Raw genomic sequence first — 110408 nt, 5'->3', positions numbered from 1 at the left:
CATGTCGGTGACTTCTTCCGGACGCTCGTCGATGAGCAGCACGATCAGGAAGACTTCGGGATGGTTGTCGGTGATAGCCTTGGCGATGTTCTGCAGCAGCACCGTCTTACCGACGCGCGGCGGCGCCACGATCAGCGCGCGCTGGCCCTTGCCCTGCGGTGCGACGATGTCGATCACGCGGGCCGACTTGTCCTTGACCGTCGGGTCGAGCGTGTCGAGGCGCAGCTTCTGCTCGGGATAGAGCGGGGTCAGGTTGTCGAAGTTGACGCGGTGGCGCACCGCATCCGGATCGTCGAAATTGACCTTCACCAGCTTCGTGAGCGCGAAATAGCGTTCGCCGTCCTTGGGGCCGCGGATTTCGCCCTCGACCGTGTCGCCGGTGCGCAGGCCGAACTTTCGGACCTGGTTGGGGCTGACATAGATGTCGTCGGGGCCGGCGAGATAGTTGGCCTCGGGCGAGCGGAGGAAGCCGAAGCCGTCGGGCAGCACTTCGATCGTGCCTTCGCCCATGATCTGGTCACCCTGTTCGGCCTGGGCCTTGAGGATGGCGAAGAGCAGGTCCTGCTTGCGCAGCGTCGACGCGCTCTCGACGCCCAGTGCCTCGGCCATGGTGACCAGCTCGGCGGGGGCGGTTTTCTTGAGGTCCTTGAGATGCATGGAAGGTCCGGAAATTCTAAGGGGGAGAGCGTCGATCGGCGATGTGTACGCGCAGGAGTCGATGCTTGGAGGAAGGATGCACCGGGGTTCGGTACACCTCCCAAAATTAGGTAGCGGCTCCCTCCAAGTCAACTGCGATTCGGCGCAGATTTACCTCACCGAATCGCAGTGATTCTCAGAAGGGCTTCACCTCGGCGAGAATGACGATGAAGACGAGCGCCAGCGCGGGCACTTCGTTGAGGAAGCGCAGCGTGCGGGTGGCGATCGGCGCCTGCCCCCGCGCCAGCTTCTTGCCATAAGCGACCGCCCAGCCATGATAGCCGCTGAGCAGTACGACGAGCAGCAGCTTGGCGTGCAGCCAGCCGATGCCGGCCTGCCCGTCGAACAGCCCGATATTGGCCGAGAGCGCCAGACCGAGCACCCAGACGATGACCATCGAAGGCGTGAGGATCATCCGCTTGAGCAGCGCCTCGCGCTTCGCCCAGGCCGCCGCCTCAGGGGTGCCGAGTGCCTCTTGGTGGTGAATCAGGTAGCGCGGAAACAGGAACAGCCCCGCCATCCAGAATACCACGAAGATGACGTGGAACGCCTTCACCCAGAGATAGGCACTGCCCAGCCAGCCGATCATGCCGCGGTCCCCCGCACGCGGGCCAGCAGCTGCTCGACATGCGCGATCGGCGTGTCGGGCAGGATGCCGTGGCCCAGGTTGAACACGTGCGGCCGGGTAGGGAAGGCCGCGAGGATCCGGTCGATGGCGCTGTCCAACACCGCACCGCCGGTGATCAGCGCCAGCGGATCGAGATTGCCCTGTACCGGCAGCCCCTCGGGCAGCACCGCATTCGCCCAATCGGGATCGACCGTCTCGTCGAGCCCGATCGCATCGACTCCGGTTTCACGAGCATAGGCGGCGAGCTTGCCCCCTGCCCCCTTCGGGAATCCAATCACGGGCACCAGATCCCGAACGGCTGCCGCGATCCGCGCATTGGGGGCGATCACCCAGCGTTCGAACTGGGCAGGGCTGAGGCTGCCCGACCAGCTGTCGAACAGCTGCACCGCCTCGACCCCCGCCTCGGCCTGGGCGCGCAGATAGGCAATGGTCTGATCGGCGATGCGATCGACCAGCGCCTGCATCAGGCCTTCGTCGCGATAGGCGAGGCGGCGCGCCTCGGCCTGCTCACGGCTGCCCTGCCCCGCGATCATATAGGTCGCCACGGTCCAGGGAGAGCCTGCAAAGCCCAGGAAGGTGGTCGAGGGGTCCAGGGCCGCCTTCACCCGCCGAATCGTGCCGTAGATGGGCTCCAGGACGCTGGAATCGGCATCGAAGCCGTCGAGCACGTCCCGCCCGGTCACCGTCGGCGCAAGTCTCGGGCCTTCGCCGGTCTCGAACCACAGCTGCTGGCCGAGCGCCATCGGGACCACGAGGATGTCGGAAAAAAGGATCGCGCCGTCCATGCCGAAGCGGCGGATCGGTTGCAGCGTGACCTCGGCCGCCGCTTCGGAATCCATCGCGAGCGCGAGGAATCCACCCTTCTCGGCACGGAGCGCACGATATTCGGGCAGGTATCGACCGGCCTGGCGCATGAGCCAGACGGGGGGAACGGGCTGGCGAACACCGCGGAGGGTCGCGAGCAGCGGCTTGGATGCGCGAAGAGTCAGAGCCGGGATCCCACTACTAGAAGATTCGATTCTCAGGATGTTGGAGTCTGTTGGCCGGTGAAAGCCGGGGCTTATGGCGATGTGAGTCACTTGCCAACAATTTGACTCCTGCGGCCATACGGAATCAGCCGGATTCGGAAAATCTGTCCACAAGACTCACAGGCTGTGAATGGAAAGCACAAGCTGGGGATGCCGTTGTGGACGAATCACGCGGCGAATCCCGAATCTCAGCGGGTTGGCCGGGTGCCGCGGTTACGCTACCGCTTGTTCGTCATGTTATGCACAGATCGGTCCCCAGCCTGATGCGGCTGCACCTGCACCTGCTCTCGGACTCCACCGGCGAGACGCTGGAAAACATCGCCAAGGCGGCGCTGGCGCAGTTCGACGACGTCGAACCGTTGCGCCATTTCTGGCCGATGGTGCGCAGCGAGGCACACCTCGAGCGCATCCTGCAGGAGATCGCGCAGAACCCCGGCCTGGTGATCTACACGCTGGTCAATCGCGACATTCGCCGCATGCTCGAGACGCGCTGCCGCGCGCTGGGGCTGCCGGCGATCGCGCCGCTCGACCAGGTGAGCCATGCGCTGTCCAACCTGCTCGGGCAGGAGGCCAAGGCGCGGCCGGGGCGGCAGCACATGCTCGACGCGGCCTATTTCGCGCGTGTCGACGCGATCCAGTTCACCATCGCCCATGACGACGGCATCGGCTGGGAGGATTGGGAGGAGAGCGACATCCTGCTCGCCGGCGTGTCGCGGTCGTCGAAGACGCCGACCTCGATCTATCTCGCCAATCGCGGCTACAAGGTGTCGAACATCCCGATCGTGGTGGAGTCCCCTCCACCGGCCAAGCTGTTCGAGCTCAAGCGTCCGCTGATCGTCGGGCTCACCACCAGCGCCGATCGGCTGGTGCAGATCCGCCGCAACCGGTTGCTCTCGCTCAACCAGGCGCCCGAGACCGACTATGTCGATCAGGAAGCGGTGCAGCGCGAGATTGCCTTCGCCCGCCGGATGTTCGCCGACAATGGCTGGCCGGTGATCGACGTCACCCGCCGCTCGATCGAGGAGACCGCGGCGGCGATCATCCAGCTTTGCAACGACCGCGCGATGGAGCGCCGATGATGCCGACTCTCGTCCTTGCCTCCCAGAGCGCCTCGCGCCGGGCGATGCTCGATGCCGCCGGCGTGCCGCACGAGGCGCTGCCGGCGCTGGTGGATGAGGCCAGCGCCAAGGAGTCGCTGCTCGCGGAAGGCACATCCCCGCGCGACCTCGCCGATGCGCTGGCCGAGCTGAAGGCGCTCAAGGTCTCGCGCATGGCGCCGCAGGCGCTGGTGCTGGGCGGGGACTCGCTCGTCGCGCTCGACGACGGCAGCCTTCTCGACAAGCCGGAGAGCCGCGAGCAGGCGCGCGACCATCTCCAGCGCATGTCGGGCAAGACCCACGACATCTACAGCGCCGCGGTGATCGCCGAGGGTGGCCGCGCCGTGTGGCGGCACGTCGATCGCGCGCGGCTGCACGTGCGCCCGCTCAGCGCAGCGTTCATCGAATCCTATCTCGACCTGGAGTGGCCCGCGATTGCCGGCTGCGTCGGCTGCTTCCGCATCGAGGGACCCGGCGTGCAGCTGTTCAGCCGCACCGAGGGCAGCCACTTCACCATCCTCGGCATGCCGCTGCTGCCGATTCTCGACTATCTGCGTACCCGGGGAGTGATGCCCAAGTGACTCGCTATGCCGAAGTGATCGGCGATCCGATCGCCCATTCCAAATCCCCGATCATCCACAAATTCTGGCTCGATGCGCTGGGCATCGAGGGCGATTATCGCCGCACCCATGTGCTCGGCGAAGATCTCGCCACCTATTTCGCCCGCGCGAAGGACGATTCCGACTGGCGCGGCTGCAACGTCACGATCCCGCACAAGCTGGCGGTGATGGACCTCGTCGGCGACCCCGGTGGCGTCCGGAACACGATCGGGGCGATGAACACCGTGATCCGCGGCGAGGACGGCGGCTTGATCGGCACCAATACCGATGCCGGCGGCTTCTTCTCGCCGATCGCCGGGCTGGAGCTGGAAGGCCGCCATGCGGTGGTCGTCGGCGCGGGCGGCGGCGCGCGTGCGGTGCTGTTCGCCCTGTCACGCGTCGGCATCGGCAAGGTGACGATCCTCAACCGCAACGTGCTCAAGGCCGCCGCCCTGCTCTCCAGCTTCGGAGTGAAGGGCGATGCGTTGCCGATCGGCGCCCCGCTTCCACCTGCCGACCTGCTGGTGAACGCCAGCCCGCTCGGGATGGACGGCCAGCCCGCGCTCGACCTGAATCTCGATCCGCTGCCCGAACATGCGGTGGTGTACGATATCGTCTACGCCCCGCTCGAGACGCCGCTGCTTGCCCAGGCGCGCGACCGCGAGTTGGATACGGTGGACGGACTCGAGATGCTGGTCGGCCAGGCCGCGCTTGCCTTCGAGCTCTTCTTCGGCGCCGAGCCCCCGCGCGACCGCGACGAGGAACTGCGCGCGCTGCTCACCGCATGAGCAGGCGGCCGATCGTGCTGGGCCTCACCGGCTCGATCGGCATGGGCAAGTCCACCGTGGCAGCGATGTTCGCCGCCGACGGCGTGCCGGTGTTCGATGCTGACGCAACCGTCCACCAGCTCCAGGGCCCGAACGGCGCGGCGGTGGCGGCGATTGAAGCCGAGTTTCCCGACACCACGACCGAACTCGGGGTGAATCGCACGCTGCTGCGCGAGGCGGTGATGGCCGACCCCAACGCCTTCGCCCGCCTCGAGGCGATTCTCCACCCAGCCGTCGCCGAGGCGCGCGAGTCGTTCCTCGCTGCCCATGCCGACTCGCCGCTGCTCGTTCTTGACGTACCATTGCTGTTCGAGGCGGGCGGCTGGCGGCATGTCGACAAGATCGCCGTGGTCTCGGCGCCACCCGAGGTCCAGCGTGACCGCGTCCTCGCCCGCCCCGGCATGACCGCCGAACGCTTCGAGGCCATTCTCGCGCGCCAGCTTCCCGACGTCGAGAAGCGCGCCCGCGCCGATTTCGTGATCCCCACCGGCGAAGGCCTGCAGGTTACGGAAGATTGCGTACGCAAGGTCATCGCTTGCCTCGCGCCGCCTGCGGGTGGATAAGCGCTTCATGCGGGAAATCGTGTTTGACACCGAAACGACGGGACTCAGCTTCTCAGGCGGCGACCGCCTCGTCGAAATCGGCTGTGTCGAGCTGGTGAACCGGGTTGCCACCGGCAACCACTTCCACGCCTATATCAATCCGCAGCGTGCCATGCCGGTGGAGGCGTTCAACGTCCACGGCCTGTCCGAGCGATTCCTCTCCGACAAGCCGGTGTTCGAGGATGTCGTCGAGGACCTGCTGGCGTTCATCGGCGACTCGCCGATGGTCGCGCACAATGCCGGGTTCGACTTCAGCTTCCTCAACGGTGAGCTCGGCCGCTGCAGCCGTCCCATCGTCGACCTGAGCCGCATGGTCGACACGCTGGTGCTCGCGCGGACCAGGCATCCGGGCGCCAAGCACACGCTCGACGCGCTGTGCAGCCGCTACGGCATCGACTTGAGCGCCCGCACCCTGCACGGCGCGCTGCTCGACGCGCAGCTGCTGGCGCAGGTCTATGTCGAGCTGACCGGTGGCCGCCAGATCACGCTGGGCCTGGCGGAAGAAGTGCCGATCATGCCGGAGACCGTCGCCGAGGCGCCGACTCGGGTACACGTCCGGCCGGCGCGGCGTTTCACCGCGAGTGCGGTGGAACTTGAACGGCACGCAGCGTTTCTGAAGTCCCTGGACGAGCCGCTATGGGGTGTTCCCACAATCGACGCGGTTCCGGCGCACCCCTAGGTCGCTCGTCCCTAATTGCGAAGTGGAGGTACATTATGGATATCCGGATCTCGGGGCATCAGGTCGATACGGGCGCAGCGCTCAAGACGCAGGTGACGGATCGGGTCCAGGGTATCGCGGACAAGTATTTCTCCCGCGCCATCTCCTCGCAGATCACCTTCGGCAAGGGCCCGCACGACAACGGCTTCACCTGCGACATTGTGATGCATGTGACCCAGGGCTTGGTGCTCAAGGCGACCAACAGCGGCATGGAAGCGCATGGCGCGTTCGACGGTGCGGCGGATCGGATCGACAAGCAGCTGCGCCGCTATGTCCGCCGACTTAAGGATCGCCGCCCGACCGAAGTGATCGCGCTGGCCGAGGGCGGCGCCTATGACAATGGTTTCGACAATGCCGGCTACACCCTGTTCCAGGAAGCGCGCGAAGAGGAGGAAGTTGCCGACGCACCGCTGGTGATCGCCGAGACGCGCGTCGACGTGCCCGATGCCACGGTTTCGGACGCGGTGATGATGCTCGACTTGCGCAATACCAACGCATTGCTGTTCCGCAACAGCGGCACCGGCGCCTATAATATGGTCTATCGCCGCGGCGACGGAACGATTGGCTGGGTTGAGCCCAACCGCGCACCGGCGTAAGGCCGGGCTGCCCCAGGGGCAGCACCGCTTCTTTGGAACGATTTCATGACTGATCTGAGCGATTTGCTCGTGCCGGAGGCGGTGCTCGCCGGCGTTACGGCGGGTAACAAGAAGGCGCTGTTCCAGCAGCTTGGTGCCAGTGCGGCGGCGACCTACGGGGTCGACGCCAAGCTGGTGGCCGAGCGGCTGGCCGAACGTGAGCGGCTGGGCTCGACCGGCTTCGGCGGCGGCATCGCGATTCCGCATGCGCGCCTAGACGACCTGCCGCGCGTGTGCGGCGTGTTTGCCCGGCTGGAGCAGCCGCTCGATTTCGGCGCGGTCGACGATCTGCCGGTGGACCTGGTGTTCATGCTGCTCTCCCCTACCAATGCCGGGGCCGAGCATCTCAAGGCGCTCGCCTCGGTCTCGCGCCGTCTGCGCGAGCGGCCCTTTGCCGACAAGCTGCGCGGCGCGGGGTCGAAGGATGCGCTCTACGTGCTGCTCACCGGAGTCGAGGCGCGTGACGCCGCCTGAACCGGCGCCGACGGGTGCCGAGGCGCATTACCGGGCGCTCGAATCGCTCTATGCAGCGGCCCCGATCAACCAGCTCTTCCCTTCGGTGCTCGAGATTCCGGAAGCGGGAGTCGCGCGAATCCGCTTTGACGTGGACTCGCGCTATTTCCACGCCGCCGGGGCGACCCACGGCACCAGCTATTTCAAGATGCTCGACGACGCTGCCTTCTATGCGGCGAACAGCCTCGTCACGGATCGATTCCTGCTGACCACCGCCTTCAACCTGCTGCTGACCAGGCCGCTCCCCGAGGGCCCGGTGATCGCCGAGGGCCGCTGGGTGAGCGGCCAGCGCCGGGTGTTCGTCGCCGAAGCGCGGCTGATCGACGCGCATGGCGAGGAAGCGGCGCGCGGCACCGGCACCTTCATGCGCTCGCGGATCGCGCTTGCCACCCTCCCCGGCTATCGCACGGCATGACACCTCGGCTGACCAGCGCGATGCTGGTGAGCGCGCTGGTACGGCGGGCCGACGCCGCCGGCGGATCGGCGATGGTGTTGGCAAAGGGGGACGGAACCTCGGGTACGATCCTGCTCCTGCTGCTGGAGCGCGGCGTCAATCCGCGCTTCGTCGAAGGCGGCATCGGACCGAATGGCGAGCGCGCCTTGCTCCCCTCCGGCCCCAAGCAACTGGCCGACGAGGCAGAGGCGAGCGCCTATTGGCGGCGGCGGCGGGAGCGCGACGCCGATCTGTGGGTCGTTGAACTGGATATCGCAGGCGCCGAACGGTTCGCCGCTGAAACGATGAACCTTTGTTGACAGTCCGGGCCTCGCCCGCGAAAGGGATCACCACGTTCATTCGCGTTGTGCCGTTCGGGGTGTGAAGTCGATCGGTTACGCAGTCGGGGGGTAAGTCCGACGGCTCAGTCTCCTCCGGAGCAGCGGCCGATCGCACGCCAACCGCACAATACAGATTTGAAATGAAGTTTCTGCCACGGGCTGCGACTTTCGCAGCTGTGACTTTTTGCGCTGGCGCACTTGCGAATGCTGCCACGCTGAATCTGAGCCCGCTCCCGCAACAGGAAGCGAAGACTCAGGCGACGGTGCAGACTGCACCGGCACAGGTTTCCAACGTCCTTGCTTCCCAGCAGGTTCCCGCGCCCCAGGCCGCGGTCGAGCAGCAGGGTTCCGACGCCGAGGACGATACCACCCCGGAATATGCCACCCTTTCCGACGCGGTCGCCGCGCAGGAAGATGTTGCCGCGCTCGAAGAGGATCGCGAACTCCGCTGCCTCGCCACCGGCGTCTATTTCGAAGCCCGCAGCGAGCCGCTGTCGGGCCAGCTCGCGGTTGCCGACGTGATCCTCAACCGTAGCACTTCGGGGCGCTTCCCCGGCTCGGTCTGCTCGGTGGTGACCCAGAAGGGCCAGTTCTCGTTCGTCCGCGGCGGCAAGCTGCCGACGCCGCCGGCGAATGCACACTGGCGCCGCGCGCTTGCCGTCGCCCAGGTTGCTCGCAAGAATCTGTGGGAGAGCCCCGCCGGCGACGCGCTCTATTTCCATGCGCGCTACGTCAGCGGCGCCCAGGGTCGTGCCACGGTCGCGACCGTGGGGAACCACATCTTCTATCGCTGATCGGGGGCTTCCCGGTCGCGCTCGAAAAGCCGCCGAAGCGATTCGGCGGCTTTTCTGTGTTCGCTGAATGTTCTATATTCTCGTGATGAACGCGCACACTCCCCTGCCCCCCGCCCTGACCCCTGAAGCCGAGGCGCTGGTTGCGGCTGATGTGGTGCGGGGCGTGTGCCGGATGCTACTGCGCCACGATTGCGTGGCGATCGGCGAGGTGCCGCTCGAGGGCGGTCGGCGGGTTGACCTGATGGCGCTGGATGCACGTGGCAACATCGTGATCGTCGAGATCAAGGTGTCGCGTGCCGACCTGCTCGGCGACGCGAAGTGGCCCGAATATCTCGGCCATTGCGACCGCTTCTTCTGGGCGGTGCCGCAGGGATTCGACCTGCGTCCGCTAGACCAGCCGCATTTCCTGCCCGAGCGCACGGGGTTGATCGTCGCCGATCGCTACGATGCGGCGGTGGCGCGCGAGGCGGCGACGGTGCCGCTGGCAGCGCCCGCCCGCCGCAAGGCTACGCTCGCCTTCGCCCGCCGGGCGGGACGAAGGCTGCTGGGAATGCTCGACCCCGACGTCGCCGACGGGTTCTGAGCGGGGATTAGAGCTTGGGGCCTGCGGCCGCCGCGGCGCGGCCGATCTTGGGCGCGTCGGCGAGGAGCTTGGCGACGGAGGGATAGCGCGTCTCGCGCTTCGCATATTCGCGCGCCGAGAGGCCCCCGCCGAAATCGCTGCGATCGGGGTCGGCGCCGGCGTCGAGCAGTTTCTTCACCACCTCGGCGTCGTGGGCGAGCACCGCGCGGATCAGCGGGGTGACGCCGCCATTGTTCGCCAGGTTGACGTTGGCCTTCTTGGCGAGCAGCGCGTCCACCCCCGGTGCCCAGCCGAGGCCGGCGGCGAAGATCAGCGGCGTGTTGCCGTCGCGATCCTGGATGTTCACGTTGATGCCGGGCTGGTTGATCAGCACCGTCAGGTAGGTCGGGTCCTGGCGCTTGACGACGATGTGCAGCGCAGCCTCGCCGGTGCCATAGGGATCCTTCACGTTGATCATCGAGGCTGCCTTGTCGCGCAGGAACTCGTTGACCTTGTTCCCGTCGGCCTTACGGATCGCGTCGAGGAACTGGATGCTCTCGCGCGGCTGGCCCATGCCCTGGGCGAGCGCCGGAAGCGGCAGGAGGAGAAGCGCCGCGGCGGCGGCAGAGGCGAGACGGAACGTCATTGCTGGATCGGTACCTTCGATACGGGCGACGGATGCAGCGGCGTTCCTAGCAAAGACTGGCGGTGGATACCATGAACTGGATGTTTCGCGCGTTGATAGCTTCCGCAATGTTGGCGTTGGCGGCGTGCGGCACGGGGAGCACCGAAGCGCCGCCGCTGGCCGGCGCGCGGATCGGCGGGCCGTTCACCCTTACCGATCAGAACGGCAAGACCGTCACCGATGCCGATTTCGCGGGCAAATACCGCATCGTCTATTTCGGCTATACCTATTGCCCGGACGTCTGCCCGACCGACCTGACCAAGATCGGCGCGGCGCTGCGCACGCTCGACAAGCAGGCGCCCCGCACCGCACAGAAGATCGTGCCGCTGTTCATCACGGTCGATCCCGAGCGCGATACGCCCGCGCAGCTCAAGCAATATGTCGGCAACTTCCACCCGCGGCTGGTCGGGCTCACCGGCAAGCCCGAGTCCATCGCGCAGGTGGCGAAGGCATATGCGATCGCCTATATGAAGCAGCCTACGCCGTCGGGCTATCTGATGGGCCATACGCAAGTGGCCTATCTGATGGGGCCGGACGGCAAGCCGATCACCAGCCTGCCGCTGGAAAAGGATCCCCCGGCGATCGTCGCCGAGCTTGAGCATTGGGTGCGTTGACCATCAAATTCTGGGAAGATCTGCCGCTGGAGGCCCTGGACCGCGCGCAGTGGGAAGCCCTGTGCGACGGCTGCGGCAAATGCTGCCTGCACAAGCTTGAGGACGAGGAAACCGGCGAACTGTTCGCCACCAACGTCGCCTGCAAGATGCTCGACCGGCGTGCGGGTCGCTGCACCGATTACAAGCATCGCCGCGCCTACGTGCCGGAATGCGTGCGGCTGACGATGCGCAACGTCCGCCAGACCGAATGGCTTCCCTCCACTTGTGCCTATCGGTTGCGGGCGAATGGCGAGCAACTGCCGGACTGGCATTATCTCGTCTCCGGTGACCCGGAGGCCGTACACCGCGCGGGGGAATCGACTCGGGGCTGGACCGTGTCCGAGAACGACGCCGACGACTTGGAGGATCACATCACGGATCGCCGCCTTTGATCGAGGGCCTCGAAGTGATCCGCCATCCCCGCGCGCGGCGGATGCGGCTCGCGATCAATCCCCGCGACGGCAAGGTGCGACTGACCATCCCGCCGCGCGCGTCGCTCGCCAAGGCGATGCAATGGGTGGGCGAGCAACAAGGCTGGATCGACGCGCAGCGGGAGCGGCTGCCGGGCGGTCGCCCGTTCGTGCAGGGTGCCCGCGTGCCGTTCGGCGATGGCGAACTGACGATCGTCTGGCCGGTGGCGGGCGTGCGCGCGGTCCGGCGCGACGGCGACCAGCTGCTATGCGGCGGGGCGGAGGAAGGCCTGGGTCGCCGCGTTGAACGCTGGCTCCGTGCCGAGGCGCTGCGGGTGCTGAGCGAGGAAACCGCGCACTATGCGGCGCTGGCGGGGGTGCGGGTCACCAAGGTGGCGATCGGCGACGCGAGGAGCCGCTGGGGCAGCTGCGCGTCGACGGGGGTGATCCGCTATAGCTGGCGGCTGATCCTCGCGCCGAGCGAAGTCCGCCGCGCGACGGTGGCGCATGAAGTCGCGCACCGGGTGCACATGAATCACGGCCCCGATTTCCACGCGCTGGTCGAGCAGCTCTACGGCGCCGACCCGGCCCCGCAGCGACACTGGCTGCGCAAGCACGGGTCCAGCCTGCACTGGATCGGGCGGGAGTAACTTCCACGCCCTTCAATATTCGTCGTTGGGCCGCTGGCGATCCTGCGGTGCCGGCTGGCGCTGGGGCTGACGCGGCTGGGGCTGTTGCTGCCCCGGCGCGCGGCCGGTCATCCGGTTGATCCAGTCGCGGTCCAGCCGCTCTCCCTGCTGCTGCACGGGCGCCGGGCGGCCGCCCTGCTGCACCGGGGCGGTGCCGTCCATCTCCTCGCCGTCCTGCGGCTCGGCCGGCACCTGCGGCGGTGGGGCGATAGGGTTGCCATCCGGATCGACCATCATGCCATTGTCGGGGGCGCCGTAGGCGTCCTCGTCGGGCTCCAGCATGTTGTCGGGCGGCGTCAGCTGCGTTTCGAACTGCTCGACCGGGCGGTTGGCGACGGCCTGGATCATGAAGTCGTGGAACGCCCGCGCCGGAGCGCGGCCGCCTTGCAGGCCCGGCACCACCTTGGCGTCGTCGCGGCCCATCCACACGCCGGTGGTGAGGCCGCTGGAGAAGCCGATGAACCAGCCGTCCTTGTTCGAGCTGGTCGTGCCGGTCTTGCCCGCGACCGGACGCCCGATCTGCGCGGCGCGGCCGGTGCCGGTGGCGACGGCCGTCTGCATCAGGTCGATCATCTGCGCCGCGACATAGTTGGCGACCAGCACGTGACTCGTATCCACCTCATGCTGGTAGATCACGCGATTGTTCGCGGTGACGCGGGTGATGCCATAGGGCGTCACCGCCACGCCGTTATTGCCCACCGAGGCGAAGGCACGCGTCATGTCGATCAGGCGGACGTTCGAGGTGCCGAGCACCATCGCCGGCTGGGTGTTGATCGGCGTGGTGATGCCGAAGCGCTTCGCCATGTCCGCCACCGTGGTGAAGCCCGCCTCCTGGCCGAGCTTCGCCGCGATCGTGTTGACCGAATAGGCGAAGGCGGTGCGGATCGTGATCGGACCGCTGTTGCGGCGCGAATCGTTGCGCGGGGTCCAGCCGTCGATCGTCACCGGCTCGTCGACCACTACGTCGTCGGGCTTGTGCCCGGCTTCGAGCGCCGAAAGATAGACGAACAGCTTGAACGACGAACCCGGCTGGCGCTGCGCCTGGGTCGCGCGGTTGTAGATCGAGGACACATAGTCCTTGCCGCCGACCATCGCCCGCACCGCGCCGTCGCGGTCGATCGAGACGAGCGCGCCCTGCGCGCCGTCCGGCGCATTGGCGCGGATCGCCTGGTCGGCGCTGCGCTGCATGTTGAGGTCCAGCGTCGTCCACACGTCGAGCGGCGCTTCGGTCTCGTCGATCAGCGTTTCCAGCTGGGGCAGTGCCCAGTCGGTGAAGTAGCGGACGCTGTTCTGCTTGGGCTCGGGCGCCAGCTGCACGGCGTGCGGATCGGTGCTGTTGGCCCGGGCCTCGCTGATCTTGCCGGCATCGGCCATCAGCTTGAGCACCACCGTCGCGCGGTCGACCGCCGCCTCCGAGTCGGCCGTCGGCGAATAATGCGAGGGCGCCTTGACCAAGCCGGCGATGATCGCGGATTCGCCCAGCGAGAGGTTGGTCGCAGGATGGCCGAAGAACTTGCGGCTCGCCGCGTCGATCCCATACGCGCCGCCGCCGAAATAGACCTTGTTCAGGTAGAGTTCGAGAATCTCCTGCTTGCTGAACTTGCGCTCCAGCGCCAGCGCCAGGATCGCCTCGCGAATCTTGCGGGTGACGCTGTACTTGTTCGACAAGAAGATGGTGCGCGCCACCTGCTGGGTGATGGTCGAGCCGCCCTGCAGGCGCCGGCCTTCATCATGCAGGCGCTTGGCCACCCAGAAGATGCGGGCGACGCCCACCGGGTCGACACCCCAGTGCGATTCGAAGCGGCGATCCTCGGTTGCAATGATCGCGTCCTTCATCGCCTGCGGGATCTGGTCGTACTTGATCCATTCGCCATAGCTCGGCCCGAGCGAGACCAGCACGGTGCCGTCCACGGCGTGGACGCGGATCATCTGGCCGTTGGGCGAGGACTTCATCTGGTCGAAGCTCGGCAGCGTCGACCGCGCCGAATAGACTGCGATCACCAGCGCGATGCAGGCGATCAGCGCCAGCGCCACGCCGCTGATCAGCGACCAGAGGAAGAACTTCTTCCAGAAGGAGCCCCGGCGCCACCAGGGCGCAGCTGCGGTTTTCGATTTCACGGCCATGTACGGCGTGGTCGATTACAGCGTGCGGGGCATTCCCACAAGGATCAGGCGGCCGATGCGCCCGCAGCGCGCGGCCGGAACTCCAGGCTGACCGAATTCATGCAGTAACGAAGCCCCGTCGGCGGCGGGCCGTCGGGGAAGACATGGCCGAGATGGCCGTCGCAACGGGCGCAGCGCGCCTCGATCCGGCGCATGCCATGGCTGGTATCGGCATGCTCGCTGACATGATCTGGCGCCACCGGCTGGGTGAAGCTGGGCCAGCCCGAACCGGAATCATATTTGTCGATGCTGTCGAACAGCTCGAGCTGGCATCCGGCGCAGCGATAGATGCCGTCGGCCTTGTTGTCGTTGTAGCGGCCCGAAAAGGCACGCTCGGTGCCAGCTTCGCGCAGCACGTGGAACTGCTCGGGGGTGAGGCGCTTGCGCCATTCGGATTCGGAGAGATTCAGCTGTTCCATAGGCCCGAGATGTGGGTCCGGCAGGCCGTGCCGTCAATCCGCCGAAGCGCTCAATCCGGGATGGTGATCCGTTGCACCACCGCGCCGCTTTCGCGGAGCTGTGCCTTCAACACCTCGGGCTTGGGTGCGTAGAGGAAGCCGAAGCTCACCGTGCCCTTGCGGGTGCGCACGGCGTGGTGGAGCCGGTGCGCCTGGACGATCCGCTTCATGTAGCTGGAACGTGGAATGTAGCGGTGGCGAATCCGCTTGTGCACGATCAGGTCGTGAAAGCCGAAATAGATCGCGCCGTACGCGGCGATCCCCGCGCCTATCCAGGTGAAGCCCGGCCACCAGCCGAGCTGCACGCCGCCCAAGAGCAGCACGAACGACGGCACCGCGAAGATCGCGGCATAGAGGTCGTTGAGCTCCCAATTGCCGGTGCGCGGGCGGTGGTGGCTCTCGTGGAGGAACCAGCCCGGGCCGTGCATGATCCAGCGATGCGCGGCATAAGCGAACAGCTCCATGCCGAGCACGGTAGCGAGGAAGATCAGGACGGCGTTGAGCGGCGACATGGCCCCCATGTAGGCGATCCTCCCGCGCCATTCCATTGACTTTGCCCAAAGAGGCAGGGTCAGGCCGGCGCGATGTCCAGCAGGTCCGCGCCCATCGCCGAGATCAGCCAGTCGTGGAAGATCTGCACCGGGCGCAAGGTGAGCGCGCGGGGGCGGCAGACGAACCAATAGCTGTAATGGCTCTCCACGGTCAGATCGAACAGCTGCACCAGCCGCTCGTCGCGGGCGGACTGGTAGTGCGATTCGAGCATGAAGGCGACGCCGAGCCCCTGGGCGGCGGCCTCCAGCATCAGGTTGCCCGAATCGAACAGGTCGATCGCCGCCGGTTCGAGATCGGGATAGCCCGCCGCCATCCGCCAGGCGGTGAAGGTCTCGGGCATTTCGCGGTGGACGAGCGCAGTGAGCCGCGCGAGGTCCATGGGGTCGCGGACCGGATTCGGGCCCTCCACGAGGCTGCGCGCGCCGATCACGTGCACCCGGTTGCGGTCCAGCCGGCGCGAATAATAGCCGGGATCGATATCGCGGGCGATGACGATCGCTGCGTCCAGTCCGTCGCCGAGCCGCGCCATGCCGTGGCTGCCGGTATCGACGTCGAGATGCAGCTCGGGATGGCGCTGCTTCAATTCCGGCAGACGCGGCAGGAGCTGCTGCGTCGCATAGAGCGGCAGCACGCCGAGCCGGAGCCGCAGCAATTCGCTGCCGCTGGTCATCGTCTCGATCGCGTCGGTCATCGTGTCGAGCGCCGGCGCGATCAGGCTGAGCAGCCGGTCGCCGTCGTCGTTGAGCCGCAGTGACTGGTGGCGTCGCTCGAACAGGGGCTTGCCGATGAAGCGCTCGAGCGCCTGCACGCGCCGGCTGAGCGCGGGCGAGGACAGGGCTAGTTCCTCGGCGGCGGCCTTGATCGAACCCAGGCGGGCAACCTGGACAAAGGCTTCGATCGCGGTGAGCGGCGGAAGGCGTCGCATCGATCCGTCTCTCTTCTGTGGTGCGGTGCAGCAAAGGGCTCGCAAAGGCTGAGCGCCCCCACGCAATCCGTTCCCGCTGGGGGGAATATCGCCCCGGACAATCGCGATTGCAAGTCATGCATCTACGCGGTGTAAATTTCGCACTTGCACAAAAACGTGCCGCACCGCACATAGGGGGTGCCTTTCAGGCATCCTCTCCTAAAACTTTCCAAGGCCGCCCTTTTTGAGGCGGCCCTTTTTTTTGCCTCCGCCGTTCTTAGCTTTCGGGCCTACCGCCACGAAGGAACCCAGAATGGCCGATGACGAATCCCGCACCCGCCGCCTGCAGGTCGCCAATGCGCGCCCCGAGGACAGCGGCCGCGGACTGGCCCATATCCCGCGTAGTTTGATGGCCGCGCTCGGCATCACCGAGGGCGATGTGATCGAAATCGTCGGCAAGCGTAGCACCCCTGCGCGTGCCGTCCTCCCCTATTCCGAAGACGAAGGGCTGGAGCTGCTCCGCATCGACGGGCTGCAGCGCGCCAATGCCGGGGTCGGCTCGGGCGACTTCGTCGAGGTGCGCCGCGCCGATTCGAAGCCGGCAACGCGCGTCGTGTTCGGCCCGGCCCAGGCGAATTTGCGGCTGCGCGGCACCGGCGAGGCGCTGAAGCGCACCTTCTTCACGCGGCCCCTCACCGCCGGCGACACGATCGCCACCGTCGGTCACCAGCGCGCCGATGTGCCGCCCAACGTCCAGCAATTCGTGCGGGCGCCCGCCTATGCGCTGCAGGAGATCCGCCTGACGGTGCTCTCCACCGTGCCGCGCGGCGTGGTGCATATCGACGAGAATACCGAAGTCGAGCTCCGCACGGAGTATGAGGAGGCCAAGGAAAGTCGCCGCGCCGACGTCACCTATGACGATATCGGCGGCATGGCCGGCACGATCGACCAGCTGCGCGAGATGGTCGAGCTGCCGCTGCGCTACCCCGAACTGTTCCAGCGCCTCGGCGTCGATCCGCCCAAGGGCGTGATCCTGCACGGGCCTCCCGGCACGGGCAAGACGCGGCTCGCCCGCGCGGTGGCCAATGAAAGTGATGCCAGCTTCCACCTGATCAACGGGCCGGAGATCATGGGCTCGGCGTACGGCGAATCCGAGCAGCGGCTGCGCCAGGTGTTCGAGGAAGCGTCGAAGAATGCGCCGTCGATCGTGTTCATCGACGAGATCGATTCGATCGCGCCGAAGCGCGGCCAAGTGACCGGCGAGGCCGAGAAGCGCCTCGTCGCGCAGCTGCTGACGCTGATGGACGGGCTGGAGGCGCGCGCCAACATCGTCGTGATCGCCGCGACCAATCGTCCCGAGGCGATCGACGAGGCGCTTCGTCGTCCAGGCCGGTTCGATCGCGAGATCGTCGTCGGCGTGCCGGACGATCGCGGCCGCCGCGAGATCCTGGGTATCCACACGCGCGGCATGCCGCTGGGCGATACCGTCGACCTCGCCGAGCTGGCGCGCACCACCTATGGTTTCGTCGGTGCCGATCTCGCCGCGTTGACCCGCGAGGCGGCGATCGAGGCCGTGCGCCGGATCATGCCGCGCCTCAACCTCGAGGAAGGCACGATCCCGCCCGAGGTGCTCGACACGCTGTCGGTCACCCGCGACGATTTCCTGGAGGCATTGAAGCGCGTCCAGCCATCCGCGATGCGCGAAGTGATGGTGCAGGCGCCGACGGTCCGTTGGGAGGATGTCGGTGGGCTCGACGATGCGCAGATGCGGCTGAAGGAAGGCGTCGAGCTGCCGCTCAAGGATCCGGATGCGTTCCGGCGCCTGGGCATCCGGCCGGCCAAGGGCTTCCTGCTCTACGGGCCGCCGGGTACCGGCAAGACGCTGCTCGCCAAGGCCGTGGCGCGCGAGGCGGAGGCGAATTTCATCGCCACCAAGTCGAGCGACCTGCTCTCCAAATGGTATGGCGAGAGCGAGCAGCAGATCGCCCGGCTGTTCGCCCGCGCGCGGCAAGTGGCGCCCTGCGTGATCTTCATCGACGAGCTCGACTCGCTGGTGCCGGCGCGCGGCGGTGCGATGGGCGAGCCGCAGGTGACCGAACGCGTGGTCAACACCATCCTCGCCGAGATGGACGGGCTGGAGGAGCTCCAGTCGGTGGTGGTGATCGGCGCGACCAACCGGCCCAACCTGATCGACCCCGCCCTGCTCCGCCCGGGCCGCTTCGACGAGCTCGTCTATGTCGGCGTGCCGGACAAGGCCGGGCGCGAGCGCATCCTGCGTATCCAGACCGACAAGATGCCACTGGCATCGGACGTCGACCTGGGCGCGATCGCCGAGCAGACGCAGCGCTACACCGGCGCCGACCTGGAAGACGTGGTCCGCCGCGCCGGCCTCGTTGCGCTCCGCCAGTCGCTGGCGACCCGCGAAGTGACGATGGCGCATTTCGAGGAAGCGCTGAAGGACTCGCGGGCGACGGTCACGCCGGAGATGGAGAGCGACTACGAGGCGATGCAGGGCAGGCTGAAGCAGCAGGCCTCGTCGATCCAACCGATCGGCTTCATCGCGCCCGGCATGCTGGAAGGCCGCGGGCCGAAGGGGTGAGGCGTACCGGACTCGCCCCCGGCAGGGCTGTCACGGTTGTTCCAAATACCACGTCATCCCCGCGCAGGCGGGGATCCATTGGCGCTGATGCTGCGGTTCTTTCCCCTAGCGCACAGGCGAATGGATCACCGTCTTCGCGGGGATGACGATGGTTTTTGAGGCGCGCACTCGCACCGCCCGTGCGATAGGAGGCCCTCTCCCCTCCAAGACGCGAGCAGCATGACCGATTCCAACCCGCTTCAGCAATCCAACCGCCAATGGCTCTGGCCAGCCCTCGCCCTGCTGGGCTTGTCGCTGGCGGGACTCGCGGCGTTCCTCTGCCTGCGCTTCGCCAGCGGGTTCGCGTTCGACCCTGCCCTGCTGCTGGCTTTCCGCCGACCGGGCGACCTCGCCACCCCGATCGGCCCGCCGTGGCTGCTCCAGTCCGCGATCGATATCAGCGCGCTCGGCGGGTACACGGTGCTGTGGCTGGCGGGGGCCGCCACGCTGATCTTCCTTTTCGCGTTCGGCAAGCGTTCAGAGGCGCTGCTGCTTGGCGGATCGCTGGTCGGCGCCTCGACGATCAACGCGCTGCTCAAGATCTTCCTCCACCGCCCGCGCCCGGAGGTGGTACCCCACCTCGCCCATGTCTCCAGCGCCAGCTTCCCCAGCGGCCATGCGATGATCTCGGCGGCGGTATACCTCACCCTCGGCATCATGGTCGCGCAGACTCAGACCAGCCGCTGGGCGCGGGCCTATCTGCTCGGCTTCGCTGTGCTGCTGGTGCTGCTGATCGGCTGCAGCCGCGTGTTCCTCGGAGTGCACTGGCCGTCGGATGTGCTGGCCGGCTGGTGCTTCGGTGCGATCTGGGCGCTGTGCATGTTCGCGCTCAACGCGCGCCTGCACCGGCGCTAGCGCTCAGCCGTCCGAGGCCTGCGTCGTCCAGCCCAGCCGCGGGATGGTGATCGAGCGCTTGCCCGACAGATCGACGCGGGTGACGAACAACCCCTTGCTCTCGATATATTGCATCAGCCGCCGTGCGCGCCCGAGCGAGCTGGTGCCATAGCTGGTCGCGATATCGGTATCGCTCGGGCAGGGCAGCCCCTCGCGCGCCGCCTTGGCGACGAGCAGGAACGGGGCGAGCATGTCGTCGGGCAGCGCCCGTGCTGCTTCCAGCGCCTGCGCCCACTCGTCGTCGGGATCGCCATGGATGCCCGCCCGCGCCGCCGACAGGCGCCGCACGAAGCCCGAAATGTCGAGCGGCGGACGGGTCAGTCCGACCATACGGCAGCGCACCTGGAAATCCTGGTAGAGCACGGCGGGCGAGCGCAGCGTCGACTGTTCGTCCTCGACGATCGCGCGCAGCACATCGGCCACCAGCCCGGCGACTTCCTCCGGATCGCGATCGGGCTCGACTTCCATCGGCGCGGGTGCCGAGCGGGCAAGCTGTTCGAGCACGGTCTCCGGCTGGGCATAGGCATGCGCGGGCGGCGGCGCCGGCGGCACCCATTCGGGTTCGGCGGGGGCGAGCAGCAGGTCCTTGATGTCCTCGGTCGGCGCCTGGGGCAGGGGGGTCAGCTTCGGCGACGAGCTGCGCGCGCTGGTCTCCACCGATCCGATGCGGATCGCTACCGGTCGCCGCGTGATCGCCGGGCCGAGCCCGAGGAAATGCCCGCGCGCCAGGTCGCGGATCGCCTCGGCCTGGCGGCGCTCCATGCCGAGCAGGTCGGCGGCGCGCTGCATGTCGATGTCGAGGAAGGTGCGCCCCATCAGGAAGTTCGAGGCTTCCGCCGCGACATTCTTGGCTAGCTTGGCCAGCCGCTGCGTCGCGATCACGCCGGCAAGGCCGCGCTTGCGGCCGCGGCACATCAGGTTGGTCATCGCCGACAGCGACGCACGGCGAACTTCCTCGGCGACTTCGCCGCCGCCGGCGGGGGCGAACAGCTGGGCCTCGTCGACCACGACGAGCGCCGGATACCAATGGTCGCGCGGCGCATCGAACAGGCCGTTGAGGAAGGTGGCGGCGCAGCGCATCTGCCCTTCCGCCTCCAGCCCTTCGAGGCTCAGCACCACCGAAGCGCGATGTTCGCGGATGCGCGCGGCGAAGCGGGCAACGTCGCGCTCGCTATGGTCGACCGCCTCGATCGCGAGATGGCCGTAGCGATCGGAGAGGGTGACGAAATCGCCCTCGGGATCGATCACCACCTGCTGGACGTGACCCGCGGACTGCTCGAGCAGCCGGCGGAGCAGGTGCGACTTGCCCGAGCCCGAATTGCCCTGGACGAGCAATCGGGTTGCAAGCAACTCCTCCAGATCGACCGGCACGGGGCTGCCCGTGCCGTCGACGCCCATGTCCACGCTGACGGTCATCGCCGCCGCTTTGCCGGATCAGGGGGGGCAGCGGCAAGGGCTGCGCGCACGAAAACTGTGGGTGTTCGTTTCGGTTCAGGCCGCGTCGGCAGCATTCAGCCGCTGGCGGCGGCGCTCGAGCGCTTCCATCGTCTTCTCGGCGAGGAGCGTGAGACGCGCGGTATCCTGCTCGGTGAGCTGCGGGCGCGCGGTGCTGTCGATCACGCACAAGGTCCCGATCCGCTTGCCGCTGGCGGTGCGCAGGGGCGCGCCGGCGTAGAAGCGGATATTGGGATCACCGGTGACCAGCGGATTCTCGGCGAAGCGCGGATCGGCCTGCGCGTCGTTGACCACGAACACGTCGGGTCCGCGGATGGCGTGGGTGCAGAAGGAGATCGAGCGCGGCGTCTCCTGCGGCTGCAGGCCGACCCGCGCCTTGAACCATTGCCGGTTCTCGTCGATCAGCGAGATCAGCGCGATCGGCACGCCCAGCGCAGCCGCAGCCTCGCGGACGATAGCGTCGAACTCGGCCTCGTTGGGGGTATCGAGCACGCCATAGCCTTTCAGCTCCGCGACGCGTTCGGATTCGTCCGAGGGCTCGAGTGGCATCGTTTTCACCTTCCTGCGTTTGCGCCCCCCGGCACATTCGGTCTAATACCGAGCGAGAAGTTAACATTTGCTCGACAGTGCAAGCATGTGCCGGGCAGTCTGATGGCAGCCATGCGTCCCGACCCCATTGAACATCTCCGCCGGGTTTTCGGCTATGACGCCTTTCGCGGGGTGCAGGGCACGGTGGTCGACCGCGTCATGGCGGGGCAGCGCACGCTGGCGGTGATGCCCACCGGCGCCGGCAAGTCGCTGACCTATCAGCTGCCCTCGGTGATGCTGGAGGGGACCTGCGTCGTCGTCAGCCCGCTGATCGCGCTGATGCACGACCAGCTGCGTGCGGCCGAAGCCGTGGGCATCCGCGCCGCCACGCTCACCTCGGTCGACGACAATCGCGCCGAGACCATCGAGCGGTTCCGGGCCGGCCAGCTCGACCTGCTCTACATCGCGCCCGAACGCGCCTCGGGCGAGGGCTTCCGCAACCTCCTCTCCCAGGCGCCGCTCAGCCTGTTCGCGATCGACGAAGCGCATTGCGTGTCCGAATGGGGGCATGATTTCCGCCCCGATTACCGGCTGCTGCGTCCGCTGCTCGATCGCTTCCCCGACGTGCCGCGCCTCGCGCTCACCGCTACGGCAGACGCCCATACCCGTGCCGACATCCTCGAACAGCTGGGCATTCCGGAAGACGGGCTGATCGTCGCCGGTTTCGACCGGCCGAACATCCGCTACCACATCATGCCGCGCGAAAACACGACGCGGCAGATCATCGACATCGTCGCCGAAAATCCCGGCCCCGGCATCGTCTATGCCCAGACCCGCAAGGGCGTGGAGCAGCTCGCCGAGAAGCTCGCGGCGGAGACCGGGCGGCCGGTGCTCCCTTATCACGCCGGGCTCGATCCCGAGGTGCGCCGCCGCAACCAGGCGCAGTTCGTCGCCAGCGAGGACATGGTGGTGGTCGCGACCGTCGCGTTCGGCATGGGGATCGACAAGCCCGACGTGCGCTTCGTTGCCCATGCCGGGCTGCCCAAGTCGATCGAGGCCTATTATCAGGAAACCGGCCGCGCCGGCCGTGACGGCGATCCCTCGGTCGCGCACCTGTTCTGGGGCGCCGATGATTTCGCCCGTGCCCGCCAGCGGATCGGCGAGGTGGAGCCGTCGCGCCAGCCCGGCGAGCGCGCGCGGCTGACCGCCCTCGGCGCGCTGGTCGAAACGGCGGGGTGCCGTCGCCGCATTCTGCTCAAGCATTTCGGCGAGGACGCGCCGGAGACCTGCGGCAATTGCGACAACTGCCTCAATCCCCCGGCGGCGATCGACGTCAGCGTGACCGCGCAGAAATTTCTCTCGGCGGTGTTTCGCACCGGCATGCTCTACGGCATCGGCTATATCGAGGGCATCCTGACCGGCGTGTCGACCGAGCGCAGCCTGATGAACGGGCACGAGAAGCTCTCGGTGTTTGGTATCGTCGACGGCGACGAAGTGGCGATGCTGAAGCCCGTGTCGCGCGCGCTGCTGCTGCGGGATGCCTTGCGCACCAACGAGCATGGCGGACTGGAATTCGGGCCCGAGGCGCGCGCGATCCTCAAGGGCGAGGCGAAGCTGGAGCTGGTCCTGCCGCCCAAGCGCGAGCGGCGTCGCCGCGGGGCCAAGGGCTCGGTGCCGAACCCGGTGGGCAATCCGCTGTTCGAGGCGCTGCGGGCCAAGCGCCGCGAAATCGCGCAGGAGACGGGCCTTCCTCCCTATGTGATCTTCCATGATTCGGTGCTGCGCGACATGGCGATGGTGCGGCCCTCGTCGCTGGCGGAGATGGGACAGCTCTCGGGCGTCGGCGCGCGCAAGCTCGATGCCTATGGGCAGGAGTTCCTGAACGTCCTTCGCCAATTCTGATCGGCTTCCGCCCGCTTGGCGGGCGCGCTACAGCCTCGCGCTGGAATCAGAAGAAGGACCTGCCATGCCCAACAAGATCGACGACCGCATCTCGGTGGCCCCGCAGATCCGTCCCGAGGACGTGCCGGCGCTCGCCGCGGCCGGGTTCGTGCACATCATCAACAACCGCCCCGAGGGCGAGGAGTTCGGCCAGCCGACGGGTGCGCAGATTGCCGAGGCGGCCGAGGCGGCGGGGCTGGGCTATACCGAGATCCCGGTGACGCCGGGCGGCTTCTCGATGGCGCAGGTCGAGGCGATGGCCGAGGCGCTGGGCTCGGTTCAGGGACCGGTGCTGGCCTATTGCCGCTCGGGCACCCGCTCGTGCAACCTCTGGGCGCTCGCCACGGCGTACAAGGGTGGCGAGCCGGACGAACTGGTCGAAAAGGGTGCAGGCGCGGGGTACGACCTTTCCGGCATCCGCCCGGCGCTGGAGCAACTGGCGGGGAAGTAAGTCTTCCACTCTATCGCTCCCCTCCCGCTTGCGGGAGGGGTCGGGGGAGGAAGTAGCGCCTATGACGCTCCAGCCCCTCCCCTAGCCCCTCCCGCAAGCGGGAGGGGAACGCCTGCTTCGAGCGGCGGACCTCGCTCAACCCCAAAGGCACAAAAAATGGGCTGGTGGTTGCCCACCAGCCCAGTCGTCCGCAGGAGGAACCTCGGTGGGGCGCCGCGGCAGGAGAGGATCCCGCGGCGCCCGAACTTGTCAGTAGTTGTAGGCGCGCTCGCCATGCTCGTTGATGTCGAGCCCTTCGACTTCCACTTCCTTGGAAGGACGGATGCCGATGGTGAGCTTCAGGCCGTAGAACAGGATCGCCGAGACCAGGCCCGACCAGAAGAGGGTGATGCCCACCGCTTCGGCCTGGATCAGCAGCTGCGCCGCCGTGTCGTAGCTGGGTGCCGCGACCGCCGGGAACTTGGTGTAGTCGATGATGCCCTGCCCGCCGAGCGCCGGGTTGGCGACGATCGCGGTGCCGAGCGCGCCGATGATGCCGCCGACGCAATGCACGCCGAACACGTCGAGCGAGTCGTCATACTTGAGCTTGTTCTTCACCGTGGTGACGAAGAAGAAGCAGATCGGCGAGACGACCAGGCCGAGCACGATCGAGGTCATCGGCGCGGCATAGCCCGAGGCCGGGGTGATCGCGACGAGGCCGGCGACCGCACCGGTCACGCCGCCCAGCAGCGACGGCTTCTTGTGCACGACCTGCTCGATCACCGCCCAGCTCACCGCGGCAGCGGCGGTGGCGACGAAGGTGTTGATGAAGGCGACCGCAGTCACACCGTTCGATTCGAGGTTGGAACCGGCGTTGAAGCCGAACCAGCCCACCCATAGCAGCGAGGCGCCGATCATGGTCATGGTCAGCGAGTGCGGCGGCATCGGCTCGCTCTTGAAGCCCACGCGCTTGCCGATCACGAGGCAGCCGACCAGGCCGGCGATACCCGCATTGATGTGGACCACGGTACCGCCCGCGAAATCGAGCGCGCCCTTGCCCCACAGGAAGCCATAGTCGGTCGGCGTGTCGACCAGGAAGTCCGGACCCGCCCAGTACCAGACCATGTGCGCGATCGGGAAATAGGCCAGCGTCATCCACAGCACGGTGAAGATGATCAGCGGGGTGAACTTCACCCGCTCGGCAAAGGCACCGACGATCAGCGCCGGCGTGATGCAGGCGAAGGTCATCTGGAAGCAGACGAAGGCGAATTCGGGAATATAGACGTTGTTCGAGAAGGTCGCGGCATAGGTGCTCGCGCTCACGCCGACCAGGAACGCCTTGGACAGGCCGCCGAAGAAGTGGTTCTCGCCGCCGCTGGTGAACGCGATCGAATAGCCCCAGCTGACCCACACCAGCGAGGCGACCGAGACGATCATGAACACCTGCATCAGCACCGAGAGCATGTTCTTGGTGCGGACCAGGCCGCCATAGAACAGCGCCAGCGCCGGCACCGACATCATCAGCACCAGTGCCGAGGAGATCAGCATCCAGGCGGTGTCGCCCTTGTTCACCATCGCTGCCTGCTGGACGGCGCTGGGCGCCTTGATCAGTGCCGGTGTCTGTGCCCAGGCGGGCATCGCCGCGACGACCGCGGCCGCGCCGAGCGCGAGCCCGGCGGTCTTCCATCCTTGCTTCATTGCTACCCCCTTGCTCACAGCGCCGTCTCGTCGGTCTCGCCGGTGCGGATGCGCACGGCCTGGCCCATGTCGAGGACGAAGATCTTGCCGTCGCCGATCGCGCCGGTGCTCGCCGCCGCCTGGATCGCCTCCACGGCGCGGTCGGCAAGATCGCTGCCCACGGCGACCTCGATCTTGATCTTCGGCACCATGTTCGTGCTGTACTCGGCGCCGCGATAGATCTCGGTCTGGCCCTTCTGGCGGCCGAACCCCTTCACTTCGGTAACGGTCATGCCCGTCACCCCGACGGTGGTGAGCGCCTCGCGCACCTCGTCGAGCTTGAAGGGTTTGATGATGGCGATGATGAGCTTCATGTCGCCCCCTCTGGCGGTTGTCCCGGGGAACAACTTCGCAAGGGGCGTGCCAAATGGAACGCACAGAGGGGATGTGCGTTTCGTGCCGCCAAATATTACGAACTGGTGAATTTTGCGACGCGCGACTGCCCGAAAAACGGGCAGATCATTGCAGCGTCGCGCTGTCCTCGCCGTGGCGGCCGAAGAACTGCATCAGCTGGACGATCAGCTCGGCGCGGTCCTCCAGCCGGGGGGCTTCGAGCAGCGCCTGCTTCGACGCAGCGTCGAACGGCGCGATCTGGGCGATGCCGTTGACCAGCGATTCGTCGTCGAGCCGGGTCACCGCTTCCCAATCGACCATATAGCCGAGGCCATCGGCGAAGCGGCGCGACTCCATCTCGATCGAGGCGCGGCCGGCGAGCGACAGCGATTCGGAGTCGCCCGCCACTTCCAGCGCCGCCTCGACCTGGCGGAACGGGGTGCTCACCTCCAGTTCGCGGACGATGGTGAAGCGGCTCAGTCCCTCCAGCACGATGTTGAAGCGCCCGTCGTCGAGGGCTTCGACATCGGCGATCCGGCCGACGCAGCCGACATCGAACAGGGTCGGCGGATCCTTGTCATCGCGCGGCTGGACCATGCCGATCCGCCGGTCGCGCGCGAGCGCCTCGGAGACCATCGCGCGGTAGCGCGGCTCGAAGATGTGGAGCGGCAGGTGCATGCGTGGGAACAGCAGCGCACCCGCCAGCGGAAACACCGAGAGCCGCGTCGTCTTCATCCGAACAGGATCTGCGACAGCTTGCGACGCTGGGCGGCGACCCAGGGGTCTTCGAGACCCACGACCTCGAACAGCTTGAGCAGCCGCTGGCGCGCGGCACCTTCGTTCCAGGCGCGATCATCGCGGACCATGGCGAGCAGGGTCTCGGCCGCGCCCTCGCGGTCGCCTGCCGCCATCTGGCCGCCGGCGAGCTCGTAGCGAACGTCCATGTCCTCGGGATTCGCCGCCGCCCGCGCGGCGAGCCCGGCGAGATCGCCGACCGGCTGGGCTTCGCGGGCGAGGCTCAGCGCGGCGCGGGCGCGCTCGACTTCGGGGGCCTTGGCGGCATCGCCCTGGATCGCATCAAGCGCCGCCTGCGCTTCGTCGTGGCGGCCCAGCGCGGTCAGCGCCCGGACGCGACCGGCGGCGACCACGGCGTGATCGGGTGCCATTTCGGCGATCTGATCGAAAATCGCGAGCGCGCGCTCGGCATCGCCGTCGGCCAGCACCTGCTCGCCCATCGCGATCAGCGGCTCGAGCTCGGCTTCGACATCCGCTTCCTCGCCGCTGATCGGCAGCTGGCGGAGAATCTGGTCGAGCATCGTGCGCAGCTGCGATTCGGTGCGCGCGCTGGTCAGGTCGGCGACCAGCTGGCCCTGGAACATCGCATAGACCGTCGGGATCGAGCGGACCTGGAATTGGCTGGCGATGAAGTTGTTCTTGTCGACGTCGATCTTGGCCAGCATCACGCCCTTGGCGGCATATTCGTCGGTGACCTTCTCGATCACCGGGCCCAGCGCCTTGCACGGCCCGCACCATTCCGCCCAAAAATCGATGATGACGAGCTTCGACATCGACGGCTCGACGACGTCCTTGCGGAAGGCGTCGACCGCCTGTTTGTCGGCGGGGCTCAAACCAAGCGTGGCCAAAATGCGCTCCTTCAGCGAACTGCGGGTGCCGGCGCCTCGGACGGGCGCGTGGGCGGGTCGGCTCCTATTTGGGCGTTCGGGGCCGAACCGCCAAGTCTTTTCCAAAAAGTGCAAAAGGGGGGTTGCGCACTCTGAAACCCGCTGTTAGTTGGCCCGCCTCACCCGCCGAGAGCGCTTCGAAACGCTCCCGGCCACGACGCCAGAGCGGGCGTAGCTCAGGGGTAGAGCACAACCTTGCCAAGGTTGGGGTCGAGGGTTCGAATCCCTTCGCCCGCTCCAGTCGCCAACCAGCGACTGCACTGTCGATCTCACGGCATCAGCCGTTTTCTCCCCTCCGACAAATGCCATCGCATCGCGAGCGCCGCGCCGTCCGCATCCTGTGCGCGGATCGCCTCGACGATCGTCGCATGTTCGCGCACCATCGCCGCGATCGGCTCGGCTTCGCGCAGCCGGGCGATATCGACACCGGCACGCATGATTCGCATCGTTTCCTCGTGGAGATGCTCGAACGCCTTCTCGAAGGCGGGATTCGAGGTGGCGCGAAAGATCGCCCGGTGCAGCCGCCAATCCTCGTCATGCGCGGGGTCGCTGGAGAGCAACGCCCTGCGCAGATCGGCCAACGCCGATTCGATCTCTGCCAGCTGCTCGGGTGAGCGCCGGCGCGCCGCCAGGCGCGCCGCTTCCGATTCGAGCGCGAATCGCACTTCATAGGTGCCGAGCGTCGCCGAAAGCTCGTCGAACGCCATGTGCGCGCCCAGTCGCAGCGACGGCCGGCGCATCACATAGGAGCCCGCCCCGCGGCGCGCTTCGGTGATGCCGTCGGCCGCCAGCCGCACCAGCGCCTCGCGCACCACGGTGCGCGACATGCCGAAGCTTTCCGCCAGTCGCGATTCGGCTGGGAGCCGATCGCCGACGTTGAGCCCGCCCAGGATGATTTCGACGATGCGCGAATAGGCCTGGTCGGCGAGGCGCTGGTCGGCGGGTGCGTGGTTTCGCAGCATGATGCGCCACGATACTAAGCCGATTGGAAATGGCGAGTCGTGCCATGGTCTTAGGAGAAGCCGATGTCCGCCACCCCTGCCCCCATCCGCGTCGGCATCGGCGGCTGGACCTTCGAGCCGTGGCGCGGCACCTTCTATCCGGACAAGCTGCCGCAGAAGCGCGAGCTGGAATATGCCGCGAAGGCGCTCACCGCGATCGAGATCAACGGCACCTATTATTCCACCTTCAAGCCGGCGAGCTTCGCGGGCTGGGCCGCGGCGGCGCCGGAGGGCTTTGTCTACACGGTGAAGGGCTCGCGCTTCGTCACCAACCGCAAGGTGCTGGCCGAGGCGGGCGAATCGATCGCGCGCTTCTGCGGGCAGGGGCTGACCGAACTGGGCGACAAGCTCGGCCCGATCTTCTGGCAGTTCATGGCGACCAAGAAGTTCGATGCCGAGGATTTCGGCGCGTTCCTCAAGCTGCTTCCCGCCGAGCAGGACGGCGTGACGCTGCGCCACGCGGTGCAGGTGCGGCACGACAGCTTTCACACGCCCGAATTCGTCGCGCTGTGCCGTGCGGCGGGCGTGGCAATCGTCTTCGCCGATTCGCCGCAATATCCGGCGATCGCCGACGTGAGCGGCGACTTCGTTTATGCCCGGCTGGAGGCGGGCGAGGACGACAACCCCTTCTGCTACCCCGAGGCCGAGTTGCCGCGCTGGGTGGACGCGGCCAAGATCTGGGCGGCGGGCGGCCAGCCCGAGGGGGTGCCGACCTTCGCGCCCGAGCCCGCGCCGGTGCAGCCCCGCGAGACCTTCGTCTTCTTCATCCATGGCGGCAAGGTACGGGCTCCGGCAGGTGCCCAAGCGTTCATCCGCCGCCTCGGCTGAACCTCGAACCCTTTGCGGCGGCGCTTCGTTGAGTCCCGGCAACCCAGGAGGCCAGCATGACTCAAGATCCCGAACAGCAGAAGCCGCAGGACGACGAAGCCGAAGCGATGGAAGAGGCGCAGAAGGACGCCGCCGAGGAACGCGAGGAAGAAGGCGGCTATCAATAAGGACGCACAGGGCGCGGTGGCGAGACACCGCACGCCGCGCCCTGCCCCCGATGTCGGGCCTGTCCGCATGTCGTTCAAGGCCTAGCCAAGCGCGTGGGTAATTGATAATCACTCGCAGCATGAACGCCCCCGCCGCGATTCCCTTGCCCGTACGCCTCGCCCAGCTGCATCGCCATGCCCCCGGCACCGTTGCCGGAGTCGAATGGGATCGGCTCGCCGAACCCGAGGCACGCCGCCTGCGCGAGCTGGGGCTGGATGAAGGGGTGGAAGTCGAGCTTCTCCACCGCTCGGGCCTGTTCGGTGGTCCCCTCGCCTGCCGCATCGGCCGCATGACCGTGGCGCTCCGCCGTCATGTCGCCGCCGCGATTCATGTGACGCCGCTGGCCAAACAGGCATGAACACCACGCCATTGGTTGCGCTGGTCGGCAATCCCAATGCCGGCAAGAGCGCGCTGTTCAATGCGCTCACCGGCGCGCGGCAGAAGGTCGGCAATTATCCCGGCGTCACGGTCGAGCGCCATTCGGGCCGGATGGCGTTGCCCGATGGCCGCCCGATCGAGCTGGTCGACCTGCCCGGCGCCTATAGCCTCGATCCCGGCAGCCCCGACGAGCAGGTGACGCGCGACGTGCTGCTCGGCCGCCAGCAGGGCGAGCGGCTGCCCGACGCGATCCTCACCGTGGTCGACGCATCCAACCTCGACAACCATCTCCGCTTTACCCTCCAGCTGATCGCGCTGGGGCTCCCCATCATCGTCGCGCTCAACATGGTCGATCTCGCGGAGCGCGATGGCCTCAAGCTCGATCCGAAAGCGCTGGAGCGCGAGCTCGGCGTGCCCGTCGTCGCCACCGTAGCGGTGCGCCGCCGCGGGCTGGATGCGCTCAAGGAGCGGATGGGCGAGATGGTGAAGGGCGTGACCAGGATTCGTCCCTCGTCCGGCGTGCAGCACGATATCGTCCTGCTCCAGCGCCGCGCCCGCCAGATCGCCACCGCCGTCACCGTCTCCGAAACCGCCGCGCGGCGCTGGACGCACCGGCTCGACGCGCTGTTCCTCCACCATGTGGCGGGGCCGCTGATCCTGCTCGGCACGATGTTCCTGATGTTCCAGGCAGTGTTCGCCTGGTCGCAGGTGCCGATCGGCTGGATCGAGGACGGGATGAAGTGGCTCGGCGCCGAAGTCGGCACCGCGCTGCCCGACGGCGTGTTCCGCTCGCTGATCGTCGACGGTGTCATCGCGGGCGTCGGCGCAGTGATCGTCTTTCTCCCGCAGATCCTGATCCTGTTCGCCTTCATCCTGGTGCTGGAGGCGACCGGCTACATGGTCCGCGCCGCCTTCCTGATGGACCGGGTGATGGCGAGCGTCGGGCTTTCGGGCCGTGCCTTCATCCCGCTCCTTTCCAGCTTCGCCTGCGCGGTGCCGGGGATCATGGCGACGCGCACCATCTCCGACGAGAAGGACCGGCTGACCACCATCCTGATCGCGCCGCTGATGACCTGTTCGGCGCGGCTGCCGGTCTACACCATCATCATCGGCGCGCTGATCCCCGATCGCGCGGTGCTGCCCGGCGTCGGTCTGCAGGGGCTGGTGCTGTTCGGGCTCTATATTCTCGGCATCCTCGGTGCCTTTGTCGTTGCGCTGGTGCTGCGGCGGACGGTCACCAAGGGCGCGACCTCGGGCTTCATGATGGAAATGCCCAAATATCAGTGGCCGAGCGCGCGCGACGTGCTGCTCGGGCTCTGGCAGCGCGCGCTGATCTTCCTCAAGCGCGCCGGCACGATCATCCTGTACACGACGGTGATCCTCTGGGCGCTGCTCAGCTTCCCCAAGCCGCCCGAGGGCAGCGGCATCTCCAAGGTCGATTACTCGATCGCCGGGCGGATCGGCAGCGGGCTCGAGAAGATCGTGGCGCCGATCGGCTTCAACCGCGACATGGCCCTGGCGGTGATCCCGGCGATGGCGGCGCGGGAAGTGGCGGTCGCGGCGATCGGCACCGTCTATGCGGTCGACAATCCCGACGACGCGTCAGGGGAGGAGTCAATCCGCGAGCAGCTCCAGAAGCATTGGAGCCTGCCAAGCGCGCTCGCCTTCCTGATGTGGTTCGTCTTCGCGCCGCAATGCATCTCGACGATTGCGGTGACGCGGCGCGAGACCAATGGCTGGAAATGGCCGGCCTTCATGATCGGCTATCTGTTCGCGCTCGCCTATGTCGCCGCGGGGCTCACCTATTGGAGCGCGGTGGGCTTGGGAATGTAGGCCTCCGCCGGGAGGTACCCCGAGGGGTGCCTCCCGGGGTCGGATCACTGCAGCGTGTAGGCGGTGATCTTGGTTCCCTTCTCGGGGACTATTACTAGTTTCCCATCGGGAATGATCGCCAACTGGCCGACCTCTGGCGCAGACCATTTTACGTCATGGGCGCCGTCCAGCGCGATCGCGTAAGTCTTGGCGGTCGTGCTGACGAACAGGAGCGTATCGGTGACGATGACATTCCCGATGAAGGTCTCTTGGGGAGTCGGCGGCGACCAAGACCATAGCACGGTGCCGGTCAGTTCGCTCAGCGCGTCGAGCTGATGGTTTTCATTGCTGGGGGCGTAGAGCACACCTTTGGCAAGCGCAGGCACGTTGCTATAGTTGCGCGCGCTGCGCCAACGAATGGTACCCGCCGCAACATCAAAGTTGTTCAGCGGGATCGACACCGACGCATTGCTTCGGGAACCGGAGGCGGCGATCACGTTATTGGTTGAACCCAATATGGGTGAAAAATAATAGCCATAGGGGTGTGCGAAGTTCCTCATGTCAGCAATACGTTTTACCAGGCTACCACTAGCGCGATCAAAAACCTCTAGGCTATCGGAATAATAGTAAACATACTTATCGTCTATAGCAGGCGATTCGCCGTCTCGGGCCTGGTAATCGCTCCCCCCGGCGATCCATCTTTCTTGAAATGGCGACACGTTATAGCCGTATAGGACATTTCGAATAGCGCCTGCCGCAAAGTATAGCTCGTTGCCTATCCCCGCAGGCTGCGAGAGATAATCCACTTGTGAGGCGAACCGAAACTCTTTCAAGAAGCCTCCTGTGACGGCATCCAAGATCGACGTCCGTTTGGTACTAAGGTCGGAAGATATGCTGTTTACTGCTAGATAATTTCCGACGAGCACGGGGGCGCTCGCATTCCGGATGTCGCCGGGAGAGGTAGCCCAGCCAGGCAAGCCGTTGGTGCCTTCGATCTCGTGAACGACGGGCCGCCCGGTCGACTGTTTCACGGTTACGAATACCGATCCTTTTCGAGCGACGACCGGTTCAAAGGCAACTGCAGCGTCTTGGGACCAAACCCACTTCTTCACAAAGACCGCCGGGTCGAAGGCGGCATGCACATAGCCGTTATGTGCGGCGTTGCGCTGGAGGGTGGTCCAGTCGAGAAGATCGACGTTCAGGGAATAGACGAAGCTCTTGCTCGATCCCGGATAGACAGTCGTGCACGCGACCTCGCGGCAGAGGCGGAAACCGACACTGCTTGCGTAAGCTTTCGGCTGCAATCCCGCAACGGTCTTCAACTTGTAGGTGAAGACATTCCCGTTTTGCGCCACTGCACCATCCTGCGTCAGGACAGCAGGGTCCAAATTCAGATCCGGTATTACCGGATCCGAGCTTGTGCCGCTAAAGGTGGCGCTGACCGTGAAGCTCGTCGAGAAATTGTTCTCCGAGGCGGTCTGTCGCGCCGCCGATGGTGTGAGCGTAACCTCGAGTGTCGGCGGTGGCGGTGTCGGCATGGGCGTCGGTGCAGATGGCGGCGTGGAAGTCCCCGTGGTCCCGCCCCCCGAACAGCCAGCCGCCATAATCACCAACAAGGCCATCAAAATCAGTCGCATCCCCCATAACCCCCCAAGACGATCTTCAATGCCGATAGATTGCGCATTTTACTGGGTATCATCAGCTTCGACCTATTGTCACCCGATGCGTCGCTAGTGGAAAGTAGTATTCCTCAACAGCTATCGTCGAACTCTTCGTCTCATCGATATGCATCGATCGCACTGGATCCCTGCAAAACGATCGGCGTTCAGCGCATCCGGCAAACGGCAACGCGGACGCGCCTCTGGTTCCGCAGCGCAGTCTTCGCTACACGCGCGCGATTATGAGCACCGTAACCCCCGAACTCCGCGCAGCCGCGCTCGTCTCCAAGGCCTGGCCCTATGAAGAGGCGCGCAAGCTGCTCAAACGCTATCCGCAGATCGCAGAGGGTGGCGCGCCGGAGAAAGGCCATGTGCTGTTCGAGACCGGCTATGGCCCCTCGGGTCTGCCGCACATCGGCACGTTCAACGAAGTGCTGCGCACCACCATGGTCCGCCGCGCGTTCGAGAGCCTGTGCGACGTACCCACCCGGCTGATCGCGTTCAGCGACGACATGGACGGGCTGCGCAAGGTGCCGGACAATGTGCCGAACCAGGAAATGCTGCGCGAGCATCTCGGCAAGCCGCTGACCCAGGTGCCCGATCCGTTCGAAAAATATGAGAGCTTCGCGCATCACAACAATGCCCGCCTGCGCGAATTCCTCGACCAGTTCGGCTTCGAATACGAGTTCGCCTCCTCGACCGACTATTACACCGGCGGCCGCTTTGACGCGGCGCTGAAGAAGGTGCTGCGCCACTATCAGGGCATCATGGACGTGATGCTGCCGACCCTCCGCGCCGAGCGCCAGGCGACCTACTCCCCCGTCCTGCCGATCAGCCCCAAGTCGGGCATCGTGCTGCAGGTGCCGGTGGAAGTGGTCGATGCCGAGGCAGGCCTGATCGCCTTTGAGGACGAGGGCGAGCGGATCGTCCAGTCGGTGCTGGGCGGCAAGGCCAAGCTCCAGTGGAAGGTCGACTGGGCGATGCGCTGGGTGGCGCTGGACGTCGACTACGAGATGGCGGGCAAGGACCTGATCGACTCGGTCACCCAGTCGGGCAAGATCGCGCGCGTGCTCGGCGGCCGCCCGCCCGAGGGCTTCAACTACGAGATGTTCCTCGACGAAAAGGGCGAGAAGATCTCCAAGTCCAAGGGCAACGGCCTCAGCCTCGAGCAATGGCTGACCTATGGCCCCGAGGAGAGCATCGCCTTCTACGCCTATCGCGAGCCGAAAAAGGCCAAGCAGCTGCACCTGGGCGTAATCCCGCGCGCGATCGACGAATATTGGCAGTTCCGCGGCAACTATGCGGGTCAGGGGGTCGAGCAGCGGCTGGGCAACCCGGTCCATCATATCCACAATGGCGAGCCGCCGGCGGAGACGCTGCCGGTCACCTTCGGGCTGCTGCTCAACCTGGTCGGGGTGATGGGCGAAGCGACGAAGGAGCAGGTCTGGGGCTACCTCACCAACTATGTCCCCGACGCGACGCCCGAAACCTATCCGGCGCTCGACCGTCTGATCGGCTACGCCCTTGCCTACGCCCGCGATTTCGTCGCCCCCACGCTCAAGAAGCGGGCACCGGTCGGCGTGGAGATCGCGGCGCTGCAGCGGCTCGACGCGGAACTCGCCGCGCTGCCGTCGGATGCGACCGCCGAGGCAATCCAGGACCAGGTGTACGAGATCGGCAAGACCGCCGGTTTCGAGAATCTGCGCGACTGGTTCAAGGCGCTGTACGAAACGCTGCTCGGCTCCGAACAGGGCCCGCGCATGGGCAGCTTCATCGCGCTGTACGGCATCGCGAACAGCCGCAAGCTGATCGCGGAAGCGCTGGCGAAGGCGGAAGGCTGAGAACGGCGCCTACCCTCCCCCGTCGGGGTGAGGTGGCCCGGCGGCGGGCTAGGCGGTCCTGCGGTCGACCAGCACCGCGACGCCCAGGATTGCCAACCCGCCCAGCGCCAGCAGCGCGCCTACCCAGCCCGTCGACGTCCAGCCATAGCCGGCGGCGATCGCGAGTCCGCCCAACCACGGGCCGAGCGCGTTGGCGGTGTTGAACGCCGAGTGGTTGAGCGCGGCGGCCAACGCCTGGGCCTCGCCCGCCACGTCCATGAGGCGAGTCTGCAGCACCGGCCCCAGTGCCCCGGCGAAGCCGATCGCGAAGACGTCGAGCGCCACGAGCGGCAGCGAATGCGCCGCCAGCGGGTAGAGCGAGAGCGCGATGGCACTGGCGATCAGCAGCGCCGCCCCGGTGGGCATCAGCGCGCGGTCGGCGAAGCGCGGCACGACGATGTTGCCCGCGATCATCCCCATGCCGAATACCGCCAGCACCAGCGGCACGCCCCAGGGCGGGGTGCCGGTGACGTGCATCAGCGTCGAGGCAACATAGGTGTAGACGCAGAACAGCCCGCCGAAGCCGATCGCGCTCACGCCCAGCGTCAGCCAGACCTGGCCGTTTGCCAGCGCGCGAAGTTCGCGCAGGGGGCTTGCGCCATGCTGCGGGCGATCCTCCGGCGCCAGCCACAGCACCAGCAGCACGGTGATCAGCGCCAATACCGCCACGATGGCGAAGCCCCAGCGCCAGCCCACCGCCTGGCCCAGCCAGTTGGCCGCCGGCACCCCGAGGACCGTCGCTACCGACAAGCCCAGCATGATCCGTCCGACTGCCTGCGAGCGCTGGTCGCTCGGCACCAGCGAGGCGGCGACGAGCGACGCGATCCCGAAATAGGCACCGTGCGGCAGCCCGCTGAGGAAGCGAAACAGCAGCATCCAGTGATAGGTTGGGGCGAGCGCGCTCAGCGCATTGAACAGCGCGAAGCTCGCCATCAGCGCGATCAGCAGCGCGCGGCGCGACCATTTCGCCGCCGCGACCGCGAGCAGCGGGGCGCCGACCACCACGCCCAGCGCATAGGCGCTTATCACGTGGCCGGCCGTCGGCTCGTCGATTCCGAGGCCCTTGGAGAAATAGGGCACCAGGCTCATCGTCGCGAATTCGGTGGTGCCGATCGCGAAGCCGCCCATGGCGAGCGCGAAGTGAACCAGGCCCGGCGAGCGGGCGGCGGAGCGTTGAACGGGAGCGTGCACCGCAGGCAGATGGGTTTGCTGCAGTGCAGCGTCAATTCGGAAATCGTGCAACCGCAACTGCTTTGCGCGCAATCAAGGATGGCTGGCAAAATGCGCTGCGGCAGGGTTACTCGGCGACATTGTCCGCCACCCATGCGCGCCGCTGCCCGAGCGGCTGGGGCGCGCCGGTGGTGGTGTCGTGTGCCGTCTGGTGCTCCAGCTCCGAGTTCAGCTCGGCGCCGAACAGCAGCACATAGGACGAGAGGTACAGCCAGGTGAGCAGGGCGACAATCGCGCCTAGCGAGCCATAGGTCGCATCGAAGCGCCCGATATAGCGGACATAGGCGCCGAAGCCGAGCGTGAGACCCAGCCAGAGCAGCGCGGCGAGCAGCGATCCGGGCGTGATCCAAGTCCAGCGCGGCTTCGCCCGCGACGGGCCGAAGCGATAGAGCGCCGCCGCCCCCGCGGCGCCGGCCAGCGTCAGCAGCACATGGCTGGCGATCTTGCCGAGCACGAGCAGCGCGTCGGGCGCGAAGGGCAGGAAGTGATCGAGTGCGCCAAGGACAGTCATCGCGCCCGCCGCGAGCACTGCCGCGACCACCGCGCCGAAGGTGATCGCGATGGCGGTAAGGTTCACCCAAATGAAGTTGCGCTTCTCCTTTTCCTCATAGGCGATGTTGAGCGCGGCGATGATCGCGCCAGCGCCGTTGCGCGCGCCGAACAGCGCGATGGCGAGCGCGATCAGGATGCCGAAGCCCTTCTGGCCATCGGGGCTGTGGACCAGGCCGAGCAGCTGATCGCCCACCACCGCGGCGATGTCGCGCGGCAGGATGGTGGAGAGCGCGCGTACATCGTGCAGCACCGTCACCGGATCGGCGATCAGCCCGTAGCTCAGCACCACCGCGCCGAGCAGCGGCACCAGCGCGAGGAAGCCGTAGAACGCCACGCCGGCGGCAATCAGCCCGATATTGTCGTCGCTCGCCTCGTTCCAGCTGCGCCACAGCACGGACTTCCATCCGGCCCATGGCATCGTCCACGGGCTGTGCGCGTCGCGCCCCTTCGGATCCATGCTGCTTCCCCTGTTCGTTGATGCGGGAAAGCGCGCGACTCGCAGACTGGGTTCCTTGCTCCCAAAGGGTGAGGGTGTTGAAATCGCGCCGGTTACGGTATGTCGGCATGGCCGAACAGCGGCAGCGGCTCGGCCAGCCCGCGCTCGAAATTGGAGACCGTCACGCCCACCAGCCGTATGCCCTTGGGCGTCGGCAGCACCGATCGCAGCAGCGCGATGCTCGCGGCGTGGAGCTGCGCGCGGCTGGTGATCGGGGCGGTGTGGCTGCGGCTGCGGGTGATGATCTGGAAATCGGCATATTTGATCTTCACCGTGGCGGTGCGACCGAAGCCCTGGGTGCGTTCGCACCATTCCCATACATCGTCGGCCTGGCCCAGTACCGCGGCCTCGATCTCGGCATCCTCGGTCAGGTCGCGGCTGAAGGTGGTTTCGGATCCCGAGGACTTGCGCTCGCGATTGGGGTTCACCGGCCGTTCGTCGATCCCGCGGACGATCTGGTGATACCATTCGGCGCTGCTGCCGAAATGCTGCTGGAGGAAGTCGAGCGACTTGGCGCGCAGATCCGCGCCCGTCTCGATCCCCAGCCGCTGCATCTTGGCGGCGGTGACCGGCCCCACGCCGTGAAAGCGCGACACCGGCAGCGTCTCCACCCAGGCGGCGCCCATCTCGGGCGTCACCGCGAACTGGCCATTGGGCTTGCGATGGTCCGAGGCGAGCTTGGCGAGGAACTTGTTGTACGACACGCCGGCCGAGGCAGTGAGGCCGGTCTCCGCCAGGATGCGCGCGCGGATCTCCTTCGCGGTCGCCCAGGCGGTGCCGAGCCCACGGCGATCCTCGGTCACGTCGAGATAGGCTTCGTCGAGCGACAGCGGCTGGATCAGATCGGTATAGTCGGCAAAGATCGCGTGGATCTGCTGCGACACCGCCTTGTACACGTCGAAGCGAGGTCGCACGAAGATCAGGTCCGGGCAGCGCCGCAGCGCCGTGACCGAGGGGAGGGCCGAGCGCACCCCGAAGGTGCGCGCCTCGTAGCTCGCCGCCGCGACCACGCCGCGCGCCGCCGCCGATCCCACCGCCACCGGCTTGCCGCGCAAGCTCGGATCGTCGCGCTGCTCGACCGAGGCGTAGAACGCATCCATGTCGATATGCAGGATCTTCCGGGTGGGCGGCGCGGCCATGGCGCCGATATACCGCCGGATGAACGAATAGGGAACAGCGTTTCCGACCCAAGTCATTGTGAAACCGGCATGCGGGCGGCTAAGGAAGGCGACATGCAGACGTTTTCTCGCCGCCTCGCCCTCCTGCTCGCCTGTCTCCTCTGGACGCTGCCTGCGGCGGCGAAGACGATTTTGTTCGTCGGCAACAGCTTCACCTTCGGTGCCAATTCGCCGGTGATGCGCTACCGGCCCGACCGGGTGAACGACCTCAACCGCGAGGGCATTGGCGGCGTACCAGCGCTGTTCCGTACCTTCGCGGTGGAAGCGGGGCTCGACTGGCAGGTGAGCCTGGAGACCTCGCCCGGCAAGGATCTCGCCTGGCACCTCGCCAACCGCCGCACGCTGATTGATCGGCGCTGGGACGTGGTGGTGCTGCAGGGCTTCAGCACGCTCGATGCCGAGCGGCCCGGCGATCCCACCCGGCACCTCGCGGCGGCGCGCGAGCTGGCGGCGCTGTTCCACGCCCGCAATCCGGCGGCGCAGGTGGATCTCGTCGCGACTTGGTCGCGTGCCGACCAGACCTATCGGCCGGGCGGCCATTGGCATGGGTCGTCGATCTACCGAATGGCGGAAGACCTGCTCGCGGCCAACCGGCTGGGGCTGGCGCCGGGTTACGGCATCCACGGCGTGCTGCCGGTCGGCACCGCCTGGAACCGCGCGATTCGCGACGGGTTCGCCGATGCCAATCCCTATGACGGCATTGCCTGGGGCCAGTTCAGCCTGTGGACCTGGGACCAGTATCACGCCAGCGCCGAGGGCTATTATCTGGAAGCGCTGGTCGAGTTCGGCGCGATCACCGGCCGCGATCCGCGCAGCCTGGGCCCGCGCGAGCGCGCCGCCGAGGATCTGGGGATCAACCCCGAGGTCGCCCGACGGCTGCGCGACGTCGCCGCCGCCGAGCTCGCGGCTCAGCGGGTCGGCGGCGCGCCGTAATAATCGGGGGCGCCGTCCAGGCGCACATCGATCCGGTCGAGCAGGAAGCCCGGGTCCATCGCGAAGACCTCGATCCGGTGCGGGCCCGCGGCGAGCAGGCCCAGCTTGAGGGTGCGCACGGCGGTGTTGGAGAGGACATTGGCCTTCCACTCGTCGCTGCGGCCATGGGTCTCATAGTCGAGCACGGTGATCGCGCCGCCATCCACCCGCACGCCGATGCGCAGCTTGTTGGCGGAGGTGAGGGCGTGGACCGGAAGGCCGACCACCTTCAGCTCGGCGTCGCCCTTGTTGCCCAGCACGAAAGGCAGGACGAGCGGAGCGGCGGCATCCGCCTTGTCGCTGGAGGGCAGGTCGAACTTGCTGCGCAGCACAGCGCCGCGCGAGCCTAGTTCGGCGATCCGCTCCCAGGGCGTACCGGCGAGGTTCAGGTCGGCCGGGGTGAGCGAGATGATGTGGTTGACCTCGGGCGTCGCATCGCCGGCGGGGAAGGGCTGCAGCACCGGCTCCAGATAGACCATCGCGCCGTTGCAGCGGATCTTGCCCGCGGCGATGGCGCCCTTGCCGTCATACTTCACGGCGACGCGCATTTCGTAGCCGTTGCGCGCATCGAGCCTCCCCGACCGGGCGGAGAGTTCGACGCCTTCCAGCCCTTCGACCTTCCAGTCGCTCACCGCGCCCTTGCCATAGACGGTCATGGTGCGCGTTTCCGGCTTGCCGGGCGCGAAGGCGAGCGCGCGGGCATCGGCACCGCAGGGGGCGGCGGGCGCGAGGTCGATCTTGGGGTAGGGCGGCTCGGCGAAGACGGCGAGCTGGCGCGGGGCCATGTCCATGATGCCGCGCCACTTGCCGCCGTTCTGGGCATTGTAGGCGGCGGTGTCGGCGACGATGATCTGGTGCGCGGCGCGGGCCTGGTCCGCGAGCGCATTGGCGCTGGCACGCCCCTGACGCGCGTACAGCGCGGCGAGATCGAGCTTGAGGTTGCGCTCGTTGAGCTTGGCCGCGCCCCGAACGGGGTAGAGCACCAGCTGGAAGAAGGCGTCGCGGCGGTCGGCGGGCATGGTTGCGGACAGCGCTTCCGCCTTGTCGAGCAGCGTTTGGTAGCGGGCGATCCGCGCCTGTGCCTCGTCCCCGCCCGAGCGGACATAGTCGCCGATGCGGATCGGGGTTTCGGGCTCGACGGTGCTGAAGCCCATGAACTCGGGCTTCCGCTCCCAGGCGAGGTCATAATAGTCCATGAGGACGTCGGCGACGGGGGCGCCCTGCGCGCCGAACTGCTCCCTGGCCCAGTCGGTGAGCTGCGCGCGCACGGGCTTGTTGAGAAGCTTGGCGTCGAAGGCGACATCGAGGAAATAGCTCGTCAGCACCTCGCCCGGCTTGATGTCGCCGACATTGACGACCCAGAGTTTCCGCGTGCCGGTCTGCCAGGCGCGGTCGAGCTGCTCGCGGATCAGTGCGGGGTGGGTGGTCGCGAGCCACAGATAGTCGTGCGGCCGGCCCCAATAGCTGATGTGATAGTAGAGGCCGGAGCCTCCTTTCCGCGCGCGCTCGGCGGCGGTGGGCAGCTGGCCGAGATAGCCGTAATTGTCCTCGGGCCAGACGAGCGTCACGTCTTCGGGCACCTTCAGCCCGCTACGATAGACGTCGAGCACTTCCTTGTAGAGGGTCAGCACCTGCGGGATCTGATCGGCCGGCTTGCCCTGCGCGGTGGCGAGCAGCCCGCGCTGCAGGTCGATCGCCTGGGTGGTGGCGGCGAGCGCCTGTTCGGGGCTCTTGGCGCCCTCCAGTGCGGAATCGTGCTTGCCGCGCAGACCGATCGTATAGACGTTCTCATACGCCTTCACGTCGTCCACCCGGCGGCGCCAATAGTCGACCATGCGGTCGCGATTGGTGAAGAAGTTGAAGGGGCCCTCCGCCTTCTCGTCCCACTCGCGGACGTTGTTGCGCAGCATCGGCTCGGCATGGGAGGTGCCGACGACGATGCCGTACGCCTTCGCCATCTCGGCATTGCCGGGGATTTGGTAGAAGGGCTTGGTGCTCTCGTGCATCGCCGGCCAGATCAGGTTGGCCTTGAGCCGCCACATCAGCTCGAACACCTTCGCGTAGGTCTTGGGGCCGAAATCGCCGGTCTCGGGCTCATAGGTCTTGGCCGCCCAGGGCTGGAGGCCCCAATCCTCGTCGTTGAGGAAGATGCCGCGATACTGGACCGAGGGCGCGTCGGAGAGCAGGCGGCGGCCGTCGACCACCAGCCGATCGGCATGGCGCGGCGCCACGTCCGCCCACCATTCCCAGGCCGAGATGCCGATCGCGCGGCTGAGGTCCACCGTGCCCCAGATCGCGCCGCGTTGGTCCGAGCCGGCGATCAGCAGGTAGGACCGGCCGGGGTGCTGCTTCGAGGGAGCGAGGACGCGGATATAGCGTTCCCACTGGCCGTCCAGCGCGGTGAGATTGACCTTCGTATCGGCGGCGACGGCGCGGACGAGGGCGGAGTCCTTCTGGCCGATGACGACGCAGAGCTTGCCGCAGGCGGCAAGGTCGCTTGCTACCAGCGGCGTCTTGCCCGCGCGCTTGCCGATGTCGCGGGCGAGCAGTTCGCCGGCGAGCTTCGCCGAGGTCGCATCGTCATGGACGATGGTCGCGGTGGTACGGCCGTCGAACAGCACCGCCTGCTGGGCGTGCGCGGCGAGGGGAAGGGCGAGGAGAGCGGGCAGGGCGAGATGACGCATGCCGCGGTTGAAGCATGGGCAGCGGCGGAAGGGAATGCCTTTGAGCAAACGTTCCCCTCCCACTTGCGGGCGGGGCTAAGGGAGGGACCGACGTGGAAGAAGTGCTGCTGCGATCCAGCCCCTCCCCCGACCCCTCCCGCAAGCGGGAGGGGAGCGCATGCTGCTAGCCCTTGGCTCGTGCCGCGGCTCGCGCGATTGCCACGCACTCCACCTCCGCCAGCAACTCCCCCGCGCTACCCGAGGACATCATCGCCCGCTCGGCCGTCCGCACCCGCTCGATCGCGCGGGCGATCTGCGGCGCGGACCAGCGGCGCAGCGCCCGCCCCGTCGCGGGGCGTTCCTTGAAGAACACGCGGTGGCGCTCCATCGCGTCGTCGACGCTGGCGCCCTGGTCCATCTCGGCGCGCAGTTCGGCGAGCGTCATCAACCGGCGGACCAGCTGGCGCATCAAGGGAATCGCCGAGCCGCCGCCTTCGCCGAGCTTGGCCAGCTCCTCGCCCACCTCCGCCACGCGCCCGTCGAGCACCGCCTCGATCGCGCCGAACAGCTCGCCTTCGCCCAGATCCGCGCCGATCGCATCGAGCGCGGCGCCGTCCGCATCGCGCGGATGTTTGGGATCGGCGTCGAGGAACAGCGCCAGCTTCTCGATCTCGCGGGTCAGCACCGCGCGGTCGCCCGCCGAGGCCAGCGCCAGCCGGTGCGGCACGTCGCCGGTGAGGCGCAGGCCATGTTCGCGCGCGATCGTGCCCGCCAGCTGCGCGGCACCCGCGCCTTCCGGGACATAGCAGGCGAAGGCCATGGCCGTGGGCGCGGCGATCGCTGCCTTCACCAGCTTGCCGCTGGTCTTGAGGTTCGGCCCGATCGCGACCACCGGATTGCCCGCGCGCTCGGCGCCGAGCAGCAGCGCGATCGCCTCGGCCGCGCCTTCCTCGATACCCTGCACGCGGATGTATCGCGCGCCCCCGAACAGCGAGAGCGACGCCGCCTCGTCGGCCAGAATGCCGGGCTGGTCGCGCAGCATCTTCATGTCGATGTCGATGCGCTCGACCTCCGGCCCCAGCGCCTTGCCGAGCCGCTGGGCGAGATCGGCGGCGCCCGCTTCGTCGGGGCCGTGGAGCAGATAGAGGCGGGTATCGGGCCTGGGCGCTTCTACCGCCGCGCGGATCTGGCCCGCATTGGCCTTCACTTGGGCCGCGCGCCGCCTTCGCGCACCGTCCGCGCCAGCCGCGCGACGATCTGGTCGGCGACGATGCCCGAGAGCCGCTCGAGCGCCGACTTCTCCGCGGCGATCGTGGCATATTCGGAGCCGACCACGTCGATGCCCGCGTCCGATCCGGCGGTGGCATCCAGCACCACCTGGCCATTGCGCAGGTCGATCAGCTGGTAGCGCGCGCGCAGCGTCCGCCGCTCGCGTGACACCGAGTCGTCGCGCCGCACGCCCAGGCCGATGATCTGGTCGTCCAGCTTCACTTCGAGCCGATAGGCCGCCGCGCCGTCCTTGTTCGCCAGCCGGTCCTTGAGCGCGTTGGCCACGAGCCAGCCCGACTGGCCTTGGATCGGCGCGACCTCGACCGCCGAAAGCGTCGTCGCCACCGCCCCGCCGCTGCCCCCCTGGTACATCGGATGCAGCCCGCACGCGGAGAGCGCGAAGGCGAGGGGGGCGAGCAGGGCGACGGTCTTGTTCATGCGACGATGTTCACCAATCGATCGGGCACCACGATGATCTTGCGCGGTGCGTTGCCTTCGAGCAGCCGAACGATCTTGTCCGACGCAAGTGCCGCGGCCTCGACCACGTCCTTGGCCGCGCCCTTCGGCATCACCAGCGTATCGCGCAGCTTGCCGTTGACCTGCACCGCGATCGTCACCTCGTCGTCGACGAGCAGCGCCGGATCGACCGCCGGCCATTCGGCATCGGCGATCATCCCGGTTTCGCCCATCGCCGCCCAAGCCTCTTCGGCGATGTGCGGCACCATCGGCGCCACGATGCGGACCAGCGCGCGGATCGCGGCGCTGCGCGAGGCGGAGGGCTTGGCCTTCTCGATCGCCGCGGTCAGCTCGTAGAGCTTGGCGACGGCCTTGTTGAAGGTCAGCGCCTCGATATCCTCGGCGACGCCGGCGATCGTGCGGTGGAGCTTGCGGTCGAGATCCTTGTCCTCGCCTTCAGCCTGCTCCAGCCCGTCGAACAGGCGCCACAAGCGGTTGACGAAGCGCCAGGCGCCTTCGATGCCGCTCTCGCTCCATTCCAGGTCGCGCTCGGGCGGGCTGTCGGAAAGCACGAACCAGCGGGTCGCGTCGGCGCCATACTGGTCGACGATCTCGGTCGGGTCGACGGTGTTCTTCTTCGACTTCGACATCTTCTCGACGCGACCGACGGTAACCTCCGCGCCGGTGTCGGTCAGATAGGCCGATCCGTCCGCGCGGAACGACACCTGAGACGGTTCGAAATAGACCTTCCGCTCCAGCCCCTCATGCTCTTCGAGCTGATAATAGCTGGCGTGGGTGACCATGCCCTGGGTGAACAACCCGGCAAACGGCTCGGCCACGTCGATGCGGCCGATGTGGCGCAGCGCCCGGGTGAAGAAGCGCGCATAGAGCAGGTGCAGGATCGCGTGCTCGACGCCGCCGATATACTGGCCGACCGGCAACCACTGCTCGGCCACCCCCTTGTCGAACGGCTTGTCCGCAGGCTGGCTGGCGAAGCGGAGGAAATACCAGCTCGAATCGACGAAGGTGTCGAGCGTGTCGGTCTCGCGCCGCGCGGGCTTGCCGCACTTCGGGCAGTCGACATGCTTCCACGTCGGGTGGCGATCCAGCGGGTTGCCGGGCACGTCGAACGAGACGTCCTCGGGGAGCGAGACCGGCAGCTGGTCCTTTGGCACGCCGACGGGGCCGCAATCCTCGCAATGGATGATCGGGATCGGGGTGCCCCAATAGCGCTGGCGGCTGACGCCCCAGTCGCGCAGGCGCCACACGGTGCTGCCGGTGCCCCAGCCGCCCTCTTCGGCGCGGCGGATGACTTCGCGCTTCGCATCGACGACGTCGAGGCCGTCGAGGAAGTGCGAGTTCACCAGCGTGCCGGGGCCGGTATAGGCCTCGGTGCCGTCGAACTTCGACTCGGTCTTGTCGCCTTCGGAGACGACGCGGCGGATCGGCAGATCGTACTTGGTCGCGAATTCGAAGTCGCGCTGGTCATGTGCCGGCACGCCGAACACGGCGCCGGTGCCGTAATCCATCAGCACGAAGTTCGCGATATAGACCGGCACCTGCCAGCTCGCGTCGAACGGGTGCTGCGCGGTGAGCCCGGTATTCCAGCCGAGCTTTTCCTGCGTCTCCAGCTCGGCTGCGGTGGTGCCGCCCTGCTTGCAACGCTCGATGAACGCCTGGACTTCCGGATTGCCCGCGGCGAGGGCTTGCGCGATCGGATGGTCCGCCGCGATCGCGACGAAGCTCGCGCCGAAGATCGTGTCGGGCCGCGTGGTGTAGACGGTCAGCCCTTCGCCGTTGGACAGCGACCAGGTGAACTGCAGGCCCTCGGATTTGCCGATCCAGTTTTCCTGCATCAGCTTCACCTTGTCCGGCCAATGCTCGAGGCCCTTCAGCCCTTCGAGCAGGTCATCGGCGAAATCGGTGATCTTTAGGAACCACTGGTTGAGCTTGCGCCGCTCGACCAAGGCGCCCGAGCGCCAGCCGCGCCCGTCGATCACCTGCTCGTTGGCGAGCACGGTCATGTCGACGGGGTCCCAGTTGACCGCGCTTTCCTTGCGATAGACGAGGCCGGCCTCATAGAGGTCGAGGAACAGCGCCTGTTCCTGGCCGTAATAGTCAGGCTCGCAGGTGGCGATCTCGCGCGTCCAGTCGAGCGCGAAGCCCAGGCGCTTGAGCTGCGCCTTCATCGTCGCGATGTTCTGGCGAGTCCAGGCGCCGGGATGGACCTTCTTTTCCATCGCGGCATTTTCGGCGGGCATGCCGAAGGCGTCCCAGCCCATCGGATGCAGCACTTCCATGCCCTTCATCCGGCGGAAACGCGCCAGCACGTCGCCCATCGTGTAGTTGCGCACATGGCCCATATGGATGCGCCCCGAGGGATAGGGGAACATCTCGAGCACATAGGACTTCGGCTTGGGCGAATCGTCGCGGGCGGCGAAGGTGCGGTTTTCCTCCCACGCCTTCTGCCACGCCGCGTCCGCCTTCAAGGGATTGAAGCGAGACGCCATTCTTGAATTCCGATTAGTTGGTCGCGACGGCCGCGCGGCGCAGGTCGCGTGCACGGGTCAGGATGATGTCCTCGAGCTTCTGGACGGTGGCGGCCTGCACGGGGGCCGAGACCCAGGCGCCGTTGCGGTTCACTTCGCGCAGCGCCGCGACCCGCAGCGCATCGGCACGCAGATCCTGGTCGAGCACGGTCACCGTCACCTTCATCCGCTCGGTGGGGACGTTGGGGTTCACATACCAGTCGGTGACGATCACGCCGCCATTCGAGTCGGTCTGGAGCAGCGGCATGAAGCTCAGCGTGTCCAGCGTGGCGCGCCACAGATAGGCGTTGACGCCGATCGTCGTCACCTTCGATGCCGCCAGGTCCGCGTTCACGCCCTTCTTGTTATGGCTGCAGGCGGAGGCGGAAACAGCGAGCGACCCCAGGATCGCAAAGCGCAACAGGCGGTTCATGGACGTCGTACTTCCTACCGGCAAGGGAATGAGTGCCTGCATCTATAGGGCGGGATGTGGCGGGAGCAAGGCCGACGCGCTGGTATCCCATTGGTTGCTGCTGGTACGATTCTGTGGGTTGCGTGCAACACTCCGGGAAAATTGCTGCCACCGGTGGAACGTCGCTTTGATTCCATGGTAGGGGCCACCATTAGAGAGGTATGCAAATGCGCTTGGTACGTTGGATGTCGGGACTTGGGCTGGGGGCGCTCTGCGCCGCCGGGCTCCTCGTCGCGCCCACGCTCCAGGCACAGGAACGAGACCGCGCGCTGAAGGCGGCCGTTCACCCCGCACCCCTGGCAGTGCAGGCTGCCGGCGGGTTCACCCCGGCATCCGCCGATCCCAAACTCGCCGCCATGCTGGCGCGCAGCGGGATGAACGGCGCGGGCTTCCGCTTTACCCCGGCCGAGTCGCGCACGGCGTCGACTCGCGGTGTGGCCGTTGCGGTGCGCACCGCGTCCAATCGCGCCGTCGATGCAGGTAGCCGTCTTGCCGCCGCCAAATCGGCCTCGGTCAGCCTCGCGCCGATCGCCTATAATCTCGGCGTCGCAGTGGGCTGGCGTCGCTTCGCCGTTTCGGGCGACGTGACCCATATCGACATGGCGAACACCCAGCCGGGCAGCCGCGACCGCTCCGAAGTGGCGCTAAGCTATGCCGGCAAGCGCCTGAGCGGCCGTCTCGCCGCGAGCGAGGATCGTCCGCTGGCGGGCACCCCGGTGCTGATCGGCGACAAGCCCAGCTATTCGTTCGATCTCGGCGGCTCCTATGCCGTGTCGCGTCGCCTCGACGTAACCGCGGGCGTGCGCTACAAGAGCGAGCGCGATCGCCTGACGCAGTTCAACGAAGACACGCGTCGCGACAGCCAGTCGATCTATATCGGCACTGCCTTCCACTTCTGATTGCGCGGGCCCGGCTAGCGGGTCCAGGCATCGATCGCCGCCCAGCCGTGAATACCCAGCGCCTTGAGTCGCCTGGCCTTGCGCGCGTCCATGCCGCCGAGGGCGATGATCGGCACCTCCAGCCCGCGAACCAGCAAGCCGAATCGCACCGGGCCGAGTACCGGGGCGCCGGGGTGCGAGCGAGTAGGGAAGACGGGCGAGACGAGCAGCGCATCGGCGCCGACGCGGATCGCGGCGATCGCCTCGCGCCGGGAATGTACCGGCCAGGTGGTGAGGCCACGGCCCCGCCGTCCATGGGTGCCCCTTTCGCCGCGCATCGGTTCCGCCCCCGCGCGCAGCAGCACCAGTCCGCGCCGCCGCGCTATCTTGGCGATGTGGGCGAACAGCGCGCGGCGTTTTGCGATGGGCAGCTGGTAATGCCGGAAAATCACCCCGCTGCCGCGCGGCAGCCGTTCCAGTGCGGTCCATAGCGAGTCGCCCAGCCGCGGGTCGGTCATCAGCCACAGGCGCGGGATTGGGGGGTGGCGGGTCGGCATCGCCATGCCTATAGCCCGCGCCATGCTTCAAGACGATGCCAGCCAGCGGCTCGCCGCGGTGCAGACCGCGATCGCCCGCGCCGCCAAGATCGCCGGCCGCAAGCCCGCCGACGTCACCCTGATCGCGGTTTCCAAGACCCACGATGCCGCGACGATCCAGCCGCTGATCGACGCCGGCCAGCGTGTGTTCGGGGAAAACCGCGTCCAGGAAGCGCAGGGCAAATGGCCGCAGCTGCGCGACGCGACGCCCGGCGTCGAACTGCATCTGGTCGGGCAGCTCCAGTCGAACAAGGCCGACGAAGCGGTCGCGCTGTTCGATGCGATCCACGGCGTCGACCGCCCCTCGCTGGTGACTGCGCTCGCCAAGGCGATGGACAAGGCCGATCGCCGTCCGGCCTGCTTCCTTCAGGTCAATATCGGCGACGAGCCGCAAAAGGGCGGCTGCCCGGTGGCGGATGTGCCCGCACTGCTCGCCGAGGCACGTGCGGCGAACCTGCCGGTCGCCGGCCTGATGTGCGTGCCGCCCGTTGGGCTGGAGGCTGCGCCGTACTTCGCGCTCCTCGCCAAGCTGGCGCGCGACCATGGGCTGGACGGGCTCAGCATGGGCATGTCGAGCGATTACGAGACTGCGGTGACGCTCGGCGCCACCCATATCCGCGTCGGCACGGCGCTTTTCGGAGACCGCGCATGAACGCGATGACGGGCCTGTCCAGCACGATCCCGGTGCGCTTCGCCGGCATCCTCTTCGACTTCGACGGCGTGCTGATCGAGAGCGAATATGCCGGCAACAAGCAGATCGCTGACTATCTGACCAGCATCGGCCACCCGACCACGCCCGAACATTCGATGGCGAACTTCATGGGGCTGGCGGGGCATGATTTCCTCGCCGCGATCGAGCATTGGATCGGTCGCCCGGTGCCGGAAGGCTTCCACGAAGCTCGGGCGGAGGAAGACGCCCGCGCGCTTTCGGAGGGGCTGCCCGCGGTGGCGGGTGCGCTCCGCTTCCTCGAAAGCCTGCCCGCCGACCTGCCCAAGGCGATCGCCTCGTCGAGTCCGACCCATTGGCTCGACACCCATCTACGCCATCTGGGGGTGCGCGACCTGTTCGGCGACAAGCTGTTCAGCGGGCGCGAGCATGTCGCCAACGGCAAGCCCGCGCCGGACCTATATCTCCACGCCGCCGCCGCGCTGGGCGTGCCGATCGCTCAGTGCGTGATCCTGGAGGATTCACCCGTGGGCGTGAAGGGCGCGGTCGCCTCGGGCGCGACGGTGATCGGGCTGTGCGCGGGCACCCACTGCGCCGCCGACCATGGCGAGCGGCTCAAGGCGCTGGGCGTGCAGCACATCGCCCACGATTTCGACGAGGTCGCCCGGCTGATCGCGTGAGCGCCTCCCCGTGCTCCTGCGAAAGCAGGAGCCTAGGGTAGCGAAGGTCCGAACAACCCTGGGCTCCTGCTTTCGCAGGAGCACGCGGAGGGTGCAGCCTGATTAAAACTCGTGTCCGGTCCGATCCCGCTTGGTGGCTAGATACCGCGCATTATGCGGGTTCGCCGGCAGTATATGCGACACGCGTTCCAGCACATCGACACCCGCAGCCCGCAGCGTCTCCACCTTCTGGGGATTGTTGGTGAGCAGCCGGATGCGCGACTGGCCGAGCAGGCCCAGCATCCGCGCCGCCACGCGGAAATTCCGCGCGTCGATCGCGAAGCCCAGGCGGGTGTTGGCGTCGACCGTGTCGAAACCCTGATCCTGCAGCGCATAGGCGCGCAGCTTGTTGATCAGCCCGATGCCGCGGCCTTCCTGGCGCAGATAGAGCAGGATGCCCCAGCCGCTCTTGGAAATCTCGGCGATCGCCGCCTTGAGCTGCGGCCCGCAATCACATTTGAGGCTGCCGAGCATGTCGCCGGTCAGGCATTCGCTGTGCAGCCGCACCAGCGGCGGCTCGCCGTTCGGCTGGCCGATCAGCAATGCGATATGCTCGCCGGGCATCTCGTCGGTGCGGAAGGCGACGATCTCGGCGTCCTCGGCGGCTTCCACCGGCAGCCGCGCGCGGCCGACGATGCGCAGGCGATCGGCATCCTCATGCGCGTCGATATCGGCGAGGGTGATCGCGGCCTCGGCATCGCCTTCGAGCACGAAGAAGGCCGGCAGCAGCCCGGCGATCCGCGCCAACCGCAGCGCTGCCGTCGCGGCATCGGGTTGCAACACTGGGATCGCGCGGAAGGGTCCCTTGAGCGGCGTCGCGAGATCGAACTGCGGGTCGGCCAGTGCCGTCGCCGCGTCGAAATCGAGCCAGTCGACCCTCTCGACCAGCACGGGCGCGTCCGGAGTCGCTGCATCGCGCTGGTTGGCGAGCTTGAGCGTCGCCGCACGTCCGGCCGAGAGCAGCACCGGCGCGGTGCCGGCGGGATCGAACCCCGACAGCCGCGCGCCGTCGCCGGTTTCGATCGCGAGCAGCCTGAGCGTGCCTTCCGCCCCCCGGATGGCGATCGGCCAGCCGCGACGCAGCGCGTCCACGGCTTCGGCGGCGGCGCGGGCGTTGCTCAAAAGTCGAACTCCGTCACGATCGGCACATGGTCCGACGGCTTGAGCCAGGAGCGGCACGGCTCGCATACTTTATGTGCGACGGCCTTCTCCGCAACTTCGGGGCTGGCCCACATATGGTCGAGCCGCCGCCCGCGATCGGAGGCGGCCCAGTCCTTGGCGCGGTAGCTCCACCAGGTGAAGCAGCGCGCCGGTGTGGGGATGAACTTGCGGCCGAGATCGACCCAGCCATGCGCCGCCTGCAAGCGGCCCAGCGCCTCGACTTCGATCGCCGTATGGCTGACCACGTCGAGCAACTGCTTGTGGCTCCACACGTCCGATTCGAGCGGGGCGATGTTGAAGTCGCCTGTGAGGATGGTCGGCACGGCCAGCGCCTCGGACCATTCGGTCATCCGCTGGACGAAATCGAGCTTCTGCCCGAACTTGGGGTTCACCGCGCGATCGGGCACGTCACCGCCGGCGGGGACATAAACATTCTCGAGTCGCACGCCGTTGGGCAGCCGTACGCCGACATGCCGCGCTTCCTGGTTGGCCTGCCAGTCGAGCCGGTCGTCCTCGACCAGCGGCACGCGGCTGACGATCGCGACGCCGTGGTGCATCCGCTGGCCGTGCTTGATGACATGGGTGTAGCCGAGGTCGTGGAACGGCGCCTCGGGGAAGTCGCCGTCGATCACCTTGGTCTCCTGGAGACACAATATGTCGGGGGCTTCCTCGCGCAGAAACTGCTCGACGATGGCGATGCGGAAGCGGACGGAGTTGATGTTCCAGGAGGCGATCTTCACGCGCGCCGATGTAGCGATTCTTCGGCGGAGCGCCAGACCACCCGGAAAAGGAAAGGCCCCCGCTCCGGGGGCAATGGAGCGAGGGCCGACCTAGCGTTCGTCACGCAGGCGGGAAGGGGTACCAGGCCCGGGCAACAGGGGGAAAAATCCCGGGCAAAAACCCCATCCGCACTACGCTCTTAGACTCGCGAACCTGTCGCTTGGATGAACGATTGCACAGAAAGCGAAATTAGCGCGTGCGGCCCTGCGGGCGAGGATCGGTCCAGCGGAAGCTCGAATCGGCAACCGCCGCATTGAAGCGCTGGTTGCTCAGCCGGATCGTGGTGCGGTTGTTCTGGGCGTCGAGCGCCACCCAGCCCTGGAGCTTGAGGCCTGCGGGCGCCGCGGCATCCTTCTGGAAGACGAGGGTGATCCGGCCATATTCGGGATGCTTGTTGTCGTGCACCTCGACCGAGACGACGCGGGAGTCGGCGGTGGGCTTCACCGTCGCATAGCCGCTGATGTCGCGATTCGGATCGAGCAGCACACGCAGCGGCGAGTTGCCGATCGGCCAGCGCTGCACCTGCCGCACCTGATAGTCGATGAAATAGAGGCTGCTGCCGTCCGCGACGATCAGCTGGGGGATACCCTTCTCATACTGGAAGCGGATCTTGCCGGGGCGCTTCAGCGTCATCGTGCCGGCGACGACGCGGCCGTTGCGGTCTTCCTGGGTGAAGTCCGCGGTCATGCTGGTGACCGCCTTGAGATGCTGCTGGACCTGGTCGAGCTCGGGCGCCGGCGCGGCTGCCACGAGCAACGGCGCGGCGAGGAGCGAGAGAGCCAAGGGACGGGAAAACACGGGGAAAGTCTCCGAATTGCTGGTCACCCGGGTAGCGGGCGGGGCTTGAACGGGCTGTGAACCCGCAGCCCACCCGATTCGATCCCGTTACGGATCGCCTTAGAGCGGCCGCCCGTCGGTATCCATCAGCACCTCGCGGCGGCCGACATGGTCGGGCTTCGACACCAGATTCTCGCGCTCCATCCGCTCGATCAGCCGCGCCGCCGAGTTGTAGCCGACGCGCAGCTGGCGCTGCAGCCACGAGGTCGAGGCTTTCTGGCTCTCCGCCACCAGCTGCACCGCGCGGCGATAGGTCTGCTCCTCGGGGCTGTCCTCGCCGTCGGGCGCGCCTTCCAGCGTGAAGCCGCCGTCCTCGGGCTCCTCGGTGACCGCCGAGATGTAATCCGGCGCGCCCTGCGATCGCCAGAAATCGGTGACCGCCTGAACCTCGTCGTCGCTGACGAACGGCCCGTGGACGCGGGTGATGCCCTTGCCGCCGGACATGTAGAGCATGTCGCCCTTGCCCAGCAGCTGTTCGGCGCCCTGTTCGCCGAGGATGGTGCGCGAATCGATCTTCGAGGTGACGTGGAAGCTGATCCGGGTCGGCAGGTTGGCCTTGATCACGCCGGTGATGACGTCGACCGAGGGACGCTGCGTCGCCATGATCAGGTGGATGCCCGCCGCGCGCGCCTTCTGGGCGAGCCGCTGGATCAGGAATTCGACTTCCTTGCCCGCGGTCATCATCAGGTCGGCGAGCTCGTCGACGATGACGACGATCAGCGGCAGCACCTGCAGGTCGAGCGTCTCTTCCTCGTAGATCGGCTTGCCGGTCTCCGGATCATAGCCGACCTGCACCTTGCGGCCGAGCGTCTGGCCCTTGGCCTTCGCGGTGCGCACCTTATCGTTATAGCTCGCCAGGCTGCGGACGTTGACCGAGGCCATCATCCGGTAGCGATCCTCCATCTGCTCCACCGCCCATTTGAGCGCGCGCACCGCCTTGGGCGGATCGGTCACCACATCGGCGAGGAGGTGGGGGATATCCTTGTACATGCTGAGTTCCAGCATCTTCGGATCGATCATGATCAGCCGGCACTGCTCGGGCGTCAGCCGGTAGAGCAGCGACAGGATCATGCAGTTGAGCCCCACCGACTTGCCCGAGCCGGTGGTGCCGGCGACGAGCAGGTGCGGCATCGGCGCCAGATCGGCGATCACCGGCTCGCCTGCGATGTTCTTGCCGAGCACGACGGGCAGGGTGGCGCCCTGTTCCTCGAATTGCTGGCTGCCGATCAGCTCGTGCAGGCTCACGCTTTCCCGGGTGGCATTGGGCAGCTCGATGCCCATCACGGTGCGGCCGGGGATGGTGGCCACGCGGGCGGAGATCGCACTCATGTTGCGGGCGATGTCGTCGGCCAGCTGGATCACGCGGCTGGCCTTGATGCCGCTTGCCGGCTCCAGCTCGTACATGGTGACGACCGGACCGGGGCGGACCTCGACGATCTCGCCCTTCACATGGAAGTCCTCGAGCACGCTTTCGAGCAGCCGGGCGTTGCGCTCCAGCGCGGCCTTGTCGACGGTGGCGGTGCGGTTGGCCGGCGGCGGGGTCAGCAGGTCGAGCGGGGGCAGCTGGTAGCTGTCCTTGAAGTCGAGCGCGGCCTGCACCGGCGGCTTGGCGCGGGCAGGGGCGGTGGAGACGGTGCGGTCGGCGATCACCGGGCCGGGGCGATTGTCCGGCACCACGACGCGGCGCGGTTCGGCGGCGCGCGGCGGATCGCGGTCGAAGGGCAGGTCGTCGTCGTCCTCGTCGGGATCTGCGTCGAACGCCGCCACGGTCTGCGGCCGGGGGCGGAAGCCCGTGCTTTCGGGGGCGGCGACAATCCGTTCCTCGCCGGTCGAGCGGGTGAAGCGCGGCATGCGGAACAGGCGCAGCGGCGAGGTGAACTCCAGCCGCATCCACCACAGCCACAGTCCGCCGAGCAGCAGCAGCAAGCCGATTCCGCGCCCGACCCAGAAGGACACCGCGGGGTCGCCCGCCAGCCCGATCAGCCAGTCGACGCCGCCCGCGATCGACAGGCCGATCATTCCGCCCATGCCGGCGGGCAGCCGCCAGTCGAGCGGCAGCGACCAGTCGAAATGGAGCAGGCCCAGCCCGATCGCGGCGAGCGCGGCGGCGGCGAGCGCGCTGCCGATCATCCGGCGCGGGCGCTCGATCGGGCGGTCGATCATCATCCGGTGCGCGGCGAGCAGCCCGACGGGGGCGAGCAGCAGCACCGGCAGGCCAATGATGGTGTAGAGGATGTCGGCGATCCAGGCGCCGACCGGCCCCAGCCAGTTGCGCGCCGGTCCGCCCGCGGCGGTGTTCAGCGCCGGATCGGAGGCGTGATAGCTCACCAGCGCCAGCACGAGCGCGACGGTTGCCACGAACAAGGCGGTGCCCGCCAGGACGAACCCGCCGCGGCGGACGCCCGCCTTCATCGTGTCGCGCCAATGCGGCGCCTCTGCGCGGGACGCCATCGCCCAGCCTCCGGATATGCAAGGAAAAACGTGGCGGAATCATCGCGCCTGCGGACTCCGCCGTCAAGGCGCGGGGGAGTACGGCATGCGTACCATCGCATGCGGGACTCGGCGCGTCGAACATTTTGCAGCGCAGCAAGTTCATCCCTGCTATGCCGTTAACGAACCGCGCATCGGAATCGGTGCGCCTGTGGAACGGTTCCGCGGTCACTGCTTTTAGTGGAAACCGCGAGCAGTATCAGCAACGGGGCCGAAAGTTCTTGGCTACCGGCACTATGCGGCAACAACGTTGGGGGGATTCAGTAGTGGACACACGTTGGGCGATATTCGGCACCGGCGGTATTTCGGCGAAGTTCGTCTCCGGGCTTCGCCATGCGCAGGGTGCGAAGCCGCAGCTGGTGGTGTCACGCAGCGCGGATTCGGGCCGGCGCTTTGCCCAGGCCTTCGGCGTTCCGGAGGTGGCCGAGGGCTATGACAGCGTTTCCGCGGTGTCGCCCTTCGACGTCGCCTATATCGCCACGCCGCCTTCCGAACATGCGCGCCATGCGATCGCCTGCATCGAGGCGGGCAAGGCGGTGCTGATCGAGAAGCCGTTCGCCTCCTCGGTGGCGGAGGCGCGGCGGATCGCCGATGCCGCCCGCGCGCAGGGCGTGTTCTGCATGGAAGCGATGTGGACCCGCTTCAATCCCGCCGCGCGCCGCCTGCGCGACCTCGTCCGCGACGGCGCGATCGGCGAGGCGCGGCAGGCGCATGGCGCATTCTGCTTCACCAACGAGCCTGACGCGGCGAACACCAGCTTTGATCCGCAGCGCGGCGGCGGGGCGCTCGCCCAGCTCGGCGTCTATCCGATCTCGCTGCTACACTGGCTGTTCGGCGCGCCCGAGGGCGTGGCGGCGTTCGGCCGGATCGGCGATACCGGCGTGGAAGAAGACGCGGCGATCAGCCTGCGCTTCGCCGGCGGCGTGGTGGCGACGGTCAACACCAGCCTGCGCGCGCTCGGCGACAATGGGCTGCGCATCGGCGGCACGCATGGCAGCGTCGCGTTCGAGGGCCCGATCTTCCGCCCCTATGGCGTGCGGCTCCAGCGGATGACGCCGCGGCGGAAGGGAAGCGACACCGGGCTCGGCCGCAAGGCGCTGCTCCGCGAACAGGGGCTGCCGCAGAAGCTTTCGCAGCTGCACGGGCTGCTGACGCGGTCCGGCAAGATCGAGCGGCAGCTGTTCGCCGGCAACGGCTATCACTATCAGGTCGAGGAAGTCGGCCGCTGCCTCGCCGCGGGGCTCAAGGAGAGTCCGGAGATGACGCTGGCGGACAGCATCGCGGTGATGGAAACCATGGACACAGTGCGCGAACGGATCGGGGGACAGGACAAGTGAAGATGCAGGGCGAAAGTACGGGCAAGACGGGCGTGGCCATCATCGGCTGCGGCTATGTGTTTGACCATTACATGACCACCGCCTGGGCGCACCCGGAGATCGACGTGCGCGGCGTGTACGACATCGATCTGGCGCGCTCGGCCAAGGTCTCCGACTATTACGGCTTCTCGGTATATCCCGATCTCCAGGCGATCCTCGACGATCCCGCGGTGACCTTGGTGCTCAACCTCACCAGCATTGAGGCGCATTTCGAGCTGACCCGCGCGCTGCTCGAAGGCGGCAAGCACGTCTATTCGGAAAAGCCGCTCACCACCGATCTGGAGGAGGCGCGCACGCTGTTCCGCATCGCCGAGGAACGCGGGCTCGTGCTGTCGAGCGCGCCGTGCAACTTCCTCAGCGACAGCGTCCAGACGATGTGGAAGGCGGTGCGCGACGGCGCGATCGGCAAGCCGCTGCTGATCTATGCCGAGTTCGACGACAACCCCATCTACCTGATGAAGCCCGAGACCTGGCGCAGCCGCACCGGCGCGCCCTGGCCGTACATCCATGAGTACGAGATGGGCTGCACCTTCGAGCATGTCGGCTACCACCTCGTGTGGATGCTGGCGATGTTTGGCCCGGTGCGTTCGGTCACCGCCTTCTCGAAGGTCGTCGTGCCGCACAAGACCGATCAGCCGATGCACCCGGCGGACACGCCCGACTTTTCGGTCGCGACGCTCGATTTCGTCAGCGGCGTCACTGCCCGCGTCACCTGCAGCATCGCGGCGCCGGCGGACCACCGCATGCGGGTGATCGGCGACGAAGGCGAGCTGAGCACCGATACCTATCGGCATTACCAGTCGCCGGTGTTCCTCGAGCGCTTCTCGCAGCTCAGCCTCAATGCCCGCAAGGCGCGCAGCCTGCGGCTCCAGCCGCTGTTCGGTCGCGGCTTCGGCGTGGGCGGGCGCGTGCTGCCCTTCGTGCGCCACTGGAAGTCGTTCGCGACGATGCGCGCCAACGCCGCGGGCAAGACCTCGTTCTTCAAGAAGCTGGTCGCCGGTGCCAAGCGCCGCGAGGTTGGCGCGCAGGACAAGATGCTCGGCGTCGCGGAAACGGCGCGCGCGCTGCGGATGGGCGAGCCGTGCCCGATCCCGCCCGATTTCATCCTCCACGTGACGGAACTGACGCTGGCGATTCAGGGCGCGGGCACGATGGGCAGCGCGGTGGCGCTGACCACCAGCTTCGTGCCGTTCGAGCCGATGGCCTCGACCAAGGCCGATCCGCGCAACTATCGCGACAGCTATTCGCCAGGCTTCCTCGCCAAGCGGATGGACGGCTTCATCGAGCGGCTGCACCAGCATTGATGCCGGGCAGGTGCAGGGGTTTGCCGCCCCTGCACCTGTTGACGGCTGGCAGGCGCGTGCGAACCTGCTAGGGCAGGGCCATGGACCAGGCGGACATTCTCATCCTCGGCGGCGGGCTGGTCGGCAGCGCGCTCGCAACGGCGCTCGATGCGCATGGCATCAGCTCGATCGTGATCGATCCGGCGGACCCGGAAACCATCCTCGGCGCGACCTTCGACGGCCGCGCCTCGGCGATCGCGAGCGCGCCGATGCGGATGTTCGAGGCAATCGGCGTCGCAGGGCGGCTGGCGGGGAAGGGGTGCCCGATCGAGGGCATCCGCGTCTCCGACGGGCTGGCGCCGGGCAAGCTCGATTTCGCGCCGGATGCCGATGACGGCGCGCTCGGCCATATGTTCGAGAATCGCGTGCTGCGGACGGCGCTGTTCGAGGCAGCGCAGGCAGCGCCACTGGCGGACGTGCGGATGCAGACCCGCGCGGTGTCGGTGGAGCGAGGGCCGCACGGCGTGGTGGCGACGCTCGATTCGGGCGCGACGGTGCGTGCGCAGCTGCTGATCGCTGCGGAAGGGCGCAACTCGCCCACCCGCGATTCGGCCGGCTTCAAGGTCGCGCGCTGGACCTATGACCATGCCGCGATGATCGCGACGCTTGGCCACGAGCGCTCCCACGAGAACATCGCCTACGAAATCTTCTATCCGCAGGGCCCGTTCGCGATCCTGCCGCTGCTCGACGACGAAAACGGCCATCGCTCGGCGGTGGTGTGGACCGTCCACGCCCGCGACGCGGCGGCGATGCACAAGATCTCCGACCGCGCCTATCTAGCCGAGGCGGAGAAGAAGATGGGCGGGTTCCTGGGGAAGCTGGGGCCGCTGTCGTCGCGCTCGTCCTATCCGCTGGGCTTCCATCATGCCGCCTGGATCATGGCCGAGCGGCTGGCGCTGGTCGGCGACGCGGCGCATGGCATCCATCCGATCGCGGGGCAGGGCGTCAATGTCGGCTTCCGCGACGTGGCGACCTTGGTCGAGGTGCTGGTCGACGGCAAGCGGCTGGGGCTCGACATGGGCGATCCCGAGCTGCTCGCGCGCTACCAGCGCTGGCGCGGGCTCGACACCTTCATGGTGGCACTGGCGACCGACGGGCTCACCCGGCTGTTCGGCATTCCCGGCGCGCTGCCCAATGCGGTGCGCCGCTTCGGCCTTTCGGCAGTCGACAAGATTCCGCCGCTCAAGTCCTGGTTCATGGGCGAAGCACGCGGCGAAAGCGGCGACGTGCCCAAGCTGCTCCAGGGAATTACGGCGTAGGGCCGCCCGCCGCGTCGAGGATGGTGCGCGCGGCGGCGAGGTCCTCGTCGTCGACCATCACCCGCACCGGGATCAGCAGATAGCTGCCGTCGGCGATGCTGGCGCCGGCGTCGAACACGAAGCTGGGAATGTCCTCATCTTCCAGCCGGCCCTGGACGATGAAGGCTTCCTGCCGGTTGAACCGGCCGAGTTCGACGAGTGCCATGCCGGCCTCCACTGATTGACGCGCATGGGGCATGCGCATAACTTGTCCGCATGAAGCACGATCCGATCGCTTCCGGCAAGCGCAAGGCGGTCAACCTGTCGCTAGACACGGGCGTGGTGGCTGCAGGGCGCGAAGTGGGCCTGAATCTCTCGCAGGTCTGCGAAGCCGCGATCCGCGCCGCCGCCAAGGCAGAGCGCGACCGGCGTTGGCAAGAAGAGAACCGCGAATGGGCCGAAGCCCATAACCGCTGGGTCGAAGAAAACGGATTGCCGCTCGAGCGCTACCGCCTGTTCTAATGGCGCAGTTCGACGTGCATCGGCTGGCGGGCGGCGGCTTGGTGATCGATTGCCAGGCCGATGGCCTCGCAACCATCGGTACGCGCTTCGTCATTCCGCTTGCGAAGCCCGGCGAAAGCGCGCCGACAACGCCGCGACTGCATCCGCAATTCGACCTCAACGGCAAGACGTGGGTGCTGATGACGGAATTCGCCGCCGCGATCCGCACTGCGGAACTCCGCGAGCGGGTGGGATCGCTGGCCGAGGAGCGCTTCCGCATCCTCGGCGCGATCGACGTACTTACCGGCAGCGGCTGATCAGGCCGCGGTCCCGCCCACCGTCAGCCCTTCCACCAGCAGCGTCGGCTGGCCGACGCCCGCCGGCACCGACTGGCCGCCCTTGCCGCACATGCCGATGCCCTCGTCGAGCGCGAAGTCGTTGCCGATGCCGGTGACGCGGTGGAGCACGGTCGGCCCGTCGCCGATCAGCGTCGCGCCCTTGATCGGGGCACCCAGCTTGCCGTTCTCGATCAGATAGGCCTCGGTGCAGGAGAAGACGAACTTGCCCGAGACGATGTCGACTTGGCCCCCGCCGAAGCTCTTGGCATAGATGCCCTTCTTCACGCGCGAGAGCAGCTCGGCGGGATCGTCCTTGCCGCCCTTCATGAAGGTGTTGGTCATCCGCGGCATCGGCGCGTGTTGGAAGCTTTCGCGACGCCCGTTGCCGGTCGGCTCGACGCCCATCAGTCGGGCGTTGAGGCGATCCTGCATATAGCCCTTGAGGATGCCGTCCTCGATCAGCACCGTCTCGCGCGTCGGCGTGCCCTCGTCATCGATCGAAAGCGAGCCGCGGCGGTCGTAAATCGAGCCGTCGTCGACCACCGTCACCCCCGGTGCCGCGACGCGCTCGCCGATGCGGCCCGAAAAGGCGCTGGTGCCCTTGCGGTTGAAGTCGCCCTCGAGGCCATGGCCCACCGCCTCGTGGAGCAGCACGCCCGGCCAGCCGGGGCCGCACAACACGGTCATGTCGCCTGCGGGTGCCGCGACCGCGTCGAGATTGACGAGCGCCTGTGCCAGCGCCTCGTCGATTGCGCGGTTCCAGGTCTCGGGCTGGAAGAGCCGGTCATAGACCACGCGCCCACCGGTGCCGAAGCTGCCGGTCTCGCGGCGGCCGTTCTGCTCGACCACCACCGAGACGTTGAGCCGCACCAGCGGCCGCACATCGGTTGCGACGAAGCCGTCGGCGCGCACCACCTCGACCACGCTCCACTGGCCGGTGAGGCTGACCGACACCTGCTTCACCCGCGGATCGCGGTCGCGCGCAGCGGCGTCGATCGTCTGGCACAGATTCACCTTGTCGGCGAAGGGCACTAGGTCGAGCGGATCGGCGTCGGTATAGAGGTGGCGGTTGTTGCCCTGGGGCGGGGGCGCCTTGCCCTGCTTGGCCGGATCGATCAGCGCCATCGTCTCGGCGGCGCGGCGGATCGCGGCGGCGCTGATCTCGTTGGCGTGGGCGAAAGCCGTCGTCTCGCCCGAGACCGCGCGCAGGCCGAAGCCCGACTGGGTGTCATAGGCGGCGGTCTTCAGCCGGCCGTCGTCGAAACCGAACGCCTCGGACTTGCGATATTGCAGATAGAGCTCGCCATCCTCGGCCTGGCCCAGCGCATCGGCGGTCAGGCGAACGGCAGCGTCGGGATCGAGCCCGTCGCGATAGAGGAAGGCGCGGGGATCGGTGGGAATGCTCATCCTACCGATATAGGAGGCGCGTGCGCAGAGTCACGCGCTCCCGCGACGATCAGATGCTGGCGCCTGCCGGATGGTCGGGCAGCTGGCTCTGGTCGGCGCCGTCGGCGGGGCCGCCGATCAGCACGAAGCGGCGGTCGCAATAGCCGCAATCGACATAGCCGTGCTCGTCGATCTGCAGATAGACGCGCGGGTGGCCGAGCGCGGCCGGCAGGCCGGGGCCGGTACCGTCGCAGGCGACGCGGGCATGGGCGGTGCGGATGACTTCGGGCGGGGCGATCATGCCCCGCGCCTTAGCAAAGCGCGCGGGGGCTCGCAATCGGATGCGCAGGGTCTTAAAGCTGCGCCCCATGACCCAGGCTGCGATCGCGATCGACACTCTCTGCAAGACCTATTCCGGCGGCAAGCGCGCGCTGGACGGGGTGAGCTTCGAGGTGCCGCGCGGGCAGATCTTCGGGCTGCTCGGGCCCAATGGCGCGGGCAAGTCGACGCTGATCAACATCCTGGCGGGGCTGGTCAACAAGACCGACGGCAGGGTTGCGATCTGGGGCTTCGACATCGACGCGCATCCGCGCAACGCCAAGGCGAGCATCGGCATCGTCAACCAGGAGATCCTGTTCGATCCCTTCTTCACGCCAAAGGAGACGCTGGAGATCCAGGCGGGGCTCTACGGCGTGGCCAAGAACCAGTTCGATGCGATGGCGCTGCTCCGCGCGGTGCATCTGGAAGACAAGGCCAATGCCTATTCGCGCACGCTGTCGGGCGGCATGAAGCGGCGGCTGATGGTCGCCAAGGCGATGGTGCACTCCCCGCCGATCATCGTGCTCGACGAGCCGACCGCGGGCGTCGACGTGGAACTGCGACAGCAGCTCTGGGCCTATGTGAAGCAGCTCAACCAGCGCGGCGTGACGGTGGTGCTGACGACGCACTATCTCGAAGAGGCCGAGGAGCTGTGCGACCGCATCGCGATCATCAACCACGGTCAGCTGATCGCCAACAAGCCCACGCGGGAACTGGTCGGCATGGCGCAGGAAAAGGTGGTCGAGGTGACGGTGGACCGCGACATTGCCGCCGTGCCGGACAATGCCTGCTTCCAGAAGGTGGAGCTGAAGGGCGAGCGGGTGCTGGTGATCACCTACCGCAAGGACCAGGCCAATGCCGGCGAAGTGCTGGGCGCGGTGCAGGCGGCGGGGCTGGGGATCGTCGACGTGTCGACCCGCGAGGCGGACCTGGAGGATGTGTTCCTGAATTTGACGCGGGCGGCGTAGGGGGTAGCGTGACGGACGAAATCGAAATCGACATCTCGTTTGAAAAGCAGAAGAGTTCCGCCCGGAAGCGGGCGGACGCCATCAAGGATTTCCGCTGCAAGAACCTGATCGCGGTCATCGAGAACCCGGCAGACATCAAGAACATCGGCACGATCATTCGGAACGTCAACGCGCTTGGCGTAGAGAAGGTCTACGTAGTCGATAGCCGACGCGAGCTGCCGGACGATTGGCAAGAGCTGCGTGAGCACAAACCGATCTCGAAGGTGTCCGTGTCCGCCGTCAAATGGACGTTCGTTCGTCGCTTTGATTCGACGGACGACTGTTTCGATCATCTCGAGCGGAAGGGATTCCGTTCCATCGTCACTTCGCCGCACGTGAAGGGCAAGGCCCACGTCCACCTTAGCGATGGCGACTACACGGCATACACTAAACTCGCCGTTTGGTTCGGCAACGAAGCGATTGGAATTAGCGACCGCGCGGTGGAGCGTGGCGAGTTGTGCGTGAGCATTCCCATGTTTGGTATGATCGAGAGCCTCAACCTGGGGACCAGCTCCGGCATCGTGTTGTACGAAGTCACGCGCCAGCGCCGCGCGTACCAGAGCAAGTACCGGCTCCGAGATCAGCGAGGCGAGCGGGAGACGCCCTTGCCGACCGTGATGCCGGACGCGAGTACCTGACTAGCGCCGGTGGCGGACGAAGAAGGTCCACATCGCCTCATTGTCCGCCACCCAGACATGGCCGGCGCCGTGCTTCACCCGGCCGGCCACCTCTGCGCCGCCCGAGCAGCGGCTGAAGCGTTCTTCCTTCACCTCCGTCGAAACCTCGCGCTCCACCGGCCCCAAGCGGCACCCGTTCAGGTCCGCCCAGCGCACCAGCGCGGTGTGCATCGTGTACTGCCAATAGCCCGCGCCGCCGCCCTGGATCGGGTTGGTGGTGTCGGCATCGCCGGCGAAGGCCAGCACCGGCATCGGACGCGACGGCGTGCAGGTCGCCGGATCGGGGAGGCGCGGCAGGTCCTTGCGCGGATTGCCCGCGCGCAGGCCCACCACCGGGGCGATCGCGGCGAAGCGGTCTGCCGCGACGCAGCCGAGCCACGAGGTCAGCCGCCCGCCGCCCGAATAGCCGGTGGCGTAGACGCGCGACCGATCCACGCAGCCCTTGGCCGCCAGCTGGTCGATCGCGGTTTTCACGAAGGCCACGTCGTCGGCATCGTCGGGGCCGGGCACCTTGCCGGTCACCGTCGGCACGCCGGGGATGTTCCACACATACCCCGTCGCGGCGGGGATCCCGCCATCGGGTGCTGCGAGGAGGAAGCCGTGGCGGTCCGCGGTCGCCTCCAGCTTCGATTGGGCGAGGATGTCGCGGCCCTTGCCGGTGCTGCCGTGGAACACGAACACCAGCGGCAGCCGCGCGGCGCTGCGGCCGGCGGGGACATGCACCAGCATCGAGCGCCCGGTGCCTTCGATCGCCACCGGCACCGTCGTTCCCGCTGGCCCGAGCCGGCACGCCGCCGCTTGCGCCGAGCCGCTGCCGAACAGCGCCGCCACTCCGATCCACCAGGCCAGCCGCATGCATCTCTCCTCTTCGCAACCCTCTTATGCCCAAGGGTAGGGATTGCGGAACCCTGCCCATGCGCGCTTTAAGCGCGGCAAAGGAGTGCCTCTTTGTCCGACACCAATCACCAAAGCGATGTCCTGGTCCTCGGTTCCGGCGCGGCGGGGCTCACCACCGCGCTCCATCTGGCGGACAGGTTCAAGGTGACGGTGTTGGCCAAGGGCGGCTTTGCCGAGGGCTCGACCGCTTGGGCGCAGGGCGGGATCGCCGCGGTGCTGGAAGACGGCGACACCTTCGAAAGCCATATCGACGACACGATGGTCGCCGGCGCCGGCCTCAACGACCGCGCGACCGTGGAGATGGTGGTCGAGAACGCCCCCGCCGCGATCGAGCGGCTGGTCCAGCTCGGCGTGCCGTTCAACACCGAGGGCAATGCCCTGCACCTCACCCGCGAGGGCGGCCACAGCCACCGGCGTATCGCCCATGTCGACGATGCCACGGGGCTTGCCGTGCAGACCGCGCTGCTCCGCGCCGCGCAGGCGCATCCCAACATCACGCTGGTGCCCGACATGGTGGTGATCGATCTCGCCACCAGCCGGCACGAACTCCGCTATTCGGGCGCGGGCAATGTCTGGGGCGTCTACGCCTTCAACCGCGCGACCAACCGCGTCGAGCTGTTCACCGCCCGCGCGACGGTGCTGGCGACCGGCGGGGCAGGGCGGACCTATCTGTTCTCCACCGCCCCGCGCGGCGCAACCGGGGACGGCATCGCGATGGCGTGGCGCGCGGGCTGCCGCATCTCCAACATGGAGATGATGCAGTTCCACCCGACCTGCCTCTACAATCTCGACGTCAAGAACTTCCTGATCACCGAGGCGGTGCGCGGCGAGGGCGGGCACCTGCTGCTGCCCCCCGAAGCCGGCGACGAGGGGGGCCACCGCTTCATGCCCGATTTCGATTCCCGGCTGGAGCTGGCGCCGCGCGATATCGTCGCCCGCGCGATCGACCATGAGATCAAGCGGCTCGGCCTCGATTATGTCCACCTGGACATCAGCCATATGGGGCCGGAATTCGTCCAGCACCATTTCCCGACCATCTACCACCGGCTGCTCGACCTCGACATCGACATGACCAAGGCGCCGATCCCGGTGGTGCCCGCCCAGCATTATACCTGCGGTGGGGTGATGATCGATCGCGACGGGCGGACCGACCTGCCGGGGCTCTACGCGGCGGGCGAGGTGAGCCAGTCGGGGCTGCACGGCGCCAATCGCCTCGCGTCCAACTCGCTGCTCGAATGCTTCGTGTTCGGCGAGGCGGTGGCGAATCACATCGGCGCGCATTGGGGCGACCTGCCGCCGCCGCCGGCGATCCGGCCCTGGGACGAGAGCCGGGTGACCGATTCCGACGAGGAAGTCGTCATCAAGCAGAACTGGACCGAGATCCGCCGCTTCATGTGGAACTATGTCGGCATCGTCCGCACCACCAAGCGGCTGGAGCGCGCCGCGCACCGGATCAAGCTGCTGCGCGAGGAAGTCGCCGACTATTACGGCCATTTCCGCGTGACCCCGGATCTGATCGAGCTGCGCAACCTACTGGAAAGCGCCGACCTGATCGTCCGCTCGGCGCTCCACCGCAAGGAGAGCCGCGGTCTGCACTATACGCTGGACTATCCGGAGACCGCGGCGGAGGCGGTAGACACGGTGCTGGTGCCTTGATCCGGTTTCGCGCCTGGTCACGCCTCGTCGCTCCACCGACTCGCTTCGTCGCATTGCGGGAATCCCTTGCTTTGCCGCCTCTAGGGGCAGACGCATGATGGAAGTGGGCAAGAGGTTGGTTGCGGTGCGTAAAATCCGGTTTTCGAAAGTCGAGCGTGCGCTGACCGTGGCAGGGCTTGGCCCCGCGGTGCTGCTGGGCTGCGCCGTCCACGAACATCCCGAACTCGCCGCCTATCTGCCCGCGCCCAATTACGGCGTGCTGATGCCGATCCCGCGCGCGCAGGCGGCGCCGCGCCCGGAAGTGCCGCCGCCCGTCGGCTTGGTGAATCGCCTGTCGGACATCGCCCATAATTTCGACGGCGTCGTCGGCATCGCGGTGACCAGCGTCGACCGCAACTGGACCGCCTCGCAAGGGGGCGCGCGCAAGCTGCCGCAGCAGAGCGTCTCCAAGCTGTGGGTGGCGATGACGGTGCTCGACCAGGTCGACCAGGGTCGAATCCGCTTGAACGACCCGCTCGTCATCACCCGCGCCGATTTCACCCTGTTCCACCAGCCGGTGGCGTCGCTGGTGAAGGGCGACCAGGGCTATCAGAGCACCGTGGGCGAGATCCTGCGGCGTGCGCTGACGATGAGCGACAATACCTGCAACGACAAGCTGCTCCGCCTGGTCGGCGGACCGCCGGCGGTGCGCTCGTTCATCGCGCGCAACGCGCTCGGTTCGATCCGCTTCGGCCCGGGCGAGAAGCTGCTCCAGCTCGGCACCTCGGGGTTGCCCGCGTGGAAGCCCGAATATTCGATGGGCAACACCTTTGCCGTGGCCCGCGCCCAGCTGCCGCGCGAGACCCGCGTTGCCGCCTATCAGCGCTATGTCGCCGATCCGCCCGACGGCGCGGCGCCGCTCGCCATCGCCGGCGCGCTCGCCCGGCTGAAGCGCGGCGAGCTGCTCTCGCCCGTGTCCACCCAGTGGCTGATCGCGACGATGCAGGCCTCGCACACCGGCAAGTACCGCCTGCGCGGCGCGCTGCCGCCGGGCTGGCAGCTCGCCCACAAGACCGGCACCGGCCAGGACCTGTTCGGCCGCACCGCGGGCTATAACGATGTGGCGCTGCTCACCGCTCCCGACGGCCGTTCCTACGCGCTCGCCGTGATGATTGGCGACACGCCGCGCCCGATCAACGAGCGCCAGCTGCTTATGCAGGGCGTGGTGCGGGCGATCGTCGCCGAGCATCAGCTGGGCGCCTGAAAACCAGGGCCTAAAACAAGGGCTCCGGCGGGATGACGGCGGCGCACCGCGCTGCTATCTCCCGCCCCATGCCCCATCTCTATCTCGTCGACGGCTCCAGCTACATCTTCCGCGCCTATCACCGGCTGCCGCCGCTGACCAACAAGCATGGCGAGCCGGTGGGGGCGGTGTACGGCTACACCTCGATGCTGTGGAAGCTCGCCGACGAGCTCCACAAGGCCGATGGGCCGACGCACATGGCGGTGATTCTCGACAAGTCCGAGCACACCTTCCGCAACGAGCTCTACGACCAGTACAAGGCGCACCGCCCGCCCGCGCCCGAGGATCTGGTCCCCCAGTTCCCGATGATCCGCGACGCGACCCGCGCCTTCAGCCTGCCCTGCATCGAGGAGCTCGGCTGGGAGGCCGACGACCTGATCGCCAGCTATACCAAGGCGGCGCTGGCGCAGGGCTGGGCGGTGACGATCGTCAGCTCCGACAAGGATCTGATGCAGCTGATGACCGATCCCTCGGTCGACATGCTCGACACGATGAACAACCGGCGGATGGGGCCCGACGACACCCGCGAGAAGTTCGGCGTGGGCCCGGAAAAGCTCGGCGAAGTGCTGGCGCTGATGGGCGACAGCGTCGACAACGTCCCCGGCGTGCCTGGGGTGGGACCGAAGACCGCCGCAAAGCTGATCCTCGAACATGGCGATCTCGAATCGGTGCTCGCCGCCGCGCCGGGCATGAAGAAGGGCAAGCTGCGCGACAATCTGATCGAGCATGCCGAGCTCGCGCGGCTGAGCCACAAGTTGGTGACGCTCGCCTGCGACGTGCCGCTGCCCGAGCCGATGGAGGCGCTGGAGCTGCAGGGCATCCCCGAAGCGCCGCTCCGCGCGTTCCTCGAGCATCACGGCTTCAAAACGCTGCTGTCGCGCCTGTCCTCGGTCGCCGATGCGCCGGTGGAGGTGCACGAGGCGCCCGGCGTCGAGGAAGACCCGCCCTGCAACCACGACGGCTACGAGACCGTCACCGACATGGACGCGCTCGATCGCTGGATCACCGTGTCGCGGCACCAAGGCTGGGTGGCGATCGACACCGAGACGACCGGGCTTGATGCGACCCAGGCCGATCTGGTCGGGGTCAGCATGGCGCTGGCGCCGAACCTCGCCTGCTACATCCCGCTCGGCCATGGCGGGACGGACATGTTCGCCGAGAAGCCGGTGCAGCTCGACCGCGACGAGGCGCTCGCCCGGCTGAAGCCGCTGCTGGAGGACCCCGCCGTCCTCAAGATCGGCCATAACCTGAAGTACGACATGATCGTGCTCGGCCGCGCCGGCATCCGCGTCGCGCCCTATGACGATACGATCGTGATGAGCTTCGATCTCGACGCCGGCCTGCACGGTCACGGCATGGACGAGCTTGCCGCCACCCATCTCGCGCACAGCTGCATCGCCTACAAGGACGTGGTCGGCACCGGGAAGAGCCAGCTGAGCTTCGGCCAGGTCGATCTCAAGGCCGCGACGCGCTACGCCGCCGAGGATGCCGATGTCACGCTGCGGCTGTGGCGCCGATTGAAGCCCCGGCTCGCCTATGAGAGCGTAACGCGGGTCTATGAGAGCGTCGACCGCCCGCTCGTCGCCGTTCTAGCCGAGATGGAGGCCACCGGCATCAAGGTCGATGCCGCGGTGCTGGCCAAGCTCTCGGCCGACTTCGCGCAGCAGATCGCTGCGCTGGAGGAAGAGATCCACGCCATCGCCGGCTTCAAGTTCACCATCGGCAGCCCCAAGCAGCTGGGCGACGTGCTGTTCGACAAGATGGGGATCAAGGGCGGCCGCAAGGGCAAGTCGGGCGTCTATTCCACCGACGTCAACGAGCTGGAGCGCATCGCCGCCGACAAGGATTCGCCCGGCCGCGAGATGGTGCTCAAGGTGCTCGACTGGCGCCAGCTGTCCAAGCTCAAGTCGACCTACACCGATGCGCTGCAGGCGCAGATCAACCCGCATACCGGTCGCGTCCACACCAGCTACAGCCTCACCGGCGCGCAGACCGGACGGCTGTCGTCGACCGATCCGAACCTGCAGAACATCCCTGTGCGGACCGAGACCGGCCGCCAGATCCGCGACGCCTTCGTGGCCGAGCCGGGCAACGTCATCCTCTCGGCCGACTATTCGCAGATCGAGCTGCGCCTGGCCGCGCATATCGCCGATGTGCCGGCGCTGCGCACCGCGTTCGCGAACGGCGATGACATCCACAGCCTGACCGCGATGGAGCTGTTCGGCGAAGTGAACCGCGATACGCGCGGCCGCGCCAAGACGATCAACTTCGCGATCCTCTACGGCATCTCGCGCTGGGGCCTGGCCGGCCGGCTCGACGTGACGCCGGACGAGGCGCAGGCGATGATCAACCGCTATTTCGAGCGTTTCCCCGGCATCAATCGCTATATCGCCGACACGCTGCGCGAGGCGAAGGAGCGCGGCTACACCACGACGCTGTTCGGGCGGAAGACGCACTTCCCGCGACTCAAGGCCTCCAACCCCAATGAGCGGGCGGGCAGCGAGCGCGCGGCGATCAACGCGCCGATCCAGGGCACCAGTGCCGACATCATCAAGCGCGCGATGGCGCGGATGGTCCCGGCGCTGCGCGAGGCGGGGCTGCACAACGTCCGCATGCTCCTCCAGGTGCACGACGAACTGGTGTTCGAGCTGCCCGAGGGCGATGTCGAGGCCGCGCGCCCGATCATTGAGCGGGTGATGGCCACCGCCGCCGAACCGGCGATCCAGCTCACCGTGCCGCTGGGCGTGGAGATCGGCGTCGGCCCCAGCTGGGGCGCCGCGCATTGAGCGAGGGGGAAGCGTCCAAGGATATCAACGCGCTCGCCAAGGGCGGGCGTACGAACATGCTGGGCTTCATCATCCGGCTGGTCGCCCGGCTGCCGTTCCTGTTCATCGCCGGGCGCTCCTATGGCCCGGAGATCGTTGGGCGCTACGCTATCGCGGTGCTGGTCATCGAGTTCGTCGCGCTGGTGGCGACGCTCGGCCTCAAGCGCGGACTAGCGCAGGCGCTGTCGAGCACCGATCGCCCGCACACCCATGTCGTTTGGGACGCGATGGTCGTCGCCTTCGTCGCGGCGCTGGTCGCCAGCGGCATCATGATGGTCTTCCCGCAGGCGATGTTCCCCAACAGTCCGGTGATGGGGCTGGAGCGGTTCCTGTCTGTCGCGGTGATCGCCATCGCGTTGTCCGACGTCTCGCTGTCCGCGCTCGCCTATCGCCACAATATCGGCGCCTCGGTGACGGCGCGGGCGATCATCGAGCCCTGGACGATCAGCATTGCGGCCTACCTCTTCTCCTTCGTCTCGACCCGTGACGGGCTGCTGATGGCCTATCTGCTGTCGATGACCGCTGCACTGGTCGCCTCGATCGTACCGTTTGTGCGCGAATATGGCCTGCCGGTCGGCTGGCGACCGCAGCCGGCGGTGATCTGGGGCCTCGCCCGGCTCAACGCGCCGCTGGCGGGGGCGGACGCGATCGAATGGGCGACGCGCAACGTCGATCGCTTCATCCTGGGCCTGCTGTTCGCGCCCTCGGTGGTCGGCATCTACTATATGGCGCAGCAGGTCGCCTCGGTGCCGCAGCGGCTCAAATCGAGCTTCGACCCGATCCTCGGACCGGTGATCACCCAGAGTCTCGCGGCGGGCGACCGGCCCGCAGTGGCACGACAGGTGCGGCAGGTGGGATTCTGGATCCTCTGCGCGCAGGCGGGGCTGGCGGTGATGTTCTCGATCCCCGCCGAGGGGGTGATGGGCCTGCTCGGCCGCGAGTTCGTGATCGGCTCGGCGGTGCTGTGCATCCTGCTCTTCGCCGAGGTGCTCGCGTCGCCCGGCGCGGTGTGCGAGACGGCGCTGATCTACATCGCCCGCCACACCAATCTGGCGATCTCGATCTGCGTGCTGATGCTCCAGATCGGGCTGAGCTTCGTGCTGATCTTCCTGGCGCGCGGGCAGGGCTGGCCGGTGCCGGTGCAGTCCGCCGCGCCCGCGGTAGCGCTGGCCTTGTCGCTGACGATTGGCTCGGTGGCAAAGGGCCTCCTGCTCCAGGCCAAGCTCGGCGCGCCGGTGGTGAGCATCCGCCCCAGCTTCTTCGCGGCTATGGCGATCGCGGGACTGGTCGGCGCCGCCTTCACCTCGCTGCCGCACCGCTTCGAATGGGCGGAGATGAGCCTGGGCATGCCCGCGATCCTGATCACCTTCCTGGTCGTGATCATCCGCTTCGGCTTCGGGCCGGAAGACCGCGCGCTGTTCCGCAAGGTGCCTCGGGCGGAGGGTATGGCGGGTGAGGCTGCCTGAGGGTTCCTTCCCTCGGCAAAGCCGGGGGAGGGGGACCGCCGCCAATCGCGGTGGTGGAGGGGGCGCCCTCCACCGTCATTCCCGCGAAGGCCAGAATCCTTTCGCCTGAACGTCCGGGGAAAGAACCGCAACACCAGCGCCAATGGACCCCCGCCTTCGCGGGGGGCACGCGGAGTGTGTCGCAACGCCGCGCCCCCAACCGGAAACGCGACGCATCTGCCTCAATGCCGGAAGTGGCGCATGCCCGTGAAGACCATCGCGAGGCCCGCCTCGTCTGCCGCCGCGATCACCTCGTCGTCGCGGATCGAGCCGCCCGGCTGGATCACTGCGGTCGCACCCGCTTCCACCGCCGCGAGCAGGCCGTCGGCGAAGGGGAAGAAGGCATCTGACGCCACCGCCGAGCCGATCGTGCGCGGGGTTGCCCAGCCGGCCTTGTCGGCGGCGTCCTTGGCCTTCCACGCGGCAATGCGGGCGCTTTCCAGCCGGTTCATCTGGCCGGCGCCGACGCCCGCGGTGCTGCCGTCCTTGGCATAGACGATCGCGTTCGACTTGACGTGCTTGGCCACCGTCCAGGCGAACAGGCAGTCGGCCAGTTCCTGATCGGTCGGCTGGCGCTTGGTAACGACCTTGAGCTGGTCGCGCGTGACGATGCCGTTGTCGCGGCCCTGGACCAGCCAGCCGCCGGCGATCGACTTGGCGAACAGACCCGCGCGGGCCGGGTCGGGCAGTTCGCCGGTGAGCAGCAGGCGGAGATTCTTCTTCGCCGCGAACAGCGCCAGCGCCTCTTCGTCCGCGTCGGGCGCCACCACCACTTCGGTGAAGATGCCGGTGATCTGCTCGGCGGTCGCGCGGTCGAGCGGGCGGTTCACCGCGATGATGCCGCCGAACGCCGAGACGGTGTCGCAGGCGAATGCCGCGGCATAGGCCTCGGCGAGAGTCGCGCCGCTCGCCACGCCGCAGGGATTGGCGTGCTTGACGATCACCGCGGTCGGCGGGCCGTCGCGGAATTCGCTGACCAGCTCGAGCGCCGCATCGGCGTCGTTGTAATTGTTGTAGCTCAGTTCCTTGCCCTGCACCTGCCGGGCCTGGCCGATGCCGCGCGCCGCAGCGCCGGTCGCGGCATAGAAGGCCGCCTGCTGGTGCGGATTCTCGCCATAGCGCAGCGCCTGGCCGCGGCTGAGCGAGAGATTGAGCATCTCCGGGAAGGCCTCACCCTGGTCGGCGAAGGCGAACCAGCTGGAGATCATCGCGTCATAGGCCGCCGTGGCGGCATAGGCCTTGGCGGCGAACTTGCGGCGCTGCTCGAGCGTCGTCGTGCCGCCCATCACCAGCGCATAATCGGCCGGATCGGTGACGATCGCTACCGACTCATGGTTCTTCGCGGCCGAGCGCACCATCGACGGGCCGCCGATGTCGATATTCTCGATGATCTCGTCGCGGTCGGCACCCTTGGCGACGGTCTGGGCGAAGGGATAGAGGTTCACCACCACAAGGTCGATCGGCGCGATCTCGTGCTCGGCCATCGAGGCCTGGTGCTCGGGATTGTCGCGGACCGAGAGCAGGCCGCCATGCACCTTGGGGTGCAGCGTCTTCACCCGCCCGTCCATCATCTCCGGGAAGCCGGTCAGGTCCGAGATGTCGCGGACCGCCAGTCCGACGTTACGCAGGGCGGTGGCGGTGCCGCCGGTCGAGACGAGCTCGACCCCCTGGGCGGCCAGCGCCTGGCCGAGTTCGACGATCCCGGTCTTGTCGGAGACCGAGAGGAGCGCGCGGGTGATCTTGATGTCCATGGCCCGCCCCTCTCCTCAATCGGGCGCGCCGGGGCAAGCCCTATTTGGACCGGTGGAACACCCAGTTCAGGCTGGCGCCGCCCGCGGGCGTCTCGCCGTGGATCACCAGCTGCTGGGTGGCGTGGGGACGGCCGCGCGCGTCGATCCACAGGCTTTCCTCGATCGCCAGCGTGCCGCCCTTGGCGCGAAACTGCCAGAGCATGCCCGAGGCGGTGCGCAGGATCGCGCCGTGGCCGTCGGCGGTGGGCGATGCCTCGACCTGCGGGGCGAGGTGGAAGCGCACCGCGAACGGCTTCGAGTCGATCCGGCGCTTGCCCGAAGGCAGCAGCAGATCCTCGCCGCGCAGGTCGCGACCGTCGTGCGAGAGGGTCAGTTCGCGGCGGTGGAGCAGCCCGAAGCGGCGGACATAGCCGTCCTGCGCAGCCTCGATCCGGCTGGCATGCTCGGTCTCCTGCCGGACCAGCTCGACCTCGCTCACGCCGCGGCCGAGCGTGCCGTCGGCATGGATGGCGGTGGAGTTGCTGTCGTCGAGCGTCAGCGTCGAGTGCGCGGCGGTGGTGCGCAGGCCCTGCACCAGCTCGGCGGGCAGGCGCGCATCGGCGGCGCGGCTGCCGCCGCAGTTGACGACGATCCGGTCCGCGCCGTCCGAAAGCTCGAAGGCGAGGGTGGAGGCGCAGCCGGTCTGGGCGACGCGGGCGTCGGGCGGGGGCGCTGCGTCGAGGATCAGCACGGTGCCGGCGCAGGACAGGCGCTGATAGCCCCAGTCGCGCGCCTGCTTGAGCGGGCGGGTGCGCACGCCCGTCGCCTCGATCGCCTGCTCGATCCACTCGCCGCCGACCGGCGCGCAGCCCTGCCAGCTGGAGAGCCCGCCATCGCCGTGGCACACGCCAAGCAATGCCGCGACCATCCGGTTGAGCGCGCCGAGCACGAAGGCGGGCGGCTCGATGCGGCGGGCGGCATAGGTTTCGCACAGCAGCGTGATCAGCTGGATCGCGTCGAGCTGGCCATCGGGCGAGCGGCCGACGGTACCGCCATCCTCATAGACCGAGGCGGTGATCGCGCGGTTGAGCCCCGCCTCGGCAAAGGCGCGGCGGGGATCGCCGCCGGGCAGGACCAGCCCTGCCACGGTTAGGCCGGCCCAGGCAGCGAGCCGGGGGACGCCTGCGGGCACCTTGTCGGCGCTGCGGTCGAGATGGCGTGCACCACGCGCCAGCGCGTGCATCACGCCCGAGCGATAGACCTGGTCGGTGGAGGAGAGGATCAGCGGCGCGTGCGCGACCCAGGCGAGGATGCGCCGCCCGACCAGATCGGGCCGCCAGGCGGGATCCGCCACCTGCTCGCCATGCACCTTCAGCCAGCGCCGCATCAGGTCTTCGGCGATGGGCGCGCCCTGCTGGCGGGTGGCGACACTGGACAGGTCGCGCAGCCAGCCAAAGCCCTGGAGATGCTGGGTGAAGGCGGGCGACCAGTCCGGCTTGGCGAAGTCGAGGCTCTCGATCGCGCGGACCTCGCCGCAAAGCCGCAGTTCGCCGTCGAGCAGGGCATTGCCCCGCTGCGGATCGCCGAAGAACGGATCGTCGGCGGCGGTGAGCAGCTTGAGGGGGTGCCGGCCCTTCAGTCGCATCGCGTAGAAAGGCGAGCGCCAGGCGAGGCGCTGGAAGCGGTCGGCGATGCGGTCGGCCAGCGACAGGCCGCGGTCGCCGCCCACTCGGATCAGCCGCTTGCCTTCCTCGACTCCGTCGGCGGCGGAGTCCGGTGCCGGATCGGTCAAGCCCCGCGCAGGCCTGCGATATTGGCGGCGTACTGGCTCGGGCCACCGGTGAAGGTCGCGGTACCGGCGACAAGGGCGTTGGCGCCGGCGGCGATCGCCTTGGGCGCGGTCTCGCGGTCGATCCCGCCATCCACCTCGAGGTCGATCGCGCGGCCGCTCGCCTCGATGCGGCGGCGCAGCTCGGTGATCTTGGGCAGCTGGCTCTCGAGGAACTTCTGCCCGCCAAAGCCGGGGTTCACGCTCATCACCAGGATCAGGTCGACCAGGTCCATCACATAATCGACCGCGTCGACCGGAGTCGACGGGTTGAGCACCACGCCGGCGCGCTTGCCCAGCGCCTTGATCGTCTGGAGCGTGCGGTGGAGGTGCGGGCCTGCTTCGGGATGCACCGAGATCGTGTCGGCGCCGGCCTCGGCAAAGGCGGCGAGCATCGGATCGACCGGCGTGATCATCAGGTGCACGTCGAAATTCTTGGCCGAGTGCGGGCGCAGCGCCTTCACCACCGCGGGGCCGATGGTGATGTTGGGCACGAAATGGCCGTCCATCACGTCGACATGGATCCAGTCGGCGCCGGCGGCGTCGATGGCGCGGACTTCCTCGCCGAGCCGCGCGAAATCGGCCGAGAGGATCGAAGGGGCGATGCGGACGGACATGGGCGTCTCCTAGGGAAGGGGCGAGTCGGGCGCAACCGGAGCGGACGGGTGCCCACCGGTTGCGCACTGCTTCTCCACAGACTTATCCACAGCTTGCTGCGCGGTCGGGACGAAGGGCCCCGGGCGTGCGATCAGCGGCGGCGGAAGCGGGCGATGAAGAAGCCGTCGAGCCCGCCTTGCTCGGCCAGCATGTCCGGCAGAACGCGCACCGAACCGTCTTCGCGCGGTGCGATCCCGGCCGGAAGCTGCTCGGCCGTGGCGGGCACCAGCGCGAACTCGGGATGCGCGGCGAGGAAGGGGGCAAGGTGCGCCTCGCCTTCCTTCGGCTCCAGCGAGCAGGTGGCGAAGACGAGGGTGCCGCCGGGCTTCACCCAGGCCGCGGCGCGGTCGAGCAGCTTGGCCTGGAGCTCGGCCATCTCGGCGATCAGCGACGGGCGGACGCGGTGGAGCACGTCCGGGTGGCGACGGAAGATGCCGGTGGCGCTGCACGGCGCGTCGAGCAGCACCGCGTCGGCGGGGGCGGCGGGGCGCCAGCCGAGCAGGTCGGCGGTGACGATCTGTGCCGACAGGCCGGTGCGCTCCAGATTTTCGCGCAAGCGGGCGAGGCGGTTCTCGGCGACGTCGACCGCGGTCACCTGCCAGCCGGCCGCGGCGAGCTGGAGCGTCTTGCCGCCGGGCGCGGCGCAGAGGTCGAGCACGGTGCCGGTGCCGGCACCGATCAGCCGGGCCGGGATCGAGGCGGCGAGATCCTGCACCCACCAATCGCCCTCGGCGAAGCCGGGCAGGTCGGGGACGCTGGTGCCGGGTTCGAGCCGGGCGTGACGCGGAGCGAGGCTGGTCGCGCCGGAGACCGTCACGGCGTCGGTCTTGAGGCTGAGGTCGAGCGGGGGCGGGGAGGCGATCGCCTCGCAGGCGGCTTGTACCATCGCGTCGCCCCAATGCGCCTGCCAGCGCAGCGCGACCGGGTCGGGGAGCATCGGCAGGTCGGGCAGGGTGGCGTTGCCGCGCATCAGCGTGCCGAATACGCCATGGACCAGCTTGCGCGGGCCGCCATCGACCAGCGGTAGCACCGTCGAGATCGCGGCATGGCCGGGAGTGCCGAGGGCGATCGCCTGGACCAGCGCGATGCGCAGCGCGAAGCGGGCCTTGGCGTCGTCGGGCAGGCGCTGGCGGGTGGCGGAATCGATCAGCGCGTCGAGATCAGGCAGACGGCGCAGCGCTTCGGCGGCGATGGCGTGGGCGAGGCCGCGGTCGTTGGGCGCCAGCCCCTGCGCGGCGGAGTCGAGCGCCTGTTCGAGCGCGAGGCCGCGGCGGAGCACCGCATCGAGCAGCTTGAGCGCGGCGCGGCGGGCGGGGACGCCGGGGGCATCGGGTTCGCGCTCCGCAGGGCGGCGGGTGGTCGGGCGGGCCATGGTCAGCGCGCTCCCATCGAAAGTTCTGCTCGTTCGTGCGCTACCCAACCGTTCACTTGACCATGCTCCTTCGCGGGCCGACATGGGCCGGGCAACCAAGGAAGGCAATCCCGATGGGCAAGCGACCCGACCATGTGCAGCCCCCGGCCTATCTCTCGAAGAGCCCGCCGGTGCCCAAGCCCGAACCGATGCAGCGGCCGGACAAGGATCCGCTGGAGAAGGATCCCGTCCGCTATGGCGACTGGGAGCTTAAGGGCATCGCGATCGATTTCTGAGGGCGGCGCGCGCGGCGAAGTTCAGGAAGTGTAGGCGCGTGCGCGTTTTCAGCGGGGCTGAAGTTTAGGCGCGTGCGCGGTACAAGTGTGCGCCGTATCCATCTCGATATGCTGCGCCGGCGGGCCGGAGCGATGATGCTCCCCCTCCCGCTTGCGGGAGGGGCTGGGGGAGGGTGCGTGCGGGAAGCAAGGCACGCGCTCGAAGAAGCGTGCTGGCGCGTGCCGGCCGATCTTTCAGCGACGCCTTCGCTCGCAGCTCGCACCCTCCCCTAACCCCTCCCGCAAGCGGGAGGGGGATTAGAAAGCAAGTCGAATAGCCGACACTTCAAAGAACCCCCGAACATAGCAGGAACCTTGCCTGTAGGACAGCGGCCCGATCAGTGCGCCAACTGGGGGTAGGTCGAGCGGAAGGCCGCGACCTTGGGCTGGTCCCAGCGCATGATGTAGGGGTGCGTTGGGTGCTTCCAGAAGAAGTCCTGGTGGTACTCCTCGGCCGGGTAGAAGGCGCCGGTCTCCAGCTTGGTCGTGATCGGCTTGGCGAACGCCTTGGCCTGGGTCAGCTGGGCGATATAGGCCGTGGCGACGCGGCGCTGCTCGGCATTTTGCGGGAAGATCGCGCTGCGATAGCTGGGGCCGCGATCGGGGCCCTGGCCGCCCTTCTGGGTGGGATCGTGCGCGACCGAGAAGAAGACGCGGAGCAGCGTGCCGTAGCTGACGCGTGTGGGATCATAGACCACCTTCACCGCCTCGGCATGGCCGGTATTCTCGTTCTTGACCTGGTCGTAGGTCGCGGTGCCTGCGGTGCCGCCGGCATAGCCGTTGGTGACCGACTGGACGCCCTTCACCGACTGGAACACGGCTTCCATGCCCCAGAAGCAGCCGCCGGCGAACACCGCGGTCTGCGGCTTCTTCGCCTTGGCAACGTCGACGGCGGGCACAGGTACCGCGACCGCCTTTACCTTCTCGATCGGGATGCCCCCTGCCGCGACCAGCAGCAGGGCGCCGCCGGCAAGGGCGACAAGGGAGAGCGGGAGCTTCAACGTGCGTCGCGTCATGATACCCCCATATAGGGAAGAAGAAGCCCCCGCGGTACAGGTCCCTCAGCGCAGCTCGGCGCAGGCCGTCTGGATGCGGGTGCAGGCTTCGCGGAGCAGCGCCTCCGAGGTCGCATAGCTGATCCGCATCGCCGGCGACAGGCCGAACGCCGCGCCGTGCACCGCCGCCACGCGGGCGTCGTCGAGGAAATAGCCGATCATGTCCTCGTCGGTGGCGATCACCTTGCCCTTGGGCGTGGTCTTGCCGATCAGCGCGCTGAACTCCGGATAGACGTAGAAGGCGCCTTCCGGGGTCGGGCAGTGCATGCCGTCGATTTCGTTCAGCATGCCGACGACGAGGTCGCGGCGCGTCTGGAAGGCGGCGGCGCGGTCCTTGAGGAAGCTCTGGTCGCCGGTCAGCGCCGCAACGGCCGCCGCCTGGGCGATCGAGCAGGGGTTCGAGGTCGACTGCGACTGGAGCTTGGCGATCGCCTTGATCAGCGGCGCGGGACCGCCGGCGAAGCCGATGCGCCAGCCGGTCATCGCATAGGCCTTGGAGCAGCCGTTGACCGTCAGCGTGCGCTCGTAGAGCGACGGGCAGACCTGCGCGATCGTGGCGAATTCGAAGCCGTCGTACAGGATGTGCTCGTACATGTCGTCGGCGAACACCCAGACATGCGGGTGGCGTTCGATCACCTCGCCCAGCGCCTGGAGCTCGGCGGCCGAATAAGCCGCACCCGTCGGGTTGGACGGCGAGTTGAGGATCACCCACTTGGTCTTGGGCGTAATCGCCGCCTCGAGCTGCTCGGGGGTGATCTTGTAGCCCTGATCGGCACCGGCGGCGATGAACACCGGCGTGCCGCCCGCGAACTGGATTACGTCAGGATAGCTGACCCAATAGGGCGCGGGTACGATCACCTCGTCGCCAGCCTCGACAGTCGCGACGATCGCGTTGAACAGCGTGTGCTTGCCGCCGACGTTGATGGTGATCTGCTGCGCGGTATAGTCCAGGCCGTTGTCGCGCTTGAACTTGCTGATCACGGCGTCCTTCAGCTCGGGCGTGCCGTCGACGTTCGTATACTTGGTCTTGCCGTCGCGGATCGCCTGGATCGCGGCTTCCTTGACGAACTCGGGCGTGTCGAAATCGGGTTCGCCGGCGCCCAGGCCGATCACGTCGACGCCGGCACGCTTCAGCTCGAACACGCGGCTGGTCATGGCGAGCGTGGCGGAGGGCTGGATGCGCTGGAGCGCGGCGGAAGTCTGCATGGTCTAGACGCCTTTTCCGGGGAAGATGCGCGCCTATAGGTCCGCTTCGGCGCCTTCCGCAACTGTAACGGCTGCAACCAGTCCGCGCAGCGCATTGCCGAGTAGGAAACCGTTCGCGAGATCCTCCGGGCGGAGGTCGCCTTCCACCGCGCGGCCGGTGGCGAGCAGCTCGGCGCGGAGCACCCCCGGGAGCAGCCCGCGCGACAGCGGGGGCGTCACCAGCACCCCGTCGCGCTCGACGAACAGCGCGGTGAAGCTGCCTTCGGTCAGATAGCCCTCGGCATCGGTGAACACCACTTCCCAGGTGCCGGCGGCACGGCGGGGTTCGTCGTAGAGCTTCCGCCGCGTGGTCTTGTGGGTGAGGCGGAAATCGTCGCGCGGCACCGAATGGGGTACGATCCGGACCTTTACCGGCTCGGGCGGCGATGCCGGCGGCGGGGAGATGCCGATCGCCACCGCGCCCGAGGGGCCGAGCAGCAGCCGCACCCTGGCCGCATCGCGCAGCCGGAAGGTGGCGGCCTGCAGCTCGTTGCGGACGACATGGCGATCGAACGGGAAGCCGAAGGTGGCGGCGCTGTCGCGGATTCGCTCGAGATGGCGTTCGAGCAGCAGGATGCCGTCCTCGGGATCGAAGCGCATCGTCTCGATCAGGTCGAAGCCGGGTTCATCCTTGGTCACGAACGCCCCCTTGGCGCGACACTCCGCCCATTCGCTGTCGGCGTGCGAGTCGGCGACGACGCCCGAGCCGAGGCCGAGGCTGGCGCGACCGGCGGCATCGATAGCAAGGGTGCGGATCGCGACGTTGAATTCGGCCCCACCATTGGCATCGATCCTCCCTATCGAACCCGTATAGACGCCACGTGCGCTGGGCTCGACTTCGGCGATGACCTGCATTGCACGGATTTTCGGCGCGCCGGTCACCGATCCGCAGGGGAACAACGCGGCGAGCGCGTCGACGGCTCCGAGGCTTTCGTTCAGGCGCGCGGTGACCGTCGAGGTCATCTGGTGGACGGTGGGATAGGTCTCGACGTGGAAGAGCTGCGGCACGGCGACGCTGCCGGGCTGCGCCACACGGCCGAGATCGTTGCGCATCAGATCGACGATCATCAGGTTTTCGGCGCGCTGCTTGGGGTCTTCTGCCAGTTCGCGGGCGAGGGTGGCGTCGATCGCGGGATCGGGGTCGCGCGGCGCAGTGCCCTTCATCGGGCGGGCGGTGAGGATGCCGTCCTCCAGCGTGAAGAAGAGTTCAGGCGAGAGGCTGAGTAGCCACTGCTCCCCCGTGGCGACCAGCGCGCCATGGCCCGCAGCCGAGCGGGCCCGGAGCAACGCGTAGAGCGCGGCGGGGTGGCCGGCGACCGGCACCTCGGCGCGGAAGGTGAGGTTGGCCTGATAGATGTCGCCGGCTTCTATATAAGAGAGCACGCGCGCGAGGGCGCTATCATAGGCGGCACGACCGAGCAGCGGGCGCGGGCGCCCGGCCCAGGCGCCGGCGGGATCGGGGAGCAGCGCGGGGACCGCGTCCGCGGGCAGCCGCTGATAGCCGCGAAACAGGCCGAACCAGAGCAACGGGGTTTCCGACTCGCGCGCGGGGGCGGCGGGCTCGAGTGCGGCGCCGGCTTCATAAGCGAGCCAGCCGGCTGCATCGAGGCCCTCCGCCGCCGCACTGCGCAGCCGGTCCAGCGCCGGCGCGACCTCCTCCAGCCGGTTCGCGATGACGATCTCGACCGGATTCACATAGAGTCGTGCGCCGCGCCCATCGGCGCGTGCGTCGTCGAGCAGGACGAAGGGGGGACGCAAAACCATCAGTTGGTGGAAATGCAGAGCCGCGCCGCGAAGGGCAAGCCTTGGTTGCCGCGCGCGCCCCCGCGGGGTAGCGAGGGCGCATGGCTTCCGATCCCAACGTCGCCCAGCCGCCGCTCCGCGCGGCGATCGTGCCCGTCACGCCGCTCCAGCAGAACTGCACGCTGCTGTGGTGCACGAAGACGATGCGCGGCGCCTTTGTCGATCCGGGCGGCGATCTCGACCGGCTGCGCGCGGCGGCGACCCAGCACGGCGTCACGATCGAGAAGCTGCTGATCACCCATGGCCATATCGACCATTGCGGATCGGCCGGCATCTTCGCCGAGGAGCTGGGCGTGCCGATCGAAGGGCCGCACGAGGCCGACCGCTACTGGATCGCGCGGCTGGAGGATGACGGCCGCGCCTATGGCGTGCCCGGCAAGCCGTTCGAGCCGAATCGCTGGCTGGAGCAGGGCGAGCAGGTGACGGTCGGCGAACTGGTGCTCGACGTCTATCACTGCCCGGGGCACACACCGGGGCATGTGGTGTTCCACCATCCCGACTCGCAGCTGGCGATCGTCGGCGACGTTCTGTTCCAGGGATCGATCGGCCGGACCGACTTTCCCCTGGGCAACCATCAGGACCTGATCGACGCGATCACCACCCGGCTTTGGCCGCTGGGCGACGAGACGGTGTTCGTCCCCGGGCACGGCCAGCCGAGCAATTTCGGCCAGGAGCGGCGCACCAATCCGTTCGTCGCCGATTCGGTGCTGGCCCGCGCCTGACGACTCAGTGAAGCGGGTTCGACCCCGTATAGCCGAGCCACGCCGCATAGAGGCCGAGCCCGGCGAGGGTGAGGAAAGTGGTCAGCGCGCCGATCGCGCGGCCGGGCTGCCAGCCGTCCATGCCGAAGCCGTGCAGTACGCGGCCAAGCAGATACACCGCGGCGATCACCCACAGATAGAGTCGCGTTCCCTGCGCCAGTTCGATCAGGCCGATCAGGATCAGGATGAAGGGCGTGTATTCGACGAAGTTCATCTGCGCGCGCATGCGCGCGAGGAGTCGCGGGCTGCCGCCGTCGCCGGTCAGCACCTTGTCGGCATAGCGCAGCTGAATGACGCGAATCGCCAGCCACAGGTTAATCAGCGCCGCAGCGCCCGCGCTGGTGAGTGTTACCGGCAGAAAAAACATGCGCGTCCCCCTAAAACCAAGGCGCGAACCCCTGCCACGTGCGGCTTCTGCTTGCAACGCGGACGAGAATCGCTATACGCGCGGGCTCGCTTCGTGACCTGCCTGCTGGTCCGGCGAGCGGCCGGCCTAGCCGTCGCTTGCCCGAACAACCCTGTGGGCGTATCGCGACTTATTGATTCATTAGCTTGTTGAAGGTGCCGAAATGGCCGTTCCTAAGAGAAAGACCTCGCCGTCGAAGCGCGGCATGCGTCGGTCGCACGATGCGCTGACCGTCGAATCGTTCCAGGAGTGCCCGAACTGCGGCGAACTCAAGCGTCCGCACAACCTGTGCAACGCCTGCGGCCACTATAACGGCCGCGAAATCGTTTCGGTCGAGGGCTGAACCACGTTCCGCAACGGGGGGTTGCCGGTATGACTGTTCCCTCGCGGATCGCCGTCGATGCAATGGGCGGCGATGAGGGGGTCGCCGTCATGCTCGCCGGCGCTGCACGTGCGCGTCGCCGCTTCGAGGGGATGGAGTTCCTTCTCGTCGGCGACGAGTCGCGCATTCGCGACGGCCTGAAGGCGCATCCGAATCTGGCAGCCGCGTCGGAGATCGTCCACGCGGCCGAAATCGTTGCGTCCGATGCCAAGCCGAGCCAGGCGATTCGCCGCGCCAAGACCACGTCGATGGGCATTGCCATTGATCTGGTGAAGCAGGGGCGTGCAGGTGCCGCCGTCTCCTCGGGCAATACCGGCGCGCTGATGGCGATGGCCAAGCTGTCGCTCCGCACCATGGCGGGGATCGACCGGCCGGCGCTTGCCGCGCTGCTGCCGTCGCTGGGCGACAACGACACGGTGATGCTCGATCTCGGCGCCAACACCGAAGTGGACGAGCGCAACCTCGTTCAGTTCGCGGTGATGGGTGCCGCGTATGCGCGCACGGCGCTCGATCTCGCGCGCCCGCGCGTGGCGCTGCTCAACATCGGCACCGAAGAGATGAAGGGCACCGACAGCATCCGCGATGCTGCGGCCCGGCTGCGTGCGGCCAAGCATCTGCCGCTCGAGTTTACCGGATTCATCGAAGGCAACCGGCTGTCGCGCGGCGATGTCGACGTGATCGTCTGCGACGGTTTCTCGGGGAATATCGCGCTCAAGACCGCCGAGGGTACCGCGCGCTTCGTGGCCGATCTGCTGCGCCGCGCGTTCAGTTCCTCGCTGCGCTCGAAGCTTGGCTTCCTGATCTCGAAGCCGGCGACCGAGCTGCTGCGCCACCATCTCGACCCGAACAACCATAATGGTGCCGTTTTCCTCGGGCTGAACGGCATCGTCGTGAAGAGCCATGGCGGTGCGAACGAGGTCGGCGTGGATACCGCGATCGGCTTCGCCGCCAAGATGGTGCGCGACGAACTGACCCGGCGTATTGCCGAGGATCTGGGGAACTTCGAGGCCAAGGCCGCGTAGGAAGACGGGATAAGAAGGGGTCGCATGACCGTACGTTCGGTGATTCTCGGTACGGGTTCGGCCCTGCCGGCGCAGCGTGTTTCCAACGCGGAGCTGGCGGAGCGCGTCGATACCAGCGACGAGTGGATCGTCGAGCGGACCGGGATCCGCTTCCGCCACATCGCCGGGCCCGACGAGACCACCGGTACGCTTGCCGCCGACGCCGCGCGTGCGGCGCTGGAAGCGGCGGGCGTCGAAGCTTCCTCGATCGACCTGATCGTTCTGGCCACCGCCACCCCGGACCAGACCTTCCCCGCCACCGCGACGCGGGTGCAGAACGCGCTCGGCATCCTCGATTGCGTCGCCTTCGACGTGGCCGCGGTATGCTCGGGTTTCCTTTATGCAGTGCAGGTCGCCGACTCGATGCTGCGTGCCGGCGTCCATCGCCGCGCGCTGGTGATCGGCGCCGAGACGTTCAGTCGCCTGCTCGACTGGGAAGACCGCACCACCTGCGTGCTGTTCGGCGACGGCGCCGGTGCGATCGTGCTGGAGGCGCAGGAGACGGAGGGCGCGGCGCCGCAGGGCATCCTCTCCACCAAGCTCCACGCCGACGGCCGCTACAACGACCTGCTCTATGTCGATGGTGGCGTGTCTACCACCGGCACCGTCGGCAAGCTGCGGATGAAGGGCCGCGAGGTGTTCCGCCACGCCGTCACCAATCTGGCGTCGGTGATGAACGAGTCTCTGACGATGGCGGGCCTGCAGCCCGGCGATGTTGACTGGGTGGTGCCGCACCAGGCCAATGCCCGCATCCTCGATGCCACCGCGCGCAAGCTCGATCTCGCGCCCGAAAAGGTGATCGTGACCGTCGATCGTCACGCCAATACCTCGGCCGCCTCGGTGCCGCTGGCGCTCGATGCTGCGGTGCGGGACGGACGCATCCGGCGCGGCGACCTACTCGTTTTGGAAGCGATGGGTGGCGGGTTCACCTGGGGTGCAGCCGTCGTCCGCTTCTAAGCGTTACAGGACGGTATCCCCATTTTGGACGAATTACGTGTTTTTCCAGAATATGTCTGAGGCGTTACTGGCGCTTCAAGATCATTCTTGATAGCGCGTAACAATCTGATACGGGTACCCCAGTACACGAAAGGAATTGCCGGAATGAATGCTGCGGGAACGCTGACCAGGGCAGACTTGGCCGAGTCGCTGCATCGCGAAGTGGGGCTGTCGCGCGCCGACGCCTCGCGGATCGTCGAGCAGATCCTGAAGCACATGTGCGAAGCGCTGGCGAAGGGCGAGAACGTCAAGATCTCGGGCTTCGGCAGCTTCGTGCTGCGAGACAAGGGCGAGCGCGTCGGCCGCAACCCCAAGACCGGAGTCGAGGTGCCGATCGCACCGCGTCGCGTGCTCACCTTCCGTGCCAGCCAGATGATGCGGGATCGCATCGTCTCAGCTCGCTGAGGCCCGCGATGCCGGCGTCCGAAAAGGCCGCCGGTGCGTTGCGGACCATAGGTGAGCTCGCCGCTGAAATCGGCAGGCCGCAGCATATCTTGCGCTATTGGGAAACGCGGTTTCCCCAGCTGAAGCCACTCACCCGTGCGGGCAACCGCCGGTATTACCGACCCGACGATGTGGCGCTGGTGCGCCGCATCCACCATCTCCTCAGCGAGGAGGGCTATACGATCCGCGGCGTGCAGAAGCTGCTGGCGGAAGAAAAGGCGGCACGCGGCCGAAGCAAGGCCGCCGAGCTGCAGGCGATCCGGGACTCGCTGTCCGACGCCCTGGAAGAGGATCGCTGACAACGAGGGTGCGTCGAAGGCGACGCACCCTTTTCCCCGCACGTCATCCCGGCGAAAGCCGGGATCTAGTCGCCTCTAGCTATCAGCAAGCGCCGATCGGGAGGTCCCAATGGATCCCGGCCTTCGCCGGTATGACCGATTTGGGGCATCATCGGCCGCTGTCGAGGGATGTGACCGGTTCGTCAGGCATCGGGTCCCAGGCTGGGATCCAGATCGCGCGGACGCACGAACCGGAGGAGTTCGGCGTCTGCACGGGACGCCTCGGCCCAATGTTCGATATCGAAGCGCAGTTCGGCAAGCGTTGCGGTCGGGTATTTCTGCTCGACCTCGTCGCGCAAGGGGCCGGGCGCGGACACGCGGTCGAGCACCAGCTCCTCAAGCCCGGGATTGTGCCCGGACAGCAGCACCACGTCGGCGCTGTCGGGCAGCGCCTCGATCGCATCGAGCAGCGTACCGAGCGAGGCAAGATAGAGGCGCTTGTCCCAGGCCGGCGCGATCGTCTCGCCATAGCCGTTGGAAACCTGCGCCAGCGTTTCCTCCACCCGCACCGCCGGCGAGGCAATGGCGTGATCAAAGCGCAGGCCCTGCGCGCGCAGGTATCGGCCCATCGCCACCGCGGCGCGCTGGCCCTTGGGATTGAGCGGGCGATCGAAATCGCGCGCGACCGGATCGTCCCATCCGGACTTGGCATGGCGGAGGACGAGAAGGGTCTTCATGCTTCCCCGATGTGGACGCTGGCGGCTTCGCCCGCCTCATGCCGCAAGCCGGCCCCCAAGGAAAGCTGAACCCGCTCGACCGCCTGATCCAGCGTCGTGCGGGTGATCCGCGTGCCCGGCGGAAAGGCGTCGAGCAGCCGCGACGGGGTGGCGGCGGAGAGCAGCACGAACGCGCCGCGATCGTCGGCGCGGCGGATCAGCCGGCCGAACGCCTGGGCGAGCCGGGCACGGACGATGCGGTCGTCATAGGCCGATCCGCCGCCGGCCAGCCGCCGGGCGGCATGGAGTACGCTGGGCTTTGGCCAGGGTACGCCCTCCATCACCACCAGCCGCAGCGAATCGCCGGGCACATCGACGCCGTCGCGCAGCGCATCGGTGCCGATCAGCGAGGCGCGGGGATCGTCGCGGAAGATGTCGACCAGCGTGCCGGTGTCGATCGGGTCGACATGCTGGGCGAGCAGCGGAAGCCCGTCGCGGGCCAGTCGGTCGGCGATGCGGGCATGGACGGCGCGCAGCCGCCGGATCGCGGTGAACAATCCCAGCGTGCCGCCGCCCGCCGCGGCGATCAGCCGGGCATAGGCGTTGGCGAGCGCGGGCATGTCGCCGCGCTTGACGTCGGTGACGATCAGCACCTCGGCCTGGTTGGGATAGTCGAACGGGCTCTTCGCCGCGAAGCGTTGCGCCGGGCGCAGCAAATGGACGCTGCCCGAACGCGCTTCGGCGACGTCCCAGTCGCCGCCGGCGCGCAGCGTCGCCGAGGTGACGAGCACGCCGTGCGCCGGCTCCAGCACGGTCTTGGCGAGCGGCTTGGCGGGGTCGAGCCAGTGGCGGTGCAGGCCGATATCGAATTCGCGCCCCTCGACCCGGTCTACCGCCAGCCAGTCGACGAACTCGGGATCGGCCGGGCCGCCGATGCGGGCGATCAGCGCCAGCCACGCGCCGACCGTGTCCACCCGCCAGCCGAGCGAGGCGATCGCGCCTTCGATGCGGGCGCGCGCCGGGCCGTCCATCCAGTCGGGCGCCTCGGCCAGCACCGCCTCGAGCCGGCGGCCGAGCACCACCATCGGGCGGAGCAGCGCATCGAGCGCGGCGGTCGCGTTGCCCGCCGCTTCGACCAGCGCTGCATCGGGTTCGGTCAGCTCGGTCTCGAGACCATAGCCCGCGTCCGCAGAGCCGTTGGTATCGCGGGCATAGACCAGGCCGCGCACAGCGGCGAGCAGCGCCTCGACCGGGCCGAACGGCTCGCCTTCGTTCAGCCGCTGTAGCCAGCCGTCGCTCGGCAGCGCGCGTGCGGCGTCGACCGCCTCGGAGATCGCGCGGCCGCCGGCATCGTCATAGCTGGCGACGTCGGACAGGCGCGCGGCAAGGCCACGGCGGCGTCCGCGCGAGCCGGATTCGGGACCGGTCAGCCAGCGGCGCAACTCGATCGATTCCTGGCCGGTCAGCGCGACCGAGAACATCGCGTCGGCGGCGTCGAACAGATGGTGGCCCTCGTCGAACACATAGCGGGTCGGGCGCGTCTGGTTCTCGCGGCCGCGCGCCGCGTTGACCATCACCAGCGCGTGATTGGCGATGACGATATCGGCATCGGCGCTGGCCCGGGCGGCGCGCTCGATGAAGCATTTCCGGTAATGCGGGCAGCCGGCATAGATGCACTCGCCGCGCCGATCGGTGAGCGCGGTCGATCCGTTGCGGCGGAACAGCGTCGGCAGCCAGCCGGGCAGGTCGCCGCCGACCATGTCGCCGTCGGCGGTGTACGCCGCCCAGCGCGCGACCAGCTGGGCGAGGATCGCCGCGCGCCCGGCGAACCCGCCCTGCAGCGCATCCTCCAGGTTGAGCAGGCAGACATAATTCTCGCGCCCCTTGCGGGTGACGATCCGCGCGCGGCGCTGGACGGGATCGGGGAATAGCCGCTCGCCTTCGTTGCCGAGCTGGCGCTGCAGCGCCTTGGTGAAGGTGGAGACCCACACCGGCCCGCCGGACTTTTCCGCCCAAAGCGAGGCGGGAGCGAGATAGCCGAGCGTCTTGCCGATCCCGGTCCCCGCCTCGGCCAGCACCAGATTGGGGGTGTCCGGCACGCTGCGCGGGGCGAAGGCTTGCGCCGCCGCCTCGGCATAGTCGCGCTGGCCCTGGCGGCGCTCGGCGGTGGCGCCGGTCAGGCGGGCGAGGCGTTCGGCGACCTCGGCGGGATCGAGCGTGATCGTGCGCGGGGCGGGCCGGGGGGCCCCTTCCTCCCATTCGGGCAGCTTGGAGAAGAGCCAGCGCTCGGCGCGCTCGGGCTTGGCGATGCGCTGGCCGAGCGCCGCGCTCCACGGCCAGCGCAGCCTCCCCAGCGATTGCAGGCCGTGCCACGCACCCTCGCGCTCGGGCCAGTCGCCCTCGGCAAGCGCGAGCAGGTTTGCAGCGGCGTCGCGCAGGAAGGCGGCGACATGGGCGTCGTCCCTGGGCGGCTCCAGCCCGCAGGCGCGAGCGAGGCCCTTGGGGGTCGGCACCATGAAGCGGGCGGGGCGGAGAAAGGCGAACAGCTCGAGCAGGTCCAGCCCGCTCAGCTCCGGATGCCCCAGCCGCTGCCCGACAAGGGGCGCGTTGAGCAGCAGTACCGGCGTGTCGGCGGCGATACGGATCGCCTCGCCCCGGCTCAGCCCGCGCGTGCCCTCAGCCGTGGCGATCCATACGCCCGAATGGCTGGCGTGAAGCGCGGGATAGGGAAGCGGCGGCAACATCGGACGGGACATGTTGTACACGATGCGTTCCGCTTTGACAGCGGCAAAGCGTCGAGCCGAGGCCTCAATCCTCCGGCGTTTCGCGCTTCGCCTGATCGAGCGTGCGCACCTTGCGCTCGGTCTCCGCCGCGTCGCGCGCCTTTTCCGCCTTGGTGCGGCCGAAGCGGGCGCGGTTGGCCTCGGCTTCGGCCTGGGCGTTCGCTTTCGCTCTCGCTTTTCTCGCTTTGTTCAGGTTAAGGATGTCGGCCATAGCGGATTCTTTCTAGCGTCCCTTCGCGCGGGCGCACCATCGTATATCGGAGTTTTTGCGGCATGGCGGGCAGCGTCAACAAAGTGATCCTCGTCGGCAATTTGGGGCGCGACCCCGAGAGCCGGGCGTTCCAGAATGGCGGCAAGGTGGTCGAGCTGCGCATCGCCACCTCGGAGAGCTGGAAGGATCGCAACAGCGGCGAGCGCAAGGAAAAGACCGAGTGGCACACGGTGAAGATCTTCTCCGAAGGTCTCGCCAACGTCGCCGAGCGCTATCTGCGCAAGGGCAGCAAGGTCTATCTCGAAGGCCAGCTGCAGACCCGGAAGTGGCAGGACCAGAGCGGCGCCGATCGCTACTCGACCGAGATCGTGCTCCAGGGCTTCAACGCGCAGATGGTGCTGCTCGATGGTCCCGGCGGCGGACAGGGTGCCGGCATGGGCGGCGGCCGTAGCAGCGGCGGCGATGATTGGGGTGCAGACGACTCGTTCGGCGGCGGTGGTGGCGGCTTCGGCGGCGGTGCCCCGGCGGGTCGTGGCGGCGGCACCTTCAACGGCGGCGGTCAGCGCAGCGGCGGCGCCCCTGCAGGCGGCGGCTTCGGCGGCGGCTTCCCGGACGATCTGGACGACGACGTGCCGTTCTGATCGTCTGCCGACGATTCGAACACGATGTTTCAAGGGTCCGCAGCGTACAGCTGCGGGCCCTTTTTTCCAATCGCGATAGATGGCATGCTGTATCCTGCTTGCGGAGGGGCGCAGGCAGGGGGACTCACCATGCAAGAGATCATCGACTCGCCGTATAATGTGGGCGACTATGCTGCGCGATTGTTCCAGGAGGGCGTCCGCACCGTCATCCGTTACTACAACATCAAGAACTCCAGCACCTTTCTGTCGAAATGCCTTACTGCGGCGGAATATGGAAAGCTGGTTGCCGCGGGGCTCGACGTCGCGGTCGTCTTCGAGCAGCGCGGCGGTGCCGGCGGTGCGATCGAGGATTTCGGCAACGGCAAGGGGACGCGCGATGCGAAGCGTGCGCTCGAACTCGCCGGAACCATCGGCCAGCCCAAGGGGTCGGCGATCTATTTCGCGGTCGACCATGACTTTGCCCGGCCGACCGAACTGGCGCAGATCGAGCACTATTTCCAGGAGGTCAACGCCGCGCTGAACGGGGATTTCCGCGTCGGCGTCTATGGGTCGGGAGCCGTCTGTTCGCACCTCAAGGCCGGGGGACTGGCCACTTTGTTCTGGCTGCCCGCATCGATGGGGTGGACGGGATCAAAGGCGTTTCTCGCCTCGCAGCAATGGACGCTGTTCCAGAAGTTCCAGGATCTTCGCGGGCCGTTCGGCAATTTCGACTATGACGGCAATCTGGCCAATCCCGCGGTTGCCGATTTCGGCCAGTTCGGCGCGGCCGCGGCAGCGCCCGCCCGGCGGCCGGAAGACGGCGTCGCCGTGTTCGAGGTTGCAGCACGCAGCGGGCTGCGCGTCCGCGGCGGCGCGGGCGCGCAGTTCGACGTGGTGCAGAGCCTGCCGCTCGGCGCCGTGGTGCACGGGCTCGGGCTGGAGGCGGACTGGGTGCAGGTCGACGTCAATGGCGACGGCGTGGCCGACGGCTATATGGCGCGCCAGTTCCTGAAGCCGCTGTCGGGCGGCCTGCCGCTGCCGGCGCCGGTAGCCGCGCTGACGACGCCCTATGCGGTTGCACAGGCCGAGCTCGCGCTGGACGTGCGCGAAGTCGCCGGTCGGCAGGACAATCCGCGGATCGTCCTCTACCACAGCACGACCAAGGGGGGCGCGGCACCCGACGAGACGGCTTGGTGCTCGTCCTTCGTCAATTACTGCGTTGAGAAGGCCGGCATGCAGGGCACCGACAGCAAATGGGCGCGCAGCTGGCATGATAGCGGCTGGGGGAACGACGTCACCAGCAGCCCGCAGATCGGCGACATCGTCGTGTGGAGCCGCAAGTCGCCGACGGTCGACGGCGGCCATGTCGGCTTCTTCGTCGGCCAGGACGGGAAGGACCGGATCCGCGTGCTCGGCGGCAACCAGGGCAATCGGGTGTGCATCACCAGCTATCCGGTGGACGGATCGGTGGGCCAGACCAAGTACAAGCTGCTGTCGATCCGGCGCTGAACCACGACCCTGCGCGCCGCGCGCTCAGCCCCCGGCGTGGGCGCGCGGTTCGGGGCAGGGCCGCCAGAGATCGAGCGACCGTTCCTCCCACCAGAAGGTCATGTGCGGCAGCGGCGTGCGGCAATAGCCGCCGCGATGCGCCGCGAGCCAGCGCGCCGGTGCAGAGGGCGCGAACAGCGGCAGCACCGGGGCGACGAACCAGGCGCGTGCCCGCTCCTGCTCGGTCAGCCGCGACCAGACGACGTCGGGCCAGGTCGCGGTCGCCGGATTGAGCCAGAGCAGCACCGGGGCCTTCGCTCCCAGCGCGGCGGCAACGCCGGGGCCGGTGCCGGACAGATCCACCAGCAGTGCGCCGGTCGCCTTGTCGCGCGCGCCGTCCAGGAAGTCGGCGGTCTCCTGGTCGACCAGCAAGGGGCTGCCGGTGATCGGGTGGCGGACCGGAATTGTCTGCGCGAAGATCGAGTCGGGCAGGCTGTAGGGCGCCATCGCGGCGGCGAACAGCAGCAGCGGCGGCGCGACGAGGCTGAGCAGGGTGGCAGCGCCTCGTCGCCACCGCAGGGGGTCGTCGCTCGCTAGGCGGAACAGCGCGAGCAGCGGGAAGGCCATGCTGAAATCGAATTGCGCCCATTGGTTGTTGAAGGTGCCTAGCGCCACCGCGAACGGCGCCGCCAGGAGCAGCGCCAACAGCAGCATGTCGCGGCGCGCGACCGGCGCCGCATAGCCGGCCGCGACCAGCAGCAGCGCGAGTCCCGGAAATTCCGGGATGCCGCCGTCGAGCGTGTCGGGAATCGTCGTCGCCAGATAGAGCAGGCCGAATGCCATGGCGCCATGGCCGAGCCAGCAGCCCCAGCGTGTGCGCCGCAGCACAGTTGCGCCGATGGCGGCAAGCGCCGCGGCGGAAAGCAGCGGCGGCACCGCGGCCCAGTCGCCCAGCACCTTGATCGGCAGGTGTGTCGGCGTGTTGGGAAGTGCCAGGATGTGCTGACTCGCCGCGATCCGTGCGAGCAGGCCGGGGATTCGGGGCAGCGGCAGGAACAGCGCGATCAGCAGCACGGCGAGGGCCAGCGCGCCGAGCAGCGCGATGCTGCGCCCGCGATTCCGCCGGATCGACCAGGCGGCCAAGGCGATCAGCAGCACGCCGCTCAGAGCGAACAGCGGCGGCTTGGCGAAGGCCGCCACGCACAGCCCGCAGCCGATCGTCAGGGTCGCTGCAACATGCGCTGCGAGGGTCTCGGTGCGCAGCAGCGTCGTCACGCCGGCCAGCACCAGCATCGCGCCTACATTGGCGGCGGAATTGTAGCTCGGCGTGACGATCCACGGGAAATAGATGACCAGCGCCGCCGCCGCGCCGAACGTCGCGAAGGGGAGCCGCCGGGCGCCTTCGGGCGCAAGCTGCCGCCCGAGCAGCGCCCCCGCCGCCGCGGTGATCGCGAATCCCGCAAGCCGGTAGCGCGCTACATCGCCTGCCAGCAGCGCATAGAGGGGATGCAGCAGATAACCGAAGGGCTGGTAGAGCAGCGCATAGGCCTCGGGATTGCGCGCCCAGACAAGGTAGAAGATCTCGTCGGTCAGGTCGATGCCGCGCCCGGCGCCATAGACCAGCAGTCCGCCGCAGCAGAGAAGGGCCAGCACGGCACCGGCCAGCACCAGCCCGGCGGACGACAATCGAACCATATGTGCGGCAATCCCCCCGAGGCGGGCCTTTGCGACCCGAAGACACCGCTAGCAGCGCCGATCCGACGGACCAAGGGGTGGGAGCAAAGCGCGTCGCGGTCCGTTCCTAGCCGTAAGTGTCGGCGCGAGGTCGACCGGGCGGAAAAGGGGCCAGGATGCATCGTCGTCGTCGTCGTCACACCATCGCACGTGCCGCGCTACTCGGGGCGGTCGTGCTGCTTGCGGGTTGCGGCCGCGGCGGCGAGCAGACCACCGACGATCCGGTGGGGCAGAATGTCGCCTCGGCGGCGGCGGCGGGGGTGCCTGCGAACGTCTCGGCGGCAATCGACTGCAGCAACAAGCCCGATTTCGTGCCGGTCTATGCCAATGCGACGATTCTCAGCTGCACCGCCGCACCCGATGGGCTGCCTGGGCGGCATGTCAGCGGCAATCTGGTCTACGAGACCGATGCGCCGGAGAAGGAAGTGCTCGGCTGGTCGCGCGCGCAGGCCAATGCCTCGGGCCTGAAATATCGTCGTGAAACCGGCTTCAGCTACGAAGCGGGCGAGGAAAGCGAACGCAGCCTGCGCGTGGCGGTGGAGGGCCATCTCGGCCGCACCCGCGTATCGATCAACTGGGGCCAGAAGGCGCCCTGAGGAATGTCAGGCTGCGCGGCTTTCCAGCCCCCGCAGCCAGGCGCGGGCGGCCTTCTGGGCTTCGATGATCTCGCGGGCGGTCATGTCCTCGGCGATGTCGGCGCGGCAGGCTTGCGCCTCGACGCTGCCGGTCATCGCAGCGATGTTGAACCATTTGTGCGCCTCGACCAGGTCGATCGTCACGCCCTCAGCCCCGCTCGAATAGACGACGCCCAGATCAAAACAGGCATCGGCACTACCGCGCGCGGCATCGCGCAACCGACTCTCGATCAGAAACCGCGCACTCTTCTCACTATTCGCCATTGTCGCTTCGCCCCTGTTCCGGCGTCCTCGTTGACTCCGAATTTGGGGGGGTAAGGACAATAAAAGGTTAAGCGGCTTAACCGTATTAGTTCATAGCACCGGGATATTGTCGATCAGCCGGGTGCCGCCGATGCGCGCCGCGGCCAGCAGCCGCATCGGCCGGCCCTCGATCGGCGCGGAAAGCGATTCTGCATCAACCAGCGCGACATAATCGACTTCGAAGCCCGCCGCGCTGAGCGATTCCTGCGCTTGGACCAGCGCCGCCTCGCGGTCGCCGCCCTCGCCGATCGTCTTGGCGGCGGCGCCGAGCGCGCGCGGCAACGCGACCGCGCGGGCGCGGTCCTCCGGCATCAGATAGGCGTTGCGCGAGGAAAGCGCGAGGCCGTCATCCTCGCGCTGGGTGGGTACGCCCTGGATCTCCACGGCCATGTCGAGATCGGCGACCATGCGGCGGATCACTTGGAGCTGCTGCCAGTCCTTCTCGCCGAACAGCGCGACATGCGGCTGCACCTGGTGGAACAGCTTGGACACCACGGTGGCGACGCCATCGAAATGGCCGGGGCGGTGCGCACCGTCGAGCGGCTCGCTCACGCCGGAGACGCGCACGCTGGTGGCAAAACCTTCCGGGTACATGATCTCGGGCGTCGGCATCCACAGCAGGTCGACCCCGGCATTGGCGAGCAGCCGCGAATCGGCCTGTTCACGCCGCGGATACTTTGCCAAGTCCTCATTCGGCCCGAACTGGATCGGATTGACGAAGATCGACACGATCACGCGGCTGCCGGCGCGCTTGGCGGCTTCGACCAGCGCCATATGCCCGTCATGCAGTGCGCCCATGGTAGGCACGAAGGCCAGCCGGGCGCCTTCGCTGCGGAAGGCGTCCAGCGCCTGGCGAAGATCGTCGATCTGGCGAACGGTTTGCACGCTTGGGCACTTTCGATATGAACGGAAGCGGCGCCTTCTATGGGGGGGAGGCCGCCCGATCAAGTGAAGGAATAGCTGCGTTGAATCAGCCCGCTAAACGACTGCATGTGCTGGTTTTTGCCAATGAAAAGGGCGGCACGGGCAAGTCGACCACCGCGGTGCACGCGGCGATCGCGCTGGCCGCGAAGGGCGCGCGCGTCGCCTGTTTCGACCTCGATCACCGCCAGCGGACGATGGGCCGCTACCTCGACAATCGCCGCGCGACGATGCGCCGGATGGGCCGCGACCTGCCGATGCCGGTCTACGAGACGCACGACGGCGAAAGCATGGACTTCTTCACCGATACGCTGGATCGACTCGGCGAGGGCGCCGACTTCCTGGTGATCGACACGCCGGGCCGCGACGACAAGTTCGCCCGCATCTCGGTGACCAACGCCGACACGCTGGTCACCCCGATGAACGACAGCTTCGTCGACTTCGACCTGATCGGCCAGGTCGACCCGGACAGTTTCCGGGTGACGCGCCCCAGCTTCTATTCGGAGATGATCTGGGAATCGCGCAAGCGCCGCGCCAAGGCCGACGGCGAGACGATCGACTGGGTCGTGCTGCGCAACCGCATGCAGCACATCGAGGCGCGCAACATGCGGCGCGTGTCCGAGGCGATCGACCAGCTGTCCAAGCGCGTCGGCTTTCGGGTGATCTCGGGGCTGTCCGAGCGCGTGATCTATCGCGAGCTGTTCCCCCAGGGGCTGACCATGCTCGATTCGCGCGAGTTCGGCGAGATGGGGCTCAGCCATGTCGCGGCGCGGCAGGAGCTGCGCGAGATGATGGCCGGCCTGGCGCTGCCCGACGTCAACGCCCCGCTGTTCGCCTGATGGCGAAGGTCCTGATCGCAGCGGCACTGCTCTATATCCTGTGGCGTTGGCTGCAGCCGAAGAAGAAGGTGCCCGTCGCGCCGCCGCCGCGCCTTGGCGAGAGTGAGGCACGGGCGATCCTCGGCGTCGACGCGGCAGCGGGGCCCGACGAGATCCGTGCGGCGCATCGCCGGCTCGTTTCGGCGCTGCACCCGGACCGCGGCGGCTCGACTGAGCTGACGCGTCGGATCAATCTTGCCCGCGATACGTTGCTGCGGGGCTGAGGTCCGTCCTCGTCACGTAACAATTGCCTGCGACGATGTTGCAGTGCAAAATATTAATCTATTCGTGCCTCGGGCGGCTTGAAACTTCGTTTCGAGTCGCGGAAGAGGCGCGCATCTTTACCTTCGGGAGGGCTTACATGACGCACCGTTTCGATCCGACGTCGCTGCGCGAATACGACATCCGTGGAATCGTGGGGAAGACGCTGGGTCCGGACGACGCGCGGGCGATCGGCCGCGGCTTCGCCACGCTGTTGCGCCGCGCCGGCGGCCGCCGGGTGGCGGTGGGCCGCGACGGCCGCATCTCCTCGCCGATGCTCGAGGCCGCGCTGATCGAAGGCCTGACCGCTTCGGGCTGCGACGTGGTGCGCACCGGCATGGGCCCGACGCCGATGCTATATTATGCCGAGGCAACGCTGGAGGTGGATGGCGGCATCCAGATTACCGGCAGCCACAATCCCGGCAACTACAATGGCTTCAAGATGGTGTTCCAGCACCGTTCGTTCTTCGGCCAGGACATCCAGACGCTGGGCAAGATGGCGGCGGAAGGCGATTGGGACGAGGGCGACGGCACCGAGACGGTGACCGACGCGGACATCGAGGACCTCTATGTCAGCCGCCTGATCGCGGGCTATGCCGGCGGTTCGTACAAGATCGGCTGGGACGCGGGCAACGGCGCCGCCGGCCCGGTGATCGAGAAGCTCGTCAAGCTGCTGCCGGGTGAGCACCATACGCTGTTCACCGATGTGGACGGTAATTTCCCCAACCATCATCCCGATCCTACCGAAGAGAAGAATCTCGCCGATCTGAAGAAGCTCGTCGCCGAGAAGAACCTCGATTTCGGTCTCGCTTTCGACGGCGACGGCGATCGGCTGGGCGCGATCGACGGCCAGGGCCGGGTGGTGTGGGGCGACCAGCTGCTCGCCATCCTCGCCGAGCCGGTGCTGCGCATCGATCCGGGCGCGACGATTATCGCCGACGTCAAGGCCAGCCAGGCGCTCTACGACCGGATCGCCGAGCTGGGCGGCAAGCCGGTGATGTGGAAGACCGGCCACAGCCTGATCAAGACCAAGATGAAGGAAACCGGCGCCCCGCTCGCGGGCGAGATGAGCGGCCACATCTTCTTCGCGCAGGACTATTACGGCTTCGACGACGCCCAGTACGCCGCGATCCGCCTGATCCAGGCGGTGCACGTGATCGGCAAGTCGCTCACCCAGATCAAGGACGAGATGCCGGCGATGGTCAACACGCCGGAGATGCGCTTCCAGGTCGACGAGAGCCGCAAGTTCCCGGTCGTCGAGGAAGTGCTCGACCGGCTGGAGGCGGACGGCGCCCAGGTCGACCGCACCGACGGCGCGCGGGTCAACACCGACGACGGCTGGTGGCTGCTGCGCGCGTCCAACACCCAGGACGTGCTCGTCGCCCGCGCCGAGGCGAAGGACCAGGCGGGTCTCGATCGCCTGATGGCGCAGATCGACGACCAGCTCGGCAAGAGCGGCATCGTGCGCGGCGAGCAGGCGGCGCACTGAGGCGGACCTTCTTCCCCCCTCCCGCTCGCGGGAGGGGTCGGGGGAGGGACTGACGTGGAAGTTGGGGCGAGGTGGCTTTCAGCCCCTCCCCTATCCCCTCCCGCAAGCGGGAGGGGAATGCGGGCTCAGCCCGCCACGATCTCCGCCACACCGAAAGCCCCGCGCTGGTAATCGGCATAGGCCTGGTGGATTTCCTCCACGCTGTTCATCACGAACGGGCCGTGGGCGACCACCGGTTCCGGGATCGGTGCGGCGTGGCCGAACAGGATCAGCGCGGGTTCGTCGGCGGTGAGCGTCAGCGTGTCGCCCGCTGAGAGGCTGGCGAGATGCCAGTCGGGCAGCGCGCGATCGCCCACCTTCACACTCCCGCGCACCGCGTAGAGGAACAGGTCACGGCCCGCGAGCCCGTCGAAGGTCAGCGTCGCACCCGCCGCCAGCTCTGCCCAGCACAGGAACACGCCGGTGAGCGACTCGATCGGGCCGGTGCGCCCGTCGAAAGTGCCCGAGACGAGATGCACCGTCGCGCCGTCGCCTGCCGCCACGCCCGGAAAGGCATCCGCCTGCAGCCCGACATAGCGCGGCGCGGTCATCTTGAGCTTGCTCGGCAGGTTCACCCAGAGCTGGAGGATCTCCATCGGCCCCCCGGCCTGCTTGAACTCGGCGGGCGAGACCTCGGCATGGACGATGCCGCGCCCTGCGGTCATCCACTGCACGCCGCCGGCGCGGATGATGCTCTCATGCCCTGCGGAGTCGGTGTGGGCGAGCGAGCCTTCGAGGATGAAGGTTACCGTCTCGAAACCGCGGTGCGGGTGCGGGCCGAAGGGCAGGCCGGCGTTGTTCGGGCGGTAGGTCTGCGGGCCGTGATGGTTGAGGAAAAGAAAGGCGCCGATCTGCTCCAGCCCCGGGCCCGGCACAGGGCGGCGGGTGACGAGGTCGCCGATATCGTCGCGGTACGCCGCATGGGTGGCGCGCAGGGTGACGTCGGTCATCGATCGTGCCTCAACAGGAAGACGGCGTGTTCCGCCAACAGGTTGGCCATGCCGGACCCCGTCTGCTGGTCGCCGGAGAGGAACCAGGCGCCCTCGATCGCGATGCCGCGTTCCCTCACCAGCGCGCGGAAATCGTCGACGGTGACATGGTGGATGTTGGGCGTCGCATACCAGGCGATCGGAAGCAGCCGGGTTACGGGCATTCGCCCCCCGAACAGCAGCGAGGCGCGCACCCGCCAATGGGCGAAATTGGGGAAGGAGACGAAGGCGTGTCGGCCGATCCGCAGCAGCTGCTCGAGCACCCAGTCGGGCCGCCGCGTGGTCTGCAGCGTCTGGCTGAGGATGGCATAGTCGAAGCTGTCGTCGGGATAATCGGCGAGGTCGGTATCGGCATCGCCCTGGATCACCGACAGGCCGCGGCCCACCGCGGCAGCGACGTTGGTCGGCTCCAGCTCCAGCCCGCGCGCGTCGCAGCCGCGATCGTCGCGCAGCGCCGCCATCAGCGCGCCGTCGCCGCAGCCGACGTCGAGGATGCGCGCGCCGCGGTCCACATGGGCGGCGATGATCGCCAGGTCGGGACGAAGGCTCATGCGCGGTCTCCCGCAGCCAGAAAGCCGCCGATCACGCGGTCGAGCTCCGGGCTCTCCAGCAGGAAGGCGTCGTGGCCGAAGGGGGAGCTGAGTTCGACGAAGCTGGCCGGCGCACCCGCGGCGTTGAGGGCGTGGGCAATGCTGCGCGATTCTGCGGTGGGGTAGAGCCAGTCGGTATCGAAGCTGACGATGCAGAAGCGCGCCTGCGACTGGCGGAAGGCGTTGGCGAGCAGGCCGCCATGCTCCTCGGCCAGATCAAAATAGTCCAAGGCTCGCGTGATGTAGAGGTAGGAGTTGGCGTCGAACCGGTCGACGAAGGCCAGCCCCTGGTGGCGCAGATAGCTCTCCACCTGGAAATCGGCGTCGAAGCCGAAGGTCTTGGCCTCGCGGCCCTGGAGCTTGCGGCCGAATTTGGCGGTCAGGCCCGCCTCCGACAGATAGGTGATATGCGCCGCCATCCGCGCCACGGCGAGGCCGGCGGCGGGCGGGTCCTGCGCCTCGTAATAGGCACCGCCGCGCCACTTGGGGTCCGCCATGATCGCCTGACGCCCGACTTCGTGGAAGGCGATGTTCTGCGCCGAATGCCGTGCGGCCGATGCGATCACCACCGCCGCGTTCACCCGCTCGGGAAAGGTCGCCGCCCAGCTCAGCGCCTGCATGCCCCCCATCGACCCGCCGACCACTGCGAACAGCCGGTCGATGCCGAGATGGTCGAGCAGCATGGCTTGCGCGCGGACCATGTCGCGGATGGTGATGACGGGAAACTGCATGCCCCAGGGCTGGCCGGTTGCGGGGTTGATCGTTGCCGGTCCGGAGGAGCCGAGGCAGCTGCCCAGCACGTTCGAGCAGATCACGAACCAGCGGTTCGTATCGATCGGCTTGCCCGGCCCGACCATCCGCGCCCACCAGCCCGGCTTGCCGGTCACCGGATGTTCCGAGGCGAGGTGCTGATCGCCGGTCAGCGCGTGGCAGACGAGGATGGCGTTGCTTGCTTGCGGGTTGAGCGTGCCATAGGTCTCGTAGGCGATGTCGACGGGCGAGAACAGCACGCCGCCGTCGAGGCGCAGCGGCCCCGGCAGCGTTACCGAGCGGCGAAGGCCGAAACGCGGATCATCGGACATATCCGGCGGTTAGGCGCGCGCGCGCCTGCGTTCAAGCTTCCCCGCCGCACGGCTTGCCAATCGGCTGCCATTCCGCCAATCCCCCGGCCATGAACGCACCCGTCCCCAAGCCCTGGGTGATGGCCATCGCCCCCTATGTCCCGGGCCGCGCCACCACCGATTCGGGCAAGCCCGCCGCCAAGCTCTCGTCGAACGAGAATCCCTTCGGCACGCCCCAGGCCGCGCGCGACGCCTATGCCGCCGCCGCGACCGAGCTGGAGCGCTATCCCGATGCCGGCGCGGTCGCGCTCCGCGAGGCGCTGGGCGCGCATTACGGGGTGGAGCCCGAGCGGATCGTCTACGGCACCGGCTCGGACGAGGTACTGCACCTGGCGGCAGGCGCGTTTGCGGGTGTGGGCGACGAGATCATCTATGTCCGCTATGGTTTCGCGGTGTACGACATCGCCGCTCGCCGCGTCGGCGCGACGCCGGTGGTGGCGCCCGATCGCGACTATGCGACCGATGTCGACGCGATCCTCGCCTGCGTGACCGAGAAGACCAAGATCGTCTTCCTGGCCAACCCGAACAACCCGACCGGCACCTACACGGCGCGCGAGGAGATCGCCCGGTTGCACGCCGCGCTCCCCAAGAGCGTGCTGCTGGTGCTCGACCAGGCTTATACCGAATATCTCGATCCCGAGGACGATGACGGCGGGCTCGAACTCGCCCGCACCCAGTCCAACGTGCTGGTGACGCGCACCTTCTCCAAGATCTTCGGCTTGGCTTCGGAGCGGGTGGGCTGGGGCTATGGCCACCCGGACATCATCGCCGCGATGCACCGCATTCGTGCGCCCTTCGCGTTCAGCATCGGCGCGGGTCGCGCGGCGATCGCGGCGCTGGGCGATAAGGCGTTCGTGGAGCACAGCCGCGCGCACAACGCCCAGTGGCGCCAGTGGTTCGCCGACGAGATCGCCAGCATGGGCAACAAGGGCGTCCGCGCGGTGCCCTCCAAGGCGAACTTCCAGCTCGTCCTGTTCGAGGGCGAGGTGACCGGCGAGCAGGCCTACAAGCACCTCATGGAGGACGGCTATATCGTCCGTTGGCTGCCCGGCCAGGGCCTGCCCCACGGGCTGCGCATCACCATCGGTACCGAGGAAGAGATCAAGGGCGTGGCGGCCTCGCTGCGCCGCTTGCTCGGCGCCTGATGCTGCCCTTCGCGCGCGTTACCATTCTCGGCCTCGGGCTGATCGGCTCGTCGATCGCCCGCGGCATCCGCCAGCACATGCCGAGCGTGCGGGTGACCGGCTATGACGCCGATCCGGCCGTGCGCGAGACGGCGGTGGCGATCGACCTGTGCGACGACGTGGCGGACAGCGCCGGGACTTCGGTGATCGACGCGGATCTGGTGATCCTGTGCGTGCCGGTGGGCGCGATGGGGGCGGCGGCAGCGGAGATCGCCGCAGACCTGCCCGCCGAGGCGATCGTCAGCGATGTCGGCTCGTCGAAAGGCAGCGTGATCGAGGCGGTGCGGGACTCCCTGCCGAACGCGACCTTCATCCCGGCCCACCCGGTGGCGGGAACCGAGAATAGCGGCCCGACTGCCGGCTTCGCCTCGCTGTTCCACCATCGCTGGTGCATCGTCACGCCCCCCGAGGGCAGCGATCCGGTGGCGGTGGAGCGGGTGAGCGAATTCTGGCGGCGCCTCGGCGCGATGGTCGAGACGATGGAGCCGGGGCACCATGATCGCGTCCTCGCGGTGACCAGCCATCTGCCGCATTTGATCGCCTATACGATCGTCGGCACCGCCTCGGACCTGGAGGAAGTCACCCAGTCCGAGGTGATCAAATATTCGGCCGGCGGGTTCCGCGACTTCACCCGCATTGCCGCCTCGGACCCGACGATGTGGCGCGACGTGTTCTTGAGCAACCGCGAGGCGGTGCTCGACATGCTCCAGCGCTTCACCGAAGACCTGACCGCGCTCCAGCGCGCGATCCGCTGGGGCAAGGGCGACGAGCTGTTCGAGCTGTTCAGCCGCACCCGCGCGATCCGCCGCTCGATCATCGACCAGGGGCAGGACGATGCGCGCCCGGACTTCGGTCGCTCGCACGAATAGTCGCGACGAGCTTTCGCAGCCGTCATTCCGGCGAAAGCCGGAATCCATTCGCCTCAACGCTTCAGCAAGAGCCGTGGCGGAGACCCCAATGGATTCCGGCTTTCGCCCGGATGACGGTTTCAGGGCGAGCTCTCAGCCCCCGGTCACCGGCCGCTGCGGTTCGCGCGATACCATCCGTTCGCTCTGGCGCTGGCACGCGGCCTGCACGACGGGATAGTCGACATCGGTGGCGCGACGAAGCGCGCCTTCCATGGCTTCCTGGCAGGCGACCTGCGACGTATAGCGGGCGGGTTCCAGGCGGACCTGGCGGCAGGCCTGCGCATCGTCGCTGCAGCCCATGATCGCCAGTACGTAGAGCAGTTGGTCCATGGCAGATGACCTCCTGCCCGATTCAACGGACAGACCTTCGGGCTGTTCCCGTGGTTGCGTCGCGTGGCCGCGCGTCCCAGATTAGGGCGGATGCCTCCCGAAACCTCGTCCACCAAGCTCGACCGGCCCATGTTCGGCACGATGAAGCGCTTCCTGCCGTATCTCTGGCCGCGCCATGCGCCGGGGCTGCGGGTGCGGATCGTGCTCGCGCTTCTGCTCGTGCTCTGCTCGAAGCTGGTGCAGGTTTACGGCGCGCCCTTCGCGCTGCAGGGGGCGATCGACCGGATGGCCTCGGGCCCGCGCGACGCGGTGTGGCTGATCGTGGCACTCGTCACCGGCTATGCCGCCGCGCGGCTGGGCACGGTGCTGTTCGACAATCTGCGCAACGCGGTGTTCGAGCGGGTGGGGCAGGACGCGACCCGCCGGCTCGCCTCGGACGTGTTCCGCCACCTCCATCAGCTGTCCCTGCGCTTCCACCTCAACCGGCGGACCGGTGCGGTGACCAAGGTGGTCGAGCGCGGCACCAAGAGCATCGACACGATGCTCTATTTCCTGTTGTTCAACATCGCGCCGACGATTCTCGAACTCGGCATGGTGCTCGGCATCTTCGGCACGCGCTTCGGCTGGTGGCTGGTGGCGGGCACGCTGGCGATGGTGGTGATCTACATCGCCTTCACCCGCTGGGTGACCGACTGGCGCTCCAAGCTGCGCGAGAAGATGAACGACCTCGACACCGGCGCGGTGGCGCATGCGGTCGATTCGCTGCTCAACTTCGAAACCGTCAAATATTTTAACGCCGAAGCGCGCGAGAGCGCGCGCTACGACAAGGCGATGACGGCCTATATGAACGCCGCCGTCACCAGCGAAACGTCGCTCGCCTGGCTCAATATCGGCCAGGCGGTGATCACCAACCTGATGCTCGCGGCGGGCATGGCGCTGGTGGTGTTCGGCTGGTCGACCGGCCGCTTCACGCCCGGTGACGTGGTGCTGGTGTCGACGCTGCTCAGCCAGTTGTTCCGCCCGCTCGACATGCTCGGCTGGGTCTATCGCACGATCCGGCAAGGCGTGATCGACATGGCGGCGATGTTCGACCTGCTCGATACTGGCGCCGAGGTGAAGGACGCCGCCGACGCGCAACCGCTCGCCGTCCAGCAGGGTCATGTCCGCTTCGAGGGCGTGCAGTTCGGCTATGACGCCGATCGCCAGATCCTGAAGGGCATCGATCTCGACATCCCGGCCGGTGCCACCGTCGCGGTGGTCGGCCCCTCGGGCGCGGGCAAGTCGACGCTCGCGCGGCTGATGTACCGCTTCTACGACGTGACCGGCGGGCGCATCACGATCGACGGGCAGGACATTCGCGACGTGACCCAGGCGAGCCTTCGCGCCGCGATCGGCATCGTCCCGCAGGACACGGTGCTGTTCAACGAGACGATCGGCTACAACATCGCCTATGGCCGCGAGGGTGCCACGCCCGCGGAGATCGCCGAGGCGGTGCGCGGCGCCTCGATCGCGAACTTCATCCAGGCGCTGCCCGACGGGCTCGACACGCGGGTGGGCGAGCGCGGGCTCAAGCTTTCGGGCGGCGAGAAGCAGCGCGTGGCGATCGCCCGCACGCTGGTGAAGAACCCGCCGATCCTCATCCTCGACGAAGCGACCAGCGCGCTCGACAGCCGCACCGAGGCGGACATCCAGGCGACGCTCGAATCGATCGAGCAGGGCCGGACCACGATCGTCATCGCGCACCGCCTGTCGACGGTGGTCCATGCCGACCGGATCATCGTGCTGGAGGCGGGCCGGGTGGTCGAGCAGGGCACCCATGCCGAGCTGCTGCGCGAAGGCGGCATCTACGCCGAGATGTGGGCGCGGCAGGCGCAGGAGCGCGAGGAAGGCGAGGCACCGGTCGCGGAGTGAAGCCTTTCCCTGCAAAGCCGGTTATATCGGTATGCGAAGGGGAAAGGGCATGCTGATACCGTTCGGACTGGCGGGCGTGGGCGTACTGGGGCTGGCCGGATGGTCGGCCTGGGTCGGGCGCAAGGCCGAAGAGATGGTGCCGGCGGACGGGCGCTTCGTCGACGTGCCAGGTGCGCGGCTGCATGTCGTCGAGCTCGGCGCCGCCGATGCCGCCGGCCCCGCGATCGTGATGATCCACGGGCTGATGGCGCAGCTGCGCAACTTCAGTCATTCGCTGGCCGGCCGGCTGGCCAGGGACCACCGCGTGATCCTCGTCGACCGTCCCGGCTGGGGCTATTCACGCCTCGCTGGACCGCGGCCCGATCTCGCCGCCCAAGGGCGGATGATCGCGCAATTGATCGAGACACTGGGGCTGGAAAAGCCGCTGGTCGTCGGCCATTCCATGGGCGGCGCTGTCTCGCTGGCGCTCGCTACCGAGCGTCCCGAGGTGCCGGGCGCACTGGCCCTGATCGCGCCGCTGACGCAGGTGGTCGATCGGCCGCCTGCGGTGTTCCGCGGGCTGATGGCGCCGCCGGGCGTTCGAGAGGTGCTCGCCTGGACGATCGCGGTGCCGATGGCGGTGGCAATGGGCAAGCGCGGCGCCGAGGCGGTGTTCGCGCCCGATCCGGTGCCGGCGGACTTTGCCACGGCGGGCGGCGGCGTGCTCTCGGCGCGATCCTCCGCCTATCAGATGGGGAGCTTCGAGATCCGCATGGCGGAACGGGCGATGCCGCCGCTGGTCGCGCGCTATGGTGAGATCCGGGTGCCCGTGTCGATCCTCTATGGCCGGCAGGACGCGCTGCTCGATCCGGCGCTGCACGGTGAGCGGACCGCAGCGGGAATCGCCGGCGGCACGCTGACGCTGGTCGATGGCGGCCACATGCTGCCGCTGACCCATGTGGACGAGACGGAAGCCTGGCTGCGCGAGGTGCTGGCCCGGATGGGCTGATTACTTGGCCTCGGCGATCAGCTTGGCGGCTTCCGCGCCTGCCCAGTCGAAGTCGCCGGTCACCCGCCACACTTCCTTGCCCGTGGAATCGTACAGGATCGTCGTCGGCAGGTTGGTGCCCATCTGCACGCTAAATGCCGTGTCGGTATCGAGATAGGGCTTGAGGTGCTTGTACCCGTTCTTCTGGAAGAAGGGGCCGACCACCTCCATTCCCTTGAGATCCTGGCTCAGCGGCACAATCGCAAGCGTGTCGCCGGTCTTGCCCGCCAGCGCATCCAGCGTCGGCATCTCCTTGATGCACGGCACGCACCAGGTTGCCCAGAGGTTGAGCAGCACCGGCTTGCCCTTGAACGCGGCGAGGGTGGTCTTCTTGCCGCCCGCGTCGGTGAAGCCGATCGTCGGCGCCGCCTCGCCCTTGTGGCTGCGGTCTACCGTCCCGCCGGGCGCGGGTGCAGCGGCGTTTGCCGGGACAGACGTTTCGTTCGCTTGCTGAGACGGCTGCGATTGCTTATCGCACCCCGCGACTGCGAGGGCGCCCAGAAGGAGAAGACCGATCACCGAGCGCAAGGACAGCTCCAATTCCATGTGGGGAGGGCGCTTCGCCGAAGGCCCGTCCGCGGTGATGCGCGAGATAAACGCCTCGATCCCCTTCGACAAGCGGATGTGGCAGCAGGATCTGCGCGGCTCCAAGGCGCATGTCGCGATGCTGGGCCAGCAGGGGATCGTGGGTGCGGAAGACGCCGCGACGATCGGCGCCGGCCTCGACCAAGTCGCTGAGGACTTCGCCGCGAACGGCGTGCCCGAGGATCTGGCGCTCGAAGACATCCATATGCTCTCCGAAAGCCGGCTGGCCGAGAAGATCGGCCCCGTCGCGGGCCGCCTTCACACCGCGCGCTCGCGCAACGACCAGGTCGCGACCGACTTCCGCCTGTGGGTGCGCGATGCGATCGACCAGGCCGATGCGGCGCTGGGCGCGCTGCAGGACGCGCTGCTGGCGCGGGCCGAGCAGCATGCCGACAGCGTGATGCCCGGCTTTACGCACCTTCAGGTCGCGCAGCCGGTGACGCTGGGCCATCACCTGATGGCCTATTTCGAGATGTTCGCGCGCGATCGCTCGCGGTTGCACGATGCCCGCGCCCGCATGAACCTGTGCCCGCTCGGCTCGGCGGCGCTGGCCGGCACCGGCTTCAACCTCGACCGCGAAGCCACCGCAAAGGCGCTGGGCTTCGACGGCCCCACGCGCAACTCGCTCGATTCGGTTTCGGATCGCGACTTCGCGCTTGATTACCTGACGGCCGCCGCGCAGTGCAGCCTGCATCTCAGCCGGCTGGCCGAGGAGTTCGTGATCTGGGCGAGCCAGCCCTTCGGCTTCGTGGCGCTGTCCGATCAATGGTCGACCGGCAGTTCGATCATGCCGCAGAAGCGCAATCCCGATGCGGCCGAGCTGGTCCGCGGCCATTCGGGCCGGATCAGCGGCGCGCTGGTCAGCCTGATGATGACGATGAAGGGGCTGCCGCTCGCCTATTCGAAGGACATGCAGGACGACAAGCCGCCGGTGTTCGAGGCGCACGACCTGCTCGGCCTCAGCATCGCGGCGATGACCGGCATGGTCGAGAGCGCGACCTTCCGGCTCGAGCGGATGCGCGCGGCGGCCGAGGCCGGCTTCTCGACCGCGACCGATCTGGCCGACTGGCTGGTCCGCGAGGGCGGCATTCCGTTCCGCGAGGCGCACCACATCACCGGTCGTGCGGTGGCGAGAGCGGAAGCGGACGGCATCCGGCTCGACCAGCTGCCGATCGAAGCGCTCCAGGAAATCGATGCACGGATCGACGAACGCGTGTACGGCGTTCTCAGCGTCGACGCATCGGTGAACAGCCGTACCAGCTTCGGCGGCACGGCACCGTCGCGCGTTCGCGCGGCGATAGCAGCGGCTCGCAAGGGCCGTGAGGAGGAAGCATGAGGAAGCGACTGCTGCTCGTCGTACCGGCCCTGGGGCTGGCACTGAGCGGTTGCGGCGTGCGCGAGGCCCTGGCCCCGCCGCCGGGGGCCTCGCTGCCGGTGGCGCCGTACGGCGCCGCGGCGACGCCCACGCCTCCCGATCTTCTCAAACCCACGGCACAGACTCGCCCGGCACGCAGCGACGACCTGATCCAGGCGTCCGAGGCGCGGCGGAGCGACGAGTTCGACCTGCCACCCAACTGATTTTGGCGGCCAATCGCGCCGCACCCAGAGGCCCATGACCGATTTCTCGATGATCGACGGCGAACTGCACGTCGAATCGCTGCCCCTCGCGCGCATCGCCGCCGAGGTGGGTACGCCCGTCTATGTCTATTCGACCGAACGCTTCCAGGCCAATGCCCGCGCCTTTCGCGACGCGCTGAAGCCGCTGGGCCGCATCCACCTCGCCTTCGCGATCAAGGCCAATCCCAATCTCGCGGTGCTCAAGCTGCTGGCGAACGAAGGCTTCGGCGCCGACGTCGTCTCGGGCGGCGAGATGGCGCGCGCGCTGGCCGCGGGCGTGGCGCCCAAGGACATCGTCTTCTCGGGCGTCGGCAAGACCCGGCGCGAGCTGGTCAAGGGGCTGGAAGCCGGGATCGGCCAGTTCAACCTTGAGCTGGTCGAGGAAGGCGAAGTGCTGGCGGCGCTGGCCGCCGAGCGCGGGCTCACCGCGCGCGCGGCGCTGCGGGTGAACCCGGACGTCGATGCCGGCACACACGAGAAGATCTCGACCGGCAAGGCGGAGAACAAGTTCGGCCTGCCGATCGGCGAGGCGCCGGCGATCTTCGATCGCCTCGGCAAGCTGCCCGGCCTCGATCTGCACGGCATCGCGGTGCATATCGGCAGCCAGCTGCTCGGCCTCGCGCCGCTGGAAGCCGCGTTCGAGCGCGTCGGGCGGCTGCTCGCCGAGCTCCGCGGCAATGGCCACACCATCACCCATGTCGATCTCGGCGGCGGGCTGGGTGTTGCCTATCGCCCCGGCGAGGTGCCGCCGACGCCGGAAGCCTATGCCGAGATGGTCGCGCGGGTGACGAAGGACTGGGACGTCGAGCTGATGTTCGAGCCCGGCCGCACCATTGCCGGCAGCGCGGGCGTGTTGGTCACCGAAGTGCTGTGGGTGAAGCCTGGGCAGGTCCACCCGTGGGTGGTGGTTGACGCGGCGATGAACGACCTCGCCCGGGTCGCGCTGTACGATGCTTATCACGGCTTCGCGGCGGTGAAGCCCAATGGCGAGCGCTTTGTTGCCAATGTCGCGGGGCCGGTGTGCGAGAGCACCGACGTGTTCGTGAAGGCGCGCGAGATCGACGCCGTGAAGTCCGGCGACCTCGCGGTGCTGGAAACGGCCGGCGCGTACGGCGCGACCATGGCCAGCACCTATAACAGCCGCCCGCTGGTGCCCGAGGTGCTGGTCTCGGGCGACCGCTACGCCATCGTCGCCGGTCGCATCTCCGCCGAGGAGATCATGGCCGCCGAGCAGGTGCCGGACTGGCTGAAGTGACGCTCGCCGCGCTGCCCCTGTTCGTGAAGCTCGCGGGGCGGCCGGTGATTCTGGTCGGCGAGGGCGAGCCGGCGGACGCCAAGCGCCGCCTGCTCGATCGCGCCGGGGCGCTGGTGGTGGGCGAGGGCGATGCCGCCGCGCTCGCCATCGTCGCGCTCGCGGAACCCGAGGACGTGGTTGCGCGGCTCAAGGCGCGGGGCGTGCTGGTCAATTGCGTCGATCGGCCCGAATTGTGCGACTTCACCCTGCCGGCGATCGTCGACCGCGATCCGGTGCTGGTCGCGATCGGCACCGGCGGGGTTTCGGCCGGGCTGGCGGCAGCGCTGCGCCAGCGGCTCGAAGCGCTGCTGCCGGCGAGCCTCGGTGCGCTCGCCCGAGGACTGGGGCGCAGCCGGAGTGCGATGAAGGCGCGCTGGCCCGATGCCGGTGCCCGACGCCGCGCCCTGGCCGACGCATTGGGAGAGGGCGGGATGCTCGACCTGCTCGCAAGCGACGGCGATGTCGATCGCTGGCTCGCCGAGGGCGCCCCGCCCCGGGCCGAGCTCGTCACGCTGCGGCTGACTTCGCCCGATCCCGAGGACCTCACGCTGCGTCACGCCCGGCTGCTTGCGCAGGCCGACCGGCTTTTCCATCTAGGCGACGTGCCCGACGCCATCCTCAACCGCGCGCGTGCCGATGCCGCGCGCATCCTCGCCCGCCCGCCCGCCGATCCTGGCGAAGGCCTGTCGCTCTGGCTGGAGATGGCGGCGTGAGCGGCTTTGCCTATGTCGTGAAGGACGGAAAGGTAACCCAGCCGACG

General features: G+C 67.9%; 111 protein-coding genes and 1 tRNA gene (2 of these 112 cut by a window edge). 60 read left to right on the top strand and 52 right to left on the bottom strand.

Going from position 1 to position 110408, the window contains the following annotated elements:
- From rho to hemE, 3 genes are all read right to left on the bottom strand, one after another.
- Positions 1 to 657: the 5' portion of a transcription termination factor Rho gene (rho, locus tag QZ670_RS15515; RefSeq protein ID WP_064313625.1), read on the bottom strand. The gene continues 600 nt to the left of window position 1, outside the view; 657 of the gene's 1257 nt are visible here — the first part of the coding sequence; the start codon lies at positions 655 to 657; its stop codon lies off the left edge, out of view.
- A gap of 175 nt (positions 658 to 832) precedes the next feature.
- The gene (locus QZ670_RS15510; RefSeq protein WP_294256924.1) at positions 833 to 1285 is read right to left on the bottom strand and encodes a CopD family protein; all 453 of its coding nucleotides are present in this window, start codon (positions 1283 to 1285) and stop codon (positions 833 to 835) included.
- A complete protein-coding gene (hemE, locus tag QZ670_RS15505; protein ID WP_294257093.1) occupies positions 1282 to 2313 on the bottom strand; it encodes a uroporphyrinogen decarboxylase in 1032 nt (343 codons plus the stop codon). Before hemE ends, QZ670_RS15510 begins: the two co-directional genes overlap by 4 nt.
- A gap of 302 nt (positions 2314 to 2615) precedes the next feature.
- Here hemE and QZ670_RS15500 point away from each other — a divergent pair, with 302 nt between their 5' ends.
- From QZ670_RS15500 to QZ670_RS15450, 11 genes are all read left to right on the top strand, one after another.
- A complete protein-coding gene (locus QZ670_RS15500) occupies positions 2616 to 3431 on the top strand; it encodes a pyruvate, water dikinase regulatory protein (RefSeq protein WP_294257092.1) in 816 nt (271 codons plus the stop codon).
- Positions 3431 to 4030: a nucleoside triphosphate pyrophosphatase gene (locus QZ670_RS15495; RefSeq protein ID WP_294256922.1), complete on the top strand. Its 600-nt coding sequence runs from the start codon at positions 3431 to 3433 to the stop codon at positions 4028 to 4030. The genes QZ670_RS15500 and QZ670_RS15495 overlap by 1 nt, the downstream gene beginning before the upstream one ends.
- On the top strand, positions 4027 to 4836 hold the full coding sequence (gene aroE, locus QZ670_RS15490) for a shikimate dehydrogenase (RefSeq protein ID WP_294256919.1): 810 nt from the start codon (positions 4027 to 4029) through the stop codon (positions 4834 to 4836). The genes QZ670_RS15495 and aroE overlap by 4 nt, the downstream gene beginning before the upstream one ends.
- Positions 4833 to 5438: a dephospho-CoA kinase gene (coaE, locus tag QZ670_RS15485; RefSeq protein WP_294256918.1), complete on the top strand. Its 606-nt coding sequence runs from the start codon at positions 4833 to 4835 to the stop codon at positions 5436 to 5438. Before aroE ends, coaE begins: the two co-directional genes overlap by 4 nt.
- A 7-nt stretch (positions 5439 to 5445) precedes the next feature.
- Entirely contained in the window at positions 5446 to 6156 is a 711-nt protein-coding gene (gene dnaQ, locus QZ670_RS15480) for a DNA polymerase III subunit epsilon (RefSeq protein ID WP_294256917.1), read from the top strand.
- Positions 6157 to 6191: 35 nt separating this feature from the next.
- Positions 6192 to 6791 carry a ribosome-associated translation inhibitor RaiA gene (gene raiA / locus QZ670_RS15475; RefSeq protein WP_294256916.1) on the top strand — a complete coding sequence of 200 codons (600 nt, stop codon included), beginning with the start codon at positions 6192 to 6194 and terminating at the stop codon, positions 6789 to 6791.
- Positions 6792 to 6836: 45 nt separating this feature from the next.
- Positions 6837 to 7304, top strand: coding sequence for a PTS sugar transporter subunit IIA (locus QZ670_RS15470; RefSeq protein ID WP_294256914.1), 468 nt, complete (start codon positions 6837 to 6839; stop codon positions 7302 to 7304).
- On the top strand, positions 7255 to 7758 hold the full coding sequence (locus tag QZ670_RS15465) for a PaaI family thioesterase (protein WP_294256913.1): 504 nt from the start codon (positions 7255 to 7257) through the stop codon (positions 7756 to 7758). Before QZ670_RS15470 ends, QZ670_RS15465 begins: the two co-directional genes overlap by 50 nt.
- A complete protein-coding gene (locus QZ670_RS15460) occupies positions 7755 to 8096 on the top strand; it encodes a DUF1491 family protein (protein WP_294256912.1) in 342 nt (113 codons plus the stop codon). The genes QZ670_RS15465 and QZ670_RS15460 overlap by 4 nt, the downstream gene beginning before the upstream one ends.
- A gap of 197 nt (positions 8097 to 8293) precedes the next feature.
- Positions 8294 to 8911, top strand: a complete 618-nt coding sequence (locus QZ670_RS15455) for a cell wall hydrolase (RefSeq protein WP_294256911.1) — start codon at positions 8294 to 8296, stop codon at positions 8909 to 8911.
- Between the two features lie 85 nt (positions 8912 to 8996).
- Positions 8997 to 9494 (top strand): MmcB family DNA repair protein, encoded by a 498-nt coding sequence (locus QZ670_RS15450; RefSeq protein WP_294257090.1) that lies wholly within the window; start codon positions 8997 to 8999, stop codon positions 9492 to 9494.
- Between the two features lie 7 nt (positions 9495 to 9501).
- On the opposite strand, the gene QZ670_RS15445 is transcribed toward QZ670_RS15450, so the two are convergent.
- Positions 9502 to 10119: an ankyrin repeat domain-containing protein gene (locus QZ670_RS15445; RefSeq protein WP_294256910.1), complete on the bottom strand. Its 618-nt coding sequence runs from the start codon at positions 10117 to 10119 to the stop codon at positions 9502 to 9504.
- A 71-nt stretch (positions 10120 to 10190) separates the two neighbouring features.
- On the opposite strand from QZ670_RS15445, the gene QZ670_RS15440 reads away from it, so the two are divergent.
- The 3 genes from QZ670_RS15440 to QZ670_RS15430 are packed head-to-tail and all read left to right on the top strand — an operon-like array spanning position 10191 to position 11871.
- Positions 10191 to 10772: an SCO family protein gene (locus QZ670_RS15440; RefSeq protein WP_294256908.1), complete on the top strand. Its 582-nt coding sequence runs from the start codon at positions 10191 to 10193 to the stop codon at positions 10770 to 10772.
- On the top strand, positions 10760 to 11203 hold the full coding sequence (locus QZ670_RS15435; RefSeq protein ID WP_294256907.1) for a YcgN family cysteine cluster protein: 444 nt from the start codon (positions 10760 to 10762) through the stop codon (positions 11201 to 11203). The genes QZ670_RS15440 and QZ670_RS15435 overlap by 13 nt, the downstream gene beginning before the upstream one ends.
- On the top strand, positions 11200 to 11871 hold the full coding sequence (locus QZ670_RS15430) for a SprT family zinc-dependent metalloprotease (RefSeq protein ID WP_294256905.1): 672 nt from the start codon (positions 11200 to 11202) through the stop codon (positions 11869 to 11871). Before QZ670_RS15435 ends, QZ670_RS15430 begins: the two co-directional genes overlap by 4 nt.
- 12 nt (positions 11872 to 11883) lie before the next feature.
- Here QZ670_RS15430 and QZ670_RS15425 read toward each other — a convergent pair whose 3' ends face one another.
- From QZ670_RS15425 to QZ670_RS15410, 4 genes are read right to left on the bottom strand one after another with little or no spacing between them, the layout of a single operon-like run.
- Positions 11884 to 14034 (bottom strand): PBP1A family penicillin-binding protein, encoded by a 2151-nt coding sequence (locus QZ670_RS15425; RefSeq protein ID WP_294256903.1) that lies wholly within the window; start codon positions 14032 to 14034, stop codon positions 11884 to 11886.
- A gap of 44 nt (positions 14035 to 14078) precedes the next feature.
- Positions 14079 to 14492 (bottom strand): peptide-methionine (R)-S-oxide reductase MsrB, encoded by a 414-nt coding sequence (gene msrB, locus QZ670_RS15420; RefSeq protein WP_125973078.1) that lies wholly within the window; start codon positions 14490 to 14492, stop codon positions 14079 to 14081.
- Positions 14493 to 14542: 50 nt separating this feature from the next.
- Entirely contained in the window at positions 14543 to 15043 is a 501-nt protein-coding gene (locus QZ670_RS15415) for a sterol desaturase family protein (protein WP_294257088.1), read from the bottom strand.
- Positions 15044 to 15102: 59 nt separating this feature from the next.
- On the bottom strand, positions 15103 to 16008 hold the full coding sequence (locus QZ670_RS15410; protein ID WP_294256898.1) for a LysR substrate-binding domain-containing protein: 906 nt from the start codon (positions 16006 to 16008) through the stop codon (positions 15103 to 15105).
- Positions 16009 to 16300: 292 nt separating this feature from the next.
- On the opposite strand from QZ670_RS15410, the gene QZ670_RS15405 reads away from it, so the two are divergent.
- Positions 16301 to 18586: a CDC48 family AAA ATPase gene (locus QZ670_RS15405; protein WP_294256896.1), complete on the top strand. Its 2286-nt coding sequence runs from the start codon at positions 16301 to 16303 to the stop codon at positions 18584 to 18586.
- Positions 18587 to 18805: 219 nt separating this feature from the next.
- Positions 18806 to 19480 (top strand): phosphatase PAP2 family protein, encoded by a 675-nt coding sequence (locus QZ670_RS15400; RefSeq protein ID WP_294256894.1) that lies wholly within the window; start codon positions 18806 to 18808, stop codon positions 19478 to 19480.
- A 3-nt stretch (positions 19481 to 19483) separates the two neighbouring features.
- On the opposite strand, the gene QZ670_RS15395 is transcribed toward QZ670_RS15400, so the two are convergent.
- Together QZ670_RS15395 and QZ670_RS15390 are read right to left on the bottom strand one after the other, a co-directional pair.
- Positions 19484 to 20935 carry an ATP-binding protein gene (locus QZ670_RS15395; protein ID WP_294256892.1) on the bottom strand — a complete coding sequence of 484 codons (1452 nt, stop codon included), beginning with the start codon at positions 20933 to 20935 and terminating at the stop codon, positions 19484 to 19486.
- Positions 20936 to 21010: 75 nt separating this feature from the next.
- Positions 21011 to 21523, bottom strand: coding sequence for a GAF domain-containing protein (locus QZ670_RS15390; RefSeq protein ID WP_294256891.1), 513 nt, complete (start codon positions 21521 to 21523; stop codon positions 21011 to 21013).
- Positions 21524 to 21634: 111 nt separating this feature from the next.
- On the opposite strand from QZ670_RS15390, the gene recQ reads away from it, so the two are divergent.
- Together recQ and QZ670_RS15380 are read left to right on the top strand one after the other, a co-directional pair.
- Positions 21635 to 23404 carry a DNA helicase RecQ gene (gene recQ, locus QZ670_RS15385; RefSeq protein WP_294257086.1) on the top strand — a complete coding sequence of 590 codons (1770 nt, stop codon included), beginning with the start codon at positions 21635 to 21637 and terminating at the stop codon, positions 23402 to 23404.
- 64 nt (positions 23405 to 23468) lie between these two features.
- A complete protein-coding gene (locus QZ670_RS15380) occupies positions 23469 to 23894 on the top strand; it encodes a TIGR01244 family sulfur transferase (protein ID WP_294256890.1) in 426 nt (141 codons plus the stop codon).
- A gap of 249 nt (positions 23895 to 24143) precedes the next feature.
- Here the strand turns inward: QZ670_RS15380 and QZ670_RS15375 are convergent, their stop codons facing one another.
- From QZ670_RS15375 to QZ670_RS15360, 4 genes are all read right to left on the bottom strand, one after another.
- A complete protein-coding gene (locus QZ670_RS15375; RefSeq protein WP_294256888.1) occupies positions 24144 to 25571 on the bottom strand; it encodes an ammonium transporter in 1428 nt (475 codons plus the stop codon).
- A 14-nt stretch (positions 25572 to 25585) separates the two neighbouring features.
- The gene (locus QZ670_RS15370; protein ID WP_010542740.1) at positions 25586 to 25924 is read right to left on the bottom strand and encodes a P-II family nitrogen regulator; all 339 of its coding nucleotides are present in this window, start codon (positions 25922 to 25924) and stop codon (positions 25586 to 25588) included.
- 145 nt (positions 25925 to 26069) lie between these two features.
- A complete protein-coding gene (locus tag QZ670_RS15365) occupies positions 26070 to 26678 on the bottom strand; it encodes an LON peptidase substrate-binding domain-containing protein (protein ID WP_294256884.1) in 609 nt (202 codons plus the stop codon).
- On the bottom strand, positions 26675 to 27571 hold the full coding sequence (locus QZ670_RS15360) for a tetratricopeptide repeat protein (RefSeq protein WP_294257084.1): 897 nt from the start codon (positions 27569 to 27571) through the stop codon (positions 26675 to 26677). Before QZ670_RS15360 ends, QZ670_RS15365 begins: the two co-directional genes overlap by 4 nt.
- 219 nt (positions 27572 to 27790) lie before the next feature.
- On the opposite strand from QZ670_RS15360, the gene QZ670_RS15355 reads away from it, so the two are divergent.
- Positions 27791 to 27865: transfer RNA gene (locus QZ670_RS15355), tRNA-Gly, on the top strand.
- 29 nt (positions 27866 to 27894) lie between these two features.
- Here the strand turns inward: QZ670_RS15355 and QZ670_RS15350 are convergent.
- Complete coding sequence (locus tag QZ670_RS15350) at positions 27895 to 28587, bottom strand: FadR/GntR family transcriptional regulator (RefSeq protein ID WP_294256882.1); 693 nt, start codon at positions 28585 to 28587, stop codon at positions 27895 to 27897.
- 63 nt (positions 28588 to 28650) lie between these two features.
- Here QZ670_RS15350 and QZ670_RS15345 point away from each other — a divergent pair, with 63 nt between their 5' ends.
- The 3 genes from QZ670_RS15345 to QZ670_RS15335 all read left to right on the top strand — a co-directional run bounded on the left by QZ670_RS15345 (position 28651) and on the right by QZ670_RS15335 (position 31872).
- Positions 28651 to 29454, top strand: a complete 804-nt coding sequence (locus tag QZ670_RS15345) for a DUF72 domain-containing protein (RefSeq protein ID WP_294256880.1) — start codon at positions 28651 to 28653, stop codon at positions 29452 to 29454.
- Positions 29455 to 29740: 286 nt separating this feature from the next.
- Positions 29741 to 30019, top strand: a complete 279-nt coding sequence (locus QZ670_RS15340) for a FeoA family protein (protein ID WP_294256878.1) — start codon at positions 29741 to 29743, stop codon at positions 30017 to 30019.
- Positions 30016 to 31872 (top strand): ferrous iron transporter B, encoded by a 1857-nt coding sequence (locus QZ670_RS15335; RefSeq protein WP_294256876.1) that lies wholly within the window; start codon positions 30016 to 30018, stop codon positions 31870 to 31872. Before QZ670_RS15340 ends, QZ670_RS15335 begins: the two co-directional genes overlap by 4 nt.
- 44 nt (positions 31873 to 31916) lie before the next feature.
- On the opposite strand, the gene QZ670_RS15330 is transcribed toward QZ670_RS15335, so the two are convergent.
- Positions 31917 to 33488, bottom strand: a complete 1572-nt coding sequence (locus QZ670_RS15330) for a PQQ-binding-like beta-propeller repeat protein (RefSeq protein ID WP_294256874.1) — start codon at positions 33486 to 33488, stop codon at positions 31917 to 31919.
- Positions 33489 to 33751: 263 nt separating this feature from the next.
- Here QZ670_RS15330 and QZ670_RS15325 point away from each other — a divergent pair, with 263 nt between their 5' ends.
- Positions 33752 to 35350 (top strand): lysine--tRNA ligase, encoded by a 1599-nt coding sequence (locus QZ670_RS15325; protein ID WP_294256872.1) that lies wholly within the window; start codon positions 33752 to 33754, stop codon positions 35348 to 35350.
- Between the two features lie 48 nt (positions 35351 to 35398).
- Here the strand turns inward: QZ670_RS15325 and QZ670_RS15320 are convergent, their stop codons facing one another.
- The 3 genes from QZ670_RS15320 to dinB all read right to left on the bottom strand — a co-directional run bounded on the left by QZ670_RS15320 (position 35399) and on the right by dinB (position 38806).
- On the bottom strand, positions 35399 to 36517 hold the full coding sequence (locus QZ670_RS15320) for an MFS transporter (protein ID WP_294257082.1): 1119 nt from the start codon (positions 36515 to 36517) through the stop codon (positions 35399 to 35401).
- A gap of 169 nt (positions 36518 to 36686) precedes the next feature.
- Positions 36687 to 37628, bottom strand: a complete 942-nt coding sequence (locus QZ670_RS15315) for a YihY/virulence factor BrkB family protein (RefSeq protein WP_294256870.1) — start codon at positions 37626 to 37628, stop codon at positions 36687 to 36689.
- A 92-nt stretch (positions 37629 to 37720) separates the two neighbouring features.
- Complete coding sequence (dinB, locus tag QZ670_RS15310) at positions 37721 to 38806, bottom strand: DNA polymerase IV (RefSeq protein WP_294257080.1); 1086 nt, start codon at positions 38804 to 38806, stop codon at positions 37721 to 37723.
- Positions 38807 to 38899: 93 nt separating this feature from the next.
- Here dinB and QZ670_RS15305 point away from each other — a divergent pair, with 93 nt between their 5' ends.
- The gene (locus QZ670_RS15305) at positions 38900 to 39778 is read left to right on the top strand and encodes a PEP-CTERM sorting domain-containing protein (RefSeq protein ID WP_294256869.1); all 879 of its coding nucleotides are present in this window, start codon (positions 38900 to 38902) and stop codon (positions 39776 to 39778) included.
- On the opposite strand, the gene QZ670_RS15300 is transcribed toward QZ670_RS15305, so the two are convergent.
- The 5 genes from QZ670_RS15300 to QZ670_RS15280 all read right to left on the bottom strand — a co-directional run bounded on the left by QZ670_RS15300 (position 39754) and on the right by QZ670_RS15280 (position 47166).
- Positions 39754 to 42501 carry a glycosyl hydrolase 115 family protein gene (locus tag QZ670_RS15300; protein WP_294256867.1) on the bottom strand — a complete coding sequence of 916 codons (2748 nt, stop codon included), beginning with the start codon at positions 42499 to 42501 and terminating at the stop codon, positions 39754 to 39756. The two genes, QZ670_RS15305 and QZ670_RS15300, sit on opposite strands and share 25 nt — an antisense overlap.
- A gap of 163 nt (positions 42502 to 42664) precedes the next feature.
- The gene (gene holA, locus QZ670_RS15295) at positions 42665 to 43687 is read right to left on the bottom strand and encodes a DNA polymerase III subunit delta (RefSeq protein WP_294256866.1); all 1023 of its coding nucleotides are present in this window, start codon (positions 43685 to 43687) and stop codon (positions 42665 to 42667) included.
- Positions 43684 to 44187 (bottom strand): LPS assembly lipoprotein LptE, encoded by a 504-nt coding sequence (lptE, locus tag QZ670_RS15290; protein ID WP_294256865.1) that lies wholly within the window; start codon positions 44185 to 44187, stop codon positions 43684 to 43686. Before lptE ends, holA begins: the two co-directional genes overlap by 4 nt.
- Positions 44184 to 46715: a leucine--tRNA ligase gene (gene leuS, locus QZ670_RS15285; RefSeq protein WP_294256864.1), complete on the bottom strand. Its 2532-nt coding sequence runs from the start codon at positions 46713 to 46715 to the stop codon at positions 44184 to 44186. The genes lptE and leuS overlap by 4 nt, the downstream gene beginning before the upstream one ends.
- Positions 46716 to 46728: 13 nt before the next feature.
- Positions 46729 to 47166, bottom strand: a complete 438-nt coding sequence (locus QZ670_RS15280; protein WP_294256863.1) for a DUF3576 domain-containing protein — start codon at positions 47164 to 47166, stop codon at positions 46729 to 46731.
- A gap of 206 nt (positions 47167 to 47372) precedes the next feature.
- On the opposite strand from QZ670_RS15280, the gene QZ670_RS15275 reads away from it, so the two are divergent.
- Positions 47373 to 48104, top strand: a complete 732-nt coding sequence (locus tag QZ670_RS15275; RefSeq protein WP_294256862.1) for a hypothetical protein — start codon at positions 47373 to 47375, stop codon at positions 48102 to 48104.
- A 14-nt stretch (positions 48105 to 48118) separates the two neighbouring features.
- Here the strand turns inward: QZ670_RS15275 and QZ670_RS15270 are convergent, their stop codons facing one another.
- Positions 48119 to 48640 (bottom strand): thiamine phosphate synthase, encoded by a 522-nt coding sequence (locus tag QZ670_RS15270; protein ID WP_294257078.1) that lies wholly within the window; start codon positions 48638 to 48640, stop codon positions 48119 to 48121.
- A gap of 22 nt (positions 48641 to 48662) precedes the next feature.
- Between QZ670_RS15270 and QZ670_RS15265 the strand changes: the two genes are divergently transcribed.
- Positions 48663 to 49331, top strand: coding sequence for a YggS family pyridoxal phosphate-dependent enzyme (locus QZ670_RS15265; protein ID WP_294256860.1), 669 nt, complete (start codon positions 48663 to 48665; stop codon positions 49329 to 49331).
- Entirely contained in the window at positions 49328 to 50026 is a 699-nt protein-coding gene (locus QZ670_RS15260; RefSeq protein WP_294256859.1) for an HAD family phosphatase, read from the top strand. The genes QZ670_RS15265 and QZ670_RS15260 overlap by 4 nt, the downstream gene beginning before the upstream one ends.
- A 102-nt stretch (positions 50027 to 50128) precedes the next feature.
- On the opposite strand, the gene ribA is transcribed toward QZ670_RS15260, so the two are convergent.
- The 4 genes from ribA to QZ670_RS15240 all read right to left on the bottom strand — a co-directional run bounded on the left by ribA (position 50129) and on the right by QZ670_RS15240 (position 55294).
- Positions 50129 to 51187: a GTP cyclohydrolase II gene (gene ribA / locus QZ670_RS15255; RefSeq protein WP_294256857.1), complete on the bottom strand. Its 1059-nt coding sequence runs from the start codon at positions 51185 to 51187 to the stop codon at positions 50129 to 50131.
- A complete protein-coding gene (locus QZ670_RS15250) occupies positions 51184 to 51966 on the bottom strand; it encodes an exodeoxyribonuclease III (protein WP_294256855.1) in 783 nt (260 codons plus the stop codon). Before QZ670_RS15250 ends, ribA begins: the two co-directional genes overlap by 4 nt.
- Positions 51967 to 52195: 229 nt before the next feature.
- Positions 52196 to 52804, bottom strand: coding sequence for an outer membrane lipoprotein carrier protein LolA (locus QZ670_RS15245; protein WP_294256854.1), 609 nt, complete (start codon positions 52802 to 52804; stop codon positions 52196 to 52198).
- A 99-nt stretch (positions 52805 to 52903) separates the two neighbouring features.
- Positions 52904 to 55294: a DNA translocase FtsK gene (locus QZ670_RS15240; RefSeq protein WP_294256852.1), complete on the bottom strand. Its 2391-nt coding sequence runs from the start codon at positions 55292 to 55294 to the stop codon at positions 52904 to 52906.
- Between the two features lie 305 nt (positions 55295 to 55599).
- Between QZ670_RS15240 and QZ670_RS15235 the strand changes: the two genes are divergently transcribed.
- The 3 genes from QZ670_RS15235 to QZ670_RS15225 all read left to right on the top strand — a co-directional run bounded on the left by QZ670_RS15235 (position 55600) and on the right by QZ670_RS15225 (position 59311).
- Complete coding sequence (locus QZ670_RS15235; RefSeq protein WP_294256850.1) at positions 55600 to 56670, top strand: Gfo/Idh/MocA family oxidoreductase; 1071 nt, start codon at positions 55600 to 55602, stop codon at positions 56668 to 56670.
- Positions 56671 to 56672: 2 nt separating this feature from the next.
- Positions 56673 to 58013 carry a Gfo/Idh/MocA family oxidoreductase gene (locus QZ670_RS15230; RefSeq protein WP_294257076.1) on the top strand — a complete coding sequence of 447 codons (1341 nt, stop codon included), beginning with the start codon at positions 56673 to 56675 and terminating at the stop codon, positions 58011 to 58013.
- Positions 58014 to 58093: 80 nt separating this feature from the next.
- On the top strand, positions 58094 to 59311 hold the full coding sequence (locus tag QZ670_RS15225) for a UbiH/UbiF/VisC/COQ6 family ubiquinone biosynthesis hydroxylase (protein ID WP_294256849.1): 1218 nt from the start codon (positions 58094 to 58096) through the stop codon (positions 59309 to 59311).
- On the opposite strand, the gene QZ670_RS15220 is transcribed toward QZ670_RS15225, so the two are convergent.
- Positions 59301 to 59516 (bottom strand): DUF2007 domain-containing protein, encoded by a 216-nt coding sequence (locus tag QZ670_RS15220; RefSeq protein ID WP_294256848.1) that lies wholly within the window; start codon positions 59514 to 59516, stop codon positions 59301 to 59303. The genes QZ670_RS15225 and QZ670_RS15220 overlap by 11 nt on opposite strands.
- A gap of 50 nt (positions 59517 to 59566) precedes the next feature.
- Between QZ670_RS15220 and QZ670_RS15215 the strand changes: the two genes are divergently transcribed.
- Complete coding sequence (locus QZ670_RS15215) at positions 59567 to 59812, top strand: type II toxin-antitoxin system CcdA family antitoxin (protein ID WP_010542665.1); 246 nt, start codon at positions 59567 to 59569, stop codon at positions 59810 to 59812.
- On the top strand, positions 59812 to 60108 hold the full coding sequence (locus tag QZ670_RS15210; protein ID WP_294256846.1) for a CcdB family protein: 297 nt from the start codon (positions 59812 to 59814) through the stop codon (positions 60106 to 60108). Before QZ670_RS15215 ends, QZ670_RS15210 begins: the two co-directional genes overlap by 1 nt.
- On the opposite strand, the gene tldD is transcribed toward QZ670_RS15210, so the two are convergent.
- Both tldD and QZ670_RS15200 read right to left on the bottom strand, forming a co-directional pair.
- Positions 60109 to 61536, bottom strand: a complete 1428-nt coding sequence (gene tldD / locus QZ670_RS15205; RefSeq protein WP_294256844.1) for a metalloprotease TldD — start codon at positions 61534 to 61536, stop codon at positions 60109 to 60111.
- 49 nt (positions 61537 to 61585) lie between these two features.
- On the bottom strand, positions 61586 to 61816 hold the full coding sequence (locus QZ670_RS15200) for a zinc-finger domain-containing protein (RefSeq protein ID WP_294256843.1): 231 nt from the start codon (positions 61814 to 61816) through the stop codon (positions 61586 to 61588).
- 67 nt (positions 61817 to 61883) lie between these two features.
- Between QZ670_RS15200 and QZ670_RS15195 the strand changes: the two genes are divergently transcribed.
- Together QZ670_RS15195 and QZ670_RS15190 are read left to right on the top strand one after the other, a co-directional pair.
- A complete protein-coding gene (locus QZ670_RS15195) occupies positions 61884 to 62801 on the top strand; it encodes an ABC transporter ATP-binding protein (protein WP_294256841.1) in 918 nt (305 codons plus the stop codon).
- An 8-nt stretch (positions 62802 to 62809) separates the two neighbouring features.
- Positions 62810 to 63478, top strand: coding sequence for an RNA methyltransferase (locus tag QZ670_RS15190; protein ID WP_294256840.1), 669 nt, complete (start codon positions 62810 to 62812; stop codon positions 63476 to 63478).
- On the opposite strand, the gene QZ670_RS15185 is transcribed toward QZ670_RS15190, so the two are convergent.
- Positions 63479 to 64372 (bottom strand): PHB depolymerase family esterase, encoded by an 894-nt coding sequence (locus QZ670_RS15185; protein WP_294256838.1) that lies wholly within the window; start codon positions 64370 to 64372, stop codon positions 63479 to 63481. It abuts the gene before it with no gap.
- 93 nt (positions 64373 to 64465) lie between these two features.
- Here QZ670_RS15185 and nadB point away from each other — a divergent pair, with 93 nt between their 5' ends.
- From nadB to QZ670_RS15165, 4 genes are all read left to right on the top strand, one after another.
- A complete protein-coding gene (nadB, locus tag QZ670_RS15180) occupies positions 64466 to 66070 on the top strand; it encodes an L-aspartate oxidase (RefSeq protein WP_294256836.1) in 1605 nt (534 codons plus the stop codon).
- Between the two features lie 97 nt (positions 66071 to 66167).
- Positions 66168 to 67313, top strand: a complete 1146-nt coding sequence (locus QZ670_RS15175; RefSeq protein ID WP_294257075.1) for a serine hydrolase — start codon at positions 66168 to 66170, stop codon at positions 67311 to 67313.
- A 68-nt stretch (positions 67314 to 67381) separates the two neighbouring features.
- Positions 67382 to 70138, top strand: coding sequence for a DNA polymerase I (polA, locus tag QZ670_RS15170; RefSeq protein WP_294256834.1), 2757 nt, complete (start codon positions 67382 to 67384; stop codon positions 70136 to 70138).
- The gene (locus tag QZ670_RS15165; protein WP_294256832.1) at positions 70135 to 71643 is read left to right on the top strand and encodes a lipopolysaccharide biosynthesis protein; all 1509 of its coding nucleotides are present in this window, start codon (positions 70135 to 70137) and stop codon (positions 71641 to 71643) included. The genes polA and QZ670_RS15165 overlap by 4 nt, the downstream gene beginning before the upstream one ends.
- Positions 71644 to 71864: 221 nt before the next feature.
- On the opposite strand, the gene purH is transcribed toward QZ670_RS15165, so the two are convergent.
- The 4 genes from purH to QZ670_RS15145 all read right to left on the bottom strand — a co-directional run bounded on the left by purH (position 71865) and on the right by QZ670_RS15145 (position 77269).
- Positions 71865 to 73433 carry a bifunctional phosphoribosylaminoimidazolecarboxamide formyltransferase/IMP cyclohydrolase gene (purH, locus tag QZ670_RS15160; RefSeq protein WP_294256831.1) on the bottom strand — a complete coding sequence of 523 codons (1569 nt, stop codon included), beginning with the start codon at positions 73431 to 73433 and terminating at the stop codon, positions 71865 to 71867.
- 40 nt (positions 73434 to 73473) lie between these two features.
- Complete coding sequence (locus tag QZ670_RS15155; RefSeq protein ID WP_294256829.1) at positions 73474 to 75204, bottom strand: heparinase II/III family protein; 1731 nt, start codon at positions 75202 to 75204, stop codon at positions 73474 to 73476.
- A complete protein-coding gene (gene rpe, locus QZ670_RS15150) occupies positions 75201 to 75857 on the bottom strand; it encodes a ribulose-phosphate 3-epimerase (protein ID WP_084582398.1) in 657 nt (218 codons plus the stop codon). Before rpe ends, QZ670_RS15155 begins: the two co-directional genes overlap by 4 nt.
- Positions 75858 to 75988: 131 nt before the next feature.
- A complete protein-coding gene (locus QZ670_RS15145; RefSeq protein ID WP_294256826.1) occupies positions 75989 to 77269 on the bottom strand; it encodes a transcription antitermination factor NusB in 1281 nt (426 codons plus the stop codon).
- Positions 77270 to 77382: 113 nt separating this feature from the next.
- Between QZ670_RS15145 and QZ670_RS15140 the strand changes: the two genes are divergently transcribed.
- Entirely contained in the window at positions 77383 to 77544 is a 162-nt protein-coding gene (locus QZ670_RS15140) for a DUF1674 domain-containing protein (protein ID WP_125973220.1), read from the top strand.
- 377 nt (positions 77545 to 77921) lie between these two features.
- On the opposite strand, the gene msrA is transcribed toward QZ670_RS15140, so the two are convergent.
- From msrA to pabB, 3 genes are read right to left on the bottom strand one after another with little or no spacing between them, the layout of a single operon-like run.
- On the bottom strand, positions 77922 to 78599 hold the full coding sequence (msrA, locus tag QZ670_RS15135) for a peptide-methionine (S)-S-oxide reductase MsrA (protein WP_294256821.1): 678 nt from the start codon (positions 78597 to 78599) through the stop codon (positions 77922 to 77924).
- A gap of 45 nt (positions 78600 to 78644) precedes the next feature.
- Positions 78645 to 79844 (bottom strand): pyridoxal phosphate-dependent aminotransferase, encoded by a 1200-nt coding sequence (locus QZ670_RS15130; protein ID WP_294256818.1) that lies wholly within the window; start codon positions 79842 to 79844, stop codon positions 78645 to 78647.
- Positions 79845 to 79877: 33 nt separating this feature from the next.
- Positions 79878 to 81647 (bottom strand): aminodeoxychorismate synthase component I, encoded by a 1770-nt coding sequence (gene pabB / locus QZ670_RS15125; RefSeq protein WP_294256816.1) that lies wholly within the window; start codon positions 81645 to 81647, stop codon positions 79878 to 79880.
- A gap of 80 nt (positions 81648 to 81727) precedes the next feature.
- On the opposite strand from pabB, the gene QZ670_RS15120 reads away from it, so the two are divergent.
- The gene (locus QZ670_RS15120) at positions 81728 to 82408 is read left to right on the top strand and encodes an MBL fold metallo-hydrolase (RefSeq protein WP_294256814.1); all 681 of its coding nucleotides are present in this window, start codon (positions 81728 to 81730) and stop codon (positions 82406 to 82408) included.
- A 4-nt stretch (positions 82409 to 82412) separates the two neighbouring features.
- Here the strand turns inward: QZ670_RS15120 and QZ670_RS15115 are convergent, their stop codons facing one another.
- Entirely contained in the window at positions 82413 to 82814 is a 402-nt protein-coding gene (locus tag QZ670_RS15115) for an MAPEG family protein (protein WP_294256812.1), read from the bottom strand.
- 202 nt (positions 82815 to 83016) lie between these two features.
- Between QZ670_RS15115 and rpmF the strand changes: the two genes are divergently transcribed.
- The 5 genes from rpmF to QZ670_RS15090 all read left to right on the top strand — a co-directional run bounded on the left by rpmF (position 83017) and on the right by QZ670_RS15090 (position 86035).
- Positions 83017 to 83196, top strand: coding sequence for a 50S ribosomal protein L32 (gene rpmF / locus QZ670_RS15110; protein WP_010545868.1), 180 nt, complete (start codon positions 83017 to 83019; stop codon positions 83194 to 83196).
- 29 nt (positions 83197 to 83225) lie between these two features.
- Complete coding sequence (gene plsX, locus QZ670_RS15105; protein ID WP_294256808.1) at positions 83226 to 84257, top strand: phosphate acyltransferase PlsX; 1032 nt, start codon at positions 83226 to 83228, stop codon at positions 84255 to 84257.
- A 24-nt stretch (positions 84258 to 84281) separates the two neighbouring features.
- Positions 84282 to 85253, top strand: coding sequence for a beta-ketoacyl-ACP synthase III (locus tag QZ670_RS15100; protein WP_294256807.1), 972 nt, complete (start codon positions 84282 to 84284; stop codon positions 85251 to 85253).
- 135 nt (positions 85254 to 85388) lie between these two features.
- Positions 85389 to 85697, top strand: a complete 309-nt coding sequence (locus QZ670_RS15095; RefSeq protein WP_277600087.1) for an integration host factor subunit alpha — start codon at positions 85389 to 85391, stop codon at positions 85695 to 85697.
- Between the two features lie 8 nt (positions 85698 to 85705).
- Positions 85706 to 86035 carry a MerR family transcriptional regulator gene (locus tag QZ670_RS15090; protein WP_294256806.1) on the top strand — a complete coding sequence of 110 codons (330 nt, stop codon included), beginning with the start codon at positions 85706 to 85708 and terminating at the stop codon, positions 86033 to 86035.
- A 182-nt stretch (positions 86036 to 86217) separates the two neighbouring features.
- On the opposite strand, the gene QZ670_RS15085 is transcribed toward QZ670_RS15090, so the two are convergent.
- Genes QZ670_RS15085 through QZ670_RS15075 form a run of 3 tightly spaced genes read right to left on the bottom strand, consistent with a single transcriptional unit; the run spans position 86218 to position 89724 of the window.
- Entirely contained in the window at positions 86218 to 86751 is a 534-nt protein-coding gene (locus tag QZ670_RS15085; RefSeq protein ID WP_294256805.1) for a histidine phosphatase family protein, read from the bottom strand.
- Positions 86748 to 89486, bottom strand: a complete 2739-nt coding sequence (locus tag QZ670_RS15080) for an ATP-dependent DNA helicase (protein WP_294256804.1) — start codon at positions 89484 to 89486, stop codon at positions 86748 to 86750. The genes QZ670_RS15085 and QZ670_RS15080 overlap by 4 nt, the downstream gene beginning before the upstream one ends.
- A 52-nt stretch (positions 89487 to 89538) precedes the next feature.
- Positions 89539 to 89724, bottom strand: coding sequence for a DUF4169 family protein (locus QZ670_RS15075; RefSeq protein ID WP_294256803.1), 186 nt, complete (start codon positions 89722 to 89724; stop codon positions 89539 to 89541).
- 62 nt (positions 89725 to 89786) lie between these two features.
- Between QZ670_RS15075 and ssb the strand changes: the two genes are divergently transcribed.
- Together ssb and QZ670_RS15065 are read left to right on the top strand one after the other, a co-directional pair.
- Entirely contained in the window at positions 89787 to 90365 is a 579-nt protein-coding gene (ssb, locus tag QZ670_RS15070) for a single-stranded DNA-binding protein (protein WP_294256801.1), read from the top strand.
- A gap of 129 nt (positions 90366 to 90494) precedes the next feature.
- On the top strand, positions 90495 to 91853 hold the full coding sequence (locus QZ670_RS15065) for a TIGR02594 family protein (RefSeq protein WP_294256798.1): 1359 nt from the start codon (positions 90495 to 90497) through the stop codon (positions 91851 to 91853).
- Positions 91854 to 91877: 24 nt separating this feature from the next.
- On the opposite strand, the gene QZ670_RS15060 is transcribed toward QZ670_RS15065, so the two are convergent.
- Positions 91878 to 93527, bottom strand: coding sequence for a hypothetical protein (locus QZ670_RS15060; RefSeq protein ID WP_294256797.1), 1650 nt, complete (start codon positions 93525 to 93527; stop codon positions 91878 to 91880).
- Between the two features lie 155 nt (positions 93528 to 93682).
- On the opposite strand from QZ670_RS15060, the gene QZ670_RS15055 reads away from it, so the two are divergent.
- Positions 93683 to 94162: a hypothetical protein gene (locus QZ670_RS15055; protein WP_294256796.1), complete on the top strand. Its 480-nt coding sequence runs from the start codon at positions 93683 to 93685 to the stop codon at positions 94160 to 94162.
- A gap of 6 nt (positions 94163 to 94168) precedes the next feature.
- Here QZ670_RS15055 and QZ670_RS15050 read toward each other — a convergent pair whose 3' ends face one another.
- Both QZ670_RS15050 and panC read right to left on the bottom strand, forming a co-directional pair.
- The gene (locus QZ670_RS15050) at positions 94169 to 94465 is read right to left on the bottom strand and encodes a hypothetical protein (RefSeq protein WP_294256794.1); all 297 of its coding nucleotides are present in this window, start codon (positions 94463 to 94465) and stop codon (positions 94169 to 94171) included.
- Positions 94466 to 94555: 90 nt separating this feature from the next.
- The gene (gene panC, locus QZ670_RS15045) at positions 94556 to 95389 is read right to left on the bottom strand and encodes a pantoate--beta-alanine ligase (protein WP_294256793.1); all 834 of its coding nucleotides are present in this window, start codon (positions 95387 to 95389) and stop codon (positions 94556 to 94558) included.
- Positions 95390 to 95469: 80 nt separating this feature from the next.
- Between panC and QZ670_RS15040 the strand changes: the two genes are divergently transcribed.
- The 3 genes from QZ670_RS15040 (at position 95470) to pgmG (ending at position 98053) form a co-directional block, all read left to right on the top strand.
- Entirely contained in the window at positions 95470 to 96264 is a 795-nt protein-coding gene (locus tag QZ670_RS15040; protein ID WP_294256792.1) for a division plane positioning ATPase MipZ, read from the top strand.
- On the top strand, positions 96264 to 96527 hold the full coding sequence (locus QZ670_RS15035) for a J domain-containing protein (protein WP_294256791.1): 264 nt from the start codon (positions 96264 to 96266) through the stop codon (positions 96525 to 96527). Before QZ670_RS15040 ends, QZ670_RS15035 begins: the two co-directional genes overlap by 1 nt.
- 137 nt (positions 96528 to 96664) lie before the next feature.
- Entirely contained in the window at positions 96665 to 98053 is a 1389-nt protein-coding gene (gene pgmG / locus QZ670_RS15030; RefSeq protein ID WP_121072936.1) for a phosphoglucomutase/phosphomannomutase PgmG, read from the top strand.
- Positions 98054 to 98178: 125 nt separating this feature from the next.
- Here pgmG and QZ670_RS15025 read toward each other — a convergent pair whose 3' ends face one another.
- Genes QZ670_RS15025 through QZ670_RS15015 form a run of 3 tightly spaced genes read right to left on the bottom strand, consistent with a single transcriptional unit; the run spans position 98179 to position 100753 of the window.
- On the bottom strand, positions 98179 to 99042 hold the full coding sequence (locus QZ670_RS15025; RefSeq protein WP_294256788.1) for a pirin family protein: 864 nt from the start codon (positions 99040 to 99042) through the stop codon (positions 98179 to 98181).
- On the bottom strand, positions 99039 to 99632 hold the full coding sequence (gene metW / locus QZ670_RS15020) for a methionine biosynthesis protein MetW (RefSeq protein WP_294256787.1): 594 nt from the start codon (positions 99630 to 99632) through the stop codon (positions 99039 to 99041). Before metW ends, QZ670_RS15025 begins: the two co-directional genes overlap by 4 nt.
- Positions 99629 to 100753 (bottom strand): homoserine O-acetyltransferase, encoded by a 1125-nt coding sequence (locus QZ670_RS15015; RefSeq protein WP_294256785.1) that lies wholly within the window; start codon positions 100751 to 100753, stop codon positions 99629 to 99631. The genes metW and QZ670_RS15015 overlap by 4 nt, the downstream gene beginning before the upstream one ends.
- A gap of 89 nt (positions 100754 to 100842) precedes the next feature.
- Between QZ670_RS15015 and hisC the strand changes: the two genes are divergently transcribed.
- Together hisC and QZ670_RS15005 are read left to right on the top strand one after the other, a co-directional pair.
- The gene (gene hisC / locus QZ670_RS15010) at positions 100843 to 101937 is read left to right on the top strand and encodes a histidinol-phosphate transaminase (RefSeq protein ID WP_294256784.1); all 1095 of its coding nucleotides are present in this window, start codon (positions 100843 to 100845) and stop codon (positions 101935 to 101937) included.
- Positions 101937 to 102845 (top strand): prephenate/arogenate dehydrogenase family protein, encoded by a 909-nt coding sequence (locus QZ670_RS15005; RefSeq protein WP_294256783.1) that lies wholly within the window; start codon positions 101937 to 101939, stop codon positions 102843 to 102845. Before hisC ends, QZ670_RS15005 begins: the two co-directional genes overlap by 1 nt.
- Positions 102846 to 102977: 132 nt before the next feature.
- Here the strand turns inward: QZ670_RS15005 and QZ670_RS15000 are convergent, their stop codons facing one another.
- Positions 102978 to 103214, bottom strand: a complete 237-nt coding sequence (locus tag QZ670_RS15000; protein ID WP_294256781.1) for a hypothetical protein — start codon at positions 103212 to 103214, stop codon at positions 102978 to 102980.
- Positions 103215 to 103304: 90 nt separating this feature from the next.
- On the opposite strand from QZ670_RS15000, the gene QZ670_RS14995 reads away from it, so the two are divergent.
- Positions 103305 to 105125, top strand: a complete 1821-nt coding sequence (locus QZ670_RS14995) for an ABC transporter ATP-binding protein/permease (protein ID WP_294256779.1) — start codon at positions 103305 to 103307, stop codon at positions 105123 to 105125.
- A 49-nt stretch (positions 105126 to 105174) separates the two neighbouring features.
- The gene (locus QZ670_RS14990) at positions 105175 to 106113 is read left to right on the top strand and encodes an alpha/beta hydrolase (RefSeq protein WP_294256778.1); all 939 of its coding nucleotides are present in this window, start codon (positions 105175 to 105177) and stop codon (positions 106111 to 106113) included.
- Here the strand turns inward: QZ670_RS14990 and QZ670_RS14985 are convergent, their stop codons facing one another.
- Positions 106114 to 106698: a TlpA disulfide reductase family protein gene (locus tag QZ670_RS14985; protein ID WP_294256776.1), complete on the bottom strand. Its 585-nt coding sequence runs from the start codon at positions 106696 to 106698 to the stop codon at positions 106114 to 106116. It lies immediately after the preceding gene.
- Here QZ670_RS14985 and argH point away from each other — a divergent pair.
- The 5 genes in view from argH to QZ670_RS14960 are tightly spaced (at most 34 nt apart) and all read left to right on the top strand, a layout consistent with a single transcriptional unit that may run on beyond the window.
- The gene (argH, locus tag QZ670_RS14980) at positions 106697 to 108073 is read left to right on the top strand and encodes an argininosuccinate lyase (RefSeq protein ID WP_294256775.1); all 1377 of its coding nucleotides are present in this window, start codon (positions 106697 to 106699) and stop codon (positions 108071 to 108073) included. The genes QZ670_RS14985 and argH overlap by 2 nt on opposite strands.
- On the top strand, positions 108070 to 108315 hold the full coding sequence (locus QZ670_RS14975; RefSeq protein WP_093296414.1) for a hypothetical protein: 246 nt from the start codon (positions 108070 to 108072) through the stop codon (positions 108313 to 108315). Before argH ends, QZ670_RS14975 begins: the two co-directional genes overlap by 4 nt.
- Before the next feature lie 34 nt (positions 108316 to 108349).
- Positions 108350 to 109609, top strand: coding sequence for a diaminopimelate decarboxylase (gene lysA / locus QZ670_RS14970; protein WP_294256774.1), 1260 nt, complete (start codon positions 108350 to 108352; stop codon positions 109607 to 109609).
- Positions 109606 to 110361, top strand: coding sequence for an NAD(P)-dependent oxidoreductase (locus QZ670_RS14965; protein ID WP_294256773.1), 756 nt, complete (start codon positions 109606 to 109608; stop codon positions 110359 to 110361). Before lysA ends, QZ670_RS14965 begins: the two co-directional genes overlap by 4 nt.
- Positions 110358 to 110408 carry the start of a zinc transporter ZntB gene (locus tag QZ670_RS14960; protein ID WP_294256772.1) on the top strand. Its footprint extends 900 nt past the window's final position, so 51 of the gene's 951 nt are visible here — the first part of the coding sequence; it begins with the start codon at positions 110358 to 110360; the stop codon falls past the right edge of the window. Before QZ670_RS14965 ends, QZ670_RS14960 begins: the two co-directional genes overlap by 4 nt.

This window comes from uncultured Sphingomonas sp. (assembly GCF_913774285.1).
Classification (GTDB): Bacteria; Pseudomonadota; Alphaproteobacteria; order Sphingomonadales; family Sphingomonadaceae; genus Sphingomonas.
Note: the sequence above shows the minus strand (reverse complement) of the source record. Positions and strands in the feature narration are given on the sequence as shown.

Bases quoted from the DNA above. Each gene is read 5' to 3' on its own strand.
- QZ670_RS15130 (WP_294256818.1), bottom strand. From the start codon at position 79,844: ATGCAGACTTCCGCCGCGCTCCAGCGCATCCAGCCCTCCGCCACGCTC.
- QZ670_RS15325 (WP_294256872.1), top strand. From the start codon at position 33,752: ATGAGCACCGTAACCCCCGAACTCCGCGCAGCCGCGCTCGTCTCCAAG.
- QZ670_RS15395 (WP_294256892.1), bottom strand. From the start codon at position 20,935: ATGACCGTCAGCGTGGACATGGGCGTCGACGGCACGGGCAGCCCCGTG.
- QZ670_RS15050 (WP_294256794.1), bottom strand. From the start codon at position 94,465: ATGGCGAATAGTGAGAAGAGTGCGCGGTTTCTGATCGAGAGTCGGTTG.
- QZ670_RS15025 (WP_294256788.1), bottom strand. From the start codon at position 99,042: ATGACCGACGTCACCCTGCGCGCCACCCATGCGGCGTACCGCGACGAT.
- QZ670_RS14990 (WP_294256778.1), top strand. From the start codon at position 105,175: ATGCTGATACCGTTCGGACTGGCGGGCGTGGGCGTACTGGGGCTGGCC.
- QZ670_RS15350 (WP_294256882.1), bottom strand. From the start codon at position 28,587: ATGCTGCGAAACCACGCACCCGCCGACCAGCGCCTCGCCGACCAGGCC.
- QZ670_RS15315 (WP_294256870.1), bottom strand. From the start codon at position 37,628: ATGGATCCGAAGGGGCGCGACGCGCACAGCCCGTGGACGATGCCATGG.
- QZ670_RS15495 (WP_294256922.1), top strand. From the start codon at position 3,431: ATGCCGACTCTCGTCCTTGCCTCCCAGAGCGCCTCGCGCCGGGCGATG.
- QZ670_RS15305 (WP_294256869.1), top strand. From the start codon at position 38,900: ATGCAGACGTTTTCTCGCCGCCTCGCCCTCCTGCTCGCCTGTCTCCTC.
- QZ670_RS15400 (WP_294256894.1), top strand. From the start codon at position 18,806: ATGACCGATTCCAACCCGCTTCAGCAATCCAACCGCCAATGGCTCTGG.
- QZ670_RS15265 (WP_294256860.1), top strand. From the start codon at position 48,663: ATGCTTCAAGACGATGCCAGCCAGCGGCTCGCCGCGGTGCAGACCGCG.
- raiA (WP_294256916.1), top strand. From the start codon at position 6,192: ATGGATATCCGGATCTCGGGGCATCAGGTCGATACGGGCGCAGCGCTC.
- QZ670_RS15335 (WP_294256876.1), top strand. From the start codon at position 30,016: ATGAACACCACGCCATTGGTTGCGCTGGTCGGCAATCCCAATGCCGGC.
- QZ670_RS15425 (WP_294256903.1), bottom strand. From the start codon at position 14,034: ATGGCCGTGAAATCGAAAACCGCAGCTGCGCCCTGGTGGCGCCGGGGC.
- QZ670_RS15035 (WP_294256791.1), top strand. From the start codon at position 96,264: ATGGCGAAGGTCCTGATCGCAGCGGCACTGCTCTATATCCTGTGGCGT.
- QZ670_RS15185 (WP_294256838.1), bottom strand. From the start codon at position 64,372: ATGCGGCTGGCCTGGTGGATCGGAGTGGCGGCGCTGTTCGGCAGCGGC.
- lptE (WP_294256865.1), bottom strand. From the start codon at position 44,187: ATGAACAAGACCGTCGCCCTGCTCGCCCCCCTCGCCTTCGCGCTCTCC.
- dnaQ (WP_294256917.1), top strand. From the start codon at position 5,446: ATGCGGGAAATCGTGTTTGACACCGAAACGACGGGACTCAGCTTCTCA.
- QZ670_RS14985 (WP_294256776.1), bottom strand. From the start codon at position 106,698: ATGGAATTGGAGCTGTCCTTGCGCTCGGTGATCGGTCTTCTCCTTCTG.
- QZ670_RS15000 (WP_294256781.1), bottom strand. From the start codon at position 103,214: ATGGACCAACTGCTCTACGTACTGGCGATCATGGGCTGCAGCGACGAT.
- QZ670_RS15340 (WP_294256878.1), top strand. From the start codon at position 29,741: ATGAACGCCCCCGCCGCGATTCCCTTGCCCGTACGCCTCGCCCAGCTG.
- QZ670_RS15200 (WP_294256843.1), bottom strand. From the start codon at position 61,816: ATGATCGCCCCGCCCGAAGTCATCCGCACCGCCCATGCCCGCGTCGCC.
- QZ670_RS15345 (WP_294256880.1), top strand. From the start codon at position 28,651: ATGTCCGCCACCCCTGCCCCCATCCGCGTCGGCATCGGCGGCTGGACC.
- QZ670_RS14995 (WP_294256779.1), top strand. From the start codon at position 103,305: ATGCCTCCCGAAACCTCGTCCACCAAGCTCGACCGGCCCATGTTCGGC.
- QZ670_RS15470 (WP_294256914.1), top strand. From the start codon at position 6,837: ATGACTGATCTGAGCGATTTGCTCGTGCCGGAGGCGGTGCTCGCCGGC.
- QZ670_RS15015 (WP_294256785.1), bottom strand. From the start codon at position 100,753: ATGTCCGATGATCCGCGTTTCGGCCTTCGCCGCTCGGTAACGCTGCCG.
- QZ670_RS15405 (WP_294256896.1), top strand. From the start codon at position 16,301: ATGGCCGATGACGAATCCCGCACCCGCCGCCTGCAGGTCGCCAATGCG.
- QZ670_RS15215 (WP_010542665.1), top strand. From the start codon at position 59,567: ATGAAGCACGATCCGATCGCTTCCGGCAAGCGCAAGGCGGTCAACCTG.
- QZ670_RS15145 (WP_294256826.1), bottom strand. From the start codon at position 77,269: ATGGCCCGCCCGACCACCCGCCGCCCTGCGGAGCGCGAACCCGATGCC.
- QZ670_RS15100 (WP_294256807.1), top strand. From the start codon at position 84,282: ATGACCGTACGTTCGGTGATTCTCGGTACGGGTTCGGCCCTGCCGGCG.
- recQ (WP_294257086.1), top strand. From the start codon at position 21,635: ATGCGTCCCGACCCCATTGAACATCTCCGCCGGGTTTTCGGCTATGAC.
- metW (WP_294256787.1), bottom strand. From the start codon at position 99,632: ATGAGCCTTCGTCCCGACCTGGCGATCATCGCCGCCCATGTGGACCGC.
- QZ670_RS15260 (WP_294256859.1), top strand. From the start codon at position 49,328: ATGAACGCGATGACGGGCCTGTCCAGCACGATCCCGGTGCGCTTCGCC.
- QZ670_RS15115 (WP_294256812.1), bottom strand. From the start codon at position 82,814: ATGTTTTTTCTGCCGGTAACACTCACCAGCGCGGGCGCTGCGGCGCTG.
- QZ670_RS15460 (WP_294256912.1), top strand. From the start codon at position 7,755: ATGACACCTCGGCTGACCAGCGCGATGCTGGTGAGCGCGCTGGTACGG.
- QZ670_RS15220 (WP_294256848.1), bottom strand. From the start codon at position 59,516: ATGGCACTCGTCGAACTCGGCCGGTTCAACCGGCAGGAAGCCTTCATC.
- leuS (WP_294256864.1), bottom strand. From the start codon at position 46,715: ATGGCGTCTCGCTTCAATCCCTTGAAGGCGGACGCGGCGTGGCAGAAG.
- QZ670_RS15300 (WP_294256867.1), bottom strand. From the start codon at position 42,501: ATGCGTCATCTCGCCCTGCCCGCTCTCCTCGCCCTTCCCCTCGCCGCG.
- QZ670_RS15370 (WP_010542740.1), bottom strand. From the start codon at position 25,924: ATGAAGCTCATCATCGCCATCATCAAACCCTTCAAGCTCGACGAGGTG.
- QZ670_RS15210 (WP_294256846.1), top strand. From the start codon at position 59,812: ATGGCGCAGTTCGACGTGCATCGGCTGGCGGGCGGCGGCTTGGTGATC.
- QZ670_RS15510 (WP_294256924.1), bottom strand. From the start codon at position 1,285: ATGATCGGCTGGCTGGGCAGTGCCTATCTCTGGGTGAAGGCGTTCCAC.
- pabB (WP_294256816.1), bottom strand. From the start codon at position 81,647: ATGGTTTTGCGTCCCCCCTTCGTCCTGCTCGACGACGCACGCGCCGAT.
- QZ670_RS15085 (WP_294256805.1), bottom strand. From the start codon at position 86,751: ATGAAGACCCTTCTCGTCCTCCGCCATGCCAAGTCCGGATGGGACGAT.
- QZ670_RS15440 (WP_294256908.1), top strand. From the start codon at position 10,191: ATGAACTGGATGTTTCGCGCGTTGATAGCTTCCGCAATGTTGGCGTTG.
- argH (WP_294256775.1), top strand. From the start codon at position 106,697: ATGTGGGGAGGGCGCTTCGCCGAAGGCCCGTCCGCGGTGATGCGCGAG.
- msrB (WP_125973078.1), bottom strand. From the start codon at position 14,492: ATGGAACAGCTGAATCTCTCCGAATCCGAATGGCGCAAGCGCCTCACC.
- QZ670_RS15065 (WP_294256798.1), top strand. From the start codon at position 90,495: ATGCAAGAGATCATCGACTCGCCGTATAATGTGGGCGACTATGCTGCG.
- purH (WP_294256831.1), bottom strand. From the start codon at position 73,433: ATGGACATCAAGATCACCCGCGCGCTCCTCTCGGTCTCCGACAAGACC.
- msrA (WP_294256821.1), bottom strand. From the start codon at position 78,599: ATGACGCGACGCACGTTGAAGCTCCCGCTCTCCCTTGTCGCCCTTGCC.
- QZ670_RS15500 (WP_294257092.1), top strand. From the start codon at position 2,616: ATGCGGCTGCACCTGCACCTGCTCTCGGACTCCACCGGCGAGACGCTG.
- QZ670_RS15055 (WP_294256796.1), top strand. From the start codon at position 93,683: ATGCATCGTCGTCGTCGTCGTCACACCATCGCACGTGCCGCGCTACTC.
- plsX (WP_294256808.1), top strand. From the start codon at position 83,226: ATGACTGTTCCCTCGCGGATCGCCGTCGATGCAATGGGCGGCGATGAG.
- QZ670_RS15415 (WP_294257088.1), bottom strand. From the start codon at position 15,043: ATGTCGCCGCTCAACGCCGTCCTGATCTTCCTCGCTACCGTGCTCGGC.
- QZ670_RS14975 (WP_093296414.1), top strand. From the start codon at position 108,070: ATGAGGAAGCGACTGCTGCTCGTCGTACCGGCCCTGGGGCTGGCACTG.
- QZ670_RS15410 (WP_294256898.1), bottom strand. From the start codon at position 16,008: ATGCGACGCCTTCCGCCGCTCACCGCGATCGAAGCCTTTGTCCAGGTT.
- rpmF (WP_010545868.1), top strand. From the start codon at position 83,017: ATGGCCGTTCCTAAGAGAAAGACCTCGCCGTCGAAGCGCGGCATGCGT.
- tldD (WP_294256844.1), bottom strand. From the start codon at position 61,536: ATGAGCATTCCCACCGATCCCCGCGCCTTCCTCTATCGCGACGGGCTC.
- pgmG (WP_121072936.1), top strand. From the start codon at position 96,665: ATGACGCACCGTTTCGATCCGACGTCGCTGCGCGAATACGACATCCGT.
- QZ670_RS15005 (WP_294256783.1), top strand. From the start codon at position 101,937: ATGCTGCCCTTCGCGCGCGTTACCATTCTCGGCCTCGGGCTGATCGGC.
- QZ670_RS15140 (WP_125973220.1), top strand. From the start codon at position 77,383: ATGGGCAAGCGACCCGACCATGTGCAGCCCCCGGCCTATCTCTCGAAG.
- QZ670_RS15060 (WP_294256797.1), bottom strand. From the start codon at position 93,527: ATGGTTCGATTGTCGTCCGCCGGGCTGGTGCTGGCCGGTGCCGTGCTG.
- hisC (WP_294256784.1), top strand. From the start codon at position 100,843: ATGAACGCACCCGTCCCCAAGCCCTGGGTGATGGCCATCGCCCCCTAT.
- QZ670_RS15390 (WP_294256891.1), bottom strand. From the start codon at position 21,523: ATGCCACTCGAGCCCTCGGACGAATCCGAACGCGTCGCGGAGCTGAAA.
- QZ670_RS15080 (WP_294256804.1), bottom strand. From the start codon at position 89,486: ATGTCCCGTCCGATGTTGCCGCCGCTTCCCTATCCCGCGCTTCACGCC.
- QZ670_RS15280 (WP_294256863.1), bottom strand. From the start codon at position 47,166: ATGAACCGCCTGTTGCGCTTTGCGATCCTGGGGTCGCTCGCTGTTTCC.
- lysA (WP_294256774.1), top strand. From the start codon at position 108,350: ATGACCGATTTCTCGATGATCGACGGCGAACTGCACGTCGAATCGCTG.
- ssb (WP_294256801.1), top strand. From the start codon at position 89,787: ATGGCGGGCAGCGTCAACAAAGTGATCCTCGTCGGCAATTTGGGGCGC.
- QZ670_RS15090 (WP_294256806.1), top strand. From the start codon at position 85,706: ATGCCGGCGTCCGAAAAGGCCGCCGGTGCGTTGCGGACCATAGGTGAG.
- QZ670_RS15270 (WP_294257078.1), bottom strand. From the start codon at position 48,640: ATGCCGACCCGCCACCCCCCAATCCCGCGCCTGTGGCTGATGACCGAC.
- QZ670_RS15465 (WP_294256913.1), top strand. From the start codon at position 7,255: ATGCGCTCTACGTGCTGCTCACCGGAGTCGAGGCGCGTGACGCCGCCT.
- coaE (WP_294256918.1), top strand. From the start codon at position 4,833: ATGAGCAGGCGGCCGATCGTGCTGGGCCTCACCGGCTCGATCGGCATG.
- QZ670_RS15375 (WP_294256888.1), bottom strand. From the start codon at position 25,571: ATGAAGCAAGGATGGAAGACCGCCGGGCTCGCGCTCGGCGCGGCCGCG.
- QZ670_RS15365 (WP_294256884.1), bottom strand. From the start codon at position 26,678: ATGAAGACGACGCGGCTCTCGGTGTTTCCGCTGGCGGGTGCGCTGCTG.
- QZ670_RS15445 (WP_294256910.1), bottom strand. From the start codon at position 10,119: ATGACGTTCCGTCTCGCCTCTGCCGCCGCCGCGGCGCTTCTCCTCCTG.
- polA (WP_294256834.1), top strand. From the start codon at position 67,382: ATGCCCCATCTCTATCTCGTCGACGGCTCCAGCTACATCTTCCGCGCC.
- dinB (WP_294257080.1), bottom strand. From the start codon at position 38,806: ATGGCCGCGCCGCCCACCCGGAAGATCCTGCATATCGACATGGATGCG.
- QZ670_RS15240 (WP_294256852.1), bottom strand. From the start codon at position 55,294: ATGGCGTCCCGCGCAGAGGCGCCGCATTGGCGCGACACGATGAAGGCG.
- QZ670_RS15195 (WP_294256841.1), top strand. From the start codon at position 61,884: ATGACCCAGGCTGCGATCGCGATCGACACTCTCTGCAAGACCTATTCC.
- QZ670_RS15120 (WP_294256814.1), top strand. From the start codon at position 81,728: ATGGCTTCCGATCCCAACGTCGCCCAGCCGCCGCTCCGCGCGGCGATC.
- QZ670_RS15450 (WP_294257090.1), top strand. From the start codon at position 8,997: ATGAACGCGCACACTCCCCTGCCCCCCGCCCTGACCCCTGAAGCCGAG.
- QZ670_RS15225 (WP_294256849.1), top strand. From the start codon at position 58,094: ATGGACCAGGCGGACATTCTCATCCTCGGCGGCGGGCTGGTCGGCAGC.
- QZ670_RS15230 (WP_294257076.1), top strand. From the start codon at position 56,673: ATGCAGGGCGAAAGTACGGGCAAGACGGGCGTGGCCATCATCGGCTGC.
- QZ670_RS15175 (WP_294257075.1), top strand. From the start codon at position 66,168: ATGGAAGTGGGCAAGAGGTTGGTTGCGGTGCGTAAAATCCGGTTTTCG.
- QZ670_RS15380 (WP_294256890.1), top strand. From the start codon at position 23,469: ATGCCCAACAAGATCGACGACCGCATCTCGGTGGCCCCGCAGATCCGT.
- QZ670_RS15275 (WP_294256862.1), top strand. From the start codon at position 47,373: ATGCGCTTGGTACGTTGGATGTCGGGACTTGGGCTGGGGGCGCTCTGC.
- rpe (WP_084582398.1), bottom strand. From the start codon at position 75,857: ATGTCCGTCCGCATCGCCCCTTCGATCCTCTCGGCCGATTTCGCGCGG.
- QZ670_RS15330 (WP_294256874.1), bottom strand. From the start codon at position 33,488: ATGCGACTGATTTTGATGGCCTTGTTGGTGATTATGGCGGCTGGCTGT.
- QZ670_RS15075 (WP_294256803.1), bottom strand. From the start codon at position 89,724: ATGGCCGACATCCTTAACCTGAACAAAGCGAGAAAAGCGAGAGCGAAA.
- QZ670_RS15320 (WP_294257082.1), bottom strand. From the start codon at position 36,517: ATGGGCGGCTTCGCGATCGGCACCACCGAATTCGCGACGATGAGCCTG.